This window comes from Anaerospora hongkongensis (assembly GCF_004339805.1).
Lineage (GTDB): Bacteria > Bacillota > Negativicutes > Sporomusales > DSM-15969 > Anaerospora > Anaerospora hongkongensis.
This window is the reverse complement of the sequence record NZ_SLUI01000003.1, coordinates 57,672-173,014: the sequence shown is the minus strand read 5'-3', so window position 1 is coordinate 173,014 and position 115,343 is coordinate 57,672. Positions and strand designations below refer to the sequence as shown.

The window sequence follows — 115,343 nt, the reverse complement described above, 5'->3', positions numbered from 1 at the left end:
TTGACCGGCTTCTACAATGTTTTCTGCTTCGACAATAACAACCTTGGCCGCCATCGCCATCAGTGGGTTAAAATTGCGGGCTGAGCGCCGGAATAGTAAATTCCCTGCAGTATCCGCCTGATACGCCTTTATCAAAGCCACATCAGCCCTTAATGGTTTTTCTAAGAGAAATTCTTTTCCGTCAACGGTTATCACTTCTTTACCTTCGGCAACCATTGTTCCGATACCAGTCGGCGTTAATATACCGCCTAATCCGGCACCACCAGCACGAACACGCTCAGCAAGCGTTCCCTGTGGTACAAGTTCAACCTCAATCTTACCAGTGTTCATTTGTCTGCCTGTCTCCGGATTAGTCCCAATATGAGAAACTATCACTTTTTTCAGCCGGCCATCAACTACAAGTTTGCCTATTCCTTTATCAGGAAAGGCAGTATCATTGGCAATAACCGTAAGCTGCTTTTGTTCCTTGAACAACAAGTGCGTCCACCAATACCTCCGGTGTGCCTACCGCTAGGAATCCTGCAATCATCAGCGTCATACCATCTTCTATGTTCCGCATTGCTTGTTCAATCGTAGTAATTTTAGACATGCTATCCTCCACCTATTGTAAAATCAGAAAAACTCAGCTCTTTTTCGATTACGCATTTCTGGTTAGCTCATCGGCCAGCTCATCAAGCTGATGAGCAAGGGAACCGACTTGTTGAATTGCACTAGTCACTTCAATAATCGATGAGGCAATTTGCTTGATTGCTTCGTTGACTTGCACAAACTGCCTGTATGACTGAGCGCTATCCTGTTGAATTGATTTAACAATAAAATCAATATTTTTTACAGATGCCGAACTTTCAGTAGCTAACTTGCGTATTTCTTCTGCCACCACACTGAAACCACGCCCGGCCTGACCTACTCGTGCCGCCTCGATAGCTGCATTAAGTCCCAATAGATTAGTTTGACTGGATATATTTTTAATAAGGCCTATAATTTTATCTGTCTCTCCAACTCTTTCCTCCGATTTTAGGGCAACCTGAGTTAAGTTAGTGATGACGGAAGCTATTTCTTGCGTTTGTGCCGATATTTTTTCTGAAGTGCCGGCTATTGAACCAATACTCTGGGTTAATATCCCAGCCATTTCTTTCATGGAATCCTGCATATCTACTGGTTCTGTCGCGACGACACATCCTATTACATTCCCCAAATCGTCAACTATGGGAGAACAGACAGCAATATAGGGCATTCCATAAAGTGTCTTATCGCCTCTTCTTATTACTCTGCGCTTTTCGCGAATCGCTTGCTCAACCGCTGAACCTGGTTTTATAGGATCGCCTGGCGAAACTTTTAAGTCCAAATTTTTTGCCGGTTTATAGAGCAAGAACTTCTCCCGATCTGTTAAGGAGACACCCATTTCTTTAGTTAATAAACTATTAAAATACGGCAATGCCTGCATAAAACAATCTAAAATAGAGTTAGCTTTAAGCTCCACAATAAATCCTCAATTCGACAGTTGCTCTGTCTCAAATTGTTTAAGTTTATGTTTACCGATAAAAAACTCGGTAGGAATGGGGCTGCCATACTTGCAAAGCACCCCCAATCCAACCTTAGATTGTACTCAATTACGATTTACTAACGGCGAGAACCGGTGTGCTTCTCCGTCTTATTTTACTGATAATACTCGGATGCTTTTAATTGATGAATTAACTTCTTCATAAACTTTTCCCGAATTGCTGGTACTTCCTCAGGAGAGTATTCATAAAATCCTGCTCCGCTTTTTACTCCTAATTTACCTTCATCTACTTTCTTTCTAAGCAGTTGATTGGCGCTTTGTGAATTGTCCATTACTTTTAATAAGTTATCGCCTACGATGCACCAAATATCTAAACCGCCAAAATCAGTAACTTCTAAATGGCCTGTAGTAGCATAGCGAAAAGCTGGGCCAAACTTCAATGCCTTGTCTATTTCGGCAGGTTCAGCCACTCCCATTTCAATCAGGGAAAACACTTCTCGGGCGAGTCCTTGTTGAATTCTGTTGGCAACTAATCCGGGTACATCTTTTAACACTTTCACTGGTTGTTTATTGATCGAACGATACAGCTGATCGACTTCTTGGTAAATATCTTCAGGCATGTTACCAAAAAAGGAAAGCTCGACAATCGGCATAAGATGAGCTGGATTATACATGTGATTAATCATCATCCGCTGTTTGCGGTTTTCACTAACCAGTTTCATCATACCTTGCAAAGGAAGACTTGAGGTATTGCTGGCAAAAATAGTTGTTGGAGGGCACATTTCATCCAGCTGTTTAAATAAATTTTGCTTGAGTTCCATTATTTCCGGAGCCGCCTCAATTACATAATCACGATCAGCCACCGTTTCCTGGAGGTTAGTAGAAAACGTAATAGCAGCAAGACAAGCTTCAATTTCTAAATTGGGGAGATAGCCTTCACTAACAAATAGTTCTAATTCTTGTCGAATAAGCTCTTTCGCCTTTGTAAGAACTTCTGCATTCGTATCATATATAGTTACATCATAGCCATACATAGAAAATGCTGTAGCTATACCGTGCCCCATCGTTCCCGAACCGATAATTCCAATCTTTTTCATGTAAATTCCTCCTCATGTTTACTGCTGCTTACATTCTTCTATCAGTAGATCAAATGAACAGGCTCAGTGTTACAACGCCAATTAGGCCCATAATTGCAATGAGGGATGTTAACCCACCCCATATCACGAACATTTGCGGTAAGGTAAAGTTAAAGTACTCTTTAACCATCCAAAATGCGGCATCCGTAGGCGGATCAAAAAATACGGAGCCACAAGCCAGCGCTATCACCATTAGCTCAGGATTTACACCTGGTTGCGCAAGTAATGGTAATAAAAGTCCCGATGCTGTAAATAAAGTTACAGTGGACGAGCCTATTGCAACGCGTATAACTGCGGTAATCACCCAGGCTACAATATAGGGCGATAGTGGCATTCCAACCATCAAAGAAGCTACATACTGGCCCACTCCACTGTCAACAATAACCTGTTTAAAAGCACCACCGCCGCCGATGACGAGGATAATCATTGCGATGGACTTTATAGATTGTTCAGCAGATATCATCAGCTCTTTAATGTTTTTGCCTTGGGCAAAACCAAACGAATACATGGAAACTAACAATGCTATTAGCAGTGCCATGTCGGTAGTACCAATAAACTTAAATACTGTAACCAGCAGGGAATCTTTCGGTAAGACTGCCTCAACTACCAGTGAAGCGATAATAATAATTACTGGAACAAGGGCGGTAAAAAAACTAATGAAAAAACCGGGCAACTCGTTTTCTGCGAATACTTTTCCCACTGTAAGGCCACTGGGTATTTCGGTATTTACACCAGCTTTTTTCACAAGCTTATAAAATAAAGGTCCCGTAACCAATAAAGTTGGGATAGAAATGATAATTCCATAGACCAGTACCAGACCGACATTTGCATGAAATATATTAGCAATTGCAACTGGCCCTGGATGAGGAGGCAAGAAGCAGTGACTTATCGTAATTGCTGACAACATTGGCAGGCCGACTTCAAGCAAAGGAATTTTTCCGGCTACTGATATTGTAAATACGATTGGAATTAACACAACAAAGCTGACTTCCCAAAATAACGTAATACCAACAACAAAGCCAGTGATAGCAACCGCCCAAGCCACGTGTTTACGACCAAACTTGGCGATTAACGTGTCCGCTATTCTTTGTGCACCGCCGCCATCGGCCATGATTTTACCAAACATAGCACCAAGGCCTAAGATAATGGCAAGATGGCCAAGTGTTCCCCCCATACCCGCTTCAATAGAAGCAATCAGCTTAGCTAGTGGTAATCCTTCGGCATAACCAACTACTAAACAGGTGATTAAAAGTGACAAAAATGCATTTAACTTGCATTTAACTAATAAAAAGTAAAGAAATGCGATACCAAGCACTAAAATAATAATGGGCATACTGTCCACTCCTTGATCGCTAAATTTCTGTCTGTAAAAGTTATGTTAATCTACCTATTCTAACTGCTCAATCACCAGTTCATCTTGAAGCTTCGTCTCATCGTCATAAGCCATTTAAGCTTAGCATTATTCTTGTATCTTTCGGTGTAGCGATTTCTTTGCCCAAACTTTCGGCAATATTTCTAATAACGGTTACTTGCTCACTGCTGGATTTAGCTAATATTCCTGGCTTAATATATATATTGTCTTCCAAACCAACTCGAACATTTCCACCCATCGCCAGAGCAACGGTTGTAAGCGGAAGCTGGTACTTACCTGCGGCAGCACAAGACCAGGTAAACTCACCAAGTTGTTCACGTGCAGTTTTAACCAAATACACCAGATTCTCAATGCTAGCTGGAATTCCGCCAAGCACGCCCATTACAAATTGCAGATATACCGGCTTTCTAATAATTCCCTTCTTCACAAAATAAGCAATATTATTGATCATGCCTACATCATAAACTTCGAATTCAGGTAAAGTTCCATGTTCATTCATTGTCTGGATATAATACTCAAGCCCTTTAAAGGTATTAGCAAAAACGAGATCATTGGTTGCCTCTAGAAATGGAATTTCCCAGTCAAACTTAGGCTGTTGAATCCGGGCTGCAGCTGGTGCCAGTACAAAGTTTACCGATCCGGCATTGCATGAGGCCAATTCTGGTTTAAACGCAGGAATAGCAACTAATCTTTCTTCGAGTGTCATGCCTATAGCGCCACCTGTTGTTATGCAAATCACAACATCTGAACGGCGCTTAATACCATCGACAATTTTACTCATTAAGCCAATATCACTGCTTGGTTTGCCGGTTTGGGGATCACGAGCGTGAATATGCACTACGGAAGCGCCTGCCTCGCAGGCTTTAACAGCATCTTCAATGATTTGCTCCGGTGTAATCGGTAAATACGGTGTCATGCTGGGGACGTGAACGGCGCCTGTAATCGCAGCGGTAATAATTACTTTTTCTGACATGTTTTCTCTCCTCTTTTAAACTAAATTAGTCGAAACAGCTGCTATCCTCCTTTCCACTTCTTACTGCATCTATCTATAGAGCAAAATTCGTGCCAACGGCGTAAATCCTTATAATTCAATATTCTCAAAAAGTTCTGACCCCCAAGTGTAGTCGATATCCTACACTTGTGTAGTTTTTTAATGGAAAGCAACAGAAAACCCCGCCCTCTCAAAATTGAGATAGACGGGGTTTACTATGTTAAGTTAAATCATAATTCCATATTTCTTTATCTTTTGATGTAAGACCGTTCGATGAATATGAAGCTCTTCGGCAGCTAGTGTTTTATTGCCGTTCGATCTAAATAATGCTTTTACAATAGCTTGTTTTTCTGCCAACTCTTTAGCTTCTTCTAGGCTCTGCCCAGCGCTATCACCACTATCATCACTCACGGTTTCGATAATACGTGGCATTAGATAGTCAAAATGCTCTATACCTAACTCTCCTGTACCGGCTATGACAGCAGCCCGTTCCAAAACATGTTCGAGCTCTCTAATATTCCCTGGCCAATCATATTTATGAAACAGCTGCAACACGCCACTTTGAATTCCGCTGATATTTAGTCCATGATTCCGATTTACTTTTTCGATGAAATGAACGACCAATGATTCAATTTCCTCCGCTCTTTCACGCAAAGGCGGACTGTTTATTTCTACAACATTGATCCGGTAATATAGATCTTGACGGAATTCTCCCTTCCGTACTAATTCTTGCATATTTTTATTAGTAGTACAGATTAGTCGAATATCAAGTTCAATAGTTTTTATACCACCGACTCTTTCGATTTCTTTTTCTTGAATAACGCGCAATAGCTTTGATTGCAGATAAAGTGGTAATTCATTTATTTCATCAAGTAGGAGTGTTCCCCCATTTGCAAGTTCGAATTTACCGGGTTTGCCACTTTTTTTGGCACCAGTAAAGGCGCCTTCTTCGTAACCAAATAATTCTGCTTCTAATAGCTCTCTGGGGATAGCGGCACAGTTAATTCTAATAAAAGGCTTATGGCGGCGAGGGCTTAATTGATGCAACGCATGGGAAATTAACTCTTTCCCGGTACCGGTCTCACCGCTAATCAGGACAGTTAATGTCGAAGGAGCAATTTTTTGCAGAAGAGCTTTGACATGTTTCATCTTCGCCGAATCTCCAATAATCTGCTCTAAAGAATACTTTGCCCCCCGAAGCCTCCCTAATTCTGCTTTATAATGTTTCAATTCAAAGTTCAACCGGTTGATCTCTTCTAATAATCCATTTACTTCATCCAGCTTGCGAAAAGTAGTTATCGCAACAACCCCAATCGGTTGTCCATTGTTCTTGATTGGAATTCTATTACAGACTACCGGGATATTACCATTGATTAAATGAACAGAACCAATTTCTGCTTCACCAGTTTTCGCAACAATATCCATACGAGTTTGCGGAATAATATCACGAACCTGCTTACCAATTACTGCTTCCTGAGAAACGTTCATAATTTCAGCATATTTTTTATTTAAGAAGACAATTTTTCCATCAACATCGGTAATAATTAGGCCATCCAGTGTTTCGAGTGCACTCTCTAAAATCAACGTATATTTTCCATCGAAATAATTCACGATCCCACCTTCCCTCCTAATTGAATTCTAGCGTACTTTTCCCCAGGGACACACTTTTATGCAAACGCCGCAAATCAAAGCTTCCCTTCCTTGCTTTTCTGCAATGTGGGAAAGGCGGTTTACGCATCTTTCCAAATCAACCGCTTCTTCTCTTGAATTGGGACGGTCGTCCCAGGAAGCTCCATGGATAGCGTTTGCCGGACAGGCATCCCTACATTTAGTGCAATTACCACACCGGTTGGGGATGGGTTGATCAGGCACCAACGGCGCATTGGTCAAAAGGCAGGAAAGACGAACCCGAGGTCCATATTTAGGATTGATTAGGAGCAGACTTTTTCCTTGCCAGCCAAGACCGGCAGCCTTGGCCACCGCTTTAGTAGAAATATGTCCCAGCCAGTTTATTCTATCAACCGTCTGAGAAGCAGGTAATGCAAGAGCTTTATATCCTAAATTTAGAACTTTACTTTGAAGCATCAAATTGATGTGATCCAAAACAAGATTAACTGCCGCATACTGGTGGATATACAGCGGGGTTGGCTCACTTTCAATTTGCTCAAAAATAGTTGGAGAAACTTGAAAAGCTACTACAACAGCTCGTGTAAAACCATCCAACAAATTAGCTGGAACTGTCGTGATACCCTTCAGCCTCTCCAAATCGGCGATGCCAACTAAATCAGCACCTAAATCTAAAGCATATTCTTTAATTTCTTTCGTAATCGCTTGTTGTTCCACTTGAGCTTATCCCCCTTTTACTTTTTAGCAGTAGTTTCTAGCCTAAAAAAGATACAAGGGGACGGTTCTCTTGTATCCTTAAGATTGCATCCGTAAATATGGTTTTCTATGTACCAGATATCTCACCCTTGCTTTTCGTTTGAGATAGCATTCACTCATCATACTACCATTTTATACCTACTTTTTAAAGGATACAACAGAACCGCAGAACCATTCCTCTGTGTCTTTGTGAATGATACAACAGAACCGTCCCTCTGTATCATATTGTTCCCCCAAATAACAAAAAAGCCTTCCAGCAAAATCGCTGGAAGGCTATGTTTCGTATGGTGCGCCCGGCAGGAATCGAACCTGCGCACCCGGTTCCGGAGACCGGTGCTCTATCCCCTGAGCTACGGGCGCATAATGTGTTGACCACGAATAGCATTATATCACATTATTTACCCTGAATGCAATCTTTTTTATTGAAATGTTTTACGTAAATTACTGGGATTTATTTATGAGTGGCAGGTGCCTGGCAATACGGGCAGGTTCGCCATTCGCGATTGAGCTCACGGCCACAGCTTCCGCATTGCGGCTTTAGCGTAAAGCTGCAGAACGGACAGGCTTTGTAGTCCTCTTTCACTTTGCCGCCGCACATGGGACAATGCATAGTTTCTTCTACCGGCGCCGCTTCAACGTCAATAATAATCTCTTCCCGGCGGGAGCGGCCAGTCTTACTCATCGGAGGCTGTTTCCGGCCCAGCAGCAGATATAATGGTAAAAATATAACCAGCGCGGCCAAGGTCCCCAGCGCCCACAGCATTGCTGTCCCCAGCTCATGCCCGCGGCCTCTAGCATCATAATAGACCCAGTAAGCAGCCACAAATGAAATAACGAAACCGAATGTAGCGATCAACGTAGTTCCTCCGCATGTTTACTTATTCCCATTATATCATTCCTGTACCGGGAAGAACAACTACCTGCTGATTTCATCGAGGGTTTTATTCTTCGTCTCTTCACCAAGCACCAGGACCGCCAGCGCAATAATGACCAATGTTATGGTGAACATGGTGAAAATCCGGGAAAAGCCGTCAGCACCGCCAATCATGTAGCCAACTACCGCCGGTGCCAGCACACCGCCGATGCGCCCCACACCGGCTGCCCAGCCGGAGCCGAGAGCACGCACCCGGGTTGGATACAGTTCCGGTGTATAGGTATAAATGACACCCCATGCTCCCAGGTTAAAGAAAGAAATTAAGCTTCCCCAGAATAATACCGTTGCCGGACTGCCGCCCTGGCCAAAGAAATAGCTTGCCAGTGCCGTACCGGCTAAATACGCTGCTAAAGTGACCTTGCGTCCTACTTTGTCCACCAGCCAGGCAGCACTGAAATAGCCAGGCAGCTGGGCTAAGGTCATAATCAGTACGTATTCAAAGGTTTTAATCATTGTATAGCCCTGCGTAACCATCAGTGACGGCAGCCAGGTAAAAATGCCATAATAAGAGTACACAATGCCAAACCAAACAATCCACAGCATCGCGGTCCGTTTCAGAAAATGAGGAGACCATAATTCGCGGAAATCCGTACGTCCTGTTACGGCAGCAGTCTCAGTAGTAGCGGTAGCCGCAGCATAAACCGGTGTAATGCCTGCCTGTGTTTCCAGACGGGCCACAATGCGATTTGCTTCGTCCAGTTTACCGCTGCTGGCCAGATACCGTACCGATTCCGGTATTGCCAGGCGAATGACGAACACATACAGAGCAGGCAATGCGCCGATGAAAAAAGCAGCCTGCCAGCCGTAATAGGGGATAAACAGATAAGATAACAGTGCCGCCACCAGCCAGCCTACTCCCCAGAAGCTTTCCAGGAGGACCATGAACCGTCCCCGGACAGCAGGCGGCGAATACTCGGTCATCAATGTTGCGGCGACAGGCAATTCACCGCCCAGCCCGAAGCCGACAAAAAAACGAAATACCAGTAAAGATTCGTAGTTCCAGGCTAAGCCGCACAGCCCGGTAGCCACACTGTAGATAAGCAGGGTTACGGAAAAAACCGCTTTGCGGCCAAAGCGATCTGCCGCCGCACCGGCGATCACCGCCCCAAGCGCCATGCCGACCAGACCGGCACTGCCGATAATTCCCATCTGCGCCGCCGTTAATCCCCAGGCCTTTGCCAAGGCAGGCAATACAAAGGCAATCAGCCCGGTGTCCATCGCATCAAACATCCAGCCGAGGCCAGTAGCGACTAACAGTTTATAGTGAAATTTTCCCACAGGCAGCTTTTCTAAACGAGTTGTTAAATCCATTTCGTCCTCCATGTCTTTACACGTGTCTTGTCACCTTTTACCACCATTATAGATCTTTCTTTTTCAGATGACAACCCTCAATTGATGCAGTATAGTAGAATATACATTCATTATGTCGAGGTGACCGCAATGTCTTTACGTAAATCTTCTTACATTAGCAAGCCGCTGGCTTTGCTGACAATAGCGCACGGTGTTACCGATCTCAGTCAGGGAGCACTTCCGGCGATGCTGCCCTTCCTGAAGAATTATTTTCAGCTCACTTACGCTCAGGTAGGCGCTATTGTTTTAACACAGAATCTTACTTCCTCTGTCATTCAGCCTATTTTCGGCTACCTGACCGACAAGATTTTTCTCCCCTGGCTTATTCCCGTCAGCCTCTTGCTAGCCGGAGTCGGCATGGCGGCAACAGGCCTAGCCACTTCTTATTCCCTGCTCCTGTTCACGATCGTCGTCAGCGGACTCGGCATCGCCGGTTTTCATCCCCAGGCCTCCAAGTCGGCTCACCTGATCAGTTCGGCCGCCACGAAAGGCCGCAGCATGGGAACTTTCTCAGTAGGCGGCAATTTCGGAGCAGCAGTTGGCTCCATTTTCATGACTTTTCTGCTCAGCGGCCCCGGCTCTATCACTAATACCATCTATTTTCTTATCCCTGCGGCACTAATGGCCTTACTGGCCTGGCAAAGCCTGCCGCACATTTCGCCTCAGGCTGCATCTGCGTCAACCGCAGCACCTGCGCCAAAGGTGTCTGTTCACACATTGCCCTGGGGCCTTTTGACCACTCTTCTTAGTTTCATCTTTATCCGCTCCAGTATTCATACCGGCTTAAGTACCTATATTCCGCTCTATTATGCCGACTATCTATCGGGCAGTCCGCTCTATGCCAGTTATTTATTATCCGCTTTTCTTATCGCCGGAGTCATAGGCACTTACGCAGGCGGCCTGCTCAGCGACCGCTTTGGACGCAAAACAGTCATTATTGTCTCTACAGCTCTCTCTATGCCGCTCATCTTTTTATTTCAATTCACTTCCGGCTTTGCTACCGTCCTGCTTGCCGCCATCACCGGTTTGACACTGATCTCCTCTTTTGCCACGACTGTTGTTATGGCCCAGGAAATGATGCCGCAGCATATCGGTATGGCTTCAGGCCTGACCATCGGCTTTACGATTGGCCTCGGCGGGATTGGGGCAACCATTCTTGGTTATGTAGCCGACCACTTTGGTATCCCTTTCGTGTTTACGATTTTAACACTATTGCCCGTTGCCGGTCTCTTTTTTGCATCTTTCTTACCAGGCAAATTATTTCAGCGCGATATTCATGCCACTTCCGGCCATTGATACAGCTTTGCTTAGCCGGCCCCGAACTTGCTCTCCTGAAAAAAGAAGCGAGCTGAGCAGATTATTCGCCTGCACAGCTCGCTTCTTTTTATTTTGTCCCTCGCGTTACTGCTCAACCAGAAAACCGCGCTCTTTTAACTGGTTTTGAATCTCCTGCAGCACTTCTGCCGACGGAACTTCAACGGTATGGAGATGAACACCGCCGGTTACAGCGGATAACGGTTCGGCACTGCTGTCTTGAATCGCAGTTAAAAAAGCCGCCAGCTCACGACGGGATGCCAGCATCAAATTTGCCTTTATTTCCCCATAAACGCCATGTTCAACAATGACATCCAGTACCTTGCCGCCGTTATCAATGATAATGGCCAATTCCTCAGCCATATCATCCCTTCCATGGCGGCAGGCCAGTTGGGCCGTTATAACAGGCAGCTCCGGTAAACCAGGTACTACATACCCTTGCGGCGTAGCATATATTTCCAGTCCACCGGCCCGCAAGATCGCAATGTCCCCGACGATCACCTGACGGCTGACCTTAAGCTGTTTGGCCAATGCGCCCCCGGCCAGTGGAGTTTTCGCTTGTCTCAAAAGTTCTGCCAACTGCTTGCGCCGTTCTTTGCCATCTACCTGCATCACTGCGCTCCTCCATACTTACCTGATTTTTCCTGTTCCCAAGAGGTTTTTTTATGCTGCCGTAGAAATCCTTAATAGTTTTATTTTACTACAGGAGGTTATACAATGCACGAATTTAAACCCTGGCACAACACGGTTATTGGTGAAAAAGTAGTAGCTGCCTTAAACAAGAACAACTTTAAAGCAGTCTATGTACCAACCAAAGAGGAAGCCATCGAGCAGATTCTGGCTCATATTCCTACCGACGCATCTGTCGGTATTGCCGGTTCCTGGACAATTCATCAGCTTGGCCTCGACGAGCTGGTGGAAACAAGGGGTAATACGGTATACAACCACAACAAGCCTGGCCTCAGTCCGGAGACTATCTCTGATTTTCGCCACAAGCAGATGTCCTGTGATGTATTCCTCACCAGCACTAACGCTTTGACCCTGAGCGGCAAGCTTGTTAATACCGATGGAGCCGGCAACCGTGTAGCGGCTATGATCTTTGGCCCGAAAAAAGTAATCATCGTTACCGGCATCAATAAGATTGTCACCGATGTGACCGAAGCAGAAAAGCGCATTCAGCTTCATGCCGCTCCTATCAACAACAAGCGCCTTGCCAAAGCCAACCCCTGTGTGCAGACCGGCCAGTGCATGGACTGTAGCAGTCCCCAGCGCATCTGTAATATTACTACCGTTCTTCATAAGAAACCACTGGGTTCGGATATTCATATTTTTGTTATCGGCGAAGATCTTGGTTTTTAAAGTAAATAAAAATAAACGCCAAACAAATTGTTTGGCGTTTATAATTTGGTGGGCGATGACGGGATCGAACCGCCGACATCCTGCTTGTAAGGCAGGCGCTCTCCCGGCTGAGCTAATCGCCCGGGATTGGTGACCCGTAAGGGAATCGAACCCTTGATACCGCCGTGAAAGGGCGGTGTCTTAACCGCTTGACCAACGGGCCAGAAAAGAAATGGCTCCTCGAGTAGGACTCGAACCTACGACCGATCGGTTAACAGCCGATTGCTCTACCAACTGAGCTATCGAGGAACGACGACAAAATAAATTATAAAACATCTTAAGACAAAATGCAAGAGGTTTACGATAATTTTTTTATTGAAAATAAAAGGAAATTTTTATAAGAATGGATAACTGTAAATACTACAGACAGATAACTACCACTAGGAGGCGTTTCCATGGATCCCAGAATCAAAACACTCGCGAAAAATCTGATTACGTACTCTGTTGACTTACAACCAGGTGAAAAAGTACTCATTGAAGTTTTTGATAATGCCCATCCGCTGGCTAAAGCTTTGGTGGATGAAACCTACCGCGCCGGCGGCCTCCCTTTTCTAACAATTAAAAACAATCAGCTGCAGCGTTCCCTGCTGCGTCAGGCAACAGTTGAGCAGCTAACACTGATTGGTCAGTGGGAAGCAGAGCGCATGAAAAATATGGACGCTTATATTGGGATTAGAGCAAGCGAAAATGTGAGCGAGCTGTCCGATGTGCCTGCCGAAAACATGCAAAACTACCAACAGTACTGGAGCAAGCCCGTTCATTTGGACATCCGGGTCCCTCATACCAAATGGTGCGTCATGCGCTATCCCAATGGCAGCATGGCCCAATTGGCAAATAGCAGCACCGATGCTTTCGAGGATTTCTACTTTAATGTCTGCAACCTGGATTATGCCAAAATGGCTAAAGCAATGGACCCGGCGATTGCCCTGTTTGAACAGACGGATAAAGTCCGCATCATTAGTCCCGGTACGGATCTGACTTTTTCCATCAAAGGCATTCCCGCCGTAAAATGTTCCGGTTTGCGCAACATTCCTGACGGTGAAGTCTACACCGCCCCGGTGCGTGATTCGGTTAACGGTGTAATCACCTATAATACCCCGGCAGTATACCAGGGTGTCACCTATGAGAATATCCGCTTTGAATTTGAAAACGGCAAAATCATCAAAGCAACCGCCAATGAAACGGAAAAACTGAACAAAGTCCTGGATAGTGATGCTGGCGCCCGCTATATCGGCGAATTCGCCCTTGGCGTCAATCCCTATATTGATACACCGATGAAAGATACCCTCTTTGATGAAAAAATCAAGGGCAGCCTGCATTTTACACCAGGCAACGCCTATGATACCGCTTTTAACGGCAATAAATCCGTCATTCACTGGGATTTGGTACTCATCCAAAACCCGGAATACGGCGGCGGCGAAATTTGGTTTGATGATCGCTTGATTCGCAAAGACGGCCTGTTCGTAGTTCCCGAGCTGGAACCCTTAAATCCGGAAAACTTAAAATAAGTTCTTTTTACTCAAAAAAGAACTCACCTTCCAGGCAGCCAGCCGGAAGGTGAGTTTTTATTTCAGCATTTGTTTGATAAAGTTTGGCAGGGTAAAGCAGCTTTTTTGAATATCCCGGTTATGGTAGCGGGTATTTAATTCTTCGATTGTGCTGGTATCTACCGTCAGCGGATCATGTACCTTTGATCCTATCGTAAAGCAATGGGTCCCGCTTGGATAAAGCGGTATTGGTGCCAGGTACAGACGGGTAATCGGGAAAAGCGAGGCAATATCTTTCCAGGCCCGCTGAAGCAGCTCGGCATGAATAAAAGGAGACTCTGTCTGCTGAACAAAGAGTCCGTCAGCTTTTAAGGCTTTCTTTACACTCTGATAAAATTCATAAGTAAACAGGCCTTCTCCCGGTCCAATAGGATCAGAGCAGTCTACAATAATCACATCATAGTGGTTTTCCAGTTCGGCAATATGCTTGATCCCGTCATCAATACGCAAATCCAGCTTAGGATGCTGATTACGCATGGCTTCGGAAATCTCCGGCAGATATTGTTTGCTGACCTCTACTACCAATCCGTCAATCTCAACCATAACCGCCTTTTCTACGCTTGAGTGCTTGACTACCTCTCGCGCGCTGCCTCCGTCCCCACCGCCGATGATTAATACCTTCTGCGGGTTAGGATGTGTAAAGAGCGGTACATGCGCAATCATCTCGTGATAAATGTACTCATCAAAAACAGACGTTTGATATACACCGTCCAGGACAAGCATGCGGCCAAATTGTTCCGAATCAACAACCGCAATATCCTGAAACTTCGATTTACCTGAATAAAGCGTTTCTTTAATCCTAGTAGTCAAACCCAGATTTTTGGTTTGAAACTCAGTCATCCATAATTCCATGTCATCCCTCCTAGAATCGGTAACACTAGTATAACCAGTATCATCCATCCGAAATGGCAAGTTATATCATATATTTTACCAGAAGGAAGAAAGAATTGCCATTATATAAAAGCTCCCGCCCCAAAATAGGGCGGGAACTTAGAGAAATGCTTTTATTTACTTGCCTTGAAAACTGGCTTTGCGCTTTTCAACAAAGGCGCTCATGCCTTCTTTTTGGTCAGCGGTGGCGAAGCAAAGGCCAAAAACTTCCGCTTCGTAGGCCACGCCGGTTTCGAGGTCAGTATCCAGACCTTCATTAACGGCAGCTTTACAAAGCTGAACAGCAATCGGTGCCCGGGACATAATTTTTTCTGCCATAGCACGGGCTACCGTCATCAGTTCGTCAGCAGCTGCAACCTTATTGACCAGGCCAATGCGATACGCTTCATTAGCATCAATGACATCGCCGGTATACAGTAATTCTTTGGAACGTCCCTTGCCAACCAGGCGGGCTAAACGTTGAGTGCCGGCAAAGCCGGGAGTAATGCCAAGCGTAACTTCCGGCTGGCCGAATTTAGCTCTGTCCGAGGCAATGCGAATATCGCAGGACATTGCCAGTTCGCACCCGCCGCCGAGAGCAAAGCCATTAACTGCTGCTATTACCGGTTGGGGGAGGTTCTCAATTTTGTTGAAAACAGCCTGACCAAGTTTACCGAAATTGCGGCCTTCGATTGCCGTTTTATGCTGCATTTCTGTGATATCCGCACCGGCGACAAACGCTTTTTCGCCGCTGCCTGTGAGGATTACCACTTTGATATCAGTATCTTTGGCAATTAGATCAGCCAGCTTATCCAGTTCTTCGAGAGTAGCCTGATTCAGCGCATTAAGGGCTTTAGGCCGGTTAATCGTTACCAGCCCGATTCCTTCCTGTTTCTCAAATAACAGATTAGCAAACTCACTCATACATTCCACCGCCTATTCAATTTATTTATTATAGTCGTAGAATCCTTTGCCTGTTTTGCGTCCCAGATAGCCGGCCTGCACCATTTTCTTGAGCAGCGGGCACGGACGGTATTTCGGGTCACCATAGCCGTCATAGAGCACTTCCATGATGTACAGCACGGTATCGTTGCCGATCAGGTCGGACAGTGCCAAGGGTCCCATCGGATGGTTAAAGCCCAGTTTAGCGACAGTATCAATATCTTCCGCGCTTGCTACACCTTCCATCAAGGTGAAAACAGCTTCATTGATCATCGGAATCATGATCCGGTTGCCCACAAAGCCAGGGAAATCAGATACTTTTACAGGGGATTTGCCGAGGTTTTCTGCTAAAGCTTTTACTGCCGCAAATGTTTCCTCACTTGTGGCAAGGCCATTGATTACTTCTACCAGCTTCATAACGGGAGCAGGATTGAAGAAATGCATGCCGATCACTTTATCAGCCCGTTTGGTTAATGCACCGATAGCGGTTACAGGCAGCGAGGAAGTATTCGTGGCAAAAATGGTGTGCGCCGGGCACTGCTGATCAAGCTGCTGGAAAATCGTTTTTTTGATTTCCATATTCTCAATAGCGGCTTCAACAACCAGATCAACATCGCAGGCTGCGGCATCCAATTCCACTACACCTTGAATACGGCTCATAATGGCAGTTTTTTCCTCAGCTGAAAGCTTGCCTTTTTCCACTGATTTAGCCAGATTTTTATCAATTCCGGCAATTCCTTTTTTAACGAACTCTTCTTTAATATCGCGAAGGGTTACTTGCAAGCCGCCCTGCGCCATTACTTGAGCAATTCCGCTGCCCATTTGTCCTGCACCGATAATAAGTGCCTTTTTAAATTCCATGTGTTTATTCCCCTTTCTATTCTTAAGTTTATAAAGCATGCGCAAGCCGGATTAAACATCCCGGTCCTGCCACATGTTTATTGCTCTTTTGCGGCTGCCGCCTCCTGAATAAAGCCCAGCCGGTATTCGGTAAGATCATCAGCAACGGTAAACTCCGCTTCGGTCAGAGCGCGGATATCGTCAACCGTAAAGCCTGCCGCCATTTCCCGGAGGATTAAGCCTGCCGGACCAACAGAAAAAACGGCCTTGTCCGTAATGATAATATCTACCACCCCTTTACCGGTCAACGGCAGCAGACACTCTTTCAATACTTTGGAGGCTCCCTTTTTATCATTATGCTGCAAAGTAGCAACAACCTTACGGGCTCCGCCCACCAGGTCCATTGCTCCTCCCATGCCGGGTGAGTATTTCCCCGGTGCCACCGGCATGGCCCAGTTGGCAATATTACCATACTGATCCACTTCGAGCGCCCCTAAGATAGTAGTATCTACGTGACCTCCCCGAATAATGCTGAAAGATGTTGTCAGATCAAAAATTGCCGCCCCAGGCTGCAGACTGATCGGCTGACCGCCGGCATTGCCGTTATCGGCATCCTGCTGACCCCGTTTGGGTGTTGGCCCGAAAAGCAGGCACCCGTTCTCGGATTGCAGGATCACATCCACGCCATCGGGAATATAATTGGCCACGGCAGTTGGCATACCAAAACCTAAGTTTACCACTTCTCCGTCATTTAATTCCAATGCGGCCCTACGAGCTATCATTTCTCTATAATCCATCATATACCCTCCTTTTTTTGGCACGAAATTATGCTAAACGGCCAGTACGCATCCACAGCTCTTCATAAATCCGCTGATGCTCTTCGAAGGCGTATCCTTGAATAACAGCTCTGACAAATATCCCCGGAGTTCCCACGCGGATAGGCTCAATAGCGCCAACTTCCACAATTTCATTCACTTCAGCCACCGTATAGTCAGCAGCCATAGCGACAACCGGATTGCTGTTCAGCGAAACACCACGGTATTCCACATTCCCCAGTTGGTCGGCACGGTATCCTTTTATAAAAGCAAAATCTGCCTTAAGCGGCAGTTCCAGGAGGTATTCTTTGCCGTTAATGGTTAATTTTTGTTTGTCCTTTTCCACCAGCGTACCTACACCAATTGGCGTCAATACGCCGCCCAGACCGGACCCGGCAGCCCGGATTTTTTCAATCCACGACCCCATCGGGTAAAATTCGACTTCCAAATCACCGCTCTTGTACACCTCCAGAGCTTCCGGGCAAGTACCCGTATGAGCTGTAATAAACTTCTTCACCTGCCGGTTTTTAAACAAGGGTGCCAGATCGAAGCCACCGCCGGGATAAGCATTGGTAACCGCAATCACCGTAAGCTCCTTTACCCCTTTTTCAACCAGCTTTTCAATGCACTTGAGCGGAGATCCGATGCCGAGAAAGCCACCAATCATAATGGTTGCTCCATCGTTCACTCGGTCAATCACCTTGTCCAGTTCGGTAATCTTGTTCATATACCCCTCTCCCTTTTACCTGTGACGGTATTTTCTATCTCCAAGCAGCCGCTTATCCGGCGGCTGTAAGGGCCTTTGGGTGCAAGTTTCTACCTACTATTCCAGCGCGAAGTGGTAATTATTACCTCTTTATTGTAACACGTTTTTGGACTTGTGAAAATATTAACTTTCTTTTCAACAAAGATGCAAAAATCCCCGCCTGGTCTGGCGGGGATTCGTGTTATAGAGGACAGCATTTATTCCGGAAACCATAATCTTCGGAAATAGACCGGCCAATAGCGGTAATCTTGCCGGTTATACAGCCCCGGCAATGAGCAGGCGTATCATTAATACAGATTTTCCCCGGATACAGGGCATAAAACTTCCGGTAATCTCCCTCCGTAACATTAGGCATCACTACATTAGCCCCACTTTGCAGTGCCACAACCCGGCCCTGGCGGTTAAGCGTTTCCATAGCAGTTGTCGCAGGAATATTAATGTCCGGCAGCAGCAGCCTGGTAATCGCCATTACTTTCAGACTCAACTCGAATGAGCCGCCTGCCGCTGCGGCCAGGGGTGTGTCGGGATTCGGAATAAATGGTCCGATACCGACCATGTCCGCATTTAGTTCTTTAAAAAACAGAATATCGTCAGCCAGTGATTCCAGTGTCTGGCCCGGCAGACCGACCAAACAGCCTGTTCCCAGTTCATAGCCAAGCTCCCGTAAATCCTTTAAGCAGCGAATCCGGTTAACAAAGCTCATGCCCGGATCAAGCCGCTCATACAAAGCCTGGTCGGTTGTTTCAATCCGAAGCAGATAACGGTCTGCTCCGGCCTCTTTATAGGCCCGGTATTCGTCCGTTGATTTTTCACCTACGCTTAGTGTAATGGCCAGATCAAGCTCTTTGATCTTCCGAATGATATACTGCAGCTTATCGACAGTAAAATAGTCATCTTCACCCGATTGCAAGACTACTGTACGATAGCCGTAAGAACGGGCCTTAGCGGCAAAATCGAGAATTTCCTCTGTCGTGAGACGGTAACGCTGGACATTTAGATTCTCACGCCGCAAACCGCAGTAGAGACAATTCTGCTTACAGATATTCGAAAACTCAATAAGGCCGCGCAAGTGAACCAGGTTGCCCACATATTTTTCCCGCAGCGCATTGGCTGCTTCAAAAAGAGGGCCGTCAAACTCTGTTGTCTGCAGCAGCCGGACAATCTCTTCCTTGGTCAGCAAATGGGTAGCTGCCGCCTGCTGAATTGCCGTTAGCATAGAACACCTCCACTTATCATGAGTTGCCGTTTGCCTGTGTAAGGGTTTCATTCATACTGCCTGTTCGGTAACCGGTTAAATCAAGCGTAACAAATGTAAAGCCCAGTTTTTTAAAATAAGCGCTGACCGCCTGTGCCGTTTCGGGCGCGGCAAGCACCGGTATATCCTGGGGAGCAACTTCAATACGGGCAATGTCGCCATGATGGCGTACCCGTACCTGACCGGTGGTAAGCGGTTTTAAATATTCTTCAGCCTGCTCGATTTGCGACAGTTTTTCCGACGTAATGGGCTGCCCATAAGCAACCCGCGAGGACAAACATGCCGCGCTCAGCTTATTCCAGGTAGGCAGTCCCCAGGCTGCCGATATTTCCCGTATTTCGTCTTTCGTAAGTCCCACTTCCAGCAGCGGGCTGCGTACCTGGCCTAATTCACCGATTGCCCTGAGGCCTGGGCGGTAATCGGAAACATCATCGGCATTTGAGCCATCCAGCACCCATTTTATGTCCTGATTCTTTGCCCACTCAGCCAAAGCGCCGAAACGTGTTTTTTTACAAAAATAGCAGCGTTGGTTCGTATTTTCCACGAAATCAGGACTGTCCAGCTCACTGATGGTCAGTACAAGATGACGGATGCCAATATGGCGGGCGGTCGCCTCCGCTTCTTTCAGTTCACTTTCCGGCAGCGTATCGGAACAGGCGGTTATGGCCACCGCCTTATCCTTTTGTGCCCGGTAAGCTGCGGCGGCAAGAAAAGTGCTGTCAACCCCTCCGGAAAACCCAATAACCGAGCTTTCTAATTCCTGTAAAAGCTGCAGCAGCGCTGCCAGCTTATCATCCAATTGTGACATGGCGACTCCTCCAATATATGTCAGTAAAGCAAATTTAGCACATTTGACTTTCTCTATTTATTTTCGTGATTGTATTTGCGAAATCCTGTTGCCGCCGCTTATCTTCATTAGAAAAAAGAGGCTGAAAGTCCCATCCCCGCGGATGGTCCCTCAGCCTCTTGCTTCCGATATTAGCGGGCGGCCGCCAGCGCCTGCTCCAAATCTTCAATCAAATCTGCCGCATCTTCAAGCCCCAGCGACAGTCTTACCATATCATCAGGTGCGCCGGCAGCACTGCGCTGCTCGGAAGTCAATTGAGAGTGAGTCGTGCTCGCCGGGTGGATAACCAGTGATTTGGCATCGCCAACATTGGCCAGCAGCGAAAAGAGCCGCAGAGAATCAATAAATTTCTTACCTGCTGCCAGACCGCCTTTAATACCAAAGGTAAGAATAGCGCCAGCACCTTCAGGGAGATATTTCTGGGCGAGTGCATAATCCTTATGGCCGGACAAGCCGGGATAGCTGACCCACGATACTTGTTCATGCCCTTCCAGGTATTTTGCTACAGCCAACGCAGTTTCACTATGACGCTTCAGGCGCAGGTGCAGCGTTTCCAGCCCCTGCAGGAACTGGAAGCTGTTAAAGGGGCTCAGGCAGGCGCCGAGATCGCGCAATATTTGCACGCGCAAGCGGACAATATAGGCCTGCGCTCCCAGCGCTTCCGTATAACGGATCCCATGATAACTTGGGTCCGGTTCGCTCAGCAGCGGAAACTTGCCGTTATTCCAGTCAAATTTGCCGCCGTCAATAACCAGTCCTCCCATAGAGGTGCCATGTCCGCCAATGAATTTCGTAGCAGAATGGACCACAATATCTGCTCCGAATTCAATAGGCCGGCACAGGTACGGTGTGGCGAACGTACTGTCAATAATCAGCGGGATGCCGTTCTCATGAGCAACAGCAGCCACTTTTTCAATATCCAGGATATCAATTCGCGGATTGCCAATCGTTTCAGCATAAATCGCTTTTGTATTGGGCGTAATGGCCTTGCGGAAGTTTTCCGGATCACTGGAGTCGACAAAATTCACCTTGATCCCCAGCCTGGGCAGCGTATAGGCAAACATGTTGTATGTACCGCCGTACAAGCTAGACGAACTGACGATCTCATCACCTGCCTGGGCGATGTTGAATATGGCTGCACTAATGGCTGCATGACCGGAGGCAAAGGCTAGAGCGCCTACTCCGCCTTCTAAGGCTGCAATCCGTTTTTCCAGAACATCTGTCGTCGGATTCATAATACGTGTATAGATATTGCCAAATTCCTTAAGACCAAACAAATTTGCCGCATGCTCGCTGTCCCTGAAATTATAAGAGGTTGTCTGATAAATCGGTACTGCTCTCGAGCCGGTTGCCGGATCAGGCTCTTGTCCACCATGGACTGCCAAAGATGCTAAACGTAGGTTTTCTGGTAATGTCATCGTTCATTCTCCTCCTATTTGTTATAAATGACAGTTTTATGTAGAGCCTTCAGTTTACTGATCGGCCTGGGGCGTATCTTCAAACCGGCGGGATACTGCTACGCCTAGATTCCGTCGCCATATATTCCTTCCAGGCCGGTAATCCGGCTTTTATCTGTTCGTTCCACCTGAACAACCTTGCCATTCTTAATGACAAACACCACTTGCCCGTATTTTAATCCGCCTACTGCCTCCAGAATCATTTTCTGCAGCTCGGCAGACTGTTTGGCGTTTTTATTTGACGCTGCCGAGTCAGCTTTACTCTTCTTCTCCACTCTGTGCCCTCCTAAACAAGCCTTATTTTTTCATGCTTTTCCAGTTGAATAATCCGGGAATCCTGTATGATCAGCGTAATTGTCCCATGCAGCATTCCCTGAAAGGATTGTTCTATTTTTTCCAGCACTTCCCCGGAAATGACTTCTTCACTTTTTACGGCTGGTTTATTCGCAGCTTTCGTCAAATCGCTCACTCCATTTCTTACTGGTTGATGTTGATGCTTCCCCTAAACACGCTCACTGTTCGTTCCGTCGTTAGCGCCATCATGAAAGCTTTGTTCAAAAGAAATGACCTTCCCATCCCGAATGGTAATAACTATTTGATTATATCCTTTTTTAGAAGCTGCCACTCCATTTTCCTTATCTATTTTCGGCTCCATATATACCCCTCACTTTTCCTGACATACCTGCTTACGAATTGTCAGCGTCATGACGTTAACCAAATGCAATGCCAAATTTACTCTCCAAAATCGTGACCATTGACGGCAAATGTGCCGTTGGTAAAAGCATCGTTATTTGATGGACTGAGCCAAGCATTCGCAGCAGCGGTATCTCTTCGGAAAGGAGTTCCCCGGTAATGCGGGCAGTTAAATCAGGGACCTGCGTTACCTTGCCTCCGCTGATCGATACAATCGAGCACTGCTTTTCAATATCAAAACAACAATCAAATTGTTTCAGGCCGGCGCAAACCGTCTCCACAGCTTCCTCCGGCACGGTAAACATTACTTGCCCGGCGCGAATACTGATTAATTCTAAGTTAACATGATTCGCAGCAAGTTCCTGCAGCATGCGGGTAACGGCACCAGGACCGTTCAGCAAATTTACCCTTACATGCGCAACGCAGGTAAAACTGTCTACTGTAGTTATTAATTCATCCTCTATTGACACGCTTTCAACTGTCAATTCCGTCACCTCCAACATTCTATCCACTAAAGCACTCCAGGTTGGAGGCAGCTATAAGGAAAAGCCCCCTTTCACGAGGAAAGGGGGCTTTTCATCCGGCCTTTCTCTCATCTCTCAGGATAAAAATCCTGCTGGAATTAGCACCACTGCATTGCTGCCGGTTGCTGGGTGTCATCGGGCCAGTCCCTCGACCACTCTAGATAAGAGTCATGTTCAATTGTGACGATTTTAACATGTTTTTCAGCCACTTGTCAATGCCCTTTTTTATTGTTCCCGGGCCTATTCTTTTACCTGCAGCAGGCGCTTGTAATAGGAGTGAGCCGTATATAAGGCTGCCGCCGGATTATGCCCTGTCAGCCGGTCTTTCGTAATTAATGTAGTCACTAAAGCATCCGAGTACTTAATAAACAGAGAATCATGGCCTACGCACAATCCTACAACCACATTGAGATCTGTTTTGTGATAGTTCAGGATGCGGGCCTGCAGAATGGGATTGCACATGGCTTCATGACTGCCCGGCTTAATCTTATGTTCTTCCAGTATGCCGATTTCGGCTTTGTCCACAGAACCGACCTTGCAAATGACGCTGTAGTAGTCAAACCCCTTGGCGGTAAGAATATCCGCAAAGATTTTCGCCTCTTCGATTAAACCGGCACAGGTGGCGATTCCGATTTTTTTTGCACCAATACGATTGGCAAACTCAATTATTTCCTCTACCCTGGTAAGCTTACCGTAAAAAAGTCCCTCCACCTGCGCTGAAGCTTTGGCAACCAGCGCATCTTCATCATCACCCTGGAGGCAATTTTTTATTTCTTCAATATCTGATGCAATAGAATGTCCCTCATTGTCCTTGGTAGTCAGGCAAAAGCCAGGAAATGCTTTGTTCTTGCTCCGGCAGTTGTAAATACTGCAATCTGTACAGGACATGTTCTCCAAATTCTTTTCTCTTGTCATTGTAACCCCTCCATTGTTTTATTACCAGCTAACCGGCAGGGAAGTTATCATAGCCAGGTTCCTATACAAAAAGGCAAAGGTTCCGCCGGAATACCTTTGCCTTCAGTTGTTACTGATCACCTAACATCTCCAATTTCTGTTATCCTAGCATATAAGAATTGGACAGTCAAGGCCTCTTCCACGGACATTATGCATCTAACTTACCTGCATTTGCAATTCTCTTCGCATACTCAGCAAAATGATCCCAAGGCTCGCTTTTACGCACAACAAGCTTGGCCCCTTCCGGCGAACCACCGCCATGCATGCAGCCAGGAATGCCGCCGCCAACTGTCAGCCATTCGACCAGACGGGCTGCCTTGGCCCGTTCTTTTCCGTCTATGCCTGCTGTCAGCGCCCGTACCAGCTTATCGCCGTATTCAGGAGACTGAAAGTCCTGATAGGCGGGAAAGCAGCCCGTTTCCGCGATACCGCCGCTGATTTCCTGAGCAAGTACTTTTGTCTGATAAGGCAGGGTAGCCACCTGGGTTTTGTTGACATGAGCCAAGAGCGGATCAGGAATCCAAATACCGGAAGGATGCTGCGCCCCTTTAAACATTGCCCCCAGTCCAATACCATAGGTAATTTCATTGTTAATTGCCATTTGGCTGAGTTTTTCCTGAAAGGTTTTCTGCTTTAGTCCGTTGGCTTGAATCATATTGATCGCGGCACCGATCATCACATCACCCTGCCCGGCCACACAGGCGCCGATAGCCGACCGGTAGATTGCAGTAAAGTAATGTAAAAATACGCCGGTATACGGATATTCACCGCATAAAAAAATCCGTTCGTTCGGTACAAAAACATCATCAAACAGCAGGAACGCTTGCGTTATCCCACCTGCTTTCGGTGAGTCCCAGCCCTCCTCCTCATCGCGGCTGTCGCTGGGGCGCCGGGTCTCAACAATCGTAATACCTGCCGCATCGCGCGGGATTGCAAAAGCCAGCGCTGCCGCCTTATCGGCCTCAGTATGAGCGCTTCCCGGCACGCAGATAATCTCATGTGCGGCGGCAACACCGCATATCTGGGCCTTGCAGCCCCTAACGACAATGCCATCCGGTCTTGTTTCCACTATGTGCAGATAGCTGTCGGCATCAGGCTGCTGGGCAACGCCCAGCGCCCGGTTGCCTTTGGCATCAGTCAGTGCACCGGCCAGGGCATACGAATTGTCTTCAACCAGGGCAAAATAATCCTTGATGCGCTGGTGATAAGCTGTTCCGTACTCTTGATCGGCTTCATAGGTAACAGCCCACAGAGCATTGAGCGCCGTCCAACCTGCGCAGGTAGCTCCCTGGCAAGTCCCGGTGCGGTGAAACTGCGCCCGCTTCATCTGACTGTTGGCCAGTACATCCTCGGCACTGGTCATCAGCGTGTTCCAGCGATGGGCTTTTTGCCCCGTCAGATGAGAGGTACGGGTAAAAATACCGGCTTCTTCGGTAAAAGCAGCATCATAGGAATGGGAAACAGACTCTACATGCAGCCTGGTAGCCGGATGCGTCGTCACATCCTCAATTAGCCTGCCCCATTTATAGATATTGGGACGCAGCTTCGCAAGACTTGCTTTATATTGCTCACCGTTTATCAGTGCCACACGAATCCCTCATTTCTTTTCACTTTTTTTAACTCCACACCTGGGAACGCATATCCACAACCCGTTTGGCCTTATGCGTTGCCCTGGGCAGTGTACCAGGAGACAAAATTTCCACTGCTGCCGAGATGCCTGTAGCAGCTTTCAGATTCTTCTTCAGCCGCTCTGCCAGTTCATGCGTGCTGCCCTGTCCTTCAGCATGCTCGGCCTGCACCGTTAACTCATCCAGATGATTGCGCCGGTTAACGATCAGCAGGTACTCACCGCTGTAGGCGGGATCTTTCCTGACAATCGCCTCCACATCACTCGGAAATACGTTGACGCCTTTAATGATCAGCATATCATCAATCCTGCCGTGAATGCCGTGAAGCCGTAAGGCCGTCCGCCCGCAGCTGCAGGGTTCGGTTGTATAGGACACAATATCTCCTGTCCGGAAGCGAACCATCGGCCGGGCTGCTTTCTTCAAGGTGGTCAGCACCATTTCTCCCCGCTCACCCTCCGCTACCGGTTCCCCGGTCTTAAGGTCGAGCACTTCCAGCAAAATATGGTCCTCAGCCCAGTGCAATCCATGCTTGGCCTCGCACATTCCGGCGCAGGAGCCAAAAATATCGGATAAGCCGTAATAGTCATATACATCGGCTCCCCAAAGCGCCTCAATCTGCCCCCGTGTTTCCGGAATGGAGCCGCCTGGTTCACCAGCCACAAAGATTTTCCGGATAGCAAAATCTGATGCCGGATTCAAGCCCTGCTGTTTTGCTGTTTCTCCTAAATACCACGCATAGGAAGGCGTTGTCCAGATGGCAGTAGCTTGGAATTGCCGGGCAATCATCAGCAGCCGGTCGGAAGGGATCGTTCCGGCATGGATGGTCAGGGCGCCAACCTTCTGCGCCCCCAATACACAGGGGCCGCCGACAAAGAGGGAAAAATTCAGGGCATGGCAGTACCGGTCTTTGGAGCGAAGTCCGCTGGAATAGAACTGCCTGGCCTCATAATCCATCCAATCCTCAAAATCCTGTGCGGTGAAGGGAGAAGCTGTCGGTATTCCTGTTGAGCCGCTGGAAGTAGAAATATACACGATATCCCGTTCCGGTGCGGCAAGCAAGTCGCCAAAAGGCAGCACAGCCTCCTGCCTCTCGCGAATTAACTTCTTTTCAATGGTGGGAAAGTATTGAATATCTGCCAGCGTTTTTATTTTATCGGGATGTACCTTGGCCTGATCAAAGCTGTGCCGGTAATGCGGTGATCCTTCATAGGCATGACGCAAATGCTTTTTCAACAGCGCCAGCTTAAGTTCATCCCATTCCTGCCTGCTTTGTGTTTCCAGTTTAACATCCCAAAATTTTTCTGTTGAAGCGCCTGATGTTAGCTTAGCCATTAACGAATCCTCCTGTGACAACCTAGTAGTTAACTGCAAACCGTTTGGCTGCAGGCCGCTGTTTTACGTCCGATCCTGGAACTTCCTGAGGTGCATAGTTTTCCTCCAGATCCCGGATCAGGTCCAGATACCGTTCCACCGCTCTGTTTAAAACCTTTTCCCCTTTTTCAGCCGTTGCACTTTTAATCTGCTCTGTTGTCCCAATACCGGCAGCGCTCCGGTGCCCCGGCTCCGGTATGGGAATCATCTGGGCAATATCAAAAACCTGGAAAGTTTCCGTCTCATCCTGGGTAATGGATTTTTTCAGCAGAGACTTATCAATCAGCGGCACCAATTCCTTACCGATACTTTTCTCCAGCTTAACAAGCTCGGGACGAACGAATAAGACATTGCTGGTTTCCTCTTCACCGGAATGATAAAAAGGTGTTGTCACTTCGCGGCGCAAAGTTTCTGCTGCCAGCTCCCAATAGGTGGCTGCAGCAATAAAGACACTCTTGTTTTCCCGGCGCAGCTCAGTGGCTACTTCCTGCGTAATTACCTGCAGGTTTGGCTCCTGTCCGTGGCCTTGGATAATAATGACTTTCCGGAAACCGGAAGTCCACAGGCCGCGGATGATATCCTTAAGAAAAGCATGCAGGGTACTGTGGCTTACGGCAAGCGTGCCCGGCACAGGGTCACCATTGCGGTCATAGTGAAATGTTGGCGACGCCCCAGCCCGGACTGGCGTCGGCACCAGTGCGGGCAAGCCGGTCTTTCTGCTGATTTCCAGTGCTATCCATTCGGCTGTATAGGTATCAGTGCCTAACGGCAGATGATTGCCATGCGCTTCGGTTGTGGCAACAGGCACAATGATAATCCCCCGTTTTTCCGCCAGCTCCAGCGCATCATCCAAGGTCAGTTCTTCCCATAATACTGCATGTTCGCTCATGTCTAGTCCTCCCTCACATTATTACCGTTCATATTTCTTGGCAGAGTAATCCCCGATGCTTTGTACCAGCTGCACTAGTACGACCAATATAACAACAGTCAGCAGCATCACATCCGTCTGGTAGCGGTAGTAGCCAAAGCGGATAGCCAAATCCCCCACGCCGCCGCCGCCGACTATGCCGGCCATTGCCGAATAGCCGATCAGGCTGACGGCGGTGATTGTCAAACCTCTCAGTAAACCAGGCAGGCTCTCGGAAAGCAATACATCCTTTATAATCATCCAGGGAGATGCTCCCATTGAAATGGCTGCTTCAATCACCCCTTTATCCACTTCCCACAAAGAGCCTTGCACCAGGCGCGCATAAAACGCTACTGAAGCAATGGACAACGGAACTGCAGCCGCAATTGGGCCGATTGTTGTTCCAATCAGCTTTTGTGTGATCGGTAGGACAAGCACCAGCAAAATAACAAAGGGCGTTGAACGAACCACGTTAATTGCCAGACCGCCGACGACATTTACCAGACGATTCTCGGCAAACAACCCTTTATCGGTTATGTATAACACCAACCCTAATGGAACACCAATGATGATCGACAGCGCCAGCGCTATCCCCACCATATAAAACGTTTCACCAAAGGCCTTGCTGAGATCGCTGAAAAAAACATTATCCATATGTCACCTCGACATGATCCACACGGGCTTCAATATACCGGATTGCCTCTTCCACTGCCGGTGCTGTCCCATTAATATTCACAAGCAGGACACCCAGCGGCAGGTCGGTAATATATTCAATCTTGCCATGCAGAATATTGATTGCTACGGGAAACTTTTGCGCCGCATCAGAAATGACCGGAGTTTCTGCACCTTCACCGCGGTAAATGATTTTCAATACTTTGCCGGTAAGCTTAGCAAGCAGCCTCTCCGGTATGGCAAAATCGCTGGAGTGGCGAATAAGCTGTTGCGTAAAATCCGCCTGCGGATTGGCAAATATATTCAGAACGGTGTCATTTTCCACTACCTGACCCTGGCTCATTACCGCTACCCGGTCACAAATTTTCTTCACAACTGTCATTTCATGCGTTATAAGCACCATCGTGATCCCGGTCTTTTTGTTTATATCCTTCAATAATTCCAAAATCGAATTGGTTGTCTCCAGATCAAGGGCTGATGTGGGTTCATCGCACAGTAAAATTTTCGGATCATTGGCCAGGGCCCGGGCAATACCGACACGCTGCTTCTGACCACCGCTTAACTGACCGGGATATGCTGCCGATTTGTCGGCAAGCCCTACCAGTTCAAGCAGTTTGGGAACTCGCTCCTGTATTTCCTGTTTGCTCTTGCCTGCCGCCTTTAACGTAAAAGCCACATTGTCAAAAACGGATTTAGTATGGATGAGATTAAAGTGCTGAAAGATCATCCCCATTTGCAAGCGTACATTGCGCAGCTTTTCGCCGCTGTAGCCGGTTATATCGGTTCCATCAATCACGACTTGGCCGGAAGTGGGGCGCTGCAGCAGGTTAATGGTGCGGAGCAGGGTGCTTTTCCCTGCTCCGCTTGTTCCGACAATACCGAATATCTCACCTTGTTCAATTTTCAGCGATACCTGCTTCACTGCAGAGACAGTTCTGATATGCTCGCCAAAGGTAACAGAAATTGCTTGTAAGTGGATCATTGCTGCCTCCTTTTATTGGGTTGCAATTACTTTACATTCCATTTGGTCTTATACCAATCGGGTTTTTGGAAATCTTTAAAGGGATATTTCGGATCTTCAATCGCCTTTTTAAAATCTTCCGATTCAATAACTTCCTTAATATCTTTGACAAATTGCTTATCCAGATCTTCGGTACGAACCGCCACCAGATTCTTAATCGGTTCGGCAAGTTCTTCCTTGATAATAGCCGAGGACAAAGGAATGCCTGCAGCAATGGCAAAATTGCCGTTTACTACCGAAAGAGCCACACTGTCTAAGGAACGGGGCAGTTGGGCTGCCTCTAAAGGTGATACCTTCAGCCCGTACGGGTTTTGGACAATATCTTTCTCCGATGCCTTTGTCTGGTCAATATCAGCTTTAATGGTGATTAGACCATGCTTGGCTAAAAGCTGTAGCGCTCTGGCTAGATTAGTCGGATCGTTGGCAAGCGTAATTTCATCGCCTGGTTTGATCAGCTTTTTCAGTTCATCCGTATTGGCAGCCTGAATTTTGCGGGAGTATACACCAAGACCGGCTGTGGGAACATTGATAACCGGCGAAAGTTTTAAGCCTTTATCCGCCGAAAATTTTTCCAGATAAGGACGGTGCTGGAACAGATTCGCATCCAGTTCTTTGTTATTTAAGGCCAGATTTGGCTGTACATAATCACTGAACTCTTTTAGCTCAACCGTATAGCCTTTTTTCTCCAGTCCAGGTTTAATGGCATAGCGGATCATATCTCCATAAGGTCCAGGGGCAACACCAAAGGTCAGTTTTGTCGGGGTTTTATCAGCCTTTGGCGTCTTTTCCGCAGATCCGCAACCAGCTAAGGCGACACTAAATACAAGTAGGATGAATAAAGACATTATTTTGGCATATTGTTTCATTCTTACACTCTCCTCAATACTTTTAAAATTAGACTTTCATGCCAGTTACGTATTGCCCGCCAACACCTCCAAGCAAAATCTTTATATAGAAAAAAGCCGGAGAACAAGTGCCTGCTTTCTAACATGGCGCTTGTTCTCCGGCCTTCAGTCTCTCTAATCAGCCGATTTCTTTAATTTTATCCAGTACGTGCTGCAAATGCTCAATTCCTTGCCGGCGCACATAATCGTCAAAAGCTTCTGCCGGTTGCCGCGTAGTTTGAACATGTTCCAGGAACCGGCCAAGAACCTGCGGTAGCTGTTCAGAGGGAACAGCTCCTTTTAGCTTAGTACCAAGCTTGCCCGGTCCTGCCAGGGAACCTGCAAGCCAAATTTCAAAAGCTTCACTTACGTTGTCGCCTTGCCTGCTGAGTACACCCTGCAGGCCGATATCTGCTATCTGGTGCTGACCGCAGGAATTAATGCAGCCACTGATATGAATGCTGACAGGCAGATTGTCTAGCCCTTTTTGTTTTACATAGGCCTCAATAGGACTTACCAAATGTTTCGTGCGAACTAATCCGAGCGGACAAAACTCCGTTCCTGTACAGGAAATAACGGCAGGAGCATGAACAATTTCCGGAGTCGCAAAGCGGCTTATCAGTTCTTCTGCCGACAATCGCTGCAGCTTCTCATCCGGAATATTGGCAATGACGAGATTTTGCGAATTGACTGTTCGCAAGGTACCGTCACCATAAATTTCGGCAATACCAGCTAAGTCCGTCAATTCTTCCGCAGTAAGCTGCCCTGCCGGAATCGCAAGGCCTGCGTAATTTAGCCCCGGCTGCTTCTGCTGATGAATTCCATAAAAAAGCCCCTCAGCTGATTTGGCGGCCGGTTCCTCCCCGGGTGTATGCAAAGGACCTGTAAGAGCCAGCAGCTCTGCCGTAAATTTTTCTTTTCCCCAGTCCTGTATGAGATATTTCAGCCGGGCGTGATGACGGCTTTCCCGATAACCATAATCCCGGAAAAGCGCAGCAGTAGCACTGGCAACAAGCAGCACCTGCTCAGGACGGACAAACACATCCAGCTTAATCGCTAAGGCCGGCTTGGCAGATAAACCGCCGCCTGCCAGTACATGAAAGCCCAGCACAGATTGGCCCTCTATTTCTTTCACTGCCGGCACAAAGGCTAAGTCATTAATTTGGGCAAAAATCGAATTATCGACACTGCCGGTTATCGCAATTTTAAATTTGCGCGGCAGATTGGAAAACTCACGGTTGCCTTCGAAGAACTGATTCAGCTCTGTGATTAATGGACGGGGGTCCAATACTTCATCTTTATCAATCCCAGCGAGCGGAGTGCTGACAATATTGCGGGGGCAGTCGCCGGCCGCTTCTACCACGCTAAGGCCGACCTCATTCAGGCGTCCGAATATATCCGGCAGAAACTCTACCTTTAACCCATGAAACTGCAGGGACTGCCTGGTGGTAATCGCCAGCCGGTCCTGTGTGTAATCTTTGGCTATAGCTGCTACTGCCCTGGCCTGCCCGGCAGTCAGACCACCGCCGGGCAGCTTGACTCTCAGCATAAAAAGACCCTCGCTCTTCGGACGCTGCACGTATAAACCGTACCACTTCAGCCGGTCGAAATCAGCAGGGTCAATAGCGGCAAAGCCCAGCTCAGCATATCGCTCAATATCATGAATTACATCCAGACCGTCTTTTTCCAGTTTTATTTTTTCCACATTATTTAATTTGCTTATATCCTGCTGCCACTTCATGTACGACACCTCCAAAAAATAAAAAAGCCAAAGTGTCGAAACACTTTGGCCTTTGGTTTTTCCAATCAGCTCAAAATACGTTGTATTTATTTAACCATAAAAGCGGTCAGCAGTCAAGCCGGATTTCTAACAAAACCATAAGAAATGGGTTTGTTCCTCCCCGCCATTGCGGGCTTCATTTTTATATTTGTTCTTATAATAGTTCTTATTGCGCGACACTCTTGTCAGCAGATCAAGCATGACATCGATCTCCTCGCGGGTATTATACAAGCCGAAACTGATTCTTACCAAACCAGGCACAAGGACATCTACATTTTCATGATAGTGCGCTAATTCCTTATCCGACATTTTTAATAATTTTTCCACATACGGGTGAGCGCAAAACAGGCCGCTCCTGGCAGCAATCCCTGCCTCCTGGGCTAAAATGGCGGCAACGATACTGTGATACAGGCCGTCAACTGCAAAGGATACCAGACTTACCCGCTCTTCATTGCCGTCAGCACAACAAAACAACTGGATATCCGGTATACACTGCAGCCCTTTTATCGCATAGTCAATTAAATTCTTTTCATATTCATGGACAACTCCACAGTTAATGGATTGTAACGTTTGAATGGCGGCAGTCATAGCCACTACGCCCATCATATTGGGCGTACCCGCTTCATAGCGGTTAGGCGGATTATCCCATTCAACAAAGTCATGGGATACCAGACCTACCGCGCCACCCCCTTTATAAACCGGATTTCCCGCAGCGAAATCTTCCAGCGGTCCTATCAGCACTCCTGCTCCAAAGGGAGCATACAGCTTATGGCCGGAAAAAACCAGATAATCGATATGATCGGCTGCATTGGAAGGCTTCATATCAAACGGCGCATGGGGAACCAGTTGAGCACCGTCAACGAGAATTTGGGCTCCATATTTATGCGCCAGTTCGGCAATCTTATAAACAGGATTAATATATCCCGTCACATTCGAGGCTCCAGTTACTGTTACCAGCTTCACCTTACCCTGATATTTGATCAGCTTTTCTTTTAAATCAGTGAGTGACAGCTGTCCGTCTTCTTTAATTTTCACATAGTCAATCGTAAAATGCTCCCGCCAGGGCAGATCATTGGCAAGATGCTCCATATCGGTGGACAAGACTACTTGTTTTTTAGCATCTCCCTGCAGTAAATAAGCAAGGATATTAATCGATTCTGTTGTATTTTTGGTGAAAATAACTTCTTTCGTTTGGTCGGCACCAACAAACTGCTTGATTACCTGCCTGCTCTCTTCATATAGTTCCGAGGAAAAAACAGACTTATGACCTTTGCCCCGGTGAACGGAAGAATACCAGGGGGCAAATTCCATAATTGCCTGCATGACAGAACAAAAGGGCGGAGTTGTAGCAGCGTTATCAAAGTTAATTGCCGTAACATACTCGCCGCTCTCCAGCGGGACCCGCGTATTTACGCCAACAACCATTTCGCGAAAATGGGAATATCTTTTCATATTTACCACCTCGGCTAGCTAAAACTACTTACCATCAGTATATTCAGCTGCAGCCAAATCCGAACTCGTCCGCCAGAGGGATAGCAAATAAAAAGCTGGAAAACTTCCTTAAGTCTATTGATAGCGCTAAAGCAAAAGAGTATGATTAATACTACCATTAAAATTACTGCATAAAATAACTACCTCAAGGAGGTCAAAATGATAACATCCAGTTTGCTGTTTCTTGCTATGGGGTTCACCGTCGGCGCATTTGGTACATTAATCGGTGTCGGCGGCGGGGTTATTTTTGTTCCCCTCTTTTTACTTGCCTTTCACTGGACTCCCCAATATGCTGTCGGTACTTCACTGACAATCGTTTTTCTCAATGCACTGTCCGGATCCATTGCCTACATCCGGCAAAAAAAGGTGTATTATGATGCCGTTATTCGCTTCAGCCTGGCAACTATCCCGGGAGCTCTTGCCGGTGGCTATCTTGCCGAGTACTTCACCGGCACCAGCTTTCGTATAGCCTTTGGGCTGCTGTTAGTCGGTCTTGCGATCATTATGTTTCTGCGCTCCTCGCCAAAACAGGATGCAGCCGAGTTTGACAAGGATACTTTTACCTACAACCGCACCGGCGGGGTATTGCTTAGTGTCGCTATCGGCTTTATCTCCAGCGTCTTCGGAATAGGCGGCGGTGTTATTCACGTACCGGCAATGGTCTATTTCCTAGGCTTTCCCACCCATATTGCAACAGCTACTTCGCACTGCGTGCTGGCTATTTCCAGCTTCTTTGGCGTAATCTCGCATTACCTGGCCCAGAATATTCTCGTAGGTCCAGCGCTGTTCATCGGCTTTGGCGCAATCATCGGTGCCCAGTTCGGCGCTCGCCTGTCAGTAAAAGTAAAATCGCGCTCCATTTTAATGCTGCTGGCCTTGGCTTTGTTTGGGCTGGGACTCAGGCTGATACTGGTTGAAATATAAGCAGCTAAATTGCCCCGCAGCGGGATAATTCCCTGGAGAGAAAGCACCATGACCGTTTGGCAAAAACCATGGGGACACCTTGCGCCTTAGCCTGCTCCTTGATACATCTGGCTGTCATGTGATTGATATAATCGGTAAGCACTACAATCAGTGCCGTATTGGAGGGAATATTAATCTTCTTGCGGTCGTTCACATTTCTCCCCCGGATATGCTCGATATCCGTAAAACCGTGATGATATAAATTCTTTTCAATGCCGCCTAAATGGTCTGCACCAATAATCATCAACATGACTCACCCTCCTCTGCTTACTAAAGGCCGGATTATTGCCCCCTGTCAACGGGGCAATAATCCGGCCTCTGTTTCTTTCAGTCAGCCCTTACACCAAAATAAAAGGCTAAGACGCCCTTACGGGAATCTTAGCCTTTAGATATCTAATCAGCTAGTACCTATTTCTCATTTTTACAATTGATTTGCTTTATAGTATCACAGCGTCTGGTAAAGGTCAAGGAAAAAGCGCCGTTATTTTACAAATTGTGTCAGCTTGCCAATACGTTCAGCAGCCGCTTCCAGTGTCTTGAATTGCTTGCAAAAGCAAAAACGGACATATTTACTGGCTTCCGGTGTTGTTTCCCGGTAAAAGCTGGAACCAGGTACTACGGCAACACCAATATCCCGGGTCAGATAGCGGGAAAACTCAACGTCATCCTGCCAGTCAAATTTTTCAAAGCCAGCCATGATGTAATAGGCACCCTGAGGTTTAATGCAGCTAAAGCCGGCATTCTCCAGAACAGTAAACAGAAAATCACGGCGAACCCGGTAAAAATCTGCCAGCTCTTCATAATATTCGGGACCGAAGCGCATTGCTTCGCCTGCAGCAACCTGCAGCGGCGCAGCAGCTCCAACTGTAAGGAAATCATGAACTTTCCGTATTGCCTGGGAAATATCCGGCGGGGCCAGAACATAACCAATCCGCCACCCTGTAACGCTGTAAGTCTTGGAAATACCGTTTACAATAATTGTTCTGTCAGCCATTCCGGGCAGGGTCCACATGGAAATATGTTTTGCACCGTCATATAAAATATGCTCATAGATTTCATCAGTAATCGCTAATACATCATGCTTCACGCAGAGTTCGGCAATAAAGTTCAGTTCTTCTCCGGTAAACACTTTACCTGTCGGGTTATTAGGTGTGTTAATGATAATTGCCCGTGTCTTATCAGAAAACAGCGCGGCAAGCTCATCATAGTCAAAGCTAAAGTCCGGAGCTTTTAGTTGGATATACCGGGGCTGCGCACCGCAGAGAATTACATCGGCTCCATAGTTTTCGTAGAAGGGTTCAAAAATAATGACTTCTTCGCCGGGATTGACAGTTGCCAGCAAAGTGGCAATCATTCCTTCGGTGGAGCCGCAGCAGACGGTCAGCTGGGTTTCGGGATCAACAGCGAAGCCGTAATCTTTCTGGGTCTTCCAGGCGATAGCATCTCGCAGACCTTTTGTTCCCCAGGTAATGGCATATTGATTTTCATCGCTGTAAATCGCTTTTACAGCTGCTTCTTTAATAGCGTCTGGAGCAGGAAAATCAGGAAAGCCCTGCGCCAGATTAATGGCATTGTGCTGGGCAGCAATGCGTGACATTTCGCGGATAACGGATTCCGTAAACTGGCTGGCTTTGTGAGAAGCATAATTCTTCAATCTTTGCATAATAGCACCTCAGTTTTTTTAATATCGAGTATTGTTATATTTCTGTCACCAGTCTGGCTCCTAAGTAGGCCAAATCAGCGGGGCGAAACAGGGAATGGCGGGTCAGCAGGGCCGGTGTCGGCAGTATAGAACGGATAAAGCGGTCAACCATTGGCCGCAAAACAGGAAAATCAATGAGAAAACCGTCATGACCGTGACAGCTCTCAATCTCGCTGTATTCGGCCCGGACTCCTGCCGCTTTCAGCTCTTTTACCAATTGCTGCTGCTGGTAAGGAGGATATAAAATATCGGAGCTGACACCAATCACCAGCACCCTGGCTTTTACCCGCCGCAGCGCCGCCTGGTAGGAAGCGTACCCCCTGCTCACATCGTGCAGATCCAAGGCCTTCAACAGGTACAAGTACGCATTGGCATCAAAGCGCTTTACCAGGCTGCCTCCCTGGTAGTCGAGATAGTTTTCAATTTCAAACTGATCATTCCGCCGTTTACGGCCAAATTTCTCCGTCATGGAAGCATCACTTTGATAAGTGATCATTCCTAATGCCCTGGCAATAGCAAGCCCTTCTGCCGGCCCCTGCGAACCGTAATAATTTCCTTCCTGCCAGGCCGGATCAAGCATAACCGCCCTGCGGCCGACAACATTATAGGCAATAGCCTGAGGTGTTGTATGACCGGGCGCGGCAATCACGGCAGCACCATCCATCATATCCGGATAAGTAACCGCCCACTCCAGCGCCTGCATCCCTCCCATTGAACCGCCGATAACCAAAACTAACCGTTCAATTCCTAGTTTATCAAGCAATCGTTTTTGCACGCGCACCATATCACGGATCGTAATTTGCGGAAAACATGCTCCGTACGGATGCCCGGTGTCAGGATTGATGGAAGCAGGTCCGGTTGTCCCCTGACAACCGCCCAGCACATTGGAACAAATGACATAAAAAATATTCGTATCAATGGGACAGCCTGGACCGACCAGCGGTTCCCACCAGCCTATTTCATCATCCCGGTCATGGGCCGCCGGGTGACTGTCTCCGGTTAAAGCGTGAACAACCAAAACAACGTTGTCACGGGCTGGAGATAATTTGCCGTAGGTTTCATAGGCAGCCTGAATTTCGGGCAGCATCATACCGCAGTCCAGGAGCAGAGGCTGTTCTTTATCGGCAACGGTAATCACCTTCATATGCTTACGCCTTCTCATATCTTCTCCTCTCACCTGCATACTCGCTATAACCAATAGTAAAACCCCTTTCCGAGGAAAGGGGTTCAAAAAAACCATATTCTTTCCTCTCATCTTCCAGAACGCTTCCGTTCTGCTGGATTTAGCACCACTGCATTGCTGCCGGTTGCCGGGTGTCATCGGGCCATTCCCTCGACCACTCTCGATAAGAGTTTTCTATTTAATTATTGATTTTGATATTAGCATGGGAAGACGGCCATGTCAATAAAAAAATCCCATTGTGTTATTCACGCAAAAGGCTAAGCAGCCTTATAACGGTTGCTTAGCCCTCATTTTGAAAAGCTGCAATTTCTTAGTTTGTTTCAAAAAGAACGGTGGACAGATATCTCTCACCGGTATCAGGCAGCAGTACAACAATGGTTTTGCCTTTGTTCTCAGGGCGTTTGGCGATTTCCGTGGCTGCAAAAGCTGCCGCTCCGCTGGAAATCCCTACAAGCAAGCCTTCCCGTTTGGCAAGATTGCGGGCAGCAGTAAAGGCTTCCTCGTTTTTTACTTTAAAAATTTCATCAATGATAGCCGTATTGATAACCTGGGGAACAAAGCCTGCCCCAATCCCCTGAATTTTGTGCGGGCCAGGGTTGCCACCGGAAAGCACCGGAGAATCAGCTGGCTCTACAGCGACGATTTTAACATTGGGATTGTACCGTTTCAAGACTTCACCGACACCAGTTACCGTTCCGCCTGTGCCTACACCGGCAATAAAAACGTCCACTTTGCCATCTGTATCGCGCCAGATTTCTTCAGCAGTAGTTTTTCTGTGAATTTCCGGATTAGCAGGATTGTTAAATTGCTGAGGCAGATACGAATTGGCTGTAGAGGCAGCTAATTCTTCTGCTTTGCGGATAGCGCCTTTCATGCCTTCCGCACCGGGAGTCAACACCAATTCAGCCCCTAATGCTTTCAGTAGATTACGCCGTTCTACGCTCATCGTATCAGGCATGGTCAGAATCAGCTTATAGCCCCGGGCTGCGGCCACAAAAGCAAGCGCAATACCAGTATTGCCGCTGGTCGGTTCAATAATTACCGTATCCTTATTAATAACGCCTCGGTCTTCTGCATCCTTGATCATCGCGTAGCCAATACGGTCCTTTACGCTGCTGAGCGGATTAAAATATTCCAATTTGGCAACAAGCTTGGCCTCAAGCTTTTCCTCTGCATTATAATTACGAACTTCCAGCAAAGGGGTGTTACCGATAAGATCCGTTAAGTTCTGAGCAATACGTGACATATAAGACCCTCCTTATGATATCCTTTATAGTTGCCAACATATAACAAAAAGGCTAAAGGCAGCTTTAGTAAAGCACCCTTAGCCTTCAGTTGTCTGATCGGCCGAACAATATTGTTATTATGATCAAATATTACCACAAATACAATAAATCGTCAATCCATTAAAAGACATTTTTTACTTAACCGAGAGCTTGTTCCAAATCCTGAATAATATCGTCGACATGCTCAATTCCTACGGAAAGCCGCAACAAACATTCGGATATCCCGAGCCTTGCCCGGATGTCCGCCGGAATATCGGCATGGGTCTGCGCTGCCGGAAAAGTAATAAGGGATTCTACGCCGCCTAAACTTTCTGCAAACTGTAATAGTTTTACCTTCGCCAATACCTGCGGCACCAGTGCCTGATCAGTTACCGTAAATGACAGCATCCCGCCATAGCCGGAAGCCTGAGATTCCTGAATTTCCCGTCCTGGATGGCTGCTTAGCCCCGGATAATAAACCTGCTCCACTTTCGGATGAGTGGTCAGCCACTGGGCTACCTTGCCTGCATTCTCATTATGCCGGTCCATTCTGAGCGCCAGTGTTTTCATGCCTCTGAGCAACAGCCAGCTGTCTTGAGGTCCCAGCACGGCACCGGTGGCGTTTTGAATAAACCGTATTTTTTCAGCCAACTCCGCATCACGGGCAACAACAATACCGCACAATACGTCGTTATGACCGGATAAGTACTTGGTTCCGCTGTGGATCACGATATCGGCGCCCAATTCAAGCGGACGCTGGTAATAAGGGGTCAAAAACGTATTATCGACGATGCAGTGCAGGTTATGCCGGCGAGCCAACTGGGCAATCTGCCGGATATCAGCTATTTTCATTAACGGATTTGTCGGAGTTTCCACAAGGATGGCCTTGGTATTGCCGGTGACCGCCTGGGCTATTTCGTCCAAATCACTGGAGTCAACAAAAGTTGTCGTAATGCCGAACCTGGCGAATACCTTATCCAGTATACGGTATGTGCCGCCATAGCAATCTTCCACCACTACCAAATGATCACCGCTGCTGTAAATCATCAAAACACCGGATACTGCCGCCATACCGGAAGAAAATGCAAAACCGGCAGCGCCATTTTCCAGGTCGGCTACAGCTTCCTCCAGCACTTTGCGCGTTGGATTCTGCGTGCGTGAATAGTCGAAGCCGGTGCTTTGTCCTAACCCGGGATGACGAAAGGTTGCCGTTTGATAAACAGGTGTGCTGATTGCACCGGTTTTTTCATCGGTACAGAGACCAACATGCGCTACTTTAGAACAAAATTCCATATAGTCCTCCCAAGTTCATGGTTTAACCTTATCCAGCCGGCAAACAAAAAACCCCTTCAAGGAAGGGGTTTGCAACAGCTACCACATTCCTCTCATCTTCCAGGAAATTTTTATCCTGCTGGATTTAGCACCACTGCATTGCTGCCGGTTGCCGGGTGTCATCGGGCCAGTCCCTCGACCTCTCTGGATAAGAGATTAAACGTATTTAATTTTTATAAATCATACCATAGGAAGAATTTACTGTCAATCATCCCTTTAGCACTGAAACGCTCTTTTTTTCCATAGCCGTGTCTGTCTGATTGAGCCGCTATCCTAGTTTAACAAAACAATTTTTGTATATAAATTGCAGCAAAACCAGCAACTTCCTGCCGTGTTTATCAAATTATAACAGTCATAATAATTTTCTCAGAGGGAAAAATAACTTCATCACACCAAAGGAGGTGCTTGCTAAATGGCGAAGAAAAATGAAAAAAACTGCAAAGACAACAACAAATGTAATGATGCCAACGTCAATTTTGCCTGCGAAATAGCTCCACAGAAAAAAGCTTGTAAATCAAACGAAAAATGTAAATAAGCCGATATGAGAAGAAAGGTGGACTTTTTTTAAAAGTCCACCTTTCTTATTTCTTCACCTTAAATGCTACCGCATACATCGTCGGTAAAACCAGCAAAGTAAGAATAGTCGCTCCCAATAATCCGCCTGCAATGGCAACAGCCATCGGACCCCAGAAAGTGCTGGGAATCAAAGGAACCATGCCAAGAATTGCCGCCGCTGCCGTCAGCATGATCGGGCGAAATCTGAGAACGGCAGAATTGATAATCGCTTCCCAGGGAGCCTCACCAGCCTTGATATGCTGCTCAATCTGATCAATGAGGATGACTGAATTGCGGATAATCATCCCGCTAAGTGCCAAAATTCCCAGCTCAGCCACAAAGCCCATCGGCCGTAAAGTCAACAGCATCGAGAGACTGACCCCAATAATGCCCAATGGCGCAGTAAGCAAGGTCAGTACCATAAGGGACATCTTTTGCAATTGGAACATAAGCAGGATGACAATCAGTACAATCATCACTGGAACTGGCTGCAACAAAAACTCCATCGAGCTTTTGCTTCGTTCCAGGGAACCGCCGATATCAATGCTATAACCGGCAGGCAGATTATCCCGGAGTGATTTTAGTTCCCCGTAAACCTGCTTTGTGGCATCATTGCCGGTTATCCCCGGCAGCACCTCAGCTTGTATGGTAATCGTCGGCTTTAAGTCCCTCCGCCAAATTAAGCCTTCCTCTGCCTCATAGCTGATTACGGCGATTTGTTCCAGCGGTACAAATTTGCCGCTGCCAATATGAACAGGCAGACTCTTAACGGCAGACAAATCCTTGCGATTTTGACTGTCCAGCCGGTATACAATATTCACTGTTTTATCGCCTTCATAAAATTCAGCCACCGTCGCACCGGACAGTTGCATCTGCAGGCTCAATGCCAGGTTTTGACTGTCAACGCCAAGAGCTCTAGCCTTATCCTGATCGATGCTTAAATGCATGACCTTATTCTTTTCGTTCCAATCCCAATTGACATGGGACAAATTGGGGTTATTTACCATAACATCACTTACCTGCTGGGCTATTGCCCGGACTGTTTCATGATCATAGCCGGAAACACGCAGCATGACAGGATAGGGTGAGGGCGGGCCGGTTTGAATGAGTTTTACATGACCGCGCACATTTTCAAATTGTTCGGCAAAAAGCTTGTTGATTTTATTCTCCAGAGCCGCACGGGCTTGTAAGTCTTTAGCAACAATGACAAATTGCGCGTAATTGCTTGCCGGCAGCCGCGGATCACTTGTCAGTACAAAGCGGGGTGCTCCCTGACCGACATAATAGCTATAGCTGGCAATATCGCTGTCGCCGGCGATGCTTTGCGCAAATTTCTGCGCTTCCTGCTCCGTGGCGGTAATCGAAGAACCTTCAGGCAGGGTAAGCTCAACAATGATCTCAGTGCGGACAGAAGGCGGAAAAAACTCCTGCTTAACAAAGCTTAAGAGACCGATTGATCCAATAAAGCAGGCTGCCGTAATACTGAGAACTAATTTGCGATGCTCCAGGCACCAGTTTAATGCCCGTCTAAACAAGCGATAAAACTTGGAATCATAAACATCCTTGTTTTCTTCCGCCATATGCTTAGGCTTAATCAGCTTATACCCCAGCAGCGGTGTTACCAGTACAGATACAAACCAGGAAAGCAGCAAGGCGATCGTAACAACTGTAAAAATACTGCTGGTAAACTCAGAGGCGGACCCTTTGGAAAATCCGATCGGAATAAAGCCGGCGCAGGTAATCAGCGTGCCTGTCAACATGGGAAATGCGGTAGCCGTATAGGCATAACAGGCTGCATCAAACCGGTTCCAGCCCTGTTCCAGCTTAACTGTCATCATTTCAACGGCAATGATGGCATCATCGACCAAGAGCCCCAGGGCAATAATCAAAGCACCAAGGGAAACCTTGTGCAGATCAATTCCCATTATCTGCATACCGACAAATATCCCGGCAATAACCAGCGGAATGCATAGGGCAACTACGATACCGGAACGGACTCCCAGGCTTAAGAAGCTAACCACCAGCACGATGACAATTGCTTCCCAGAGGGATTTTACAAATTCACCAATTGAGCTTTTCACGATTTCCGGCTGGTACAACACCTGATTTAATTCCAAACCAAGCGGCAGCTCTTTCTGCAGGCGTTGCACCGTTTTATCCAGACTTTCCCCCAGCGTGAGGATATTGCCGCCTTTTTCCATGGAAACAGCAAGCCCGATGGCCGGCTGCCCGTTAACATACATTTTGGGTTCCATCGGCTCTATATAGCTCCGTTCTACCTTGGCCACATCGCCCAGGCGAAACGTGCGTTCATTTACCCTGATGGGCAAATTGCGCAGCGCAGTTAGATCATCCACAATACCGCTGACTCTCAGGTATACATTATCTGACGAGGTTTCAACCATACCGGAAGGATTCATGGTATTTTGCGTTTTTACCGCACTGATAATCACATTGGGATCTATCCCAAGCTGAGCCAGTTTGCTGCTCTCCATTTCAATGTAGATCCGTTCGGGCTGAACGCCGATAAGATCAACTTTTTTAACGCTTTTTACGCCTAATAAGGTGCGCCGGATTTGCTCGGCTTTCTCCCGCATTTCTTCATAGCTGTACCCATCGGAAGTAAGGGCATAAATACAGCCGAAAACGTCATCAAAGCGATCATTAAAGCTGGGGCCGATTACGCCCTGGGGCAAGGTGCTTTTTATGTCATTCACCATATTGCGCACTTCCAGCCAGGTAGGCCGGACATCTTTTTCATTTACAGAGTCTTTCAGCGTAACATAAATAACTGCTTTACCCGGCTGGGAATAACTTTTTAGGTAATCAATGCCAGGAGTATCCTGCAGTTTTTTTTCAATTTTATCGGTTACCTGCTCCTCCACCTGACGGGCACTGGCTCCCGGCCAGCCAACAGAAACGATCATTTGGCGGATAACGAAATCAGGGTCTTCCATCCGTCCTAACTGGCGGTAGGAGTAGATCCCCGCAATAAAGGTCAGGATGACAAAGAAATACACCAGCTGTTTATGGTTGAGCGCCCATTCGGTCAGATTAACTCTTTTCATAAGCGTACCTTTTGCCCTTCCCGCAGCTTCTGGACACCGGCAGTAACAACAACGTCCCCATCCTGCAGTCCTTCGAGTACCTGAATTTGGCCATTGCCGAATGCGCCTACCTTGACCGGGCGGAGAGAGACGGTGTCATTGGCAACGATCCAAACCCCCGGTGTATCGCCTGTTTGATAAATAGCGGCAAGCGGGATATATACCGCCTGACGGCCGCCGGAGGAAGCGACAGCTACATTAGCCGTCATGCCCAAGTTTACACCGGCCGGAGGGTTGGCGAGACTGATACGCGCTTTATAGGTGCGGGTAATCTTGTCCGCTACCGGTGAAATCTCCCTGATCTGTCCTTCAAGCTGAACATCTGGTAATGCCCAGAACGTTACCAGTATTTTCCCGGCGTTCCGCACATCTTCAATGCGATTTTCCGGAATGCTGATTTCAATTTCCCGTTCCCCATCCTTAACCAGCGTAAGAACAACCTGGCCGGCATTAACAACCTGACCGGCTTCCGCGTTAATGGCCGCAATTACACCGGAACTATCGGCAACCAGCGTACTATATCCCAGCTGATTCGCCCCCTGATTGTATTGAGCTGCTGTTTGCCGTAGGGCAGCTGCAGCAACCTCATAAGCATTTTCATATTGATCAAGCTGAGCACGGCTGACTGCCCCCTGCTCGAACAGCTTGCGATACCGCTCCAGATTGCTTTGCGCTAAATTCAACTGTGATTCGGCCGAAGCCATTTGGGCAGACGTAATATTTACCGTTTGCCGGATGTCCTTGGCATCAATTTCCATCAGTACATCTCCGGCTTGAACCGTACTGCCCAGTTCGACATTACGCTTACTTATCTTGCCACTGACTTGAAATGCCAGCTGCGTCTCGTACCTGCCTCGTACCTCACCGGGATAACCGGAGCTCTGGGCGCCGCCATTTACTTGTATTTTCTGGGTACGCACAAGCGGTGCTTCCTCTTTTACTGTCTCGGTTTTTGTACAGCCTGCCAGCAATACCGTCAGGGCCAGCAGCGAAATAGCAGCAGCCTTTTGCACTGCCTTAACCATAATAATCTCCCCCTTCTCCGCCACAAATAAACTATTTATTGTTTTCAGTTTCCTCTGCTTATAAAATGGCCGGCCGCCTTGTTTGAACGGCCTGGCTTCCCCTTACTTCTTTACAAGGGCATTTATCACAAAATCAATGAGTACTTCTGTATAATAGTCCTGATTGTCTTTTTGCTCGTCAAATTCTCCGGTTCGCATATAACTAAAGGCCTGAAAAAGTTTAAAGCCGGCATAGGCAACAACCATCTCGTCAACATCGCGGAACTTCCCCTGTACTTTTCCTTCGCTGATAATCGCAGCAATTACAGCAATAATCTCCTGATCAATCAACGCATGATATTTTCTGCTCAAAAAAGCGGAGTAAAACTCTTCATCATTTTTTAGCAGCCGGGTAATAAATATATCTTCTTTAAAATAACTGATCGCAGTCCGTATTAATTGAATCAGCTTTTCCTCAGGATCTGCAATTTCTCCCATTTGCGAAAATATGATATCCATTGCTTTATGGCATTCTCGCATAAACAGGCAGGTCACCATATTCTCTTTATCTTTGAAATGCTCATAGATCGTCTTTTTCGAGATTTTGCAATCTTTACTGATTTCATCCATCGTTGTTTTTTTAAAGCCAAAGCGGTCTAGCCGCTCTTTCACGTTATCCAGTATCCGGTTTTTTACATCATCCAAACTCTGCACCTACTTGCAAATAAGTTAACCCTCATAAACTATTATAGTATTTTAGTTTCCGATTTTCAACAATTATTATTTTTTTACCAAATTTCAGGGAAAGTATTTACAAGCTATTGGGCGTATAGTAAGATTAAATTCGTTAACTATTATATTGATTAAAGTTAACAAATTACTTTCCTTTCTGGGAGAGTTATTTTTATCGCCCAATAGTAAACCATGTTGAAAATACTAGTTAACAAACAGAGAGGGGCTTGGGCAATGCAACTATCTGAACTCACTGCTTTAAGCGATCGAATTCTGGCAGGACATCGCATTACCTTTGAAGAGGCGGAACAGCTCACGGATATCGCCGATTCTGATATTGTACTGTTAATGGCTTTCGCCAATAAAATACGTCAGCAGTATGCTGGCAATACCGTTGAGCTATGCGGTATTCTCAATGCCCGTTCAGGGATGTGCTCTGAGGATTGCAAGTTTTGCTCCCAGTCAGTTTACCATCAGACTGCCTCTCCCATTTATCCGCTCCTGCCGCCCGCGGCTTTAGTGGAAATGGCCAAGCAGGCACAGGCTGCCGGGGCAAAACGAATCAGCATTGTCACTAGCGGCAAAGGCATGGAGAATGATCCTGATTTTACCGATATTGTTTCCATTCTGAAAGCCATTATTGCCGAAACCGATCTTCAAGTCTGTGCCAATCTGGGTACGCTGTCCTTCTGCCAGGCCAAACAGCTGGCTGCAGCAGGCGTAAAGCGGTATGCCCATAACGTTGAAACCAGTGAATACTTTTACCCTGAAGTTTGTACGACCCATCCTTATTCGGAGCGGATCAACACGATTGCCGCAGCCCGCGCTGCCGGGCTTGAGCTGTGCACCGGAGGCATTATCGGCTTAGGGGAAAGCTGGCAGGACAGGCTTGCCATGGCATTTGTCCTAAGAGAATGGGGCGCGGAATCGGTGCCTGTCAACATCTTAAATCCCCTGCCGGGTACTGCACTGGAACATCGCTGTCCACCACCGCCTTTAGAAATTTTAAAAACCTTTGCGATTTTCCGTTTTATCTTGCCAGCAGCAGTGATTCGCCCCGCAGGCGGCCGGGAGCTAAACCTGCGTGATTTTCAGGGATCGGCCATGCTTGCAGGAGCAAACGGACTGATTATCGGCAATTATTTAACATTTTCCGGCAGAGACGCGGCCGCTGATCTGCGAATGGTTACCGACGCAGGCTTATTGCCTGGTTACTAAAGGAGGATATAGGCATGACCAGTTATGATTTAGTATTTTCACTAGGAAAAAAGGTGCTTGACGGCGGTCAGCTTTCTTTTGAAGAAGCACTATCACTTACCACTATCGATGCCGGTGATATTCCGATTCTGTTAGGTATCGCCAATAAAATCCGCGAAAAGTTTACGGGCAGTATGGTTGATACCTGTCAAATCGTCAATGCCCGCTCCGGCAACTGCTCAGAAAACTGTAAGTTCTGTGCACAATCTGCTCATCATGATACTGACATTGAGACGTATCCGCTCGTAAGCGAGTCTGCCATCTTACGTGCCGCCCGCAAAGCCGAATCCGATCATGCTTACCGGTTTTGTGTCGTCACTGCCGGCTGCGGCATGCATGGCGATGCCGACTTTGAGCAAATTTTGTCCTACATCCGCCGGATCGGTGATGAAACTGCACTGGAACGCTGCTGTTCTCTCGGAACACTGAATGAAGATCATGTGAATGCATTAAAAGCCGCTGGCATTACCCGGTATCATCATAATCTGGAGACCAGCGAAAGTTACTTTCCCAGCATATGTACTACCCATACCTTTCAGGAGCGCGTAGATACCATCAAACGGATAAAAGCTGCCGGTCTGGAAGTTTGCTCCGGCGGGATCATCGGCATGGGCGAAAAGTGGCATCACCGGATTGAAATGGCCTTTACCCTGCGGGAATTGGATGTCGATTCGGTGCCCATCAATGTATTAAATCCGGTTAAGGGCACTGCCCTGGAAAACCAGGAGCGCCTGGACCCCATGGAAATTCTGCAGACCTTTGCTGTTTTCCGTATGATTCTTCCCCAAAAAATAATCCGCTATGCCGGCGGGCGGGAACACAGCCTCGGTGAATTAGTCCCACTCGGCTTTTTATCAGGAATTAACGGCATGCTGCTCGGCAACTACTTAACTACTTCCGGCCGGGGAGCGGCAAATGACCTGGCAACGGTTGCTGCCCTCGGCCTTCAGCCTATTCACAATTTAGGAAATGCTTAAGCAAAACAGAGTGACAGAATAAAGAGGGTATCGCATCCAGCTTTCAAAAGCGTTTTGCGACACCCTCTTCTATCATTTAAAAAATAGTTGCTCCTTCATCGGACGAACTGGTTAAGCGTTTGTAGAGATTTAACCAGCCGCTTGACGGTTTTTCAACCGGCTGCCAGTTTGCTTTCCGTTTTGCCAGCTCTTCTTCCGAAACTTTTACATCCATTTTTCTGGCAGGGATATCAATTTCAATTATATCTCCATTTTCAATCAATGCCAGCGTACCGCCTTCATAGGCTTCAGGAGACACATAGCCGATGCCGAGTCCCCTGTTTGCTCCTGAAAATCTGCCATCTGTAATTAAGGCAACATCCTCATCGAGATTTTTGCCGCACACTGCTGCCAGGAAAGTTTCCAAATGCGGCATCCCCGGCGATCCTTTCGGACCTTCATACCGGATAACGACAACATCACCGGCCGTAATTTCATCACGCAGCAATGCCTGCCACCCTTCCTCCTCCGAATTATATACTTTAGCCGGGCCAACGAATTTATGAGCTTTTGCTTTAACGGCTGAAAATTTTACCACAGCGCCTTTGGCCGCCAGATTGCCTTTTAACACGGCAATGCCGCCTTCCGGGCTGATCGGGTTAGTGACCGGGCGGATGACATCGGCATCCCGGTTTTCGCCGCTGTTTATCCGGTCCTGCAGCGATCCGGTTACCGTGTTGCCTGTAAGAGCAAGTTTCCCGGCCTTAGCCAGCTCCTTCAGCACCGCACGGACACCTCCGGCCCGGTCAAAATCGGCCATGGTGTAGAAATCATGGCTGGGATAAATGGTACTCAGCACCGGAATTTCTTTGCTGATTTGATCAAATTCCTCATAACCGATGGTAAATCCCGCCTGCTTGGCTACTGCCGGCAAATGGAGAACGGTATTGGTTGATCCGCCTGTAGCCATGACATACCGAATGACGTTCAGGTAAGCCTCAAAGGGGATGTTGTCCTTCGGACGCCAATCCTTTTCAATCAGCTCGACGATCACTCTGCCTGAATCTTTGGCAAGCTGCTTCCATTCCTCACTGTTGGCTGCCACACTCGCATTGCCAGGCAGGGACAGGCCCAGGACTTCGGCCATCGCGCACATGGTATTGGCGGTTCCCATAAAAGGACAGGCGCCGGTCGTTGGACAGGCGTTGCGTACAATGCCCTTATAATCCTCGCGGGAGATTAAACCTGCCCGGTAGCTGGCATACCCTTGCTTGGTATGAGTTAAAGTAATCATTTGTCCTTTATAATTACCGGGCTGCATATAGCCGCCGGTAAACATGACACTGGGGATATTCAGTCTGTTAATGGCCATGACCATACCGGGAACAACTTTATCACAGCTGGCAAGCAAGATCATTCCATCAAGCTGGTTGCCTTCTACCATCGATTCCACTTCGGCAGAAACCAGGTCACGGCTGGGCAGGGTATAGCGGTCACCAGGCGTATTGGAACAGATACCGTCACAAATCCCGGTTACGGGAATTTCCAACGGCAGGCCGCCGGCTTGGCGAATCGACTCTTTTATATCTTCCACGACAGTTTTAAAGTGATAGTGGCCGGGATTGAGTTCATTCCAGGCATTAATAATCCCGACATAGGGCTTTCTCGTATCCTCTTCTTTTACCCCCATGGCAAACAGCAGGGCATTGCGGTGATCAATCGCTTCTTCAGAAAATTTTTGTGTTCTCATTATCCATCCACCTCTATCGTTTCGTATTCGATCCTTACGGCCTGAGTATGACCTTTACTGCTTTCTCACTTGGCGACAGCGCTGCTTTCATTGCATGATCGATTTGGGCGAGCGGGAAAACATGTGATACCAGCTTGCTTAAATCAATCGTACCCGTTAAACCGATTGCTGTTTCAAAGTCCCAGCAATACCCTTGCGAGCCTTGAACAGTAATTTCCTGGGCTACAAATAAGGAAGCAGGAATTTGAATGGTGCTCTGTTCAAAAATTCCCAGCATAGTAGCCAAACCGCCTTTACACAGGCTGGACATCGCTTGTACAAATGTTTCTTCCCGGCCTACGCACTCAAACGATTTGCCAATCCCTCTTCCCCCGGTAACCCGCTTGACCACCTCGAGTACCGATTCATGCTGCGAATTAACAATCATTGTCGCTCCCATAGCCGCCGCCAGGTTAAGACGGGCATCAGAAATATCGGCAACAATAATCTCCTGTGCGCCAGCCGCCTTACAAACAGCGGCGACGAGAATGCCGATAGGCCCTGCGCCAATAATCAGTACTTTATCGCCTACTATAATTTGGGCTCGCTTTACAGCATGAACAGCTACTGCCAGCGGTTCAATAAGCGCGCCTGCTTCATAGGACATATCCTCAGGCAGTTGATATACATAGCGTTCATCAACAACGAAGTAGTCTGCTAATGCCCCCTGTCCCTTGCGGTAGTGATAGCTTAGGTTGTCGCAATAGCCATACGTTCCGGCCTGGCAGGGAAGACATTTTCCACAGGCAACGACAGGTTCCACCGTTACGCGCTGGCCAATTTGCACGGAGGTAACCGCAGAGCCGATGCGAATAACTTCGCCAGCCAATTCGTGTCCAATTGTAGTAGGAAGTGCTGCCGAGGGATGCTTGCCTTTGTAGATATGCAGGTCACTGCCACAGATACAGCTCGCTTTTATTGCGATAACCACCTGGGTTTCTCCGAGACCTGGCACCTCGGTCTCTACCAATTCAGCCACACCCGGAACTTTCACCATTGCCATTCTCGTTTTCATTGCTATCCTCTCCCTTATTAGTGAACCCGTATTTCTATCTTAAACGTGTTCAGCCACATGATCGCTTTCATACGGCGACTTGCCCTCACGCCCTTGGCGGTAAATCGGCGCATAAACCTGCGCATCGCGGGGCACACAGCCTGAACGCCCGCCATCCCGCATGATGGCAGTGCATTTGCTGCAGGCAAGACAAAGCTTGCTCGTATCCAGCGCACCTGTAGTTACAATATCCTGGGCAAAATCGGGATAGGCGAACGCTTGACGGCCAAAGCCCGCCAGTTTCATCCAGCCTGCTTCAATACAGCCGGCTGCAACATACGGAGCATACTGGCGCAGCCACGTTAAACCGCTGCCCATGACAATCGCATCAGGCACTGCCTCCTGCATAACTCTGGCGGCGTTTAACAACATGTTCACATGTTCCAGCGGATGGGTAGGCGGCAAATAACTGCCTGTATCATAAGGTCGGGTAACATGCGGATTGTAGTAAGGGTTGCCGGCACTGATATTAAAGAGCGTAACGCCCTTGTCTCTGAGCATTTGAATTAATTTGACCGGCTCGGCAAGGTCAGGTTGGCGGTAGTCTTCTTTATCGGCACCCCAGCCGCCGGGAACTGAATCATAAGCCCCCAGGCGCACAGCAAGAATTAGTTTATTGCCTACTTTTTGCTTAATCTTATCAATAATATTGCATAACAGGCGGGTGCGGTTTGCAAAGCTGCCGCCGTATATGCCTTCCCGGTTATGAGCCATCAGCAGTTCAGCCAGCAAATAGCCGTGAGAGCTTTTAATATCTACAGCATCAAAGCCAGCCTCTGCTGCCAGTTCAGCGGCATGAACATACGTATCCTCCAGCTCAGCCAATTCCTGATCGGTGATCATGTGGTAACCTTCAACCAGTTTGCCTTCCAGATGAGCTGCACGGGCAGCAATCACTTGCTTGGGAGAACCATCAGGACGACTGTTGCGGCCCGAGTGAGTAAGCTGCAGAATTGTGAAGGGCCGTTCATGCCCTGCCTGAGCGGCAGCTTGTAAAGACTCGCCAAGCATCGCCTGCAGTGATTCCTTCGTCACATCATTGATTTGCAGCTGCCGAGGATTTGCTCGGCCTTCATGAACTACTGCCGTTGCCTCGAACCATACAAGGCCTGCACCACCCCGGGCAAACCGCTGATAGCGGCGAAGGGTTAATTCATCAGGCTTGCCGTCACGCGTGCCATCGCAGCCTTCCATTGGCAAGATGGACAGGCGGTTGGGAATCTTTTTGCTGCCGATTGCCAGCGGCTGCTTCAATACCTCGACAGAAGCAGCCAGCGGAATGGCGTAGCCTCTTTCTGCAATATCCTGCCGCAACTCCTCCAGACTTTGATAATGAAACTTAGCATGTGACATGATAGTTCCTCCCTTTATGAAAACGTTTTCAATTTTATCAAAAAAATAAATTACGGTTCCAGCACCACTTTCAGACCGTCCCGTCCTGCCATAGCTTGAATCGCCTGCGTGGCTTGCTCCAGCTTAAACCGGTGTGTAACGATTTGCTGAAACAAGTCCAAATTGTTCAAGGTCAGTTCCAGCGCACGGGCGGTATGTTGTGCACCGCTTACCCAAACTCCCTGGATTTTCAGATTGCGATTCACAACCTGCCGGTAAAAATCGACTTCACAAACCCCAGCGGGCTGTGAAAAGCCAATCGACAGGTAAGTACCTTCTACTCTTGCCAGTTCAAGCCCCTCATGTACTGCTGAGCAATCGCCGACTGCCTCAACAATCACATCTGCACCACGGCCGTCCGTGACCGCAAGAACCTGCTGCCGCCGCTCCTCTACCGTTGTTAAGCGCCTGTTCAGGATCATCGTCGCACCAAACTGCCTGCACAGCTCCAGCCGGTTATCCGAGCCGCCAATCACAATGATATTGGCTGCTCCTGCCGCCTTAGCAAAAGCAACGGCATACAGGCCAATCGGTCCTGGCCCCTGAATGAGTACCGTATCGCCATATTCAGGCGGATTGAGGCTGAAAGCATGAGCAGCCATCGAGCCTGAGCAGCTTGCCGCCACTAAGGCTGCAGGATCAACTTCATGGGAAACCTTGATGACGTGCGTACCTGCTGCCAGTATCATATGCTGCGCATAGCAGCCATTTAAAAATGGCGGCTGACTGCCTGACACGTTGATGCCAAATACCTTCCTATTCCGGCAGAGCCAGGGCTTATTGCGGGTTGTGCAAAAAAAACAGTTACCGCAGCTTAAACCCCGGTGTATGACAATACGGTCACCGGTTCTTAGGGGTTTGCCAGTTATATCGGTTTTTTCGCCCTTCATTTCTTCAATTGTGGCGACTCCCTCATGTCCTAAGATCATGGGCAGTCTGGTCCGGGCATCTTCCCCTTTCCACATGTGTACATCCGAGCCGCAGACACCAGCTGCATTGATACGAACGAGCATTTGTCCCTCTGTGAGAGCAGGAATATCAATTTCCCGTAAAGCTAAAGGCTCATTAAATTTCTCCAGGCGCATAACCTGTGTTTTCATAGGCATTCCCCCATTCATTTCCTGCACATTATTTAACGGAATTGCGTATGACCACTTCCGCAGGGAACCGTTGTATTTCAGGTGTTACCGGCTGCTTGGCCTCGATCATTTCAATCAGCTGCCTGCAGGCGGCAGCCCCCATTTCATAGAGTGGCTGAGCCACGGTAGTTAAAGGCGGATCCAACAGCAGAGCGATATCGGCGTTATCAAAACCAATGACCGATATATCTTCCGGAATGGCAAGCCCCAAGTCTTTAATTGCCCGCATAACGCCTAGTGCTTTATCATCGCTTGTCGCAAAAAAAGCATCTACTTCAACCCGGTTAAGCAGTATCCGGGTTGCGGCCCGGTATGCCTCTATGCCGCCATCAATGCCGTGAACTACTGCCTCTTCCGGTACTTTCAGGCCTGCTTCTTTTAAGGCGCTTCTATAGCCAGCATACCGTTCCTCATACAGCTTGATATCCAGAGAACCATTAACGAGACCAATTCTTGTTAAGCCCCGGGATATGAGATAATTGGTGGCCTGATAGGCACCATTATAATGATCAAGCACTACAGCATGTGACTGGTCATCCAGTTCGCGGAGCAGCAGCATAACAGGAAAGCCTTCCGCCTGCAGCTCTTTGATATTGCTTGAGGTTGTTTTGGCTGTTGTGAAAAGAAAGCCATCAATAAGTCTGCTTTTCAGTGTTTTAATATAGAACTGTTCTTTATCACTGTCTTCATCTGTATTACAGAGTACTACTGCATAGCCATGATTTCTCGCAACATCCTCCACACCTCTGATAGCGGCGGGTAAAACCAGATTGCGCACATTCGGAATAACCAGGCCTATGGTACGGGTACGAATTCCTTTTAAGCTCTGGGCACTCACATTCGGTCGATAGTCCAATTCATTAATTGCGGCTAAAACTCTGGCTCGCTTTTCTTCCACCACCCGTGTCGTTCCTCCGAGGACACGGGAGACCGTACTGATTGATACATTTGCTCTTTTTGCAACTTCTCTAATATCTGCCATCGTGCAAGCCTCCATTGGAAAACAACTGAAAACGTTTTCAATTATTTTTATATTCAAATAATCCTCTAAAAATCCTGCTGATTATTCCTATTTTTATAACTTTTTTTACTATTGTTGCAAAACACGTCTTGCCGTTGGACAGCGCCATCTAACAATTGCAGCGGCAAGACGGCTGGTAGCACAAGGTATAGCTATATTTCCAGATATCTTCCAACCTAATAGAAAGACTGCCGGGCAGTTCAAAGGAACAGGCCCGGCAGTCTTATTAGAAGTCTATAGCGCTATTTTTTTAAGGTTACCTGTAATTCACAATATGGTTTATTTTCTGCAATGGTGCCATTAAAGGCCAGCTCCAGATCGGGGAAGCAGCTGACTACACCATAATCACCACAGGACGCCAAATTGCATAGATGAGTGATCTGCTCCTGACTACAGCCCAGCTTCTTCCAGGCTTCGCACAGAGCACAGTGATGAAAGCGGTAGATGCCCTTTTCCGCCTGTACATCGATTTCTTCCATGGCAAAAGCTAAACTGGCATTGGGAGTGGCAATCCCGTCAAAAAATTCACGGGGAGTGGTTGCCGTACCTATCTTCTGTCCTTTCATCTGACCAAACTTAAAGATCGCTTTCTCGGCGATTTCATCAGGATTGGCACCACTGGCTTTTATCTCTTCCAGCAGCAGATAAAACCAGGTGGCCCTGTCCTGAATAGCCAAACGGATGGCTTCTGTTAATTCTTCTTGATCGGAATGAATATTACACATTGTTTGTTCCCCTCTCACTCATTTAATCTATTCTCCCAGATAAGCTTTTCTAACAGCATCTGATTGAAGCAACTCCTCAGCATTAGCGCCATGTACGATTTTGCCCGTCTCCATAATATAGCCTCTTGCAGCGATCAACAGGGCCATCCGGGCATTTTGTTCAATCAATAAAACCGGTATTCCCTGACGGTTAATTTCCACAATTAGGCCAAAGATGGTGTCTACTAAAATCGGTGATAAGCCCAAAGACGGTTCATCAAGCAGCAGCAGCTTCGGTTTCGCCATTAAGGCCCGGCCAATTGCCAGCATCTGCTGTTCACCGCCGCTGAGCGTACCAGCCTGTTGGGCACGCCGCTCCCACAACTTAGGAAACAGCGACAGCACCTGTTCAAGCGACTGTTTTACCTCCGCCTTATCCTGGCGGGTATAAGCGCCCATATCCAAGTTTTCCAGAACGGTCATGTATGGAAATACCTGGCGTCCTTCCGGCACAAGGGAAATTCCTGACCTGACAATCTTATCGGGAGCCAGTGCTGTAATATCCTGATCATTAAATACCACTGTTCCCTCAGCAGCTGCCAGCAGACCGGCAATTGTTTTTACAGCCGTCGTTTTGCCTGCTCCGTTGCTGCCGATAAGCGTGACGATTTCGCCTGCATTTACTTCAAAGCTGATACCCTTAAGGGCATGAATATTCCCATAGTACGTATGGAGGTTATTCACTTTTAACAAGCTGATGCCCCCTTACCCAAATAGGCCTCAATTACTTGCTGATTCTGCTGAATTTCACGGGGCAGGCCTTCCGCAATTTTGACACCATGGTCCAGAACGACTATTTTATCGGATATATTCATGACCAGCTTCATATCATGCTCAATCAACAAGATTGTCAAGCCTCTGCTGTTCAACCGGCCGATGAGTTCCATCAATTGCTTCGTTTCCTGCGGATTCATTCCCGCTGCCGGTTCATCCAGCAATAAAAGCTTGGGTTCAGTTGCCAACGCTCTGGCAATCTCCAGCCGCCGCTGCTCGCCATAGGATAAATTGCCCGCCAGTTCCTTGCTTTTTTCACTAAGACCAACTAACTCCAGCAATTCAGCCGCCTTTTCCCTAATTGCCCGTTCTTCGGCAGCAGCTTGCCGAAACCATGCTGCCAGGAGCCCTGCCTTCGTACGGCAATGTCTGCCGATGCGGACATTATCCAGTGTACTAATCTGAGAAAATAGGCGGATATTTTGAAAGGTACGGGTTATACCCATGCTCGTTACCTGATGGGTCGGACTGTTGTGTACCGGCCGGCCATCCAGCAAAATACTGCCTGACGTAAGCGGATAAATGCCTGTAATAACATTAAATACCGTTGTTTTGCCTGCACCGTTAGGACCGATAAGCCCTACAACCTGTCCGGCATCCACTGTAATGTGTAATTGATCAATCGCAGTCAAGCCGCCAAACCGTTTTGTTACCTGATTCAACTCAAGCAGAGCCAATCCGTACACCTCCCCGCCCTCTTGCTTTGGCCCGGCTGGTACTGTTTTCTCTCGCTTTACCGAAGATCCCCTGCGGACGAAGCAGCATGACAGCCATCATAATAAGACCGAAAACAATGAGCCGGTACTCTGCTATCCCACGCAGCAATTCGGGAACAACGGTGAGAATAACCGCTCCCAGGATTGAGCCGTTAATACTGCCCAAACCGCCTAGCACCGCCATGGCCAGTATGGCTATCGATTCCGTAAACGAAAAGGTATGCGGATCAATAAACGATGTATAGTGGGCATAAAAGCTGCCCGCCAATCCGGCAAAAAAGGCACCCACTGCAAAAGCCAGCATTTTATACGCAGTAACGTCTATTCCCATACTCTTTGCTGCCAGTTCATCCTCACGGATCGCGATAAGCGCTCTGCCTGTTCGGGAATCAATCAATCTTCGAATGGCAGCTACCGTTATCAGCACCAAAACTAAAATAAAGTAATAGTAGGCTTGGTTGCTGCTGATTTCATAAGACAAAATACTCGGTGCCGGAATCCCGGGCAGTCCCATCGAGCCACGGGTAAGATCAGTCCAGTTCAACATAATCAGGCGAATAATTTCACCAAAGCCTAACGTGGTAATTGCTAAATAAATTTCCTTAAGACGCATTGTAGGCAGTCCCAGCAGCAAGCCAAACAGCGCTGCCATCAAACCGCCTAAGGGCATCGCCAGCCAAAAGGACAAGCCCGCTTTCATCGTCAGCAGTGCGGAGGTATAGGCTCCTATGCCATAGAAAGCCGCCCAACCAAGACAGAACTGACCGGTAAACCCGGTAACAAGATTTAAACTCAAGGTTAACATGACAAAGATGCCTGACATGATCAGTATCCGCAATACATAATCGTCGGTGATAACCAGCGGCAAAAGCACAGTGACCAGCAATATACCGGCAGTAATACTATGTGGCTTCTTTTTCATTTTCTCCATATCCATAAGCCACCTACACTTTTCCCTGTGTGTCCCGCCCAAACAAACCTGACGGCTTGATCAGCAGAACCAGAATTAAGATAATAAAAGCAATCAGATCGCGATAACCTGATGAGATATAGGCCGCCCCCAGATTCTCTACTACCCCCAGGATAAGTCCGCCGAGCACTGCGCCGGGGACGCTGGTCAGCCCCCCCAGGACAGTTGCGGTAAATGCTTTCATTCCGGCCATAAATCCCATCATCGGATAGAAAGCATTGTAATATAGACCGATCAAGACCCCGGCCGCGCCGCCGAGAGCCGACCCCAGGGCAAATGTAGCGGCAATAACACGGTTAATATTAATCCCCATTAAGCTGGCGGCATCTTTATTCTGCGCGGTTGCCCGGATAGCTTTGCCAATACGGGATTTATACAGGACAAACTGCAGCCCGGCCATAAGTGCTACGGCAACCCCAAAGATCAGCAACTGAATATTGGAAACTTGGGCATTAAAAACCGGAAAAAAGGCAAAGGTAAAGCTGTCTTCCGGAATGCTCTGCGTTCCCGCGCCCCAGCCCAGCATAGCGGCATTCTGCAGCACTACCGACAACCCCAGCGTACAAACCATCGGTGCAACATCGGGGGCGCGCCGCAGCGTCCGAAATGCAATCACTTCAATAATAACGCCTAGCAGTGCCGCCCCCAGCATCGCCAGGATCAGGGACACCACAAGGGGAAAGTGATAAACGGTAACGAAAATAAAGCCCAGAAAGGCTCCCACCATATATACTTCCCCATGCGCAAAATTGACCAGACCCAGTACCCCGAAGATCAGGGCAAAGCCGATAGCAATTAAGGCATAAATACTGCCCTGCGTCAGCCCGTTAATAATTTGCTGTAATAGCATATTCACACTCCTACCTGCATTCAGGCTACAAAATCAGCTATTGCTGATACGGAACAAACTTGCCGTCTTTGACAACCAGCTTGGTCAGCGCTTTATCAACATCACGGTTTTCATCAAATGAGGTCTTGCCTGTTACGCCAGGGAAGTTCTTAATGGCGGCCAGCTTATCGCGCAAGGTTTTGCGGTCGGTTGCACCGTTTTTTAGTGCTTCAATGATCAGGTTGGCCGCATCATACGCCTGAGCGGCAAACATTGTCGGCGGTTTGCCGTATTTGTCCTGATAGCTCTTTACGAATTCCTGCACTTCCGGACGAGGATCAGCAGGGAAGAACGAGCAGGTCAGCGCCAGACCTTCTACAGCACTACCGCCGAGTTTCAATAGTTCGTCAGAAAAAAGTGATCCTGTGCCAATTAACGCTACCGGGAAATTTGCTTTTTTTACTTGCTGCGCGATGAGCGCTGCATCGGTATACATCGTTCCGAGATAGAGTATATCGGGATTCTTGTCTTTGATTTTCGTAATAATGGCACTGAAGTCTTTTCCCTGTTCCGGCAGATACGGTTCAACTGCAACAATATCACCGCCCAGCTCCTGTGCCTTCTTCATATAATTTTCGTAAGCAACAATACCCCAGTCATTTTTGATATAAACAATAGCAATTTTCTTCTTCTTTAACACATTAATTGTATAGTCCGCCAGAAGAGGGCCCTCTGCTGCCTGAGTAGCGATATTACGGAACATGTATGTACCCTGCTTGGTAAAGTCCGGATGAGAGGAGGTCGGTGAAAGCTGCACCAGCCCGCCTTTTTGATAAATGGGTGCTCCTGCTAATGCGGCAGTACTGGTAAAGTCGCCGATAACGGCAAGAATACTGGAATCAGAAACAAATTTTTGCGCAATATTAGCAGCTTCTTTCGGATCGGCTTTGCTGTCACCGGCTACCAGCTTTACTTTGGCTCCATTTATCCCGCCCTGCGAGTTTACTTTTTCTAATGCCAATTCAATGGCGTTTTTGAATACATTGCCGTATTCGGCATTATCACCGGTAAGCGGAGCTGTTAACCCAATCGTCAATTCCTTAGATGTACTTTTTGAGCTGCTGCTTGTGCTGCCGCAGCCTGCCGCCACCACCAACAGCAGTAATGCTAGGATAACGGCAAGACTCTTTTTTACTACTAACCTTCTCAACATACTTTCCCCCTTAAAATAGCAGCAAACAGAAAAAAGGCCAAAGATCGTCCTTGGTTGGACGTCTTTGGCCTTCAGTATTTCTGATCAGCTCTATCCGGTTATTTTTTTATAGATTACCATACCGCTCACTGGCTGTCAACGAGCGATTTTATTCTTCCACTACGGTAACTTTGTTCATTTTATCGCCTTGCTTAATTTTATCAACAGCATCCATACCTTCGATTACCTTGCCAAAAACGGTATGCACGCCATCGAGATGTGGCTGTGGCTCATAAACGATAAAGAATTGGCTGCCGCCCGTATTTGGTCCGCGATGGGCCATTGACAGAGAACCGCGTTCATGCTTATGAGGATTGCCTTTTGTCTCGCAGGGAATTGTATAGCCAGGGCCGCCAGTGCCTGTACCATTCGGGCAGCCGCCTTGTGCCACAAAGCCTTTAATTACCCGATGAAAGGAGAGGCCGTCATAAAATTGCTCACCAATCAGCTTTTCAAAATTGGCAACTGTTTTCGGGGCTTCTTTGTCAAAAAGCTCGATTACAATTTTACCATTATCAGTTTCCATAATTGCTTTTTTCAACTGTATCGCTCCTTATAGGTTGATCTTAGCTATTATACCATAAAATAGCATATTTTACTATGATGCAATGGTAAATGCCGCATTGCGCTTTTTTAAAAGCGTTTTGCGGCACAACTCACGGATTACACTTTCGAGTAAATAATGTCTTTTACAACTTCACCGGCAATGATTAAACCAACAACGGAAGGAACAAACGCAATACTTCCGGGAATTTGATTGCGGGTGGTACATTTGCGGGTAGTCCCGGAAGGGCATATGCAGCCGGTGGCACAGCTGGAGTCTTCCGATTCAATCGGTTTGATCGGTTCCTCTTTGGAATACACAACCTTCAGGTTTTTTACTCCGCGCTGGCGCAATTCCTTACGCATGACTTTTGCCAAAGGACAAACGGAAGTTTTATAAATATCCGTGACCTCAAAGCGGGTTGCATCCATTTTATTGCCTGCCCCCATTGCACAAATAACAGGAATATTCTTAGCTTTTGCCCGCAGAACCAAATCAATCTTTGCCGTAACCGTATCGATGGCATCAACGATATAATCGTAATCATCAGCAATCAGCTCATCCGCCATGTCAGGCAGATAGAATTTCTGCAAAGCCGTAACCTCGGCCTTGGGATTAATTTCTAAGATCCGGTCCCGCATCACTTCTACTTTCGGTTTGCCAATCGTCTTACGGGTCGCATGAAGCTGCCTGTTAATATTGGTCAGGCAGATGCAATCATCATCAACTAACACAAATTTGCCTACTCCCGAGCGGGCAAGCCCCTCAACGACAAATGTGCCCACTCCGCCAATACCGAAAACTGCCACTTTGGACTGGGATAATTTTTTTAACGCATCAGCGCCAATTAATAATTCCGTTCGGGAAAATTCATGTAACATGCCAGACATCCTTTATCAGTTAAAATAGGAAATACAAATCCTCATACAAATTTACCAAATCCGTCTTCCTCCGTCAACAATTACCCGTTAGACTGTTGATCAGCCCGGTAAGATTTCGGCGGGCTTGCTGCTCATAACGTGTGCGAAAGAATACCGTATGAAATATTTGCGGTCTTGCCAGAAAGCCCTGGAGAATTCTTACCCGTCCCTTGCGGTACATTTCCTCAGGCACATGGGCATACTCCTGGCGGATCGCATTTTCATACTTGGCAAAGCAATGCGGCTCAGCTCCAAAAATACTTAAATCAATATCCTGCACAACCGCTGCATCCCCTGCCGGGCTGTCATTTCCGCGGCCGTGAGCGGTTACCTGGATAAGCCGGCGTACCTCTGCGGCAAAGGAATGACTTTCCGAAAGCTCCAGGCTATAGTAAAAGCCCGCCGCACTGCTTAACTCTTCGTTATAGCCCGCCTCAGGCACATAGATCACATCATGCAGCCACAGCGCCATTTCTATCGCCTTGCGGTTAGTAACAGCCAGTGTATATCTATCCAGCTCTGTCAGGCAATGCTGGACATGCTCCAGCGTATGATAACAGCGATTGGCAGCACCATAGCTGTCTTTTATAACCGCAAATATGCCTCTGACTGTGTCCGTATTGCCGGAAAAACCTGCGGCAAAGCAATTCCACCGTTCCGTTAACATGACAGGCCTCCTCGCCATTCACTAGGAAACACCCCGAAAACGGAAAACCGCATTCGGGGTGTTTTATTATCGCCTGTTAGGGATAATTTCCAACCAATACCCGTCAGGATCGGCAATAAAATAGATCCCCATGTCTCTATTTTCATAGCAAATGCAGCCCATCTTACTGTGCAGGGCATGAGCACTGGCAAAATCATCGGTAATAAACGCCAGATGAAATTCGTTTTCTCCCAGGTTATAGGGTTCTTTGCGGTCTCGCAGCCAGGTTAGCTCCAACTTATGGGGTGTCTGCTCATCGCCCAGGAAAACCAGAATAAAGCTGCCGTCGGCTGCTTCTTTTCTTCTTGTTTCCACCAGCTTAAGTGCCTCTTGGTAAAAGGCTAAACTCTTTTCCAGATCGAGAACATTAATATTGTTGTGGTCCATGGTAAATTTCATACATAACCCTCCAATATTTTATTTATATAAGTAGTATTGCCGGGATTGAACCTGAAAGGCACCAGCTTCTTTGTCCCATCTTTTCAGCATCTGTTCAAGCGGCTCCGTTTCCAGCCGAAAGGTATTTTCACCAAGCGGCAGATCAAACATACGCTCAGATTGATAGGCAAATTGACCGCCGCTTAATTCTCTCATAACTTCCAGTATGGTAATCGCTGTTAGGATGGGTCGGTACGCCGTTTTGTCGACTACATGAATCTGCACACCTCCTTGATTAATACCACTGTGCTGGCCAAACCGGGGAGTAAAATACGTGGGACGAAAATAGGCACCCGGTAGTTTTCTTTCATTTAGCCGGTCAGCGGCAGCAGCGGCATTCAGCCAGGCTGCCCCGACCAACTCAAAAGGACGGGTAGTACCTACCCCTTCCGAAATATTCGTCGCTCCTAAGAGACCGGTGCCGGGATAAACTAATGCAGTATCCGGAGTCGGGATATTCGGCGAAGTCATCACCCAGGGCAAGCCTGTATCCTGCCAGTACATACTGCGCTGCCAGCCGCTCATCGGCACCACTGCCAGATTGCTTTCAATGCCAAATTGCTTGTTAAACAAGAGTGCCAGCTCACCAATTGTCAGACCATGACGGATGGGAATAGGGTACATGCCGATAAAACTTTCAAAACCGGCCTTGAGTACCGGCCCTTCCACATTCAAGCCTCCAATCGGATTGGGGCGGTCGAAAACAACGAACAGCTTGTTTTGCTCCTTGGCGCTTTCCATTGCCAGTGCCATGGTGGACATGTAGGTATAAAACCGGGTTCCTACATCCTGTATGTCAAAGCACAGTACATCAATATTCTCCAGCATTTCAGCCGTCGGTTTTTTCGTATCTCCATAAAGGCTGTAGATTGGCAAGCCAGTTCTCATATCTGTGCCTGCCGCAATATCTGCTCCCGCTTCAGCATTGCCCCGTAAACCGTGCTCCGGCGAAAACAATGCCACTAAATCCGTCTTCTCGTACAAAACATCAACGGTACTCTGCAGTTGAGAATTTACACCTGTTTGATTGGTAATTAAGCCTACTCTTTTACCGGCAAACAATTGCTGGTACTGATCAATATTGTCAATCCCTAAGCGCACCGGCTCAATTTTTGCTGCAGCCACCCCAATCACCGGAGTTAGGACCGTAATTACTATAATTACAATAATAATAATGCGTATGAATTTGTTCACTTTACCTCTCCATTGTTTTTGTCGTTATTACCCGATTGCGCCCGCTTTGTTTCGCCTGATAAAGTGCTTTATCCGCCTGCTCCACCAGTTCGGCAGCTACCTGCAGCGGTGTGGGGCCCCTTCCCTTAAGGTATTAGGCAGTATTACGGCGAATTCCTCCCCGCCGTAGCGCGCTAATTGATCTGCAATTCCCGTAAGTTTTCACTCCGCGTCTGCTGTCCGCAAGCATTGCAGCCCTCTTTTCATACAAAACCCTTACTGATTATCCCGGCTGATAAGATAAAAAAAGACATTCGTTTAAGAATGTCTCTTCACTTAACTTGCTAGATAATTCCTTTAGCATTAAAAAATTCACTATACTTCTTGTCAGTCGCCAAAATATGCTTTTCAATCCAATCAACGGCAAACATAATGACTTCCATCAGGACTTTGCGTTGATTCATATCCAAATCGGACTCCTGGATCTTTTGAATCTTCGCAACAAAGGCAGCATGTTCCCACTTATGAGCGCGGCAGTCATTCTGGTCATAGCCATGCTGCTCCATTAATTGCTCTTCATAGCTGAAATGATATACCGTATAATCACTTAACTCCTTAAAGATGCGGCAAATATCATCATAATAGTCCACATCGTCTTTTGAGGTGGCAATCGCATATAAATCACCGGCAAGCTGAAAGAGCCTTTTATGCTGCGCGTCAATTTCCGCAATATTACAGCTGTAATCATTTTTCCAGACAAACACTCACTTACCACCTGCTCACTTTCCATATCATTTATAAATGAAAATACGGCATCAGCGATTATTTTCCTGCTCTTGTCCCGTTGGTTAGGCGGTTCAAGAAGAAAATATTTTTTGCCCTGCAGAGTATTGGCTCTGCAGGGCAGTCACGGCTAGGAAGATACTGGAATCAAATCCGCCTGTTTATCGCTGACAGCAGGATCAGACTGCTTATTATTTTTCGGATCCCGGATAAAGAGCGCCGGAATAATGCCGACAGCACACAAAACAGCCGTAATTAAAAATACGTCGTCAAAGGCAGCAACAGCCGCTTGCTTGGTAACCAGGCCTTGGACAACCGTCAGCGCAGCCATTTTTGCTTCTGCTGCAGCAAACCCCTGCTGAGCAAATCCGCCCTGCAATGCCGCCACCAACTGGGTCGCCTGCTCGGAAGCACCATGAATATAATTGGTGCTGACGGCAGTGTGGAAAATCTGCCTGTTATTGAGCAGTGTTCCCATAATTGCCACACCCACACTGCCCCCAATATTCTTGAACAGATTAAATACCCCTGACCCTACACCAATTTTATCTTTGGGCAATGTTCCCATCACGCCATTGGACAGCGGCGACATTGTAAATGCCAGTCCGGCTCCCATTATGATAAGACCGATTGCAATATGCGAATACGGTGTCTGATCATCCAATAGCCGGAAGGAAAACAGTGCCGCTGCCATAACAGCCATGCCAATTGAGGCCGGAATTCGTGACCCGAAATGATCTGCCAGGCGTCCGCCCAGCGGAGCCAGCACAACCATTGATCCCATTAGCGGCAATAGGGCGATACCGGCTTTAATTGCCGAGTATCCTAGAATATTGCGCAAATAGAAGGGCAGTAGGAATAGTCCGCCAAACATGGCCAGAAAAGACAAAAAGCCAACAAGATTGGATACCGTAAAAGTAACATTCGTAAAAAGTTGCAAATCAACCAGCGGATTTTTTATATGGCTTTCCATGTATAAAAAAGCTCCCATGGAAACAACCGTTGAAAAAATCAAACCGACAATATAGGCCGAAGTCCAGCCTTCCTTGGACCCTTGATTAAGAGCCAGCAGCAGGCAGCTCAGGCTGAAAACCAGCAGAAAGCCCCCAATATAATCGATTTTTGCCGCAGAATCATCATTTTTAGATTCTTCCAGCACCCTGCTGCCCAGCAGCAGCGCCAGCAGCGCAATCGGTAAAATAGAGTAGAACAGCAGCCGCCATTCCATATATTCTACAATATAGCCGCCGATTGTCGGACCAAGGGTACTGCCGGCAGCTGCAAAAGCGCCCCACATCCCCAGCGCCTGACCTCTCTCACTGGGGGGAAAAGCATCGGCTACCAGAGCCATTGAGTTAGGGAATAGCAATCCCGCCCCCAGCCCCTGTAATATGCGAAACAAAATAAGAATTGTACTGTTCCAGGCCAGCCCAACCAGCAGGGTGGCTGCCGTAAAAATCGTCAGGCCGGTCAAAAACATCTTTTTCCGGCCAAACTGATCCCCCAGTTTTCCCATGATTGGCAGTGTTGCCCCATATGGCAGCATATATGCCAGGGATACCCATACGACTGAGTCCATGGTAAAGCCGAAAGTCTGAATGATATTCGGTAAAGCAATATTAATGGAGCTGCTGACATACCCACTTAGCATGGTGCCAAGCGTAACGGTAAACAGCACCATATATTTATTGGCATACGCAGTTTTCTCCATGATTACCTCTCTTATTTAACATGAATAGTAATGACAGCCGACATACCCGGTTTTAAGATATAACTTTGATTTTCGGGAACTTTTATTTTTACCGGTAATTTTTGCGTTACTTTCGTGTAATTGCCCGACGTGTTTTCCGTAGGCAGCAAGGCAAATTGCGAGCCTGTTGCAGCCCCCACTTCACTTACCTGTCCGGTGATTTTCTGTCCTGGGTAGGCGTCAATGCTAATATCAACCGCCTGTCCAACACTGACTTTGCCAAATTCACCTTCATCAATATTGGCGGCAACCCATACGTCATGCAAATTAACAACATTAAACAGCGACTGCCCGACTGTCACGCTCTCACCGGCATCCACAGAACGGACAGCAATAACGCCATCACCGGGAGCCTTAATTACCGCATTATCAAGTGCCAGCTGGGCATTCTGGAGCGCTGCTGCAGCTTGCTCGGCCTGCGCCGCGGCAACCTGCACGTCTTCCACTCTTGAGCCTTCCTGTGCCAAATTTAAGGATTGGTCTGCAGCATTAGCTTGCGCCTGAGCAACTGCCAGCGCTGTTTGGGCTGCATCCAGCTGCTGAGCGGAAATTGCGCCTTTCTCGTATAGCATCGCCATGCGCTCATAGCCTTTACGGGCATTGTCCAAGTTTGCCTCTGCCTGAGCGGAACCTGCTCCAGCCTGAGCAATCTGCTGCGGTCTGCTGCCGGCCTTAAGACCGGCCAGTTTTGCCTCGGCAGCAGCTAAATTGGCTTTGGCCTGCAGATATTGAGCCTCCAATTCCTTGCTTTCCAATTTAGCAATCACTTGTCCTGCCTGAACCTGATCCCCCTCATTTACCAACAGCTCTTCTACCCGGGCCGAAACGCGGGAACTGACCGTAACAATGGATCCCTTCACGCGGGCATCATCTGTCGAAACCATCCCGGCTGCGCGAATCCACCACCAAAGACCGCCGCCAATCAGCAGGACTGCCAGGACAGCACTTATGGCGATAATCTTTTTATTATTTTTTAGCTTTGCCTCACTCATTCTTTCTCCTCCTGTGATCTAGCAAGCAAACTGGAGCGGATCATTTTAAGCTTTTGCTCCGCTGCGCACAAATGCTGGTCTACTTTCTCACGCAGTGCCGGTATACTGGCTTTTCCACAATCATTTATGGTATATACCCGTTTATTGCGGGTACTCACATTATCCCAGCTGCCGGCAATATAGCCTTTCTCTTCCATTACTCGCAGCAGCGGATATAGTACATTCGGATTGGGATTCAGCATTTTGTCTGTACGGCGCTTTATTTCTTCGTTAATTTTATTACCATGCGCAGCACCTTCTTCTAAAATGCTAAGAATAAACAGTGCAGTGATAACTTTCACCCATGTCTGATAATCCTCCGTCCTGTGCGGCATAGTAACGCCTCCTAATCCTCACTAAAACTTATTATTTTTAATAACATTATAATTAATAATAGCACTTTCGGTACTTGATTACAAATAGAAAGGATTGCCGTATCAGGCAATCCTTTCTATAAACTAGTTCCTTGGTCCCGGTTCCTGCTGGTCATCTATCAGGTCAGGAATCAATTCGGCAGCAATTTCTGTTTCGGTGGCAAAGCCTTCGGCAAACATCGTAATCCCGGCCTGCTCAACAGACGGTGGACTGTTTTTCTTCTTGATTCCGGCATTGCCCATCAGAAAGCTGATAATAACACCAACAGCTGTAACGAGCATTGCCACAAAAAAAACGGTCTGCAAGGAATCGGCCAGAGTAACCTTCAAGGGAGGCAGTAAAACCTGCTGCACTTCAGCGGGTATGGTTTGAATCAACTCATGGCTTAACAGAATATTGAACAAGCTCTGCGGATTTGTGTGAGCTTCTGCCAGCATACTGCCCAGCGGGCCACTCTGCAAATCAGGTCGGTTTGCCACAAGCGGGAAAAACTCTTTTTCCATTAAAGCAATAGAACGATAGTTAAACACTACGCCTAGCAGCGTAATGCCCAGTGTCCCGCCAATGCTGCGAAAAAATTGGGTTGCCGAAGTAGCGACTCCCCGCTGGCGGGGACCAAATGCACTTTGTACGGCAATTGTGACCGTAGGCATAATCAGCCCCATGCCTAACCCAATTAAAATAATATAAACAATAGCCAGCAGCTGGCTGGTGACGACAGTCATTGTGCTTAACAGATAGAAGCCGACGGCCATTAAACTCATACCCGTTACAAACAGACTGCGGAAACTTACCCTGGTAACAAGCCAGCCGCCCAGTGAACTGGCACCAATCATGGCGAACATCATCGGCAGCATCGTATTGCCTGAACTGGTTGCACTCACTCCGATTACCCCTTGTAAAAACAGCGGTAAAAACATGAGTGAGCCAAACATACCAAGTCCCATTAGAAAGCCGACAATATTCGTTACAGTAAAAATTCTGTTTTTAAATAATTCCAGATTCAAAATCGGTTCTTCGACCCGTTGTTCAATGACAACAAACAATACTGCCGTTACGGCAGCCAGCAGCAGCATACCAATTATCTGCCATGACAGCCAGGGATAATCCGTTCCTCCTAAATTTAGTCCCAGCAGTAAGCTTACTGTACTGATAATCAACATAGCCGCACCGGCATAATCGATAACAACCTTCTCGACTAGCGCTTTTTCCCCCTTGAGACCGGCGAAAATCGAAATTGCTGCCAGGATGCCAACAGGCAGATTTATATAAAATACCCACTGCCAGGAGCTGTTGTCCACTATATAACCGCCAATTGTGGGTCCAACTACAGAGGAAAGACCGAAAATCCCTCCCATAAGACCTTGCCACTTGCCCCGTTCTTCAGGAGGAAAGATATCGCCGACAATCGTCATTGACATAGGCATCATAATGCCGCCGCCAATGCCCTGCAGTGCCCTGTATACAATCAGCTCCGTCATATTCGAACTCGTTCCGCACAAGGCAGAGCCAATCATAAAGATGGTTATACCCGTTACATAAATAATGCGGCGGCCAAATAAATCAGCCAGCTTGCCTGCAATGGGAACAACTGTTGTGGATGTGAGCATATAAGCTGTTGTAACCCATGCCATAATGCTTAATCCACCCAGATCCCCGATAATTCTTGGCATCGCAGTTCCAACAACCGTTTGATCAAGGGAGGCAAAAAACAAGCCTAAGAATAAGCCGGTCAACAATATGTTGCGTCTTGCTTCCAGTTGCATACAGCGCCGCCTTTCATTTGCCCTACTGCAAATAGTTGATCAGCCTTATATTCTATTTTTCCTGAGGGAGCGGATATTATGCTGTTAAAAATAAATCAAGCTGCCTTCGCGGCAGCTTGATATTATTTACATCCCTATATTAACCCCTGTGCCACCAACCATTCCTTAGCCACAGATTTAGGGTCTTTCTTTTCCAAATCAACTTGCGCATTTAGCTCGGCCATAGCCTTATCCGTCAATTTCCCGCTCAGTGCATGTAAGGCATCTGCTATTTCGGGATGTTTTTGCAAGGTAGCTTCCCGGATAACCGGGGCTGCATAGTAGGGAGGAAAAAACTGTTTATCATCCGTCAGTACTTTTAGGTTGAATGCGGGAATACGCCCGTCTGTTGCAAACGCATCTATGACATCCACTTTGCCATCGCGGCAGGCCCCATAAGTAAGACCGGGATCCATTGCACCGACACCGACAAAATTCAACTGATAGACTTCAGCTATTCCTTTATAGCCATCGGGCCTTTCCAAAAACTCATGCGTAGCACCTAGCAGCAGCTGAGGTGTAAATTTCGCCAAATCACTAATTGACTGAATCCCCAGCTGGTCGGCCTGTTCAGCACGCATCGTGAGTGTATAGGTATTGTTAAAGCCAAAAGGCTTAAGCCATACTAACTGTTTCTTTTCCTGATAGAGGGCTTTTACTTTGTCGTATGCCTCCTGCGGATCGGTTAGCATCGGCTCGCCTAATATATTCATTAACGCTGTGCCGGTATATTCGGCATAGATATCCAGGTCGCCCTTTTCCAGCGCCTGGGCCACGACATTTGTTCCCCCGAGAAAGGGCTTTACTTCCACCTTCAACTTCGTTTTGGCTTCAATCATTTCTTTCATGAGATATACCAGGATATCCTGCTCAGTGAAGTTCTTGCCACCAATTACAACCTTATCACTTCGATTCCCATTGAAAACCGAGCAGCCAACTAGCGCGAGGCTTATTACCAGTACTGTAATAACAGCTATTATCTTTTTCAAATCCATCACTGCTCCTTTTTACTGTAATCCTTTGGGCTGCAGGCACTGCTCCACTTTTTTGATACCAATATCAAAGCAAATAGCCAACAGGGCGGCTGGAATAGCGCCAGCCAGAATCAGTTGCTGGTTTGCTGTAGAAATTCCCCGGAAAATCAAGTCTCCTAATCCGCCTGCGCCAATCAAGGACGCCAGTGTGGCAATGCCCACAAGCAAAACGGTAGCAGTCCGGATGCCGGCTATAATGATTGGCCTTGCCAGAGGAAGCTCGATCAAAAAAAGGATTTGACGGGATGTCATTCCCATTCCCACGCCGGCTTCTATAGCCGCTCCATTTACTCCCAATATACCAGTGTAGGTATTACGCAGAATGGGTAAGAGACCATAAATTGTCAAAGCCACTACAGCGGGCAGGATACCAATACCCATAAGGGGTATCAGTAAGCCTAACAATGCCAGGCTGGGAATGGTCTGAAATACCGCGGTTATGCCGATAATCGGTTCAGCCCACTTTCTGTACCTTGTTAACAATACTCCCAGCGGTATGGCAAGTATATTGGCCAGAAGTAACGCCACCATAGTCAACACAAGGTGCTCGGCAGTGGCAAGGGCAATATCGGATGAACGGCTTTGCCAAATGTCCATTAACATAGTTAACATGCTTCTGCGCCTCCCCTGCTGCAATTCACCTCATGCCTGACCTGCCTGGCCATAATATCAACGAGACTGGCCCGGTTAACAATGCCCAGCAATTCATGGCTGTCATTAATTACCGGTAAATAAGCAACCTGATGTTTACTGATTAAATAAATTGCCTCACTTAGGGACTGGTTGGCCAAAAGCACGGGTACATCTTTTTGCATCACATCTTCCAGAGTCATTTTCTCCTGGTAAAAATGCTGTTGAATCTCCCATACGCCGGCGACACCTAAAAAGGCATTATGTTGATCGACAATGATCAGCGAATCCACCTTTTGCCTTCGCATTGTATTAATTGCCTCGGCAAGGCCGCGGTTCGGTCTGGCTGTCACCGGTCTGATCATAACCTCCTCAATAGGAGGCAGCATTTCTAATTGACTCATGCGTTTGGAACCAATAAATGCACTCACAAATTCATCAGCAGGATGCCGTAAGATATTCTCAGGCGTATCCATTTGCACAATCTGCCCTTGATTCATTATACAAATTCGATCACCCATTTTAATTGCTTCATCAATATCATGGGTGACAAAAACAATTGTCTTTTGTAGTGTCTGCTGCAGACGCAGCACCTCATCCTGCAACTGCTCCCGGCTGATTGGATCCAGGGCACTATAGGGCTCATCCATTAAAACAATTGCCGGATCTGCCGCAAGGGCCCGAATCACACCGATGCGCTGCTGCTGGCCGCCACTTAATTCAGCTGGATATCGATTGCGGTATTGAGCGGGATTAAGGCCGACTAAAGCCAGTAATTCATCTACTCGCGCCTCGTAACGCGCTTTATCCCATTTCTGCATTTTAGGGACAATTGCAATGTTTTCGGCAAGCGTCATGTGCGGTAATAAACCGATATTTTGAATTACATACCCAATATTTCTTCTTAACTCAACCACATTATGCTCCGACACTGGTTTCCCGTTAATCAGGATAGTTCCACCCGACGGTTCAATAAGGCGGTTTATCATCTTCATCGTCGTTGTTTTTCCGGACCCACTTGGCCCAATGAGGGTTACAAGCTCGCCCTCCCTAATGTGAAGATTCACATTATGAACTGCACGAAAACTGCCATACATCTTGGACACATCATTAAAACGAATCATTAAAACCTCCTCCTTCCTTACTAACAACTTGTATTATATCATAAAGTTGTTAGTAAGGGTAGTAAAAATAAAAAGATGCTCAGCACAGTACTGAGCATCTAAAAATAACTGTTATTTCTTACAAGCGCATTGCGGCCTCTGCAGCCAGCGGCGACCGTTCGCATTCATCATGCTGCAGCGTTACCTGATAACACAATTTGGAGCCGCGCATTTTTTCGCTGGCATATACCAGTCCGTTAGAACGGCTGTCCAGATAAGGATGATCAATTTGTGCCGGATCGCCAATTAAGATGATTTTGGTTCCCAGCCCTGGCCGGGTAATGACTCCTTTTGCCTGACGGGGTGTGGAGTTTTGCATCTCATCCAGCATCATCCAGTATTTCTGCAGCGAGCGGCCGCGCTGGTAAGCCAGTGCTTCTGTTTGAATGATATGTTTATCAAACAGCATTTGAACCGTATCTTCCACTTGAGCCAGTTCTTTTGCTTCCTGGACACTGCTGCCGTTCATCAGCGTAAACAAATTATCCCGAATCCCCCGCATATAAGGGCTGACTTTGTCAACTTCAGACCCCGGTAAGAATCCAATATCCTCATCCATGGGAATATTGGGACGGCAAATCAGCAGATGATTATATTCGCGGGGGCGGCAATCCATGGTTCTGTGCAGTCCTACTGCCAGCGAATAAAAGGTTTTTGCTGTTCCTGCAGGGCCTTTGATAATCACCAGCGGTGCTTCCTCGGCGCTCATCATCAGACACTCCTGCATGAAAACCTGACCGACATTTCGCGGCGTAATACCAAAAGGATTACGGCTGCGGTAACGCAGCTGCACCACCTTGTCGCCGTCAAAACGGCCCACGGCAGTATGACGTTCATTATCGGTGGAGCGAATCAGTAAGAACTGATTGACCTCCAGTTTTGCCGGCATAAGTACGCTGAGTGACTCATCAAAACTTTGTAATTTATCAGGATCAAGACAATTGCTGTCATCACCGTAAAACTGATCAATAACCTTAGAAGAAGCATACACAACTGCTCTGCCTGTATACTGTTCCTCTACATTTGCCACGTTATCTCCCCTGAAATCCTCTGCCTGAATACCGAGTATCGTTGCCTTTACCCGAAGGTTGGTATCGCGGCTGACCAATACGACATTTTTCTGGTTGTCCTGGAATCCCTTACAAATTTGCAGAATGCGGTTATCCGGTTTTGAACGCTCCCAATGATTAGGGATTTGCGTATCGAGATGATTGGTTTCGATTTTTACGATCCCACCAGACTCGTTCAGACTGACTCCTTCGAGCAAATTGCCATGCAAGATCAGGGAATCAATAATGCGAATCGCATGGCGGCTATTGGCACCCCGGTCGGATGCCTCCGCTTTAAACTTATCCAGTTCTTCCAGGACAACTTCCGGAACAATCACGGTATGTTCATTAAAAGCATAGAGGGCATTGGGGCTATGCAGTAAAACGTTAGTGTCTAACACATAATATTTTATCACTTTTTACCACCCTTCCCAGCTTGAATTGCGCATTAACAGCATTTGAACTTAGTGTGCGCCAACTACTTGCAAAACAATGATATCAATAACTGCCAATCTAGCGGGTACAGGATTCTTTATTATTAGTATATGCACTGATAATCTGCGGGTTCGTGATTAATTATGAAGACAAAACCAACGTTTTTTTATTTGCTGTCAAATAAATCCTCCTACTTTAGCCAAATTTTTCTGTACGACTTTCTTTTAAAAAGAAGCCTATTATAATAGTAATGCAGAATGAACGGCGCTTGGTTAATTTTATGTAAAATCCGCTTAAAAATTCCTAAAAAAAAGCAGCTCATTTATTTTGAGCTGCTTTTTCAAGCATAAACCGATAGTGTCCAGTATGCCATTGTCCAGATTCAATATCCAGCGACTTTTCCGTAAACTGCACTTGCCCATCGTAACCAACCAGCAGGATGGTTGATGCTCTTGTGCCATAACCGGGGCTTTCAATGAAAACAGGTGACAGGATTCTTTCCAGTTCAAGGGAAACACCTGTATGAGGCAGTCGGTCATCAGCGGCTCTTTCCCGGTCACTCAGAATTTGCCATAACACCTCCTGCTCTAGTTCAGGCGCGCTGACCGCCTCCATGAGCCTGTCCCGTCCTCGCACAACTTTAGGCCAGGGTGTATTGAGCAAATGATTGCTCAAACCCGAAATTCCACTCTCTACCTTAATGATCTTCCTGCTTTGATTGGAATAGTACCATAAAGAATCGCCTGTACCAAAGGTTCCCACCAGCAGGTTAAAGCCATTATAAACTTTGGCTCGCGTATCCACCTCTTTAAGATAAGCCTCCGGCGTCTGCTTGCCCGACAAAAAGCGACTAACCAGTTCTCCCCTGGAAACAGCACCCTCCAAAGTTCTGGCTGGATCACGGTAATTAGTTAAGGCTGCAAACCGGCCTTGGGTGGTAATCCCCATCCAGGTGCCGCCCTGTTCTTCATCACGTCCTGCCAACAGATCGGGCTGCTCCTGCCAAAAACCGGCCGGAGCAGTAGGCCTGCTATAAAATTCATCCCGGTTGGCAGCGACAATGAGTTTATATTGAGGATGCCTCTGATAAGCAAATAAAATAATACACATTGTTAACCCACCTTAAATTCTGCCCGGCTGCCCCGCCCGGTAAGACTAATCTCCAGCCGAGCATCAATGCGTTCTTTCAATTCCGGTACATGCGATATAATCCCTACCAGCCGTCCGCCCTGCTGCAGTTCCAGCAATGCCTTGATAGCAAAATCCAGTGTCTCAGGGTCAAGTGTACCAAAACCTTCATCAACAAAAATTGTATCCAGATGGATACCTCCCGCATAAGCCTGTACCACATCAGCAAGGCCAAGTGCCAGCGACAGCGATGCCAGAAAGGTTTCCCCGCCCGATAAGGTATTAGCCTGGCGGGCAAAACCTGTATAGTTATCGTATACCTCCAAGTCCAGGCCCGATAAGGTCCGCTTATCGTCTCGGCTGGTCTTGCGCTGCAGGATATAGCGATTGCGGCTCATGCTTTTCAGCCTGGCATTAGCGGCCAGAGCCACCTCATCCAGTAAGGCCCCCAGCACAAAGCGTTCAAAGGTAACGCCTGTATCCTTGCCTGAGGCAATTTCAAAAAGGCTGGCCATAATCTGGTAGTTGCCATGCACCCGGTTTTGCTCGGCGTCCAATTGCTGCAGTTCGGTCAGCCACTTCTCCTGTTGTTTAACCAGTTCTCCGAGCTGATTGCTGCGGCTGATGACGGCACCATATTGTTCGTTACAGGCTGTTAACTGCGCTTCCAGTACCGGCACATCCGGTATGGCAACAGCGGCGGCATTAGCTGCAGCCCGCCGGCATCGCTCTTTAGCCGCAGCAAGACGCAGATCAAAATCAGCAATGCGTTTTTCCAGTTCCGCTATTGTGGCGGGTGTTTTCCGGGCAGACAAATACTCTTCCAGTGCAGTAAATCCGGCCTGCGTCATCCGCTCGGCAAATTGCTGCCGGGTGACAGTACCCTTTTCTTTTTGAGCAGCACAGTACTCGATCAAGTTTTTTAATGTTGCATCAGCGGACGCTACGCTATTGCTGGCATGCTCAGCAGCTTGCTGGGCATGAACCAATCGTTTCTCCAGCTCATGCAATTCTTTTTCAGCTGCCTGCCTGGCGGCCGTTACGTTCTTTTCATCACGGTACTCGGGCGGCAAAGCCGCAAGCCGCTCCTTCACAACTGCTTTATCAGCCTGTTCACGGCTAACCGCCTGGTGGTGCCGCTCTTGTGACTGTTTACCCAACTCAGTGAGTCGTTTTAGTTCTTCTGTTAGTGTTTCCAGCTGTGTCTTTATTACTATGGCTTGCTTAGCCGCCTGCTCAGAGCGGCGATAATCGCTTTCAGCTGCCACAACCGCTTGCTCAAAGCTGGCGACCGGCTCAGCAGCGAGCATATTTAGTTCCTGTTCGGCAGCAGCGATCAGCTGCTGCAAAGCATTTCCTTCAGCCCGGCAGGCGTGAACGGCCTGGAATAAGCTGTCTTTTTCCACTCCTACCTTATCACATCGTTCCTGCTGTGCTTTCATATCCTCCTGCGTCGGCAAACTCCCTGACGGACGGGCCTTCTCAGGATGGCTTGTCGAGCCGCAGACCGGACAAGGCTGTTCCTCTGTTAAAGCTGCTGCCAGGATAGCTGCTTGTCCCTGCTGCCAGGCGTGCTGTAAATTGGCAAGCATCGTTCTCGCCCCAAGATACTGCTCCTGTTTTTGCTCATAAGCAGCTTCCAGCTTTTTTAGCTGTTCACTATTTTGTTTTGCTTTCAGTCGATTATCTTCCAGCCTGTAACGTTCATCCCTGAGACGAAGCCGCTTTTCCAGTTCAGCTTTGCGCCCCCCCATCTGGGCGGCCTCAGTCTGCGATAGTTCGTACTGGACGCCTGCTTCGTCCAGTCTGCGTTCCAGCACGGTTAACTGCGCCGCAGTCTCCAGATGGCTTTTTTGGGCAGCTGCCGCTGCCTGTTCGCTCACTTCTGCCTGACGAAATGCAGCGCTTAAGGCGGCAGCTTTATCCAACAGACTTTCTAAGTATATTTTTTGAGCAGCAGCTGCTTTACGCTGCCCCTCACGCTGATTTTCCTCGTGCAATAAGCGTAGAGCGCCGTCATAAGCGTTCTTCGCGTCAGCAGCTTTGCCGCGCTGTTCCGCAATCTTTTGTTCTTGGGTCTTAACTTCTTCTTCCAGCTGCCTGAGATGTGCCTCCAGATCCAACAACCCGGCAGCCAGCTTAGCTTTGCCCAATTCACGGCGTTTTTGCTCCACAATGGGAATCAGCTGTTCTTCCTGCTTCAGTTTATCTTCTGCCGCCTGCCGCTCAGTTAACCGCTCCTGATCCAGCCGGCCTTGCGTTAAGGCTGCCTGAGCACGTTCCAGCTGTTGTTTGGCAAGACCGGTATTAGCTTGGGCCCTCTCCAGTTCCTGCCGGTTCCCCGCCAGGTGCTGCACCAGTTCTTCCCGGTTAACCGCCTGGGCCGAGGATAGTACATATTGAATCCGGCTGAGCAATTGCTGCCCTTGCTCTCGCAGCAGGCCATACTTGTCGCGCAGCTTCTCCTCAATGGAACGGTATAACTCTGTACGGAACAGCATCTGCATAATATCCTGCCGTTCCTTAGACCCGGCTAGCAGCAATTTGCGAAAATCGCCCTGCGGCAGAAGAACGACCTGACGGAACTGGTCGCCTTTAAAGCCCAGCAGCTTTTCTATTTCTTCCGTTACGTGCCGGTCTGCCAGCAAAGCTGTCTCCTGTCGGTTTTCATCCAGCCGGTACAAAGCAGCGGAACCATTATCTACTTTTGTCCCCTTGCCGCGATCCTTCAGAACCTCCTGCCTGGGGCGGCGTGAGACACGGTACAGCCTCTCGCCGATGGCAAAGTCAAAAATGACTTCCGTAGGCAGATCGGGGCCGGCATAATCACTGCGCATTGTTTCACCAGTACGCTGGTTACCGCTTGTAGCCCCGTATAAAGCATAGCACATAGCATCTAAAATCGTAGTTTTACCTGCCCCGGTAGGACCATGAATTAAGAAGAAGTTGCGGCCCTTAAGCTTGGCAAAATCCACTTCCTGTCTGGCAGCATAGGGACCAAAGGCTGTCATGGTAATCTTTAGCGGCCTCACGTCATTCTTCCCTTCCTTCCCGGATAAGTTCTTCCAGGACGCCGTCCAGCGCTGCTGTCTGCTCAGCCGATAAAGCAGTCCCGGTCATTTGCTCCGCAAAAGCGGCAAACAGATCTTTTTCCGTCAGTTTCCGGTGATCAACGGCAGTTCCCCCGTTCTCACCGCCGCTGGCACGGTACCGGGGATCAATGCTGAGCACATTGGGATAAATAGACCGCAGCTGCCCCAGTGCATCCAGCACCGGCAGCGTATCGTGGAGCTCCGCCAGAATATAATCCTCTCTATTCTCGTTATTTTGGGGACCTTTCATTAAGTCCTGAAACATTCCCTTAATGCATCGTACATCCCGGCGAGGACGGAGCTCAACTGTCTCGATGCGAACAGCTCCGGCCTTGTCCATCTCTACCATATAAACACCTTTTTTATGTCCGGCTTCCGCGAAAGAGTATTTCATAAGCGATCCCGAATAACGGATATGAGGTGCCCCCACTGCCTGGGGACGGTGCAGATGGCCCAGTGCAGTATAATGGAAAGAAGAAAATAAAGAAGCATTCACCATACTGCTGCCGCCCACCGATAAAGGCCGCTCCGATTCCGAAGGTTCACCGCCTGTTAGAAAAGCATGAGCCACAGCCACCTTGCGGGCTCCGGCAGGAACAGCTTGAGTAGCATGACGAATATAGCAGGCCATGGCCGCCGTATGATCACTGGCCTCTTCAGCAGCCAGGTTGAGCCGTACCGTAGCCGGCTCGGCGTAAGTGAGTGGCACGAAATATACCGGTCCATGTTCATCAGCCAGCGTTACCGGCTGGTATGTCCCGGTCAGCGGTCCCACTACATGCAGTCCCTGACGGGCTAATAGTTTATTGCCAAAGCCAATTCGCTCCGGACTGTCATGATTGCCGGCAATTGCAATAACCGGTGTGTGGCAGTCAAGCAGAATGCGGCTGATAATCTCATCAAGCAGCTCCACTGCCCCCGTTGGCGGTACGCCCCTGTCATATATGTCACCGGCGATCACGATGGCGTCCGGCCTGACATCGCGCACCAGATCAACGAACTGATCCAGAATATGAGCCTGCTCGTCCGTTAAGTATTCGCCGTAAAATAATCTTCCTAAATGCCAATCAGAAGTATGTATAAAACGCAAGGCTGGTCCTCCTTTTCCGGCCTGATACCAGTAATACTGATACCCCTTTATTTCGCGCTATTCATGTTAAACCCCTGCTCGCCCCTTTACAAATGCCCACCTGTCACGAGGACTGCTCCACAGGCGCAAATCAATGCATAAAAAGGCAGTCTCAGGTTTGAAAAAGCCTGAGACTGCCCATACGTCCAAATAGACACCAATATTTTTATATTTCCAGGAAAGAGCGCCACTGGGTATGAAAGCGTTTAAGTCCAATCTCGAAGCTGCCGTGAGCGGAAAAAACCCGCCGCAATACATCGTTGGACTGTCCGTTCTTGCCGCCATGCTCCATTTGGGAAAGTACCTGTAAGATTTGATAAGCCATCTCACTAAGTCCAATGACATCTTTGGATTTATGAATAACTTCGCCCAGATTGACCTGGCAGGTGGACCATAGACCGCCTAACTGTACAGCCTGAATCAACATGGCGATTTCTACGCCATAATTGACAGGGATGCGCATTTGCCGGAAAAGGTCTTTATGGATTGCAACCGTTCCGGCCAGTGGCTGAATATAGCCGGACAGTTCCGGCATATACGTATTGATCCAGGGCCGGGCCAGAATTTCTGTTACTCGTCCGCCGCCCAGCTCCAGACCGGAGGCTTCTACGCGTACGGGACGGGAAAAATATCCTTTACTGAACTTAATTTGCGGATACGCCAGCATTGGTCCTAACAAGCCATAGAAGAAGTGCGGCCGGATGCTTTCAATATCCGTATCCACCCAGGCCAATATATCGGCATCCGATATAAATGCACTCTTAAACATGGCTTCACCCTTGCCGCGGTAGGCCCCCAAATGGCTGGCTACCTCCGGATGCTTATAAACCGGAATTCCATAGGAATGGGCGATGTCCCGCGTCTTATCAACCGAATCAGAGTCAATCAGCAGTACTTCATCTATAACACCGGCATCTTTGACTTCCAAGGCGGTTTCAATCACATTTCCTACCGTTTTTTCTTCATTTAAACTAGGCAGAACAACGGCAATCTTTAACCCCAGTTTCTTTTTGTAATTGCGCAGCACAGCAGAAAGCGCAAAATCATTAGCCTCATAAGTACGCTCACGTACCCAGCGGAAAATCTCGTCACCTTCGTCGAATTCCACATCCTGCATGGGACCGCGAACCATAGTGACACTGCCTTGATACACTTCCTTGATTTTATGATAAAAAGGTAATATCTCAGAGTGAGTCAGCGGCGCACCAACATAAAGCATACTGTATTCTTCGCCAATCTGGCGAATCAAATCACACACGGAAGACTCACGGCGCCAGACAATGTTCACATTTTCAAACATGGTATGGGCAGGATTCACAACTGTCGAAATGAAGACATCCTCTAAATGAGGAATTTTCTCTTCAATGTGAAATATCTTCAAATCGCGGACTCCTGACTGTGCCATCACTTCCAGTGCAGTCTGAGCATTAACACCGCCGCGCAAAATTGCGGCTGCAGCGCCCTCTCTCCAACCGTCCGTTAAGGCAAGTATGCCGTCTTCTCTGGTATTGATGCTGCCGATCTCACTAAAATCCTTCAAAATAATCGGCGTTGGGGAATCATTGATCAATGGCCAGTTAAGTACTTTTTCTTCCACATTACCACCTCAGTTTTATTATTCTCCATTTATAGAACGCTCTCCTTCATCTGCGATTCCCCTGTCACAAGACCGTTCCACATGACACACTCTCTTTTAGCGAAAAAAAACCTGTTCCAGTCTGGAACAGGCATAATTTGTGCGGTAAAACTAGACTTCTCCTCTAAGATAAGCTAATTCAGCTTGATTCTCCGAGTAATACCATTTAACCGACCTACCGATTTCACAACGGATTGCATTTATTCTCCCCTGTTCAGCCATCTTTTTCAATTTGCTGACATCAAAACCATTAAGAGAAAAGTAACTGGCTGAGACAAATCCTCGTTCTTTCATCCAATCGCGATAATGAAAAAAGTCTTCCCGGTCCACTTCCAGTCTTTTTATTGCCATCGTTGTGCTCCTCTACTTAGGCTGTATTCAGTTGTAGCTTCATTATACCATAAAAAGTTGAATTATGCTCGTTATTTTTCTGTTAAGATGAAAACAATCTCCAATACATAAACAAAAATCCATTCCAAAAGCATTCACAATATATTTTTTATATTATATTGCTTGTTTCCTTCAATAAACTGTTGCGTTTTTTAAAGAAACGCTTCATTTGTGTACCAATTATTCCCATAAAATTTATTGACAACAATTCTTTTTTCCGCATATAATAAATATTCCGGACGCACCGCCGTCCTCGTGATAACGCGATTTTTTCAGGAGGTCCTATGGAGAAACATCCCGACTTTGCGGCAGAAGAACTCCACTTAGCCACTACCATTGCCGATATGCAACTCATCATTGACCAGTTACAGCAGGATATTCAAAGCAGAGGCCGGCAAATCGGCGACTCACTAAAAGTTAAAGACGAAATCAGCGCATACGTTCATTCTCTGATGCGCAATGATAATAGCAGTAAAATCTATGATATTGAAGGAGCTTTGGCCAGTCCCTATTTTGGACGAGTTGATTTTAAAGATGACGATGCTGCCGATTTTGAAAAGTTTCATATTGGCCGCGTTAAGGTAGCCCGCCTTGAAATTGCCGGAACAGAAGATATTCTCGTTTTTGACTGGCGTGATCCCGTTTCTACTATCTTTTATGAATGCCATGGCGGACGAGCCAGCTATGAAGTATTAGGACGTTACCAGTACAGCGGTGATGTACGTTTGAAACGGCAGTATAAAATAGAGCAAGGCGAACTCAAACAGATTGTTGATGACTATATTCTCGACCAGGTACGAAGCAGACAGGAACAGGCACTGATTGCCGATCCACTGCTTCGAGAACGCCTGCTGGCCGGAACAGGTGATAAATTAAAAGATATCGTGGTTTCTATTCAGTCCGAGCAAAATAAAATTATCCGGGAAACACTGCATCAAGTTATGGTCATCCAGGGTGTGGCCGGTTCAGGAAAAAGCACGGTCGGACTGCACCGTTTATCCTATCTGTTATATAATGAAAAGCTTGATCCCCAGAAACTAATTATTATTGCTCCCAACCGAATCTTCCTGGATTACATCTCCGAGCTCCTGCCGGAAATTGATGCTGCCGACGTGCGGCAGATGGTCTGGGACGATTTAGCAGCAGAAATTACTCAGCAAGAGTGGTCCATTCATACGGAAAACCGGCTGGAGCTGCTTTTATCTAATTCAGCGGCAAATGCTTCTGAGCGTACCCGCCTGCTGTTATGCACAAAGCTGAAAGGCAGTCCGGCCTTTCTCAAAGTGCTGGAAACCTATTGGGAAAGAAAAATTGAACAATTCTGCCTAAAACTCACCCCTGTGAGCCTCTTCGACGGTCAACTTACCATTGACAGGCAGCAGCAAATTGACAAATTCATGGAAGACAGCCGCACTCCTTACAATGACCGGCTGCGCGGCCTTATGCAATATATCCGCTTTCGAATCCGCAACTTTCTCGAAGTACGGGGCGCTAAACAAGCCAGATCCTCTAAAGAAGATCCTGCTCTGGAGCGCTTCACCCAGGAAGGGGATGAATTTTTAGAGCGCCATTTTAAAAAATGGGAACCGCTTACTTTACTTACCGCTTACCAGGAAGTCTATAAAAATAAAGCGAATTTTAAAGTCGCCGCTCTTAAAAAAGAAGAGCTGGCTGTTATTACGGAATATTCACTGGCCCTGCTGCAGGCTGGGCAGGTGGAACGGGAAGATCTTGCTCCGTTATGTTACCTCAAAGCATTGCTTGACGGCTGGCAGCATGTTGCAAAATTCAACCATATCGTGGTTGATGAAGCCCAGGATATGAACGCTTTTGAATTCACCATCCTCAAAATGCTTTCTGCCAATAAATCATTTACCATTATGGGCGATCTCTCCCAGGGCATCCATACCTACCGCAGTATCGACAGCTGGCAAACCCTGCTGAAGGAAGTCTTTGGCGACACCCGGACAGTGTACCGGGAAATCCTCTATAGTTATCGCTCTGCCAAAGAAATTGTTGATTTATTCAACAAGGTTATGCCTGCCGGCAGTTCCCGCGCCCTGCCTGTTTACGAAGTGGGACGCGCACCGGTTATTGAACAGGTTTCGTCCAATGAAGCGGGTGCCCGCAAAATTATTGAAATCCTGGACGCGTACCGCGCACTGAACTTTCGCTCCATCGGCATCATTACCAAACTGGAAACAGAGTCCACCGACTTATACCAGCAGCTCCAAACTCATGCAAAGACAGTTGCTGACTCCATCCATCTCGTCACCGGCCAGGCCGCAACCTACCGGGGAGGAATTTCCCTCTTGCCTGTTACTTTGGCTAAAGGCCTGGAATTTGATGCCGTCATTATCTGGAACGCTTCAGCCAAACAATATACAGCCGATACCTTCGATGCCCGGCTGCTCTATGTAGCCTTGTCAAGAGCCATGCATTCCCTGCACGTATTGTATCAAGGCAATCTGACACCCCTTTTGCGTTAAACGGTCAAAGAGGAAGCTTCCCGCCTAAGCGGCACAAGCTTCCTCTTTTTCTTTATAGCAGCAGGCTGACTACTCCCAGCAGCATAATTACCATTCCCGACAACCGGTTAATCCAAATAAGCCGTTTTTCATCAAAGCGGGTGCGCAGCCGATTGACAACATGACTTAACAGCGACCACCACAGCAAAGAACCGCTGAAAACGCCGCATACAATTACGGCTGCCTGCCGGTAATCATGAGCAGCACCGATTCCCATGCCGGCAAAAATTGCGGCAAAGGCCATAACTGTCATCGGATTGGTTAAGGTAAGTAAAAAGGTAGACAAGCAGGCGTTCCTGCCAAAACCGTCATTGTTTGGCAGTTCAGCCTGTTCACCAGGGCGGGAGCGAAAAATATAAAAACCGAAGCCTAGAAGAAAAATACTTCCCAGCGTCTGCAGTACCATGCGGTTCTCCCAAAGAAAGCCCGAAACAACCGTAACTCCGAAAGCGGCAATAATGCTGAATATGCCATCTGCGGCAGCTGCACCTACGCCCGAAAGAAAACCTACCTTCAATCCATGAAACAAGGTCCGGCGAATACATAACAGACCGATGGGCCCTACTGGGGCAGCAATCGAAAAACCCAGCACAATTCCGTGGAAAAAATCAGATACATACATCTTTTTTCCTCCTGCCTGCACCTTTATAAGCACAATCGCTTACACCAACACCAATAGAAAACGCCGCGGCAAACAAGAACCTTTGTCCTTTAACGGTGTTCACAAGTATACACATTGTCAAATATGGTTTACAACTAAAATAACAACAATCAAATTATTACACTTTCATGTATACACGTATACGGGTATACATCGCCTCTTTTTGTTGTTTGGCCTTCCATTTTGTGATAATTTAGCAATTGACTGCTCTTACTATTCTACCAGAAAGATTTTTTTCCTGGTGTCGAATTAAGGGCAACTAAGGGCTTTTGGAGGAAAAACAATGAAAAATATTGGAACGATCTTAGTTGCTAACCGCGGGGAAATTGCTATCCGGGTATTTCGGGCCTGCCACGAGCTGGGTATCCGTACGGTGGCTATTTATTCGAAAGAAGATAAACTCTCGCTCCACCGCTACAAAGCAGATGAAGCCTATTTGATTGGCCGGGACAAAGGTCCTATTGAGGCGTACCTCGATATTGAAGGTATCCTGGAGATCGCCCGCAAGCACGGTGTTGATGCCATTCATCCCGGTTACGGGTTCCTGTCGGAGAACAGCAACTTAGCCAAGCGCTGTACAGAAGAGGGCTTTCGTTTTATTGGGCCCGAGCTGGAACATTTGATTATGTTCGGGGATAAAATCAATGCCCGCAAGCAGGCCGCAATTGCCGGTATCCCCATGATCCCCGGCAGCGACGGACCAGTATCCAGTCTGGAGGAGGTTCGCGCGTTTGCTGCTGCACATGGTTATCCGCTGATTATTAAGGCCACTCTTGGCGGCGGCGGCAGAGGAATGCGCATTGTGCGCAACGCCAAATCGTTGGAGGAATCCTACTATCGGGCTAAATCAGAAGCTAAGGCTGCTTTTGGCAATGACGAAATCTATCTGGAAAAATTGCTCGAAAACCCCAAGCATATCGAAGTCCAAATTCTTGGCGATACATACGGCAATATTGTTCATCTATACGAGCGGGATTGCTCGGTACAGCGGCGGCACCAGAAGCTGGTGGAAGTGGCGCCAAGCATTTCACTGTCCCAAGAATTGCGCTCGGCAATTTGCGATGCGGCGGTTAAGCTAATGAAAAGCGTTGGTTATGTCAGCGCTGGTACGGTAGAATTCCTCGTGTCTCCCGACAATCATTTCTACTTTATTGAAGTGAATCCCCGCATTCAGGTGGAACACACCATAACCGAGATGATTACCGGTATCGATATTGTTCAGTCGCAAATTCTGATAGCCGACGGCTGCCAGCTGCACGACGAAGAAGTCGGCATTCCGAGTCAGGAAAACATTCAATGCAACGGGCATGCCATTCAGTGCAGGGTCACCACCGAAGATCCTGCCAATCATTTCATGCCTGATACGGGTAAACTGATGGCCTACCGCAGCGGCGGCGGCTTCGGAGTCCGCCTTGATGCAGGCAACGCTTTTACCGGCTCGGTAATTACGCCTTTCTATGATTCGCTGCTGGTAAAAGTCTCCACCTGGGGACTCACTCATAAAAGCGCTATTGCCAAGATGCTGCGCTGTCTGGTTGAATTCCGGATTAGAGGAATCAAAACAAATCTTCCCTTTTTAGAGAATGTAGTCAAACATGAACAGTTTTTGAGCGGTACCTATGATACATGCTTTGTCGACACTTCACCGGAGTTATTTGTTTTTCCGGAACGCCAGGACCGGGGTACAAAACTCTTAACATACCTGGGTGATGTTACGATTAACGGCTATGAAAACGCAGGCTCTCGGGTTAAGCCGGAATTTAAAAAGCCACTGCTTCCCCAGCCGGCAGGCGGCAAAATTCCTGACGGCACAAAACAAATCCTTGATGCGGCAGGACCGGAAGGTCTGGTGCACTGGATTAAGGAGCAGCCTCAGGTCCTTATTACAGATACTACCTGGCGTGATGCTCATCAATCCTTGCTTGCCACCCGTGTCCGTTCTCATGATATGCTGCAAATAGCTGATGCCAGCACCCGTTTGCTGCCCAATCTTTTCTCACTGGAAATGTGGGGAGGCGCCACTTATGACGTTGCTTACCGTTTTCTGAAAGAAGATCCCTGGGAAAGGCTAACTGCGCTCAGGGAAAAATGCCCCAATGTTTTGTTTCAAATGCTGCTCAGAGCTTCCAATGCCGTAGGCTATACCAATTATCCCGATAACGTGGTAAAAGAGTTTGTCAGCCTTTCGGCCAAAGCAGGCATTGACGTCTTTCGGATTTTTGACAGTCTAAACTGGCTGGATAATATGACGGTAGCAATTGATGCCGTACGCGAGGCCGGCAAAGTAGCCGAAGCCGCTATTTGTTATACCGGGGATATTTTAAATCCTGCAAAAACGAAATACAATCTCGCTTACTATGTGCAGCTGGCAAAAGAGCTGGAACAAGCCGGCGCACATATTCTGGCAATCAAGGATATGGCCGGCCTGCTGAAGCCGGAAGCCGCCTACCGGCTGGTATCAGCCCTCAAGGCTTCCATCTCCATTCCCATTCATTTGCACACCCATGACACCAGCGGCAATGGCATTTACACCTATGCCCGGGCCATAGATGCCGGAGTCGACATTGTCGATACTGCTGTGGCGTCACTTTCAGGGGCTACATCACAGCCGAGCGGCAATTCCCTCTACTACGCTTTGGGCGGCCACTCCCGTCAGCCTGACCTGAACATTCAAGGAATGAACCAGTTATCGGGCTACTGGGAAGATGTCCGGTCCTACTACCAGGACGTAGACTCGGCCAACTGGTTCCCAAATCCGGAGATTTACCTTCATGAGATGCCCGGCGGCCAGTACAGCAACCTGCTGCAGCAGGCCAAAGCACTGGGGCTGGAGCATCGCTGGGAAGAAGTCAAAAGCATGTACAGCCGCGTAAATGAGCTGTTCGGTGATATCGTTAAAGTAACGCCTTCTTCCAAAGTAGTTGGCGATATGGCCCTTTTTATGGTAGATAATCAACTAACGGAAGACGAAGTATATGAACGGGGCGAAAGCCTTGCCTTTCCAAACTCGGTCATCGAATTCTTCCAGGGTCAGCTTGGCCAGCCGTATCAGGGCTTTCCCAAAGAACTGCAGCGTATTATTCTGCGCGGCAAAAAACCACTGCGTGACCGGCCGGGCAAACTGATGGCACCAGTAAAATTCGATGAAATCCGGGAAACACTCAACGACAGCCTCAGCCGCCCCATAACGGCCCATGATGTAATCTCCTACGCCTTATACCCCAAAGTATTTACTGACTGGACTCACTTTGTCCGTAATTATGGCGATGTATCCGTCCTTGATACACCAAGCTTCTTCTATGGCCTAAAAACCGGTGAAGAAATCAAAGTGGAAATTGAAACAGGTAAAACACTCGTTATCCGGTTACTGCAGATCGGCGATGCCGGGCCGGACGGAACACGGGTAGTGAGTTTTGAACTGAACGGCCTGCCGCGGGAAATACTGATTAAAGACCATAGTGTCCAGTCAACTGTTGTCGAGCGGCAAAAAGCGGATAAAGCTCATCCCGGCCATGTGGCGGCAACGCTTGCCGGTACGGTAGTGAAACTGCTGGTAGCCAAAGGCGCCCGCGTATCGGCTGGAGCACCGCTGGTTGTCACTGACGCAATGAAGATGGAAACAACAATTCAGGCCACCACAGATGGAACGGTTAAAGAGATCTATGTTAAACAAGGCGACCGTATTGAAACAGGTGATTTATTATTAGAAATAAGTAAGTAAAAAGCCATAAAAAACCAGCTTGTGCCGCCCGCACAAGCTGGTTTTTATATAACTTGAATAAATACGTCCATAATACCGCCGCATACCATGCCTTCATCTGCGGCAGTGTCATTGAGCATCGATACCCGGTAAAGAGAAGACCGTTGTTCATCCAAGGCCTGTAAAGCCTTGAGACGCACTTCTGATTCGGAACAGCCGCCGCCAATGGTGCCGGTGATACGGCCATCAGGATAAACCATCATTTTACTGCCGGCTTTACGCGGAGTAGAGCCGCGGGTATCAACAATCGTCACCAGCGCTGCTTTTGAGCCAAGACGCCGAACCTCACAAATCTCTTCCAATAGCTTCATATCCATGTTCTCTCACCTCCGTTTGCTGCTAAGCGGCATACAGCTGCCATTGCGATGCACCGCAATGATTTCAGCAACAATGCTTAAAGCAATTTCCTGGGGAGTCTGAGCACCGATATCCAATCCAATTGGCGCCTTTAGTTGAGCCAGTATCTCTGGCGCTGCGCCCTCTTCGATCATCATGTCCTTGATGCCGCTTACTCTGCGCTGGCTGCCGATCATCCCGGTATACGGCGCAGGGCACTTTAAAACGGCCCGGAGACAATCCAAATCATAACGATGTCCCCTGGTGACGATGATAATGGCGTCATAGATTGTCAAATCGATCCCAGCGAGCGCCGCTGAAAAGCTGTTGCAGATGACCTGATCGGCCTCCGGAAAACGGCCGTGGTTGGCAAAATCCGGCCGGTCATCTGCAACCGTTACCAGATAACCAACCATTGCCAGCATACCTACCAGCGGCTGGCTGATATGCCCGGCACCCAAGACCAGTGCACGGGGCTGAGCAGCCAGCCGGTCCCATAACAAACGGTATTTTCCCTCATACTCAATTGTTATGACAGCAGCCTGACGCCACGCCGTATTACGGATAAATTCCATAACAAGTCCGGTAAAAGTGCTGTCGAGTAATACTCCAGCCGGCTGCTCGCCTGCGGGAATTACCAGCATATCGCCTGCTAAGTCCCGGTCGCTATGCTCCGGCACTTCGATGATAGTCAGAATATCTGCCTGGCCAGCCTGTTTGGCAAGCTCCCGCAATTGTTCAAACCCGGTCATGCAATCTCTCCCCCTTTAGGCACAGCAGTGCCTCCAGCACTCCTCCACCAATCGCTCTGGCCTTATCGGAAATGGTATAACAATGTTCCTGGCGGCAGCGAGGATCAATATCACCAATTTTCATACCCTGATAAACCGGCAAGCCATCATAAAGCAGCCCGCGCAATACGCCGTCAATGGTGGCAGGTACAGCAACGCCATTTATCCTGGCAACCACTTCACCGGCCTTTACCATATCGCCAATAGCCCGCTCACTCTGGAAAATCCCCGCTGCCGGAGCCTTCAGCAGCCGTTCAATCGTATAACCGCATATATCACCGGGAATACCCGTATCCGCCTGTGCCGCCCCTTCATAGTACACCCGGCCCAGATTGTGCCCGCGTGCTGTTTCCACTACGGCATGCACATCCCTGCCGGCGGTAAATCCCGGACCGACACCAATGACAACCGGTGCAGCCTCCTCGGTTGTGCCTGTATTCTTTTTGGCAATAATGGCGTCAACAACTCCCCAGGGTGCTAAACGGCTAATGCATTCACCGTCACTATCCACGACTACCGGAATAACCCCTTCCGCCAAGGCTTGCCAAATTTGATTCTTGGGGACACGGCGGCCTGTTATCCCTTCGATCACGACTTCACCTTCAAACACGGCCTGGGCAAAAGCGATGGTCCGGCGAATAACCGTGGGCTGTGCCAATTCCGTGATCACTACATAGATGCCACTCTTACGGAGACGGTGAGCTATACCGGTAGCTAAATCGCCACCGCCTTTGATAACTACTAGATTATTCATAAACACCTCAGTCAACTGGTATCAAAATGAGATAATTATCTGCAAAGTGAGACAGCGTAAGCTTCAAATTCCTTTGACCAAAGTTTGCACAAGCTTATTGGCCTGCTGAACGATAGTAGACTCGTCAACGGTGCATAGTTCTCCGTTTTGCACCACGATTCTGCCGTTAACAATTGTATAGTCCACCGGACGGTTAACTCCAACCGTGCAAAGCAGCGCCTTTGCATCAAACTGCGTTCCCACAAACTCCAGCCGGTCGGTTCTGAGCAGAAACAAATCGGCTGCTTTGCCAACTTCAATGGAGCCGATATCTTCCCGGCCCAGCAAAGCAGCACCGCCTCGGGTAGCCAGCTTGAGCAGTTCATAACCACCCGGAGCTGTTGCACTGCCGGCCAGTCTATGCATCAGATAACAGGAGCGCAATTCTCCCAGCAGATTTGAGCAATCGTTGCTGGCACTGCCATCCACCGCCAGTCCGACCGGCACCCCCAGCTCCAGCATGCGGGGAAGCTGAGCAATTCCTGAAGAAAGCTTTTGGTTCGATACCGGACAATGGGCTACTCCGGTTCGTGTTTCCGCCAGAGTACGCAGTTCGTGCTCTGTAAAGTGTATCCCGTGTGCATACCACACATCCGCGCCAACCCAGCCTAAGCTCTCCATGTAGGCCAAAGGTCTAAGCCCTTTGGTCTCAAGACAGTATTGTTCCTCATCCGTTGTCTCAGCCAAATGTGTATGAAGCCGGACCTGCTTGGCACGGGCCAGCCTGGCAGTCTCGGTCATCAGCTCCTCCGTAACGCTGAACGGCGAACAGGGAGCCAGCACTACCTGACGCATCGAGCAGGGGCTGGTGTCATGATAAGTCTCAATCAGCCGTTCACTGTCAGACAGGATGACGGCAACACTTTGCACCAACTCGTCCGGCGGCAACCCACCGGCACTCCTGCCCCGGGACATGCTGCCCCGGGAAGCATGTAACCGGATACCTAACGCGGCAGCCGCCGCAAACTGCCTGTCAATAAACAGGTCTGACCTGTGCTGTGCAAATACATAATGATGGTCAAAACAAGTCGTACAGCCGTATTTCAGCAGTTCTCCCATGCCAGTCAGCGAACTGTAATAGATCATATCTTCTGTCAGTCCCTGCCAGATGGCATACAGCGTCCGCAGCCAATCAAACAGTTCCATATGCTGTACGGCAGGTAAATTGCGGGTAAAGGTTTGATATAAATGATGATGCGTGTTGACCAAGCCTGGATAAACCAGCATGTTTGTGGCGTCAATGACGGTATCCGCAGCCCAGTCCACCTCTCCTATTGCGGCAATGCGGTTGTTTTCAATCAGGATGTTCTGCCGCTCCAGAACACGGTCCTGATCATCTACCGTGACAATTGCCTGGGCATTCTTAATGAGTATACTTGTCACCCATTTTCCCCCTTTCCTCAACTGGCATCTATTTCTTATGCAAGTATTGTACCAATCTGAGGTATTCCTCCCAGGTATCGGTATCCCAAAAGGGGGCTTCCTCCTGCCATTCAACGACAGCCGCTGCCTGCGGATTGCTGCCGATAATCGCTCTCCCGCCTCTATCCCCGGTAAGCAACAGCAGCTCTGGCAGCCATGCCGAGCCGAACAAGACGGGACTACGGTATTGCATTTTATAGGACGGCACAACAATTTGTTGATTATCGGCCCCCTGGCTGAAACGCATTAGCAGTGCCTGCAGTAAATCGACCGAGATCAATGGCTGATCTCCGGGCAGAAACAGGATGCCATCCAAATCTCCCGGCAAATGGGTAATGGCTGTGGCAATCGAAGAAGCCTGCCCGCTCAGCCTTTCTGAATTATAGACAGTACGGATGCCGTATTGACTGCCCAGAGCAGTAAGCTCCTGCCGGGGCTCGCCAATTACGGCCACAGTCTCTGCAAAGGGAATTTGCCGGACAGTCGTGAAAACATGACCAAGTACCGGCTGATCCCCTAATGGCAGCAACAGCTTCTGCCGTCCCATGCGGCTGGCAGTACCTGCGGCCAGAATAGCGGCTCCTACGCGCGGCATCATACGTCATATACCTCCACAGGCTGCATATTCTCATCGTAGCCGGACGCAATGATGCACCGGCAGATATCGGAAGGCCAGCGGTGTAATTCCTGCAAAACGGCCTTAATCAAATTGCAGTTGACAGCTTCGGCACCTGCCAGTAAAAGTACTTTACGTCCCTGGCTGTTCTGGAAAATTCCCTGCCGATGCACGGCAAGTGCCACAAGATCGACAGGCTCAAGCCTTGTTCCCAAGGGCTTGTTCAACAACAAACTCACCTGCTCCGGCCGGTGAGCGACCGCTTCGTTTAACGGCTGCTCCAGTGCCTGCAGATTCAAAATCCCAACAGTTATGTCCGTCCCAGCAGGGACAATGGGTTCATATTCAGCCGGAGCCTTGACCAGCCTGCCCCGGGCTCCGTCCGCTTCTACCAGCAGCGTACAGGAAGGGTTGTCACCTGCCAGCTTATCCAGCCAGCCAGGCGGTAAACCCGTACACTTTTCTCCTGCCCGTGAGACAAACCATGCACCAATTTCACCTGACTGCAGCCGCCTGCCGATTTGTTTTGCCCCATCTTCATAGCTTGCAGCAATAACAGGGGTATACCGTTCCACTTGATGGTAATACATCTTGGTCGTCGTACTTAGTATTACCGGGAAATGACACGCTTGACCCTGTCTTGCCAACGACTGTACTAGAGAGGTTTTTCCGCCTGCTCCGGTACAGGCTAGTATTCCCGGCTGTTTCATCGGTATAGCTTCCCACAGATGCAAGAATATCACCTCGGTCTCCTATATAAAACGACAACCGCTTTTATACGGTTGTCGTTTTGTGCTTCTCTTCTTCTATTATTCCTTATTTCCCAATAGCTGTAAAGAAATTCCCGCAGATTACAGATAATGATTTTTTTCGATCTTAATTTCTGCAGTCTCTTGCGTACCATTTAAAATAACATTCAAAACGATGGCAGTTACACTGCCGGCGGTTATGCCGCTGTGCAGAATAACCTGGGCCCAGCTGGGGAAGTTGTGATAAAAATTTGGTACTGCCAGGGTAATCATGCCTACCCCTATGCTGACTGCCACAACCATAATATTATTAGTACCGTCAAACTGGACACGGGATAAGGTCTTAATGCCACTGGCTGCCACCATGCCGAACATGGCAACACCGGCACCGCCCAGCACAGCGACAGGAATAGCTGCGATCACGGCCGCTAGCTTAGGAAAGAGACCAAGGACCACCAGAATCACACCGGCAGCGGCTACGACAAAGCGGCTTTTTACCCGGGTAAGACCGACTAAACCGACGTTTTGGGCAAAGGCAGTATAGGGAAAGCTATTTAAAATACCACCTAAAATAGTGGAAAAACCATCTGCCCGCAAGCAGCGGGTCAGGTCATCCTGCGTAATCGGTTTATCAATAATTTCGCCGACTGCAATGCAGTCACCTGTAGTTTCTGTCATAACAACCAGCATAACCAGTACCATTGCGGCAATGGAGGCCAGATCAAAAGTCGGCAGACCAAAAGCAAACGGAGTCGTTACACCGATCCAGCCGGCAGTTGCTACCTGAGAGAAGTTAACCATACCAAACACTCCGGCAATAGCCGTGCCTGCAATCAAACCTAACAATACGGCAATGTTGCTTAAAAAACCGGTGAAAAAACGATAAAAGAATAATACCAGGATGAGGGTAATAAAGGCTAGCAGGATATAGGGGGCACTGGCAAAGTCCTTGGCTGCAGGATTGCCGCCGCCTGCCCAGCGCACCGCCACCGGCATGAGCGTAACACCGATAATCGTGATGATTGTTCCCGTTACTACCGGAGGGAAAAACCGGATTAAACGGCTAAAATACGGGCTGACCAGATATGTGACTAAACCGGCAACAATAATGGATCCGTAAATGCCTGTTAGTCCATGTGTTTTGCCAATGATAATCATTGGCGTAACGGCTGCAAAGGTTACACCCTGAATCATGGGGATTTTCACACCCATATTCCAGAAACCGATTGTTTGAATAATGGTGGCAATGCCGCAGGTAAACAAGTCGGCATTAATTAGATAGATTAACTGCTCTTTGGACAAGCCCAGTGCATTGGCGATGATCAGCGGTACAGCCACGGCTCCGGCATACATAGCCAGGACGTGCTGCAGACCATACGTGAACAGTTTTCCTAATGGCAGCATTTCATCAACAGGGTGTAATTTTTGCATTGCTGATTTCTCCTTTAACGTTTTATTGCCTGCATTGCAGTCAGTATTTTCTCGGACGTAATCGGCAGGCTGGTAATTCTAACGCCTACGGCATTATAAACAGCATGGGCAATAGCCGGCTGCGGCGTATTAATGACGACTTCACCTACTGATTTTGCACCGAATGGTCCCGTCGGCTCATAGCTTTCTTCAAAAGCAACCCGGACTCTGCCGATATCTTTACGGCAAGGAATCTTATACTGCATAAAGTTGCTGGTCTCCATCCGCCCTTTGGCGCTGTAACGAACATCTTCATACAATGCCATACCGATGCCCTGAACAATCCCGCCTTCTACCTGGATACGGGCGAGGTTAGGGTTAATAACCGTACCACAATCGACAACCGCCACATAGTCAATCAGCTCAACTTTGCCGGTTTCCTGATCAAGCTCTATTTCAGCAAAGCCGGCAATAAACGGCGGCGGCGATACCGGGCTGCCATAAGTGGCTTGTCCGGCCAGCTGCCGGCCTGACCCCATCACAAGCGACTGCGCCAGTTTAGCCAGTAATACTGTTTTTTCTCCGTCCAACGTTGCAAACACTTCACCGTCAAACTGCACCTGTTCCCGGTCAGCATCCAAAAACACGGCTGCTTGTTCCAGCAGTTTATTTTTTAAATCCTCTGCTGCCCGGACAACTGCCATTCCCGTTACATAGGTGGTACTGGAAGCATAGGAACCGGGATCATAGGGTGATATATCCGTATCGGCGGCGTGCACAATAATCGTATCCAGGGGCGTATTCAGCACTTCGGCCGCCATCTGGGCCAGAATGGTATCACTGCCTGTCCCCATATCGGTTGAACCGATAAGCAGCGTATAATTGCCGTCATCATTCAACCGTATTTCCGCCGAGGCAGTATCAATTCCGGCAATACCTGACCCCTGCATGGTCACGGACATACCGACGGCCCGCACTTTATTGCTGCTGATTTGCTGAGCAGGGTACTTCTCTTCCCAGCCGATCATCTTGCGGCCTGTCTCAATACACCGGTGCAATGCCGAACTGGCGAGGATTTTTCCCTGATTAAACAAGCTGGTTTCGCCTTCCTTAGTCAGGTTCTTCAGTCTGAATTCTGCCGGGTCCAGATTTAACTTATGTGCTGCCAGATTAACGGCCGATTCTACCGCAAAAATCCCCTGCGTAGCTCCATAGCCCCGCAAAGCCCCGCCAGGCATTTTATTGGTATACACCACATGACCTGTAAACCGGACAGCTGTTGTTTTGTTATATAACGGCAAGGTCTTTAGTCCCACTAAAGAAAACGTCGTAGGCGCATGCTCGCCATAAGCCCCTGTATCTGACAGGCCGTGAATATCAATAACGCGGATAAATCCTTTCTTGTCTGCTCCCAGGCGCACCTTGAGCCGCATAGCATGCCGGCTGGTAGTACAGCTGAACGTTTCTGTACGGTCATAGACAATCACGGCCGGTTTGCCTGTCTTCAACGTAACAATAGACGAAAACATTTCGACAGCCCCGGTCTGCTTGCCGCCAAACCCGCCGCCAATCCGCGGCTTAATAACCCGGATTCTGCTGGCAGGAATTTGCAGGGCACGGGCCAGCTGCCGCCTGACATGAAAAGGAATTTGCGTAGAACTGATCACAACCAGTCTTCCCATGTGATCGAGATAACTGAAAGAGCGGTATGTCTCCATCATCGCATGTGCCTGAGCCTGCGTATAATACGTCTCTTCCACAACAACATCGCATTTAGCCAGCTCGCCTTCGATGTCACCAAACTCGACATGATGGGTACAGGTAATATTTTTTTCTTTGTCCAGACCGATCGGAAAATTGCAGTGTAAATCATCTTCCGGATGGACGATCGATTGATGGCCTGTCGCTGTTTCGAAATCCAGCACCGGTTCCAAAATCTCATAGCTGACCTTGATCAATTTCATTGCTTTCAGAGCGGTTTTTTCATCTATAGCTGCAATGATCGCCACTTCATCGCCGACATAGCGCACAACCGGATCAAGTATCCGCCGGTCATAAGGCGATGGTTCGGGATAGGATTGTCCGGCCAGCGTAAACCGTGTTGTGGGGACATCTTTATAGGTCAGGATGCATTCCACACCAGGCAGTTTAGCAGCATTGGCAGTGTCAATTGCCGTAATGCGGGCAAACGCATGAGGACTGCGCAAAATTTTGACAACCAACGCATCTTTGGTAATTAAGTCTTCCGTATAAACAGGTTTACCGGTTGCGATTGGCAATGCATCCAGCTTGGGGACACTTTTCCCTATCATCTTCATGGTCAGGCTACCCCCAGATACTTTTTAATCGCTCTAAGCTGCCCCATATACCCTGTACAGCGGCAGAGGTTGCCCGTAAGGTAATGAATAATCTGTTCTTCCGTTGGTGCAGTCAATTCCCGCTTCATCGCCAGGACAGTCATGATGAATCCGGGACTGCAAAAACCGCATTGCTCGGCACCTTCTACGGCGAGAATTTGCGCAAACTCTTCGGCTTCCTGCTGAACGCCCTCAATGGTAACAAGCGATTTGCCATTTACCCTGAACGAGGGAACTGTACAGGATAAAGCGGGCTTACCGTCAATCCACACCGTACACAAACCACAGCAGGATGTGTCACAGCCTTTACGGATACTCATATAGCCCTGTGCCCGCAGCGTATCTGCCAGAAGATCATCTGCCGCTATATCATACGTTACTTTTTTTTCATTAATAGTTACGGTTATTTGCATGCTCCTACCTCCAGTATGGCCCGCCGGACCAGTGCCTGACAGACAGTTTTGCGATAATGGGCAGTAGCCCGGGTATTGGTCTCAAAGTGCAATTCTTCAGCAGCCACATTGGCGGCAAAGTCAATATTTTCTGGAGTTAAGCCGCCGGCTGTCAGTACTTCGGCCGCCCGCCGGGCAAATTTAGCCCGCCCCGGCCTTGCGCCAACAACAATTCGCCAATTGCCGTTAAGTTCGGAAACAGCGGCGTTCAACAATGGGAAATCACTGTGCGAATTGCGCAATTGCTGATAGGCTGCTTTTCTGGCACTTTTTTTGATAATGACTTTCGTTAAAATATCTTTTTTATATGGATTTTTTAAAAATGCCGCCAGCGGCAGCCGTCCGCCCATACATAATTGAACATCGGTATCCAGAGCTAGAAGCGGTGGCAGTAAATCCGAAAAACCATATTTAGAAAAAACTGATGCGCCAACGGTAACTATATTGCGAAATTGAACACCAATAACATGGCTGACAGCTTTTGCCACCGCACCGTTAAAATGCTGCTGCAGAATAGGGCTTGTTTCTACATCCCGGAAAGTTGCCATTGCCCCGATTTCAATTTCTGTGTCATTTTCCCGTATATAAGCCAAATCCAATTTTGACAAATCAACTGCTGTGGCAATACGCCGCGAACCAAGCCGTAAAAAAGCACAGCCACCCAGTACGGCATTATTCCGCTGGGCACTTAAAATTTGATAGGCTTCATCCAATGAAGTCGGCTGGGCCAGATTAAGCAGTGTAAACATCGTACTCCTCCTTGAGGCGATCTTGTAAGTCACTTTTGGATTGTAGCATAACTACTATTAATAAGTAAAATTAATATTACTAATTATCTTTATAAGTACAATTAATTTACATATTAATTGTACTCAGCTTAACAGTTTAGATAATTTGCTTAGACGGCAATAAAGCCTTATGATAGAAATAAGAACACTAAGCGGAGTTTTTCATGAAACAATTAGTCAAAGATTATTGTCTGTCCCTAGGCCTGGATTGTGTTGGTATTGCCCCACCCGGCCCTTACGAGGAATTGATTGACCGTCTGCAAAAGCGAATAGACCGGGGCCATAGTATCGAGTTTGATGAAAGCAATCTGCAAAAACGGGCCACGCCCCGCCAGCTGATGGCTGACGTACAGTCCATCATCGTTTGCCTGTTCCCGTACTATACCGGCCGCCAGCCAGGCGCAAATCTCTCCAAATACACCTATTCCCGGGATTATCACCTGGTGATCAAAGAAAAATTAGCCCAGCTGCACGCCTATCTCCAGTCACTTCAGCCGGACTTCCGCAGTCAGGCCTATGCCGATAACGGTCCGTTAGCCGACCGTTATCTTGCGTATCTTGCCGGCCTTGGCTTTTACGGCATAAACAGCTGCCTGATAACCGATAAATATGGCTCCTATTTTTTTATCGGCTACTTACTGACAAACTATCCTTTCCCTCCGGACAGTCCGCTTGACCGGGTTTGTCTGCAGTGCGGCCGTTGTCAGGCTGCCTGCCCCGGACAAATTATTCTGGGTGATTTTTCGATTGATCCGCGGGGCTGCAAGTCATACCTAACGCAAAAAAAAGCGCCCTTATCACCTGAGGAAACAGCGATTATCAGGAAAACACCGCTCATCTTCGGCTGCGATATCTGCCAGGACGTGTGCCCGCACAATCAAAATATCGCGTTCACTCCCTTAGCCGATTTTCAGCAGGATATTTCACCTGTCCTGCATGAGGACGAGCTTGCCCCCCTGTCGAACAAACAATTTCACCGCTTGTTTGGCCATCGTGCCTTCAGCTGGCGGGGCAAACAGGTCTTGCTGCGCAATCTGCGCATCACAGCTGGTCAGCAAGAAAGTTGAATTGCTTTGAGGACAGTTCTCCTTCGGCCCTTTCTCGTGACCCGATATACAAAAACAGGAGAGTGTTGCCCAGCAACACCCTCTGTTTCTATTTTTTCAGTTCTCCTCCTATATAGTCCAACGCTTTTTGCACTTCTGTCACGATCTCAGGACAAAGCTCATAAGGTGTCTTGCCTTGAAAATCAGCCTGAACAGCGGACGGAGCATAACCAATAGCGGCAATAAGCGGAAGAGGCAGCAGCGCTTCCTGCAAAGCGGCAACATGCTCAGGGGCCACTTTATTGGCAATAACGTAAACCCGCTCAATGCCTAAATCTGCTGCCAGCCTGGCGACATTCCGGGCAGTAGCCATGCTGCGCTGCCCGGGCTCTACAACTACCAGGAAAGCATCAACAGCCTGAGCCGTTCCACGCCCTAAATGCTCGATACCCGCTTCCATATCAACAATGACCGCTTCATCCCGCTCTATCAGCAAATGATTCAATAAGGTTTTAAGCAGCGTATTTTCAGCGCAGGCACAGCCGGAACCGCCTTTGCTGACATTGCCCATTTGCAGCAGCCTTACACCCTGGCGGCTGACAATATACTGCTCCGGTATATCACTGACCCGGGGATTGAGTGTAAACCATTGGCCGGGCTCGCCCGGTTCGGCACCTGTCCGCGCTTTGATCAGAGCCTTATCGTGGGCTATCGTGCGCACTGCCGCCAGTTCGGCAGGTGAAAACCCTAAGGCCATGCCCAGATTGGCGTCAGGATCGGCATCAACTGCCAGTACCTGGACACCCTGATCGGCTAACAGGCGGCAGAGAATACCGGATATGGTGGTTTTCCCTACACCGCCCTTACCGGACACGGCAATTTTTAAGCCCTTAACCGGCATGTTGACTCACCTCTCTTTGTGGTACAGGCAGCCCCAGTTCCGCTCTCTTCTGGTCAATCCGGTCAAGCAGTGTTTTTGCTGCCTGCAGCGGGTCAGGCTGATAAATCAATTTTCCGCCAAATACTTCATCCGTGGTTATGCCACCGGCTGACCGGTCATTACACAATACAGCGGTCACAAACGCTGAGCCGCCGATTTGCGGATTCACACCTACATGTACGTCAACTCCGCAGGCGATAAAGTAGGTACCAATTGACATCGCTTTCGGACTATGCGTTTCCGGACAGCTTCCTACCACCGGCAGCTGCCGGATTGCTACCCCCAGATAATCGGCTACGGCCTTCAGCAGATTGGCAGGGCGGGAATTATCCACACAGCTTCCCATGTGCAGTGCAGGCGGCAAGGCAGGCAATCCCGCTGCTTTGCCAAGGGTTATCAGCACATTGCGCAGTTCTGCCCCGCAGTAATCAAGCCCGCTGATATTCATCAGGCCATGCTTTCCCAGTGAATGAGCCGCACAGCCGGTAGTGACCACCAAAACGTTGTTGCGCAGCAATTCTTTTGCAACCGTAACATTACCGAAGTCTTGCTTTTCCCGGGGATTGGTACAGCCCACAAGCGCAGCGACTCCCCGGACAGCACCGCTTGCTATAGCATCAGCCAAGGGCTTTAAAGGCTGTTCGCCATCGAGCTTTGCCAATACTTCGATGATTTGTTCAACGGAAAAACCGGCATAGGCTTCCACCGTTTCTTCCGGGATCGCCACCCGGCTTGCGTCACGGCGGGTAAAGTTCTGAACAGCAAGACGGACAATTTGCTCTGCTGCATGATCTGCCGTCTCCGGATGAAATTCCACATGAGTAGCGCCGGGAATTTTTACGTCACCCATGGTTGTAATAATATTCGTATGGTAGCATTCGGCTACCTTCTGAATGCCCGGCATAATACACTGAATATCAACAACCATTGCCTCTACAGCTCCAGTGACGATAACCAATTCCTGCGAAGAAAAGCTGGAAGCTACCGGTACACCCTGGCGCATAAGCAGTTCATTACCTGTACAGCAGACACCGACTACATTAATTCCCTCGGCTCCCATTTTTTTAGCTTCCCCGTTCAGCCTGCCTGCCCATTCCACTATCTTCTCCGATAACATGGGCACATGACCATGGACGGCAATATTCACCATACGTGGCTGCAGGACACCCATACAATATTTAGATTTAACAGCCCTTGGCGTACCAAAAAGAATATCCTGCAAGTCAGAAGATAAATGAAGACCGGCAAAACCGTCAACTAACCCCATTGTAATAGCACCAAGCAGGAGATTGAGCGGATCGGCATCGCAGCCCATAGCTCCTCTCGTTACGGCCCGGGAGATTTCCAGATGAGCATTAACGGGTGTTAACCCCAGCTTATCCCACGTTTCCCGCGTCTTTCCCTGCGCTCTGATATCCACCCAGTTCATTGCACCTTGCTGCTTCTGAAAATCCTCCAAGGCCTTAAGAGCTACTTCCCTTGCTATCTCAGATGTCTCTCTATTTTCGGTGGCAATTCCTAGTTCACCGGCTATTACCAGCAGCTTATCGACATCTTTAATTGCAAACGGAGTTTTCCCTTCAGCCGTTGCCAGCAGTGCAAGAGCAACCTCCCGCCCATGTTCGGCATGGGGAGCCGTACCACTGACCAGGGCTGCCAGAAAATTGCGGGCTACGATGGTATCAACACCGGCTCCGCAAATGCCGCGCTGTGGTTCCCGTCCATTGGGCATAATCCGGCACGGCCCCTCCAGGCAAAGACGGCAGCATACTCCTGCTGAGCCAAATGTACATACGGGTGACATTTTTTGTGCCCGGTCAAAAGCGGTTTCCACAGATTCCTGCCGGGCTTTTCCTATTAACTGCTGCACACCGTTATCAATACTGATCTCCGCTGCTTCCCGTAATGCCATAGTACCCCCTCCTCAAAAAACAATAAAGTAATAGTAGTGACTACTATTACTTTATCATCAAGTGAACAGGATTACTGTCGGCAAGCAGACGTTTTTTAAATTTTCCGTCATTTCAGCGCTGTTGCTGTAAAAGCATTCAGGTCATGAATGACCACAATCTTTTTATCAATTTGAATAATCCCCTGCTTCTGCAGACCGTTAAAATAGGCACTGACTGTTTGGCGGGAACAGCCAATAAGGGTAGCAATTTCCTGATAGTTGAGTCCCAGATTCACACTTACTCCTGCCGCTGTTTGCGTCCCCTGCTGTTCAGCCGTTTCCGCGAGAAACTGGCTTAATCTTTCATTGACATCTTTGAAAGCCAGCTTTTCAATAATATTAAAGGTATTTTTTAAGGAATCCCCCAGGACTCCCGCTAGGCGAAAACTTAAATGCGGTACCTCCAATACCAGAAAACGAAAGGATTGAATCGGTACAAAAACTACTTCACATTCCTCCAGCGCCTTGCCGAAAGTCCGTGTGTGCCCGCTGAAAACATCGCCCTGCTCCAAAACAGTAACCGTAAATTCCTGTCCGTCAGGATGAATAACATAAACCCGCAGGCGGCCGCGTGCTAAAAAATAAATAAACTGCCTATGCTCGCCCGGCCGAAATACCGTTTCCCGTTTGCGAAAGACTTTGCGGGAACAATTGGTAAGATGATTCTCTATCTTAGTACCATCGATCTCAGCAAACAGCGGACTATCCTGAAATTCTGCAATCCTACGCATATGGGCCTCCTGCCTTCCTAACTCTTCCTTCTATTATACAAGGCCCTGCCGTTATACGTAAACTCTAAGCGTAAATCTGTTAAATACGGTCCAGATTATCACATTCCACCAGTTCCAATACCGTCTCCGGACTGTGACGCTCCCGGTTTTGAATGAGAGCTGTTTCTGCATGGGTCAAAACCCCTTTATAGGTGACCAGGCTGCGCCGTAAATAAGCATCCCTTCGGCAGGCCTCTTTTACTCCGCTATTTGCAATTGCTAGCAGGTGAGGCAGGACGACGGCAGCATAAGCACAGGATGTGGTATGCGGAACTGCACCGGGTATGTTATCAACCCCATAATGGACAACTCCGTCAACAATATAGGTAGGCTGATCATGACTAGTGGGCCGGTATGTCTCGACAGCACCGCCGACATCGGCGCTGATATCCACAATCACCGAACCCTTTTGCATCAATTTCAGCATATCCCGGGTTATTAAATGATCTGTTCGGTTTTTGGGCCATTTCACACAGTTAATGATCAGATCAGTAGTCGGCAACAGATCGGCGATGTTTCGGGAATTAGAAAAAGCGGTATGAACATTTTTCGGAAAAATAGCACCACATTGACGCAATATCCCGATATTAATATCCATGAGTGTGACTTTGGCCCCAAGTGAAGCCAGAATATCAACTGCTCCCCTGCCGACAACTCCCGCTCCCAGTACAATGGCATTAATGCCGGGCGCACCGCCGATACCGCTGACCAGCTTCCCACAGCCGCCATACAGGGTCGTTAAGCATACTGCCCCCATAATTGCTCCCAGTTTTCCCGCGACCTCGCAATTAGGAGAACCGTAGCGGTGACTGTCCTCCGCCGCAAAGCCGATGATCTTTGCCGCCAGCATGGCATCTACTTCCTCCCGGTTGGCAGCAGGATGAAAACAGGCCAGCATGATCTGGTTTTCCCGAATCAGCGGATACTCTTCCGGAAAAAGCTCTTTTACTTTTGCTACTAATTCACTTTCGCCATATATTTCTTCCATGCTCTCCCGGATCTGAGCTCCGGCACTGACGTATTCCTCATTGGAAAAACCGGCTAAGGTGCCTGCATCTTTCTGCACCAGTACGGTATGACCATTTCGGCAAAACTCCGTTACACCTGCCGGAGTCACGATGACTCGCGCCTCACCGTGCTTGTTTTCTTTTAACACTCCCAGTATCATGTTGCTTCCCCCTTTTTCCGTCATCCCTTCACAGCCTCAGCTGATTAAAGGTCTATTCCCCTCCGAATTAAGGGCCGGTCTGCATACCACCACTTCATTATCCTGGCAAGAAAGAAAAAGAACAGCAAATAAGCAAATGCAAAGCTTAAGAACGTTCCGATCTGTCCGGTGGATAACAGGATTGGACCAAAGGTGATAACCATAATATCCACCGGAGATGTTAAAGGCGCACAAATAGCCGTATCCTCAAACGTTTTTGATTTTCTGTCAGGATCAACAATCCGGGAAAGGATAAAGCTGTTGGCATATACACCGGTCAAATAGCCAAATACGAACATACCCCGCTCGAACCAGTCCTTATTGTTCATCCGGGGAGCAAGGAACAAAAACGATCCGATAATCAGGACCATGCCGAATAACAGCAGCGTTGCCAAAGGTAAAGCATACTTAATAATAATAGACAGCTTAATTGCCGTAACGCCGAAAAAAATTAAATAATCAGAGGCACAGCCTGCGATGCTGGAGGTGATTTTAAAATCGATATATTTTTTGGCCCCGCCTTTCTCCAGCAGAACAGAAAACAGTAAGGCGACTAAAAAGGCGCACGAGAAAGAGGGAATACCAAGGTCATAGAGCTTCGAAATATACCCGGCCAGCATATACCCCAGCCCGGCAGGCAGCAGCAAGAATGCCATATGCCAGGCTAATGAGTCCAGACTAATCTCAGAAATTGTTTCCTGCCCCATACTCTCCCGCTTTTCAGGCGGTATCAGGCCGGTTTGCAATTCCTTGGGCAGATCACCAAAATCGGTAATGTAATTGGTAATCCCTTTTTTGGTAGCCCATTTGATGAGCAGCATGCCGCCAAAAATACCGGTCAAAATGCCTACTGTAGCAGATGTAATGCCGAGGTCAGTTGCATCCGCCCAGCCGTATTTGGCAAAAGTAGAGCCGATTGCGGCCGCAGTTCCGGGACCGCCTGCCCAGCCGGCGCCGAGCAGAAAACCAAAGCCAGGGTGTAAGTCTGAAAATACCTGGCTCATTACATATAAGGAAAATAGAATTGGCAGTGTATATTGCAGCATGTAAGAGGATTCGCGGAAGCAAAGGTAGCTTCCGATGCGCTCAACATCCTCTTTCCAGCCTTTCGTCGACATATGTAAGCCCCGGATTCCCATTGACACAAACACAACAATAATTAATAATCCTGAGTAAGAGCCAACCTGATTCGAAAAGGGAACTACATTCAGTACACTGGGCCCACAAACAAAGCCAAGCAAGCCGGCTATTAAGCTGGCAGGCATAAAAAACTCCTGAAAAATTTTAACCTTAGCCCGCAGCAGTTGACCGACTAAAATAAATCCGCTGGCAAAAGCCACATCCATAAGCAGACTGTAAACATTGTATGCCATGCTCTTTCTCCCCCTTCCGTTTTGACCTGTTTACGCCGTGCGTGGCCTAAGCCCATCCCCCCTTTCGCTAACCGCTCCTGGATGATTTACCACAGTATATGAATGTTGTCATTTATCCATTAATAATTTTTTTGTAGTTATTCCTACAATTTTTGTTCTAGCAGCAGCCTGCCTGTCTTATACTGTACAGAAAAGGTTTAGGGGGAAAGCGCGGTGTCATAACATATGAAACAAGCAATAACAGTAACAAACAAAGACGCCTTCATCCAGCTTATCCAGTCTAAGCAAGAGGGATTTACAAGCGTCTACCGGAAACTGGCCAATTACGTGCTTGCCAATTTTGTAGATGTGGCCTTTATGACGGCCCAACAATGGGCGCTGGAGGTGGACACTTCCGAGGTCTCGGTTATCCGCTTTGTCCGCTTTCTCGGTTACAGGGGCTTCACCGATTTTTCCGATAATATGAAGCAGATTATCCGCAATGAAATGACGATGACCAAATATGCCGAAATCTCGGTTAAGGCAGGGCGCAGCGGTACAGATATTTTAATGGATATTATCAAAGCGGAGGAACGAAACTTTAATGAGCTGATTGCCAAGTATTCACCGGAAGTTATGTCCGGTATTATCGAGCTGCTGGGCAAGACTGACCGGATCATTGTTGTCGGCTTACGTTCGTCGGCAGCGTTAAGCGACTACTGCAGCTATATGCTGATTCGCGCCTTAGCCAAAGAGGTAATCACCATCAATGCCGGCGGCGTCCATACCTTTGATTCCCTGCTGCCCTGGCTGGATAAAGAAGCTGCCGTCATTGCCTTTGGCTATCCCCGTTATCCGGCGAGGACAATCGAAACTGTCGAGCATTTGAAAGCGCTTAACTGGCCGGTTATTGCCATAACGAATGATGAACTGTCGCCCCTTGTCCCGCTGTCTGACTACGTAATTTTTGCTCCTGCTCATTCGGTTGCCTTTACCGACTCAATGGGAGCGGCAGCGGTAGTCATTAATACCATGATCGTCGAATACATTAACAAGTTTCATGATCAATCACTGGATAGAATTAAGCGGTTTGAAGCGCTGGCGAAAGAAAAGCAATACTATTGGAAATAGTTAATAAGAAAGGCACCTCACGCGCGTTACGTGAGGTGCCTTTAACTTATATAGATGCCCTATTATCCTTTTGCTCCCTATTTCTTGCTCTTCCGGTAAAAAGTATTTTCCAGCGGCAGCTTGGTGCGAAATACTCCATCTAATTTGTAATACGCTCCCTGACAGGCCGGAGCAGTGGGAACGGTAGCCAGTTCGCCTACCCCTTTCGCCCCGTTGGCAAATCTCCCATATTTCTCTGTTGTCAGCATAATAACATCGATCTGCGGAGCCTCGGTTGCACGAAATAAGCCAAGCGTTCCATATTTTGCCTGAGGGTAACCGCCGACTAAGGGATAATCCTCTGTCAGGCCATATCCCAGCCCCATCACTACCCCGCCCTCAATCTGCCCTGCCGCCGACTTCGGATTGACAACCTTCCCCAGATCCTGGGCAACAGTAACGCGTATCACTTTTCCCTGTTCATCCAGTTCGACCACCTGCGCAGCATAGCCGTAGGCGACATGGCTCACAGGGAATTCTTTTTCACTTCTCATCGGGTCCGTTTCTGTCATATACTCCGCATAGAACTCCCGCCCATCCAACTCCTCAAGAGTTTTGCCCTGTGACAGCTCTGCTTTTATCAGTCTTGCAACTCTTGTCACGGCCTCGCCTGTTACCAGCGTTTGGCGGGAGGCAGTAGTTGTTCCCGCATTTGGAGTGCGAAACGTATCAGGAGGCTCTACAATTACCTTTTCCGGTGTTATTCCCGAAGTCTCACAAAACATTTGCAGAATAATAGTAGCCATTCCCTGTCCAATGCAGGCTGCACTGGAGCGAATATGGGCAATTCCTTTTTCAATGGAAACCTTGCACCGGCTGGTATCAGGAATACCTACTCCAAGACCGGCATTTTTAAAGCAAGAAGCAATACCAGCATAGGGTGCTTTTTCATACACTTCTTTTACTGCTTCAAGGCAGTTGGCAATACCGGTAGTCTCATCGGCAATCTGTCCATTCGGTAGAACCTGACCGGGGCGAACCGCATTGCGGTAGCGAATTTCCCAGGGAGAAATCCCTACTTTGGCCGCAAGCAAATTCAGGCTGCTTTCCATCGCAAAGGCAGACTGGGTAACGCCAAAGCCCCGAAAGGCTCCTCCCGGTGGGTTATTGGTGTATACCGTTCTGCCAACAACATGAAAGTCCTGAAAGTTGTATGGCCCGCCCGCATGAGTACACGCCCGCTGCAGTACAGGACCGGCAAGAGAAGCATAGGCACCGCAATCAGACAGGATAGTAAATTTGGCTCCCAGAATCTTACCGTTTTCATCGCAGCCCACTGTACAGTCGATTTCCATGGCATGACGCTTGGGATGGATAAGAATACTCTCTTGGCGGGAGAATTTAATTTTAACCGGTTTCTTGATCAGCCAGGCCGCTAATGCAGCATGATGCTGCACGCTCATATCCTCTTTGCCACCAAAACCACCGCCTACCAAACAGGAATGAACGTGCACCTTTTCGTCGCGCAGGCCTAAAAGCCTGGATATCTCATGCTGTTCGTCATACACACTCTGTCCGCCGGAATACACAAGAACACCATCATCTCCTTCCGGCATCGCAAGAGCACATTCAGGCTCCATAAAAGCATGCTCCGTAAAAGGCATGGAATAATGCTCGCGAACAACGTGCTTTGCTTTGCTGATCGCTGCATCGGCATTGCCGCGGTTTAAAATTTCTTCCCTAAGCAAATTGCCCTTGGCATGAATCAGCGGAGCATCCGCAGCAAGTCCCTGCTCCGGCGATGTAACCGGAGGCAGTTCTTCATAATCTACCTCAATCAGGCTTAATACTTCATCAAGTGCTTCTTTCGTGCGGGTGACCGCAATAGCCAGCGAATCGCCTACATACCGGGTTTCCAGCCCAACTGCAATCAGCGCATCCCAATCCTGTATAAGATGACCGCACTTGACCTGACCTGGAATATCTTCCGCTGTAATAATCCTCACTGCATCAGGATGAGCCTCCGCCCGTTCGGTGCGAATCGCTTTCACCAGCGCTCTTGGATATTTCGTACGCAGTGCTTTCCCATACAACATCCCTTCTACAACCATATCATCTACATAAATACCGGTTCCCAACGTTTTTTCTACCGCATCGATGCGAAAAACATTTTCACCCAGCTTTCCTGTAAACACCGGAGCAGGAACTTCTTTATTTTCCCGAAAAAATTCTGCTGCCGACAAAATAGCGTCTTCAATCTTCACATAGCCAGTACAGCGGCAGATATTGCCACGCAGCGCCTTTTTAATTTCTTCCCTGGTCGGAGTAAGATTGGTACTTAAGAGACCTTTTGCACTCATTACCATACCTGGGATACAGAAGCCGCACTGTACCGCACCGGCCTCAGCAAAGCAATACGCATAGACCTCTTTCTCTCTTACAGACAATCCTTCAGCAGTAATAATCTGCTTGCCCTCCAGCTTCCCCAAAGTGAAGAGGCAGGCCCGGGTTGCTTTTCCATCTATTAACACTGTACAAGTACCGCAGGCTCCTGCACTGCAGCCGTCCTTAGCAGAGGTCAGCCGCAGATCGTCGCGCAGAAAGTCCAGCAATTTCTTGGTATCTTTTGTTGTACGAATCTCTTGTGTATTTACAAAAAAAGTAGCTATAATACTCACCCCCTTATTTGCTTTACAATATCCCTGTTCGAAATGGGCTGCGCTGCAGATATTGGCCGTCAGCCTGAGAAGCGATCAATTGTCCTTCGCCAGCTGCTAAACGCCCTCGTAAATAGACATATTTCGCCCGCCCTTTTTGAACAAAGCCCTCAAACGGTGAATAGTCGACACGTTGTGCTTGGGTTTGAGCCGAAATGATGCCTTCATAGCACGGATCCCATACAGTAATGTCGGCATCACTGCCTACGGCAATTGTCCCTTTCCGGGGGTAAAGACCAAAAACCTTGGCCGCATTGGTAGCCGTAAGCGCCACAAATTGATTCAAATTTATCCGTCCACCGGCAACCCCATAGGTGTATAACAGGCTCAGCCTTGTCTCAACTCCCGGCATGCCGTTGGGAATTTTGCTAAAGTCATGGAGTCCCAGGTCTTTCTGTCCCGAAAAATGAAACGAACAATGGTCGGTTGCCACTGTATCAAGCATATGGTTGGTCAATCCCTGCCAAAGAACCGGCTGATTAGCCCTGTTTCTGAGCGGTGGTGAAATTACATATTTGGCACTTTCAAAACCGGCTTGCTCATAATAGGATTCGTCCAGCAGCAAATACTGCGGGCAGGTTTCGGCATATACGGGCAATCCTGCCCGTTTCGCTTCCTCTACTGCCGTCAGTGCTCCCGCGCAGGTAAGATGAACAACATATAACGGGGCATCAGCCATTTTGGCCAGTAAAATCGCCCGTCTTGTTGCCTCCTCCTCTACGAGAGCAGGGCGGGAAACAGCGTGATAACGCGGTTCAGTTCGCCCCTGGCCGATTGACTGCCGCACCAGTGTATCAATAACATCGCCATTCTCACAATGCAGGCACAGAATGGCCCCGCAGCCGGCAGCTGCGCGAAAAGCGGATAACAAGGCACCATCATCGACTTGCAGGACATTTTTATAGGCCATATATAATTTGAACGACGATATACCGTGTTCCTCAACCAGTTCTTTCATTTCCCGGGCAATTGTATCATTCCAATCGGTAATCGCCATATGAAAGCCATAATCGGTATAACAATTGTCGCGAGCTAAAGCATGCCAATTCGTTAACCCAGTTGCCAGTGATTCCCCTTTAAACTGAGTGGCATAATCAATAATCGTGGTTGTGCCTCCAATAAGTGCCGCCTTACTGCCGCTGGCAAAGCTGTCGGCAGTACGCATATCGCCAATGGGCAGGTCAAAATGAGTATGAGGATCAATGCCGCCGGGAAACAAGTAGCAGCCGGCCACATTCACCGGTTCATCACCATCTTGGGCAATGTTCCGTCCGATAGCCGTTATCTTCTCCCCTTCCAGGCGTACATCTGCAGGATAGGTATCGGCGGCAGTAACAACAATGCCGCCTGTTAATAAAATGCCCATTGCTTCCACTCCTCTGCTTAAAAGAAAAGCAGCATGAACCGGCCTCCCTGCCAACCATGTGAAACTTTCATGGTTACTTAACGGGGAATGGCCGGCATCATGCTGCTCTGCATCATAACTATACTTTTATGGATATACGTGAGTTCCGGTTCTGCCCGCAACTGCTTCTTCTAATGATTCCGGATTGGTGATAATGGCTTTCTTGCCGCCCTTTTCCAGGAAGCTGATGACTGCCAGTATTTTCGGAAGCATGCTGCCTGGAGCAAAATGATCTTCCTCAACATATTGCCTTAATTCGGCAAGCGTTATTTCGTCAAGTGCCTTTTCATTTTCCTTACCGTAGTTAAGATAGACTTTAGGAACTCCGGTAGAAATGATCAGCAAATCGGCACTGATTTCAGCCGCCAGCAGGCTGGAGGCAAAATCCTTATCAATAACGGCATCGATCCCTTTTACCGAGCCGTTCGCCTGTTTGACAACAGGAATACCGCCGCCGCCCGCACCAATTACACAATAGCCTTCCCGGATAAGCAATTTAATAACGTCTTTTTCCAGAATCTCCTGCGGAAGTGGTGATGCGACCAAACGGCGAAACCCTCGTCCGGCATCATTAACCAGCGTCCAGTCGGGATGCTGTTCCTGCAGAATTTGGGCCTGCTCCTGGGTATAAAAGGAGCCAATCGGCTTCGTGGGCTTCTGAAACGCCGGGTCCTCCGGCGATACTGCCACCTGCGTAACAACGGTGACAGCTGATTTTGCAAGACCTCTGTTTTTAAACTCATTATCCATGGCCTGTTGAATCTGGTACCCGATGGCACCTTGTGTATCAGCACCGCAACTGACTAGCGGAACATGGTGCATTCCGGCCACTTCACTCGCAATTTCGGATCGGCGCAGGATAAAACCAACCTGCGGCCCATTGCCATGCGTAATGATGACCTCGTATCCCTGCACAATCATGCCGGCAATATGCTTTGCCGTTTCGCAGACGGCATCATATTGATCCTCTACCGTCTGTCGGTCATTGTCGCGGATGAGCGAATTGCCGCCTATCGCTACAACAGCCAGCTTTTTCACAGTTATCTACCACCCATTAACAGAGTCATAACACCCTTGGCAGTATGCAACCGATTCTCTGCTTCATCATATACGATGGAGTGTGGGCCGTCAATAACCGAGTTTTCCACTTCGTTATTGCGGTCTGCCGGCAAGGCGTGCATATACATAACATCTTTGTCAGCGGTCGCCATTTTTGCTTCGGTGCATTTCCAGCTGCGCTGTGCCATCAGCTTGTCGTCTACTACCTTAGAAGCACCGGTAGTCGTCAGGCCGGTCTGATCGTTAACCCAGCTTCCCCAGTTTTTCGGAATAACAATATGAGCACCTTCATAGGCTTCTTCTTCATTATTCGTAACGGTAACCGTTCCGCCGTATTTGGCTGCATTGGCGCGAGCCTTTTCGATAACCCAGTCAGGCAGTTCCCAACCTTTGGGATGAGCAAGAACAACGTCCATGCCGTAGCGGGGGAACAACAGCAGCTGCGTTACAGGAACGGAAATTGGTTTTTTATGACTTTCGGCATAAGCCCAGATAATCGAGACTTTAACCCGTTTGAGGTCACCGATTTTTTCTTTCATGGTCATAAGGTCAGCCAGCCCCTGCATGGGATGGTATAAATCGCATTGCAGGTTCATAATCGGCACAGTAGCGTATTTGGCCATTTCTCTTAAGTATTTATTGCCGATACCCCAGTTGCAATAGCGGCAGGCAATGCCGTGGCCAAAGCGAGACAGGATAATTGCGGTGTCCTTCTCGGTTTCACCATGCGATACCTGCATGGTGGAGCCATCCAGGAAGCCGGCGTGTCCGCCCAGCTGGGCCAGCCCTGCTTCCATCGAATTACGGGTACGGGTGGATTGCTCAAAGAAAATCAGAAAAGTAGTTTGGTTTTGCAGATAGGGAGTGGCAACACCCATAGCAAATTTCTTTTTCAGATCCATAGAAACGTCAATCATTGTGTCGACTTCTTCTTTTGTGAAGTCTTCCAAATCAATAAAATGTTTTCCCCGGAAAATAGTTTGCATCGTAATATCCTCCTCTAATTTTCCTATGCGTTAAGTCCACGCTTATTTAACGAGGTTGGCAGTGCTTTCCGGCATTTTCGCCGCATATTGCTTGACGTATACCGACGGAATAACGGCATACAGGGCTGCTGCTTGCACCAGTTCTTTTTTCCAGGTCCGCTCATTGGGAGCATGAGCCTGATCTTCATGACCGGGGCCGAAGCCTATGCAGGGAATACCGTAACGGCCCATGATGGATACGCCGTTTGTGGAGAAAGTCCATTTATCCACTTCTGCCGGCTTGCCAAACAGATTCTTGTAGGAATCCTCCAGCGTATGGCATACCGGATGCCCCTCTTCAATTAACCAGGTCGGAAAATACGCTTCTGTAGGATAAACTAGGCCGGTATAAGAAGGTCTTTCATAGGTATACATTTCTACCACAGCACCGGCTGCTTTTACTGCAGGCAGGTTGCGGATCTGCCGCAGCGCCAGTTCGCCGTCTTCACCGGCAGTCAGGCGGCGGTCAATGGAGATCCAGCAGCTGTCGGCAACAGCGCAGCGCGAAGGTGAGGTATGGAAAATCTCTGATACCGTGAGGCTGCCTTTGCCTAAGAAAGGATGATCCTGTAGATTTTCGTGCAAAGCTCTTAGTTCCGTGAGAATGGGGGCCATTTTATAGATCGCATTTTCGCCCCGTTCCGGCGCAGAGCCATGGCAGCTAATTCCCTGAGTAGTAACTTTAATTTCCATGCGGCCCCGCTGACCGCGATAAATTTTACCATCGGTCGGCTCGGTAATGACTACAAATTCTGGCCGCAGCTTGTATTCATTCAGGATATACTGCCAGCACAGGCCGTCGCAGTCTTCCTCCTGGACTGAACCTACCACTACCAGGGTATAGTCATCTTCCAGACCTAAGTCTTTGATAATTTTGCCTGCATACACCATGGAGGCCATGCCGCCCTCCTGGTCACTGGCTCCCCGTCCGATAATGACTTCCTCATCTTCATACCCCTCATAGGGGTCATATTTCCAGTTATCCCGGTTGCCGATACCGACAGTGTCAATATGTGCGTCCATTGCAATAACATGCTTGCCATGACCAATAAATCCAAAGATATTGCCCATAGGATCAATATCAATCCGGTCGAAGCCTACCTTTTCCATCTCTTCTTTAATCCGCTGAATGACTTTCTCTTCATTACAGCTCTCACTGGGAATTGCAATCATATCCCGCAGAAAACGGGTCATATCAGGCTGATATTTTTCGGCCAAACTGAGTACTTGCGCAAAAGATTCTTTCAAAACTCTTTCTCCTTTCCTTCGCGGGTATTTTTTATCTCTAACGCCTGACCGGCGAAAGATTCACGAAATATTGCCAGATTCACAGGGACGGTTCTACTGAAGCAAACAAAAGATGAGATTACCACGCTGTCGCTCGCAATGACAGCAGGCTGGTGCATACATTCATGCGCCTCCGCTTTGAGTGGCGTCAGTCTCTGTATGGGCAGTATCTTCTGTACCATTCAGCAGGGCATTCAATAAGATAGCAGCAACGCTGCCTGCGGTAATACCGCTGTGCAGAATAACCTGCGCCCAGCTCGGGAAGTTATGATAGAAATTGGGAACAGCCAGGGTGATCATGCCGACACCAAGACTGATGGCGACGACCATAATATTATGGGTGCCGTCAAACTTCACTTTCGACAGCGTTTTAATGCCACTGGCAGCAACCATGCCAAACATGGCAATACCGGCACCACCAAGCACCGCATTGGGTATAGCCGCAATAACAGCCGCCAGTTTCGGAAAGAGTCCCAGTACCACCAAAATTACCCCGGCAGCAGCCACAACAAACCGGCTTTTAACACGAGTCAGTCCGACAAGGCCTACATTCTGGGCAAATGCAGTATAAGGAAAGCTATTCAATATGCCCCCAAGCAAGGTAGAAAAACCATCTGCCCTCAAACAGCGGGTCAAATCTTTCTGTGTAACCGGTTTTTCAATAATCTCACCAATTGCAATACAATCTCCCGTTGTTTCAGTCATAACAACCAGCATGACCAGTACCATAGCGGCAATGGAAGCAAAATCAAAGACCGGCATGCCAAAAGCAAACGGGGTGGTTATGCCTAGCCAGGCGGCATTCGGAACCTGCGAAAAGTTAACCATGCCGAAGAAGCTGGAAATAATTGTGCCAAAAATCAACCCTAAGAGCACGGCAATATTGCTGAGAAAGCCTTTAAAGTAACGGTAAAAGAATAAGACCAATACTAACGTAATTAAAGCGATGAGAATATAGCTGGCACTGGCAAAATCCTTCGCTGCCGGATTACCGCCGCCTGCCCATCGTACAGCAACCGGCATGAGCGTAATACCGATCACGGTAATAATGGTTCCGGTAACCACAGGCGGGAAAAACCGGAGCAGCCGGCTGAAATAAGGACTGATCAGGTACGTCACAATCCCAGCAACAATGATCGACCCGTAAATACCCGGCAGGCCATGTGTCTTGCCGATAATGATCATTGGCGTCACCGCAGCGAAAGTTACCCCTTGGATAATGGGAATTTTAATCCCCATATTCCAGAACCCAACCGTTTGAATGATGGTGGCGATACCGCATGTAAACAAGTCTGCATTAATCAGGTATATAAGCTGTTCCCTTGACAAGCCCAACGCATTGGCAATGATCAGCGGTACCGCTACCGCTCCTGCGTACATGGCCAATACATGTTGTAATCCATAGGTAAATAACTGACCTAAAGGCAACATTTCATCGACTGGGTGACGAACTTTCTCTTCCTGCACTTAGACTCACCATCCTCTTTTAATTAAACCTTGCTTAAAGGAATTGCATACCGGCTGGTGCCACCTCCCCTTAGTGATTTGTCCGTCTGATTGACAGAAATTACATATTGCAAATCCTGTGCCAACTTTCTTAACATAATGATTATTCAGTTAAATTAATAAAGGTATCTGTCAAAAAATCTTTTGATAGCGCGCTTATTGAATAAAAAAGACCGCTTTATATAAACGGTCTTTGAAACAATACAAACTATTATTTTCACTCCGGCATTTGCAAATACCAGCCCACGGACACCCATTTATCCGTAAACGCCTTTATTTTCAGTATCAAAATGAGACTTTCATATCTTTTCGAGATTCTCCTTGCAGCATGGCTATCCTCGAGGCTGGGACTGTACTTTTACGTCTCATTGTGAGATTTTCAGCTCATTTCGCCCATCGTGCTTTAAGAGAAGAACTTCCGTTCAGCGATCCGGTATTCTTTAATTTTCCGGTAGAGTGTTGCCCTGCTGATCCCTAAGATCTTAGCGGCATTATCCTTATTCCCCTGGGCAACAGCTTCCTCCAGCGCCTTGGTTATCGCTTCTCTTTCCAAAACCTTGAGGTTTAAGGACCCGCTGGCTACTTCGATTTTTTGCTCAATCTTAATGCGTTTCGGGAGCACTTCCGAGCTGATATACTCTCCGGTCGTCATCGTAACGGCATATTCAATCACATTGGCTAATTCCCGCACATTTC

Annotated in this window: 103 protein-coding genes, 4 tRNA genes, 1 pseudogene and 3 riboswitches (2 of these 111 cut by a window edge); of the genes and pseudogenes, 11 read left to right on the top strand and 97 right to left on the bottom strand. The window is 48.1% G+C overall.

Annotated features, from left to right (window positions below):
* From atoD to EV210_RS05470, 10 genes and pseudogenes are all read right to left on the bottom strand, one after another.
* A pseudogene (gene atoD, locus EV210_RS05515) lies at positions 1 to 589 on the bottom strand (acetate CoA-transferase subunit alpha) (it extends 60 nt beyond the left edge of the window).
* Positions 590 to 637: 48 nt separating this feature from the next.
* Complete coding sequence (locus tag EV210_RS23260; protein WP_279388486.1) at positions 638 to 1,480, bottom strand: methyl-accepting chemotaxis protein; 843 nt, start codon at positions 1,478 to 1,480, stop codon at positions 638 to 640.
* Positions 1,481 to 1,656: 176 nt separating this feature from the next.
* A complete protein-coding gene (locus EV210_RS05505; protein WP_132076813.1) occupies positions 1,657 to 2,598 on the bottom strand; it encodes a 3-hydroxyacyl-CoA dehydrogenase family protein in 942 nt (313 codons plus the stop codon).
* Between the two features lie 49 nt (positions 2,599 to 2,647).
* On the bottom strand, positions 2,648 to 3,970 hold the full coding sequence (locus tag EV210_RS05500; protein ID WP_132076810.1) for a gluconate:H+ symporter: 1,323 nt from the start codon (positions 3,968 to 3,970) through the stop codon (positions 2,648 to 2,650).
* 103 nt (positions 3,971 to 4,073) lie between these two features.
* Entirely contained in the window at positions 4,074 to 4,982 is a 909-nt protein-coding gene (locus EV210_RS05495; protein WP_132076807.1) for a beta-keto acid cleavage family enzyme, read from the bottom strand.
* Between the two features lie 243 nt (positions 4,983 to 5,225).
* Positions 5,226 to 6,611 carry a sigma-54 interaction domain-containing protein gene (locus tag EV210_RS05490; RefSeq protein WP_132076804.1) on the bottom strand — a complete coding sequence of 462 codons (1,386 nt, stop codon included), beginning with the start codon at positions 6,609 to 6,611 and terminating at the stop codon, positions 5,226 to 5,228.
* Between the two features lie 27 nt (positions 6,612 to 6,638).
* Positions 6,639 to 7,343 (bottom strand): epoxyqueuosine reductase, encoded by a 705-nt coding sequence (locus tag EV210_RS05485; protein WP_207900662.1) that lies wholly within the window; start codon positions 7,341 to 7,343, stop codon positions 6,639 to 6,641.
* Between the two features lie 324 nt (positions 7,344 to 7,667).
* Positions 7,668 to 7,742: transfer RNA gene (locus EV210_RS05480), tRNA-Arg, on the bottom strand.
* Positions 7,743 to 7,833: 91 nt separating this feature from the next.
* Positions 7,834 to 8,238 carry a zinc ribbon domain-containing protein gene (locus tag EV210_RS05475; protein ID WP_132076801.1) on the bottom strand — a complete coding sequence of 135 codons (405 nt, stop codon included), beginning with the start codon at positions 8,236 to 8,238 and terminating at the stop codon, positions 7,834 to 7,836.
* 60 nt (positions 8,239 to 8,298) lie between these two features.
* Positions 8,299 to 9,627, bottom strand: a complete 1,329-nt coding sequence (locus EV210_RS05470) for an MFS transporter (RefSeq protein ID WP_132076798.1) — start codon at positions 9,625 to 9,627, stop codon at positions 8,299 to 8,301.
* A gap of 129 nt (positions 9,628 to 9,756) precedes the next feature.
* On the opposite strand from EV210_RS05470, the gene EV210_RS05465 reads away from it, so the two are divergent.
* On the top strand, positions 9,757 to 10,962 hold the full coding sequence (locus EV210_RS05465; RefSeq protein WP_165898793.1) for an MFS transporter: 1,206 nt from the start codon (positions 9,757 to 9,759) through the stop codon (positions 10,960 to 10,962).
* A 105-nt stretch (positions 10,963 to 11,067) separates the two neighbouring features.
* On the opposite strand, the gene EV210_RS05460 is transcribed toward EV210_RS05465, so the two are convergent.
* On the bottom strand, positions 11,068 to 11,592 hold the full coding sequence (locus EV210_RS05460; protein WP_132077361.1) for a transcription repressor NadR: 525 nt from the start codon (positions 11,590 to 11,592) through the stop codon (positions 11,068 to 11,070).
* 105 nt (positions 11,593 to 11,697) lie between these two features.
* On the opposite strand from EV210_RS05460, the gene EV210_RS05455 reads away from it, so the two are divergent.
* Positions 11,698 to 12,339: a lactate utilization protein gene (locus EV210_RS05455; protein ID WP_132076792.1), complete on the top strand. Its 642-nt coding sequence runs from the start codon at positions 11,698 to 11,700 to the stop codon at positions 12,337 to 12,339.
* Positions 12,340 to 12,385: 46 nt separating this feature from the next.
* On the opposite strand, the gene EV210_RS05450 is transcribed toward EV210_RS05455, so the two are convergent.
* The 3 genes from EV210_RS05450 to EV210_RS05440 all read right to left on the bottom strand — a co-directional run bounded on the left by EV210_RS05450 (position 12,386) and on the right by EV210_RS05440 (position 12,627).
* A tRNA-Val gene (locus tag EV210_RS05450) sits at positions 12,386 to 12,461 on the bottom strand.
* Between the two features lie 5 nt (positions 12,462 to 12,466).
* Positions 12,467 to 12,541: transfer RNA gene (locus tag EV210_RS05445), tRNA-Glu, on the bottom strand.
* Between the two features lie 10 nt (positions 12,542 to 12,551).
* Positions 12,552 to 12,627, bottom strand: a tRNA-Asn gene (locus EV210_RS05440).
* Positions 12,628 to 12,773: 146 nt separating this feature from the next.
* Between EV210_RS05440 and EV210_RS05435 the strand changes: the two genes are divergently transcribed.
* Complete coding sequence (locus tag EV210_RS05435; RefSeq protein ID WP_132076789.1) at positions 12,774 to 13,886, top strand: aminopeptidase; 1,113 nt, start codon at positions 12,774 to 12,776, stop codon at positions 13,884 to 13,886.
* A gap of 57 nt (positions 13,887 to 13,943) precedes the next feature.
* On the opposite strand, the gene speE is transcribed toward EV210_RS05435, so the two are convergent.
* The 21 genes from speE to EV210_RS05335 all read right to left on the bottom strand — a co-directional run bounded on the left by speE (position 13,944) and on the right by EV210_RS05335 (position 33,603).
* Complete coding sequence (speE, locus tag EV210_RS05430) at positions 13,944 to 14,777, bottom strand: polyamine aminopropyltransferase (RefSeq protein WP_132076786.1); 834 nt, start codon at positions 14,775 to 14,777, stop codon at positions 13,944 to 13,946.
* Between the two features lie 156 nt (positions 14,778 to 14,933).
* The gene (locus EV210_RS05425; protein ID WP_132076783.1) at positions 14,934 to 15,719 is read right to left on the bottom strand and encodes a short-chain-enoyl-CoA hydratase; all 786 of its coding nucleotides are present in this window, start codon (positions 15,717 to 15,719) and stop codon (positions 14,934 to 14,936) included.
* Between the two features lie 21 nt (positions 15,720 to 15,740).
* Positions 15,741 to 16,598 (bottom strand): 3-hydroxybutyryl-CoA dehydrogenase, encoded by an 858-nt coding sequence (locus tag EV210_RS05420; RefSeq protein ID WP_132076780.1) that lies wholly within the window; start codon positions 16,596 to 16,598, stop codon positions 15,741 to 15,743.
* 77 nt (positions 16,599 to 16,675) lie between these two features.
* Complete coding sequence (locus tag EV210_RS05415; protein ID WP_132077358.1) at positions 16,676 to 17,374, bottom strand: 3-oxoacid CoA-transferase subunit B; 699 nt, start codon at positions 17,372 to 17,374, stop codon at positions 16,676 to 16,678.
* A gap of 28 nt (positions 17,375 to 17,402) precedes the next feature.
* On the bottom strand, positions 17,403 to 18,119 hold the full coding sequence (locus EV210_RS05410) for a CoA transferase subunit A (protein WP_132076777.1): 717 nt from the start codon (positions 18,117 to 18,119) through the stop codon (positions 17,403 to 17,405).
* A 220-nt stretch (positions 18,120 to 18,339) separates the two neighbouring features.
* Positions 18,340 to 19,374, bottom strand: a complete 1,035-nt coding sequence (gene hydE / locus EV210_RS05405; RefSeq protein WP_132076774.1) for a [FeFe] hydrogenase H-cluster radical SAM maturase HydE — start codon at positions 19,372 to 19,374, stop codon at positions 18,340 to 18,342.
* A gap of 16 nt (positions 19,375 to 19,390) precedes the next feature.
* Positions 19,391 to 20,221, bottom strand: a complete 831-nt coding sequence (larE, locus tag EV210_RS05400) for an ATP-dependent sacrificial sulfur transferase LarE (RefSeq protein ID WP_132076771.1) — start codon at positions 20,219 to 20,221, stop codon at positions 19,391 to 19,393.
* Between the two features lie 170 nt (positions 20,222 to 20,391).
* Entirely contained in the window at positions 20,392 to 21,678 is a 1,287-nt protein-coding gene (locus EV210_RS05395; RefSeq protein ID WP_132076767.1) for a homocysteine synthase, read from the bottom strand.
* A gap of 104 nt (positions 21,679 to 21,782) precedes the next feature.
* Complete coding sequence (locus tag EV210_RS05390; RefSeq protein ID WP_207900661.1) at positions 21,783 to 21,992, bottom strand: YezD family protein; 210 nt, start codon at positions 21,990 to 21,992, stop codon at positions 21,783 to 21,785.
* A gap of 11 nt (positions 21,993 to 22,003) precedes the next feature.
* A complete protein-coding gene (locus tag EV210_RS22995) occupies positions 22,004 to 22,177 on the bottom strand; it encodes a YezD family protein (protein ID WP_243650448.1) in 174 nt (57 codons plus the stop codon).
* A 42-nt stretch (positions 22,178 to 22,219) separates the two neighbouring features.
* The gene (locus EV210_RS22500; RefSeq protein ID WP_165898792.1) at positions 22,220 to 22,372 is read right to left on the bottom strand and encodes a hypothetical protein; all 153 of its coding nucleotides are present in this window, start codon (positions 22,370 to 22,372) and stop codon (positions 22,220 to 22,222) included.
* A 55-nt stretch (positions 22,373 to 22,427) separates the two neighbouring features.
* The gene (locus EV210_RS05380; protein ID WP_132076764.1) at positions 22,428 to 22,922 is read right to left on the bottom strand and encodes a hypothetical protein; all 495 of its coding nucleotides are present in this window, start codon (positions 22,920 to 22,922) and stop codon (positions 22,428 to 22,430) included.
* Between the two features lie 77 nt (positions 22,923 to 22,999).
* Positions 23,000 to 23,102, bottom strand: a riboswitch (SAM riboswitch).
* 72 nt (positions 23,103 to 23,174) lie between these two features.
* A complete protein-coding gene (locus EV210_RS05375; protein ID WP_132076761.1) occupies positions 23,175 to 23,849 on the bottom strand; it encodes a DUF1847 domain-containing protein in 675 nt (224 codons plus the stop codon).
* Between the two features lie 187 nt (positions 23,850 to 24,036).
* Entirely contained in the window at positions 24,037 to 25,476 is a 1,440-nt protein-coding gene (locus EV210_RS05370) for a 4-hydroxyphenylacetate 3-hydroxylase N-terminal domain-containing protein (RefSeq protein WP_132076758.1), read from the bottom strand.
* A 28-nt stretch (positions 25,477 to 25,504) separates the two neighbouring features.
* The gene (locus tag EV210_RS05365) at positions 25,505 to 26,848 is read right to left on the bottom strand and encodes a phenylacetate--CoA ligase family protein (RefSeq protein WP_132076755.1); all 1,344 of its coding nucleotides are present in this window, start codon (positions 26,846 to 26,848) and stop codon (positions 25,505 to 25,507) included.
* Positions 26,849 to 26,870: 22 nt separating this feature from the next.
* On the bottom strand, positions 26,871 to 27,776 hold the full coding sequence (locus tag EV210_RS05360) for a creatininase family protein (RefSeq protein WP_132076752.1): 906 nt from the start codon (positions 27,774 to 27,776) through the stop codon (positions 26,871 to 26,873).
* A gap of 21 nt (positions 27,777 to 27,797) precedes the next feature.
* Positions 27,798 to 28,448 (bottom strand): methionine ABC transporter permease, encoded by a 651-nt coding sequence (locus EV210_RS05355; RefSeq protein WP_132076749.1) that lies wholly within the window; start codon positions 28,446 to 28,448, stop codon positions 27,798 to 27,800.
* The gene (locus EV210_RS05350; protein WP_132076746.1) at positions 28,441 to 29,448 is read right to left on the bottom strand and encodes a methionine ABC transporter ATP-binding protein; all 1,008 of its coding nucleotides are present in this window, start codon (positions 29,446 to 29,448) and stop codon (positions 28,441 to 28,443) included. Before EV210_RS05350 ends, EV210_RS05355 begins: the two co-directional genes overlap by 8 nt.
* Before the next feature lie 26 nt (positions 29,449 to 29,474).
* On the bottom strand, positions 29,475 to 30,353 hold the full coding sequence (locus EV210_RS05345; RefSeq protein ID WP_207900660.1) for a MetQ/NlpA family ABC transporter substrate-binding protein: 879 nt from the start codon (positions 30,351 to 30,353) through the stop codon (positions 29,475 to 29,477).
* Between the two features lie 157 nt (positions 30,354 to 30,510).
* Positions 30,511 to 32,112, bottom strand: coding sequence for a nitrite/sulfite reductase (locus EV210_RS05340; RefSeq protein WP_132076743.1), 1,602 nt, complete (start codon positions 32,110 to 32,112; stop codon positions 30,511 to 30,513).
* Between the two features lie 126 nt (positions 32,113 to 32,238).
* Positions 32,239 to 33,603 (bottom strand): aminotransferase class V-fold PLP-dependent enzyme, encoded by a 1,365-nt coding sequence (locus EV210_RS05335; protein WP_132076740.1) that lies wholly within the window; start codon positions 33,601 to 33,603, stop codon positions 32,239 to 32,241.
* 198 nt (positions 33,604 to 33,801) lie between these two features.
* On the opposite strand from EV210_RS05335, the gene EV210_RS05330 reads away from it, so the two are divergent.
* On the top strand, positions 33,802 to 34,566 hold the full coding sequence (locus EV210_RS05330) for a sulfite exporter TauE/SafE family protein (RefSeq protein WP_132076737.1): 765 nt from the start codon (positions 33,802 to 33,804) through the stop codon (positions 34,564 to 34,566).
* Positions 34,567 to 34,570: 4 nt separating this feature from the next.
* Here the strand turns inward: EV210_RS05330 and EV210_RS05325 are convergent, their stop codons facing one another.
* The 5 genes from EV210_RS05325 to EV210_RS05305 all read right to left on the bottom strand — a co-directional run bounded on the left by EV210_RS05325 (position 34,571) and on the right by EV210_RS05305 (position 40,048).
* On the bottom strand, positions 34,571 to 34,855 hold the full coding sequence (locus tag EV210_RS05325) for a DUF2325 domain-containing protein (protein WP_132076734.1): 285 nt from the start codon (positions 34,853 to 34,855) through the stop codon (positions 34,571 to 34,573).
* 231 nt (positions 34,856 to 35,086) lie between these two features.
* Complete coding sequence (locus tag EV210_RS05320) at positions 35,087 to 36,268, bottom strand: pyridoxal phosphate-dependent aminotransferase (RefSeq protein ID WP_132076731.1); 1,182 nt, start codon at positions 36,266 to 36,268, stop codon at positions 35,087 to 35,089.
* A gap of 34 nt (positions 36,269 to 36,302) precedes the next feature.
* Positions 36,303 to 37,469 (bottom strand): homoserine O-acetyltransferase MetX, encoded by a 1,167-nt coding sequence (gene metX, locus EV210_RS05315; RefSeq protein ID WP_132076728.1) that lies wholly within the window; start codon positions 37,467 to 37,469, stop codon positions 36,303 to 36,305.
* Positions 37,470 to 37,555: 86 nt separating this feature from the next.
* Positions 37,556 to 37,660: riboswitch (SAM riboswitch) on the bottom strand.
* A gap of 140 nt (positions 37,661 to 37,800) precedes the next feature.
* Positions 37,801 to 38,736, bottom strand: coding sequence for a cysteine synthase A (gene cysK, locus EV210_RS05310; RefSeq protein WP_132076725.1), 936 nt, complete (start codon positions 38,734 to 38,736; stop codon positions 37,801 to 37,803).
* A 178-nt stretch (positions 38,737 to 38,914) separates the two neighbouring features.
* Positions 38,915 to 40,048, bottom strand: coding sequence for a trans-sulfuration enzyme family protein (locus EV210_RS05305; protein WP_132076722.1), 1,134 nt, complete (start codon positions 40,046 to 40,048; stop codon positions 38,915 to 38,917).
* A gap of 89 nt (positions 40,049 to 40,137) precedes the next feature.
* Positions 40,138 to 40,242, bottom strand: a riboswitch (SAM riboswitch).
* A gap of 257 nt (positions 40,243 to 40,499) precedes the next feature.
* Between EV210_RS05305 and EV210_RS23255 the strand changes: the two genes are divergently transcribed.
* Positions 40,500 to 40,622: a hypothetical protein gene (locus EV210_RS23255; RefSeq protein ID WP_279388485.1), complete on the top strand. Its 123-nt coding sequence runs from the start codon at positions 40,500 to 40,502 to the stop codon at positions 40,620 to 40,622.
* 46 nt (positions 40,623 to 40,668) lie between these two features.
* Here EV210_RS23255 and EV210_RS05300 read toward each other — a convergent pair whose 3' ends face one another.
* The 3 genes from EV210_RS05300 to EV210_RS05290 all read right to left on the bottom strand — a co-directional run bounded on the left by EV210_RS05300 (position 40,669) and on the right by EV210_RS05290 (position 45,467).
* Positions 40,669 to 43,710 (bottom strand): efflux RND transporter permease subunit, encoded by a 3,042-nt coding sequence (locus EV210_RS05300; RefSeq protein WP_132076719.1) that lies wholly within the window; start codon positions 43,708 to 43,710, stop codon positions 40,669 to 40,671.
* On the bottom strand, positions 43,707 to 44,774 hold the full coding sequence (locus tag EV210_RS05295) for an efflux RND transporter periplasmic adaptor subunit (protein WP_132076716.1): 1,068 nt from the start codon (positions 44,772 to 44,774) through the stop codon (positions 43,707 to 43,709). The genes EV210_RS05300 and EV210_RS05295 overlap by 4 nt, the downstream gene beginning before the upstream one ends.
* Before the next feature lie 102 nt (positions 44,775 to 44,876).
* The gene (locus EV210_RS05290) at positions 44,877 to 45,467 is read right to left on the bottom strand and encodes a TetR/AcrR family transcriptional regulator (RefSeq protein ID WP_243650447.1); all 591 of its coding nucleotides are present in this window, start codon (positions 45,465 to 45,467) and stop codon (positions 44,877 to 44,879) included.
* A gap of 252 nt (positions 45,468 to 45,719) precedes the next feature.
* On the opposite strand from EV210_RS05290, the gene bioB (EV210_RS05285) reads away from it, so the two are divergent.
* Both bioB (EV210_RS05285) and bioB (EV210_RS05280) read left to right on the top strand, forming a co-directional pair.
* Complete coding sequence (gene bioB / locus EV210_RS05285) at positions 45,720 to 46,703, top strand: biotin synthase BioB (RefSeq protein WP_132076712.1); 984 nt, start codon at positions 45,720 to 45,722, stop codon at positions 46,701 to 46,703.
* A 14-nt stretch (positions 46,704 to 46,717) separates the two neighbouring features.
* Positions 46,718 to 47,719, top strand: a complete 1,002-nt coding sequence (gene bioB / locus EV210_RS05280; RefSeq protein ID WP_132076710.1) for a biotin synthase BioB — start codon at positions 46,718 to 46,720, stop codon at positions 47,717 to 47,719.
* A 76-nt stretch (positions 47,720 to 47,795) separates the two neighbouring features.
* Here the strand turns inward: bioB (EV210_RS05280) and ilvD are convergent, their stop codons facing one another.
* From ilvD to EV210_RS05125, 30 genes are all read right to left on the bottom strand, one after another.
* The gene (gene ilvD / locus EV210_RS05275; protein ID WP_132076708.1) at positions 47,796 to 49,448 is read right to left on the bottom strand and encodes a dihydroxy-acid dehydratase; all 1,653 of its coding nucleotides are present in this window, start codon (positions 49,446 to 49,448) and stop codon (positions 47,796 to 47,798) included.
* A 34-nt stretch (positions 49,449 to 49,482) separates the two neighbouring features.
* On the bottom strand, positions 49,483 to 50,502 hold the full coding sequence (locus EV210_RS05270; RefSeq protein ID WP_132076707.1) for a zinc-dependent alcohol dehydrogenase: 1,020 nt from the start codon (positions 50,500 to 50,502) through the stop codon (positions 49,483 to 49,485).
* Positions 50,503 to 50,541: 39 nt separating this feature from the next.
* Positions 50,542 to 51,894, bottom strand: coding sequence for an oxidoreductase (locus EV210_RS05265; protein WP_132076706.1), 1,353 nt, complete (start codon positions 51,892 to 51,894; stop codon positions 50,542 to 50,544).
* Between the two features lie 50 nt (positions 51,895 to 51,944).
* Positions 51,945 to 53,033: a zinc-binding dehydrogenase gene (locus EV210_RS05260; RefSeq protein ID WP_207900659.1), complete on the bottom strand. Its 1,089-nt coding sequence runs from the start codon at positions 53,031 to 53,033 to the stop codon at positions 51,945 to 51,947.
* Between the two features lie 28 nt (positions 53,034 to 53,061).
* On the bottom strand, positions 53,062 to 54,054 hold the full coding sequence (locus EV210_RS05255) for a LacI family DNA-binding transcriptional regulator (RefSeq protein ID WP_132076703.1): 993 nt from the start codon (positions 54,052 to 54,054) through the stop codon (positions 53,062 to 53,064).
* A gap of 281 nt (positions 54,055 to 54,335) precedes the next feature.
* Positions 54,336 to 54,818: an L-2-amino-thiazoline-4-carboxylic acid hydrolase gene (locus tag EV210_RS05250; protein WP_132076701.1), complete on the bottom strand. Its 483-nt coding sequence runs from the start codon at positions 54,816 to 54,818 to the stop codon at positions 54,336 to 54,338.
* Between the two features lie 27 nt (positions 54,819 to 54,845).
* The gene (locus tag EV210_RS05245) at positions 54,846 to 55,550 is read right to left on the bottom strand and encodes an ABC transporter ATP-binding protein (protein WP_132076699.1); all 705 of its coding nucleotides are present in this window, start codon (positions 55,548 to 55,550) and stop codon (positions 54,846 to 54,848) included.
* Entirely contained in the window at positions 55,544 to 56,308 is a 765-nt protein-coding gene (locus EV210_RS05240; RefSeq protein ID WP_132076697.1) for an ABC transporter ATP-binding protein, read from the bottom strand. Before EV210_RS05240 ends, EV210_RS05245 begins: the two co-directional genes overlap by 7 nt.
* The gene (locus tag EV210_RS05235; RefSeq protein WP_207900658.1) at positions 56,295 to 57,278 is read right to left on the bottom strand and encodes a branched-chain amino acid ABC transporter permease; all 984 of its coding nucleotides are present in this window, start codon (positions 57,276 to 57,278) and stop codon (positions 56,295 to 56,297) included. The genes EV210_RS05240 and EV210_RS05235 overlap by 14 nt, the downstream gene beginning before the upstream one ends.
* Positions 57,279 to 57,291: 13 nt before the next feature.
* Positions 57,292 to 58,167, bottom strand: a complete 876-nt coding sequence (locus tag EV210_RS05230) for a branched-chain amino acid ABC transporter permease (RefSeq protein ID WP_132076693.1) — start codon at positions 58,165 to 58,167, stop codon at positions 57,292 to 57,294.
* Positions 58,168 to 58,204: 37 nt separating this feature from the next.
* Positions 58,205 to 59,359, bottom strand: coding sequence for an ABC transporter substrate-binding protein (locus EV210_RS05225; protein ID WP_132076690.1), 1,155 nt, complete (start codon positions 59,357 to 59,359; stop codon positions 58,205 to 58,207).
* A gap of 148 nt (positions 59,360 to 59,507) precedes the next feature.
* Complete coding sequence (locus EV210_RS05220; protein WP_132076687.1) at positions 59,508 to 59,939, bottom strand: peptidylprolyl isomerase; 432 nt, start codon at positions 59,937 to 59,939, stop codon at positions 59,508 to 59,510.
* 122 nt (positions 59,940 to 60,061) lie between these two features.
* The gene (locus EV210_RS05215; RefSeq protein ID WP_132076684.1) at positions 60,062 to 60,823 is read right to left on the bottom strand and encodes a tRNA threonylcarbamoyladenosine dehydratase; all 762 of its coding nucleotides are present in this window, start codon (positions 60,821 to 60,823) and stop codon (positions 60,062 to 60,064) included.
* A gap of 73 nt (positions 60,824 to 60,896) precedes the next feature.
* Positions 60,897 to 61,529, bottom strand: a complete 633-nt coding sequence (locus EV210_RS05210; protein ID WP_132076681.1) for an HD domain-containing protein — start codon at positions 61,527 to 61,529, stop codon at positions 60,897 to 60,899.
* Positions 61,530 to 61,595: 66 nt separating this feature from the next.
* Complete coding sequence (locus EV210_RS05205) at positions 61,596 to 61,967, bottom strand: VOC family protein (protein WP_132076678.1); 372 nt, start codon at positions 61,965 to 61,967, stop codon at positions 61,596 to 61,598.
* An 18-nt stretch (positions 61,968 to 61,985) separates the two neighbouring features.
* Positions 61,986 to 63,200 (bottom strand): exo-beta-N-acetylmuramidase NamZ family protein, encoded by a 1,215-nt coding sequence (locus EV210_RS05200; RefSeq protein WP_207900657.1) that lies wholly within the window; start codon positions 63,198 to 63,200, stop codon positions 61,986 to 61,988.
* A 323-nt stretch (positions 63,201 to 63,523) separates the two neighbouring features.
* Positions 63,524 to 63,943: a bacteriohemerythrin gene (locus tag EV210_RS05190; protein WP_132076675.1), complete on the bottom strand. Its 420-nt coding sequence runs from the start codon at positions 63,941 to 63,943 to the stop codon at positions 63,524 to 63,526.
* 149 nt (positions 63,944 to 64,092) lie between these two features.
* Positions 64,093 to 65,673, bottom strand: coding sequence for a DHA2 family efflux MFS transporter permease subunit (locus EV210_RS05185; protein ID WP_132076672.1), 1,581 nt, complete (start codon positions 65,671 to 65,673; stop codon positions 64,093 to 64,095).
* A gap of 11 nt (positions 65,674 to 65,684) precedes the next feature.
* Positions 65,685 to 66,704, bottom strand: a complete 1,020-nt coding sequence (locus tag EV210_RS05180; protein WP_132076669.1) for an HlyD family secretion protein — start codon at positions 66,702 to 66,704, stop codon at positions 65,685 to 65,687.
* Entirely contained in the window at positions 66,701 to 67,078 is a 378-nt protein-coding gene (locus tag EV210_RS05175) for a PadR family transcriptional regulator (protein WP_132076666.1), read from the bottom strand. The genes EV210_RS05180 and EV210_RS05175 overlap by 4 nt, the downstream gene beginning before the upstream one ends.
* A 123-nt stretch (positions 67,079 to 67,201) precedes the next feature.
* Entirely contained in the window at positions 67,202 to 68,884 is a 1,683-nt protein-coding gene (locus EV210_RS05170) for an MDR family MFS transporter (RefSeq protein ID WP_132076663.1), read from the bottom strand.
* Positions 68,885 to 69,018: 134 nt separating this feature from the next.
* Positions 69,019 to 69,918: a glycine betaine ABC transporter substrate-binding protein gene (locus EV210_RS05165; RefSeq protein WP_243650446.1), complete on the bottom strand. Its 900-nt coding sequence runs from the start codon at positions 69,916 to 69,918 to the stop codon at positions 69,019 to 69,021.
* Positions 69,919 to 69,930: 12 nt separating this feature from the next.
* The gene (locus EV210_RS05160; protein ID WP_132076657.1) at positions 69,931 to 70,569 is read right to left on the bottom strand and encodes an ABC transporter permease; all 639 of its coding nucleotides are present in this window, start codon (positions 70,567 to 70,569) and stop codon (positions 69,931 to 69,933) included.
* Positions 70,563 to 71,711, bottom strand: coding sequence for an ABC transporter ATP-binding protein (locus tag EV210_RS05155; RefSeq protein WP_132076654.1), 1,149 nt, complete (start codon positions 71,709 to 71,711; stop codon positions 70,563 to 70,565). The genes EV210_RS05160 and EV210_RS05155 overlap by 7 nt, the downstream gene beginning before the upstream one ends.
* 118 nt (positions 71,712 to 71,829) lie before the next feature.
* The gene (locus EV210_RS05150) at positions 71,830 to 73,215 is read right to left on the bottom strand and encodes a PhoH family protein (RefSeq protein ID WP_132076652.1); all 1,386 of its coding nucleotides are present in this window, start codon (positions 73,213 to 73,215) and stop codon (positions 71,830 to 71,832) included.
* 337 nt (positions 73,216 to 73,552) lie between these two features.
* Entirely contained in the window at positions 73,553 to 74,344 is a 792-nt protein-coding gene (locus EV210_RS05145; RefSeq protein ID WP_132076649.1) for an NRDE family protein, read from the bottom strand.
* A 2-nt stretch (positions 74,345 to 74,346) separates the two neighbouring features.
* The gene (locus tag EV210_RS05140; protein ID WP_132076647.1) at positions 74,347 to 77,394 is read right to left on the bottom strand and encodes an AAA family ATPase; all 3,048 of its coding nucleotides are present in this window, start codon (positions 77,392 to 77,394) and stop codon (positions 74,347 to 74,349) included.
* A 1-nt stretch (position 77,395) separates the two neighbouring features.
* Complete coding sequence (locus tag EV210_RS05135) at positions 77,396 to 78,544, bottom strand: exonuclease SbcCD subunit D (protein WP_132076644.1); 1,149 nt, start codon at positions 78,542 to 78,544, stop codon at positions 77,396 to 77,398.
* 205 nt (positions 78,545 to 78,749) lie between these two features.
* Positions 78,750 to 80,180, bottom strand: coding sequence for a glucosyl-3-phosphoglycerate synthase (locus EV210_RS05130; protein WP_243650445.1), 1,431 nt, complete (start codon positions 80,178 to 80,180; stop codon positions 78,750 to 78,752).
* A gap of 150 nt (positions 80,181 to 80,330) precedes the next feature.
* The gene (locus EV210_RS05125) at positions 80,331 to 80,570 is read right to left on the bottom strand and encodes a hypothetical protein (RefSeq protein WP_132076641.1); all 240 of its coding nucleotides are present in this window, start codon (positions 80,568 to 80,570) and stop codon (positions 80,331 to 80,333) included.
* A gap of 323 nt (positions 80,571 to 80,893) precedes the next feature.
* On the opposite strand from EV210_RS05125, the gene EV210_RS05120 reads away from it, so the two are divergent.
* Positions 80,894 to 83,098 carry a HelD family protein gene (locus tag EV210_RS05120; RefSeq protein ID WP_132076638.1) on the top strand — a complete coding sequence of 735 codons (2,205 nt, stop codon included), beginning with the start codon at positions 80,894 to 80,896 and terminating at the stop codon, positions 83,096 to 83,098.
* A gap of 52 nt (positions 83,099 to 83,150) precedes the next feature.
* Here the strand turns inward: EV210_RS05120 and EV210_RS05115 are convergent, their stop codons facing one another.
* Positions 83,151 to 83,759: a LysE family translocator gene (locus tag EV210_RS05115; RefSeq protein WP_132076635.1), complete on the bottom strand. Its 609-nt coding sequence runs from the start codon at positions 83,757 to 83,759 to the stop codon at positions 83,151 to 83,153.
* A 322-nt stretch (positions 83,760 to 84,081) separates the two neighbouring features.
* Here EV210_RS05115 and pyc point away from each other — a divergent pair, with 322 nt between their 5' ends.
* Positions 84,082 to 87,519, top strand: coding sequence for a pyruvate carboxylase (gene pyc / locus EV210_RS05110; RefSeq protein WP_132076632.1), 3,438 nt, complete (start codon positions 84,082 to 84,084; stop codon positions 87,517 to 87,519).
* 44 nt (positions 87,520 to 87,563) lie between these two features.
* Here the strand turns inward: pyc and EV210_RS05105 are convergent, their stop codons facing one another.
* The 10 genes from EV210_RS05105 to EV210_RS05060 form a co-directional block, all read right to left on the bottom strand.
* Positions 87,564 to 87,875: an XdhC family protein gene (locus EV210_RS05105; protein ID WP_132076629.1), complete on the bottom strand. Its 312-nt coding sequence runs from the start codon at positions 87,873 to 87,875 to the stop codon at positions 87,564 to 87,566.
* 6 nt (positions 87,876 to 87,881) lie between these two features.
* Positions 87,882 to 88,646, bottom strand: coding sequence for an XdhC family protein (locus tag EV210_RS05100; protein ID WP_243650444.1), 765 nt, complete (start codon positions 88,644 to 88,646; stop codon positions 87,882 to 87,884).
* Complete coding sequence (gene yqeB, locus EV210_RS05095) at positions 88,633 to 89,439, bottom strand: selenium-dependent molybdenum cofactor biosynthesis protein YqeB (protein ID WP_132076626.1); 807 nt, start codon at positions 89,437 to 89,439, stop codon at positions 88,633 to 88,635. Before yqeB ends, EV210_RS05100 begins: the two co-directional genes overlap by 14 nt.
* Positions 89,440 to 89,502: 63 nt before the next feature.
* Complete coding sequence (locus EV210_RS05090) at positions 89,503 to 90,861, bottom strand: 8-oxoguanine deaminase (RefSeq protein ID WP_132076623.1); 1,359 nt, start codon at positions 90,859 to 90,861, stop codon at positions 89,503 to 89,505.
* A gap of 28 nt (positions 90,862 to 90,889) precedes the next feature.
* Positions 90,890 to 91,498 (bottom strand): nucleotidyltransferase family protein, encoded by a 609-nt coding sequence (locus EV210_RS05085; RefSeq protein WP_132076620.1) that lies wholly within the window; start codon positions 91,496 to 91,498, stop codon positions 90,890 to 90,892.
* The gene (gene yqeC, locus EV210_RS05080) at positions 91,495 to 92,259 is read right to left on the bottom strand and encodes a selenium cofactor biosynthesis protein YqeC (protein ID WP_132076617.1); all 765 of its coding nucleotides are present in this window, start codon (positions 92,257 to 92,259) and stop codon (positions 91,495 to 91,497) included. Before yqeC ends, EV210_RS05085 begins: the two co-directional genes overlap by 4 nt.
* 108 nt (positions 92,260 to 92,367) lie before the next feature.
* Positions 92,368 to 93,696, bottom strand: coding sequence for a nucleobase:cation symporter-2 family protein (locus EV210_RS05075; RefSeq protein ID WP_132076614.1), 1,329 nt, complete (start codon positions 93,694 to 93,696; stop codon positions 92,368 to 92,370).
* A gap of 14 nt (positions 93,697 to 93,710) precedes the next feature.
* Positions 93,711 to 95,993, bottom strand: coding sequence for a xanthine dehydrogenase family protein molybdopterin-binding subunit (locus EV210_RS05070; RefSeq protein WP_132076611.1), 2,283 nt, complete (start codon positions 95,991 to 95,993; stop codon positions 93,711 to 93,713).
* Positions 95,994 to 95,995: 2 nt separating this feature from the next.
* On the bottom strand, positions 95,996 to 96,445 hold the full coding sequence (locus EV210_RS05065; RefSeq protein ID WP_132076608.1) for a (2Fe-2S)-binding protein: 450 nt from the start codon (positions 96,443 to 96,445) through the stop codon (positions 95,996 to 95,998).
* Positions 96,436 to 97,233 carry an FAD binding domain-containing protein gene (locus EV210_RS05060; protein ID WP_132076605.1) on the bottom strand — a complete coding sequence of 266 codons (798 nt, stop codon included), beginning with the start codon at positions 97,231 to 97,233 and terminating at the stop codon, positions 96,436 to 96,438. The genes EV210_RS05065 and EV210_RS05060 overlap by 10 nt, the downstream gene beginning before the upstream one ends.
* 203 nt (positions 97,234 to 97,436) lie before the next feature.
* Between EV210_RS05060 and queG the strand changes: the two genes are divergently transcribed.
* Positions 97,437 to 98,339, top strand: coding sequence for a tRNA epoxyqueuosine(34) reductase QueG (gene queG / locus EV210_RS05055; protein WP_132076602.1), 903 nt, complete (start codon positions 97,437 to 97,439; stop codon positions 98,337 to 98,339).
* 88 nt (positions 98,340 to 98,427) lie between these two features.
* Here the strand turns inward: queG and EV210_RS05050 are convergent, their stop codons facing one another.
* The 5 genes from EV210_RS05050 to EV210_RS05030 form a co-directional block, all read right to left on the bottom strand.
* Complete coding sequence (locus EV210_RS05050) at positions 98,428 to 99,219, bottom strand: ATP-binding protein (RefSeq protein ID WP_132076599.1); 792 nt, start codon at positions 99,217 to 99,219, stop codon at positions 98,428 to 98,430.
* Complete coding sequence (cooS, locus tag EV210_RS05045; RefSeq protein ID WP_132076596.1) at positions 99,209 to 101,170, bottom strand: anaerobic carbon-monoxide dehydrogenase catalytic subunit; 1,962 nt, start codon at positions 101,168 to 101,170, stop codon at positions 99,209 to 99,211. The genes EV210_RS05050 and cooS overlap by 11 nt, the downstream gene beginning before the upstream one ends.
* A 107-nt stretch (positions 101,171 to 101,277) precedes the next feature.
* Positions 101,278 to 101,940 (bottom strand): Crp/Fnr family transcriptional regulator, encoded by a 663-nt coding sequence (locus tag EV210_RS05040; protein WP_132076593.1) that lies wholly within the window; start codon positions 101,938 to 101,940, stop codon positions 101,278 to 101,280.
* Positions 101,941 to 102,019: 79 nt separating this feature from the next.
* The gene (locus EV210_RS05035; RefSeq protein WP_132076590.1) at positions 102,020 to 103,147 is read right to left on the bottom strand and encodes an alanine dehydrogenase; all 1,128 of its coding nucleotides are present in this window, start codon (positions 103,145 to 103,147) and stop codon (positions 102,020 to 102,022) included.
* Between the two features lie 44 nt (positions 103,148 to 103,191).
* Positions 103,192 to 104,559 carry a sodium/glutamate symporter gene (locus tag EV210_RS05030; protein ID WP_132076586.1) on the bottom strand — a complete coding sequence of 456 codons (1,368 nt, stop codon included), beginning with the start codon at positions 104,557 to 104,559 and terminating at the stop codon, positions 103,192 to 103,194.
* A gap of 225 nt (positions 104,560 to 104,784) precedes the next feature.
* Here EV210_RS05030 and EV210_RS05025 point away from each other — a divergent pair, with 225 nt between their 5' ends.
* On the top strand, positions 104,785 to 105,669 hold the full coding sequence (locus EV210_RS05025; RefSeq protein WP_132076583.1) for a MurR/RpiR family transcriptional regulator: 885 nt from the start codon (positions 104,785 to 104,787) through the stop codon (positions 105,667 to 105,669).
* Positions 105,670 to 105,746: 77 nt separating this feature from the next.
* Here EV210_RS05025 and xdh read toward each other — a convergent pair whose 3' ends face one another.
* The 8 genes from xdh to EV210_RS04990 form a co-directional block, all read right to left on the bottom strand.
* Positions 105,747 to 108,326 (bottom strand): selenium-dependent xanthine dehydrogenase, encoded by a 2,580-nt coding sequence (xdh, locus tag EV210_RS05020; protein WP_243650443.1) that lies wholly within the window; start codon positions 108,324 to 108,326, stop codon positions 105,747 to 105,749.
* A 13-nt stretch (positions 108,327 to 108,339) separates the two neighbouring features.
* Positions 108,340 to 109,731: a dihydropyrimidinase gene (gene hydA, locus EV210_RS05015; RefSeq protein ID WP_132076580.1), complete on the bottom strand. Its 1,392-nt coding sequence runs from the start codon at positions 109,729 to 109,731 to the stop codon at positions 108,340 to 108,342.
* Between the two features lie 126 nt (positions 109,732 to 109,857).
* Complete coding sequence (gene arcC / locus EV210_RS05010; RefSeq protein WP_132076577.1) at positions 109,858 to 110,808, bottom strand: carbamate kinase; 951 nt, start codon at positions 110,806 to 110,808, stop codon at positions 109,858 to 109,860.
* Positions 110,809 to 110,810: 2 nt separating this feature from the next.
* Entirely contained in the window at positions 110,811 to 111,815 is a 1,005-nt protein-coding gene (locus tag EV210_RS05005) for an ornithine carbamoyltransferase (protein ID WP_132076574.1), read from the bottom strand.
* Between the two features lie 42 nt (positions 111,816 to 111,857).
* Positions 111,858 to 113,102 (bottom strand): YgeY family selenium metabolism-linked hydrolase, encoded by a 1,245-nt coding sequence (locus EV210_RS05000; RefSeq protein ID WP_132076571.1) that lies wholly within the window; start codon positions 113,100 to 113,102, stop codon positions 111,858 to 111,860.
* Positions 113,099 to 113,260, bottom strand: coding sequence for a hypothetical protein (locus EV210_RS22840; RefSeq protein ID WP_207900656.1), 162 nt, complete (start codon positions 113,258 to 113,260; stop codon positions 113,099 to 113,101). The genes EV210_RS05000 and EV210_RS22840 overlap by 4 nt, the downstream gene beginning before the upstream one ends.
* Positions 113,261 to 113,264: 4 nt before the next feature.
* A complete protein-coding gene (locus EV210_RS04995) occupies positions 113,265 to 114,572 on the bottom strand; it encodes a nucleobase:cation symporter-2 family protein (RefSeq protein WP_132077331.1) in 1,308 nt (435 codons plus the stop codon).
* A 478-nt stretch (positions 114,573 to 115,050) separates the two neighbouring features.
* Positions 115,051 to 115,343: the 3' end of a sigma 54-interacting transcriptional regulator gene (locus EV210_RS04990; RefSeq protein WP_132076568.1), read on the bottom strand. Its footprint extends 1,468 nt past the window's final position; 293 of the gene's 1,761 nt are visible here — the last part of the coding sequence; the start codon falls outside the window, past its right edge; its stop codon occupies positions 115,051 to 115,053.

Coding starts and splice junctions, on each gene's coding strand:
- EV210_RS05505 (WP_132076813.1), bottom strand. CDS start 2,598: ATGAAAAAGATTGGAATTATCGGTTCGGGAACGATGGGGCACGGTATA.
- EV210_RS05500 (WP_132076810.1), bottom strand. CDS start 3,970: ATGCCCATTATTATTTTAGTGCTTGGTATCGCATTTCTTTACTTTTTA.
- EV210_RS05495 (WP_132076807.1), bottom strand. CDS start 4,982: ATGTCAGAAAAAGTAATTATTACCGCTGCGATTACAGGCGCCGTTCAC.
- EV210_RS05470 (WP_132076798.1), bottom strand. CDS start 9,627: ATGGATTTAACAACTCGTTTAGAAAAGCTGCCTGTGGGAAAATTTCAC.
- EV210_RS05465 (WP_165898793.1), top strand. CDS start 9,757: ATGTCTTTACGTAAATCTTCTTACATTAGCAAGCCGCTGGCTTTGCTG.
- EV210_RS05460 (WP_132077361.1), bottom strand. CDS start 11,592: ATGCAGGTAGATGGCAAAGAACGGCGCAAGCAGTTGGCAGAACTTTTG.
- EV210_RS05455 (WP_132076792.1), top strand. CDS start 11,698: ATGCACGAATTTAAACCCTGGCACAACACGGTTATTGGTGAAAAAGTA.
- EV210_RS05435 (WP_132076789.1), top strand. CDS start 12,774: ATGGATCCCAGAATCAAAACACTCGCGAAAAATCTGATTACGTACTCT.
- speE (WP_132076786.1), bottom strand. CDS start 14,777: ATGGAATTATGGATGACTGAGTTTCAAACCAAAAATCTGGGTTTGACT.
- EV210_RS05425 (WP_132076783.1), bottom strand. CDS start 15,719: ATGAGTGAGTTTGCTAATCTGTTATTTGAGAAACAGGAAGGAATCGGG.
- EV210_RS05420 (WP_132076780.1), bottom strand. CDS start 16,598: ATGGAATTTAAAAAGGCACTTATTATCGGTGCAGGACAAATGGGCAGC.
- EV210_RS05415 (WP_132077358.1), bottom strand. CDS start 17,374: ATGGATTATAGAGAAATGATAGCTCGTAGGGCCGCATTGGAATTAAAT.
- EV210_RS05410 (WP_132076777.1), bottom strand. CDS start 18,119: ATGAACAAGATTACCGAACTGGACAAGGTGATTGACCGAGTGAACGAT.
- hydE (WP_132076774.1), bottom strand. CDS start 19,374: ATGCTAACGGCAATTCAGCAGGCGGCAGCTACCCATTTGCTGACCAAG.
- larE (WP_132076771.1), bottom strand. CDS start 20,221: ATGTCACAATTGGATGATAAGCTGGCAGCGCTGCTGCAGCTTTTACAG.
- EV210_RS05395 (WP_132076767.1), bottom strand. CDS start 21,678: ATGACATTACCAGAAAACCTACGTTTAGCATCTTTGGCAGTCCATGGT.
- EV210_RS22500 (WP_165898792.1), bottom strand. CDS start 22,372: ATGGAGCCGAAAATAGATAAGGAAAATGGAGTGGCAGCTTCTAAAAAA.
- EV210_RS05375 (WP_132076761.1), bottom strand. CDS start 23,849: ATGACAAGAGAAAAGAATTTGGAGAACATGTCCTGTACAGATTGCAGT.
- EV210_RS05365 (WP_132076755.1), bottom strand. CDS start 26,848: ATGGCTAAGCTAACATCAGGCGCTTCAACAGAAAAATTTTGGGATGTT.
- EV210_RS05360 (WP_132076752.1), bottom strand. CDS start 27,776: ATGAGCGAACATGCAGTATTATGGGAAGAACTGACCTTGGATGATGCG.
- EV210_RS05355 (WP_132076749.1), bottom strand. CDS start 28,448: ATGGATAATGTTTTTTTCAGCGATCTCAGCAAGGCCTTTGGTGAAACG.
- EV210_RS05350 (WP_132076746.1), bottom strand. CDS start 29,448: ATGATCCACTTACAAGCAATTTCTGTTACCTTTGGCGAGCATATCAGA.
- EV210_RS05345 (WP_207900660.1), bottom strand. CDS start 30,353: ATGAAACAATATGCCAAAATAATGTCTTTATTCATCCTACTTGTATTT.
- EV210_RS05340 (WP_132076743.1), bottom strand. CDS start 32,112: ATGAAGTGGCAGCAGGATATAAGCAAATTAAATAATGTGGAAAAAATA.
- EV210_RS05335 (WP_132076740.1), bottom strand. CDS start 33,603: ATGAAAAGATATTCCCATTTTCGCGAAATGGTTGTTGGCGTAAATACG.
- EV210_RS05330 (WP_132076737.1), top strand. CDS start 33,802: ATGATAACATCCAGTTTGCTGTTTCTTGCTATGGGGTTCACCGTCGGC.
- EV210_RS05325 (WP_132076734.1), bottom strand. CDS start 34,855: ATGTTGATGATTATTGGTGCAGACCATTTAGGCGGCATTGAAAAGAAT.
- EV210_RS05320 (WP_132076731.1), bottom strand. CDS start 36,268: ATGCAAAGATTGAAGAATTATGCTTCTCACAAAGCCAGCCAGTTTACG.
- metX (WP_132076728.1), bottom strand. CDS start 37,469: ATGAGAAGGCGTAAGCATATGAAGGTGATTACCGTTGCCGATAAAGAA.
- cysK (WP_132076725.1), bottom strand. CDS start 38,736: ATGTCACGTATTGCTCAGAACTTAACGGATCTTATCGGTAACACCCCT.
- EV210_RS05305 (WP_132076722.1), bottom strand. CDS start 40,048: ATGGAATTTTGTTCTAAAGTAGCGCATGTTGGTCTCTGTACCGATGAA.
- EV210_RS23255 (WP_279388485.1), top strand. CDS start 40,500: ATGGCGAAGAAAAATGAAAAAAACTGCAAAGACAACAACAAATGTAAT.
- EV210_RS05300 (WP_132076719.1), bottom strand. CDS start 43,710: ATGAAAAGAGTTAATCTGACCGAATGGGCGCTCAACCATAAACAGCTG.
- EV210_RS05295 (WP_132076716.1), bottom strand. CDS start 44,774: ATGGTTAAGGCAGTGCAAAAGGCTGCTGCTATTTCGCTGCTGGCCCTG.
- bioB (WP_132076712.1), top strand. CDS start 45,720: ATGCAACTATCTGAACTCACTGCTTTAAGCGATCGAATTCTGGCAGGA.
- bioB (WP_132076710.1), top strand. CDS start 46,718: ATGACCAGTTATGATTTAGTATTTTCACTAGGAAAAAAGGTGCTTGAC.
- ilvD (WP_132076708.1), bottom strand. CDS start 49,448: ATGAGAACACAAAAATTTTCTGAAGAAGCGATTGATCACCGCAATGCC.
- EV210_RS05270 (WP_132076707.1), bottom strand. CDS start 50,502: ATGAAAACGAGAATGGCAATGGTGAAAGTTCCGGGTGTGGCTGAATTG.
- EV210_RS05265 (WP_132076706.1), bottom strand. CDS start 51,894: ATGTCACATGCTAAGTTTCATTATCAAAGTCTGGAGGAGTTGCGGCAG.
- EV210_RS05260 (WP_207900659.1), bottom strand. CDS start 53,033: ATGAAAACACAGGTTATGCGCCTGGAGAAATTTAATGAGCCTTTAGCT.
- EV210_RS05255 (WP_132076703.1), bottom strand. CDS start 54,054: ATGGCAGATATTAGAGAAGTTGCAAAAAGAGCAAATGTATCAATCAGT.
- EV210_RS05250 (WP_132076701.1), bottom strand. CDS start 54,818: ATGTGTAATATTCATTCCGATCAAGAAGAATTAACAGAAGCCATCCGT.
- EV210_RS05235 (WP_207900658.1), bottom strand. CDS start 57,278: ATGGAGAAAATGAAAAAGAAGCCACATAGTATTACTGCCGGTATATTG.
- EV210_RS05230 (WP_132076693.1), bottom strand. CDS start 58,167: ATGCTATTACAGCAAATTATTAACGGGCTGACGCAGGGCAGTATTTAT.
- EV210_RS05225 (WP_132076690.1), bottom strand. CDS start 59,359: ATGTTGAGAAGGTTAGTAGTAAAAAAGAGTCTTGCCGTTATCCTAGCA.
- EV210_RS05215 (WP_132076684.1), bottom strand. CDS start 60,823: ATGTTACATGAATTTTCCCGAACGGAATTATTAATTGGCGCTGATGCG.
- EV210_RS05210 (WP_132076681.1), bottom strand. CDS start 61,529: ATGTTAACGGAACGGTGGAATTGCTTTGCCGCAGGTTTTTCCGGCAAT.
- EV210_RS05205 (WP_132076678.1), bottom strand. CDS start 61,967: ATGAAATTTACCATGGACCACAACAATATTAATGTTCTCGATCTGGAA.
- EV210_RS05185 (WP_132076672.1), bottom strand. CDS start 65,673: ATGGAGAAAACTGCGTATGCCAATAAATATATGGTGCTGTTTACCGTT.
- EV210_RS05180 (WP_132076669.1), bottom strand. CDS start 66,704: ATGAGTGAGGCAAAGCTAAAAAATAATAAAAAGATTATCGCCATAAGT.
- EV210_RS05175 (WP_132076666.1), bottom strand. CDS start 67,078: ATGCCGCACAGGACGGAGGATTATCAGACATGGGTGAAAGTTATCACT.
- EV210_RS05170 (WP_132076663.1), bottom strand. CDS start 68,884: ATGCAACTGGAAGCAAGACGCAACATATTGTTGACCGGCTTATTCTTA.
- EV210_RS05165 (WP_243650446.1), bottom strand. CDS start 69,918: ATGGATTTGAAAAAGATAATAGCTGTTATTACAGTACTGGTAATAAGC.
- EV210_RS05160 (WP_132076657.1), bottom strand. CDS start 70,569: ATGTTAACTATGTTAATGGACATTTGGCAAAGCCGTTCATCCGATATT.
- EV210_RS05155 (WP_132076654.1), bottom strand. CDS start 71,711: ATGATTCGTTTTAATGATGTGTCCAAGATGTATGGCAGTTTTCGTGCA.
- EV210_RS05145 (WP_132076649.1), bottom strand. CDS start 74,344: ATGTGTATTATTTTATTTGCTTATCAGAGGCATCCTCAATATAAACTC.
- EV210_RS05125 (WP_132076641.1), bottom strand. CDS start 80,570: ATGGCAATAAAAAGACTGGAAGTGGACCGGGAAGACTTTTTTCATTAT.
- EV210_RS05120 (WP_132076638.1), top strand. CDS start 80,894: ATGGAGAAACATCCCGACTTTGCGGCAGAAGAACTCCACTTAGCCACT.
- EV210_RS05115 (WP_132076635.1), bottom strand. CDS start 83,759: ATGTATGTATCTGATTTTTTCCACGGAATTGTGCTGGGTTTTTCGATT.
- pyc (WP_132076632.1), top strand. CDS start 84,082: ATGAAAAATATTGGAACGATCTTAGTTGCTAACCGCGGGGAAATTGCT.
- EV210_RS05105 (WP_132076629.1), bottom strand. CDS start 87,875: ATGGATATGAAGCTATTGGAAGAGATTTGTGAGGTTCGGCGTCTTGGC.
- EV210_RS05100 (WP_243650444.1), bottom strand. CDS start 88,646: ATGACCGGGTTTGAACAATTGCGGGAGCTTGCCAAACAGGCTGGCCAG.
- yqeB (WP_132076626.1), bottom strand. CDS start 89,439: ATGAATAATCTAGTAGTTATCAAAGGCGGTGGCGATTTAGCTACCGGT.
- EV210_RS05085 (WP_132076620.1), bottom strand. CDS start 91,498: ATGATGCCGCGCGTAGGAGCCGCTATTCTGGCCGCAGGTACTGCCAGC.
- EV210_RS05075 (WP_132076614.1), bottom strand. CDS start 93,696: ATGCAAAAATTACACCCTGTTGATGAAATGCTGCCATTAGGAAAACTG.
- EV210_RS05070 (WP_132076611.1), bottom strand. CDS start 95,993: ATGAAGATGATAGGGAAAAGTGTCCCCAAGCTGGATGCATTGCCAATC.
- EV210_RS05065 (WP_132076608.1), bottom strand. CDS start 96,445: ATGCAAATAACCGTAACTATTAATGAAAAAAAAGTAACGTATGATATA.
- EV210_RS05060 (WP_132076605.1), bottom strand. CDS start 97,233: ATGTTTACACTGCTTAATCTGGCCCAGCCGACTTCATTGGATGAAGCC.
- queG (WP_132076602.1), top strand. CDS start 97,437: ATGAAACAATTAGTCAAAGATTATTGTCTGTCCCTAGGCCTGGATTGT.
- EV210_RS05050 (WP_132076599.1), bottom strand. CDS start 99,219: ATGCCGGTTAAGGGCTTAAAAATTGCCGTGTCCGGTAAGGGCGGTGTA.
- cooS (WP_132076596.1), bottom strand. CDS start 101,170: ATGGCATTACGGGAAGCAGCGGAGATCAGTATTGATAACGGTGTGCAG.
- EV210_RS05040 (WP_132076593.1), bottom strand. CDS start 101,940: ATGCGTAGGATTGCAGAATTTCAGGATAGTCCGCTGTTTGCTGAGATC.
- EV210_RS05035 (WP_132076590.1), bottom strand. CDS start 103,147: ATGATACTGGGAGTGTTAAAAGAAAACAAGCACGGTGAGGCGCGAGTC.
- EV210_RS05030 (WP_132076586.1), bottom strand. CDS start 104,559: ATGGCATACAATGTTTACAGTCTGCTTATGGATGTGGCTTTTGCCAGC.
- EV210_RS05025 (WP_132076583.1), top strand. CDS start 104,785: ATGAAACAAGCAATAACAGTAACAAACAAAGACGCCTTCATCCAGCTT.
- hydA (WP_132076580.1), bottom strand. CDS start 109,731: ATGGGCATTTTATTAACAGGCGGCATTGTTGTTACTGCCGCCGATACC.
- EV210_RS05005 (WP_132076574.1), bottom strand. CDS start 111,815: ATGCAAACTATTTTCCGGGGAAAACATTTTATTGATTTGGAAGACTTC.
- EV210_RS22840 (WP_207900656.1), bottom strand. CDS start 113,260: ATGCACCAGCCTGCTGTCATTGCGAGCGACAGCGTGGTAATCTCATCT.
- EV210_RS04995 (WP_132077331.1), bottom strand. CDS start 114,572: ATGTTGCCTTTAGGTCAGTTATTTACCTATGGATTACAACATGTATTG.